General features: G+C 59.2%; 94 protein-coding genes, 1 tRNA gene and 1 pseudogene (2 of these 96 only partly in view). 48 read left to right on the top strand and 48 right to left on the bottom strand.

Translation table 11 applies throughout. The features are described 5' to 3' along the window. From B0D71_RS02595 to B0D71_RS02570, 6 genes are all read right to left on the bottom strand, one after another. Positions 1-864, bottom strand: the 5' portion of a protein-coding gene (locus B0D71_RS02595) for an amidohydrolase family protein (RefSeq protein ID WP_103393344.1). Its footprint begins 336 nt before the window's first position; the window shows 864 of its 1,200 coding nt (coding positions 1-864); its start codon is at positions 862-864; its stop codon lies beyond the left edge, outside the window. Between the two features lie 79 nt (positions 865-943). Then, positions 944-1,711: an ABC transporter ATP-binding protein gene (locus B0D71_RS02590; protein ID WP_103393343.1), complete on the bottom strand. Its 768-nt coding sequence runs from the start codon at positions 1,709-1,711 to the stop codon at positions 944-946. A gap of 25 nt (positions 1,712-1,736) precedes the next feature. Beyond that, a complete protein-coding gene (locus tag B0D71_RS02585) occupies positions 1,737-2,450 on the bottom strand; it encodes an ABC transporter permease (protein ID WP_103393342.1) in 714 nt (237 codons plus the stop codon). Beyond that, on the bottom strand, positions 2,447-3,136 hold the full coding sequence (locus B0D71_RS02580) for an ABC transporter permease (RefSeq protein ID WP_103393341.1): 690 nt from the start codon (positions 3,134-3,136) through the stop codon (positions 2,447-2,449). The genes B0D71_RS02585 and B0D71_RS02580 overlap by 4 nt, the downstream gene beginning before the upstream one ends. 134 nt (positions 3,137-3,270) lie before the next feature. After that, positions 3,271-4,041 carry an ABC transporter substrate-binding protein gene (locus tag B0D71_RS02575; RefSeq protein WP_103393340.1) on the bottom strand — a complete coding sequence of 257 codons (771 nt, stop codon included), beginning with the start codon at positions 4,039-4,041 and terminating at the stop codon, positions 3,271-3,273. 80 nt (positions 4,042-4,121) lie between these two features. Beyond that, positions 4,122-5,357 (bottom strand): cyanate transporter, encoded by a 1,236-nt coding sequence (locus B0D71_RS02570; protein ID WP_240635656.1) that lies wholly within the window; start codon positions 5,355-5,357, stop codon positions 4,122-4,124. A 117-nt stretch (positions 5,358-5,474) separates the two neighbouring features. Between B0D71_RS02570 and B0D71_RS02565 the strand changes: the two genes are divergently transcribed. From B0D71_RS02565 to B0D71_RS02555, 3 genes are all read left to right on the top strand, one after another. Beyond that, positions 5,475-6,347: a LysR family transcriptional regulator gene (locus tag B0D71_RS02565; RefSeq protein ID WP_103393339.1), complete on the top strand. Its 873-nt coding sequence runs from the start codon at positions 5,475-5,477 to the stop codon at positions 6,345-6,347. A gap of 187 nt (positions 6,348-6,534) precedes the next feature. Next, positions 6,535-7,602: an alpha/beta fold hydrolase gene (locus B0D71_RS02560; protein WP_103393338.1), complete on the top strand. Its 1,068-nt coding sequence runs from the start codon at positions 6,535-6,537 to the stop codon at positions 7,600-7,602. A gap of 254 nt (positions 7,603-7,856) precedes the next feature. After that, positions 7,857-9,335 carry a DUF1254 domain-containing protein gene (locus B0D71_RS02555; RefSeq protein WP_103393337.1) on the top strand — a complete coding sequence of 493 codons (1,479 nt, stop codon included), beginning with the start codon at positions 7,857-7,859 and terminating at the stop codon, positions 9,333-9,335. A 277-nt stretch (positions 9,336-9,612) separates the two neighbouring features. Here B0D71_RS02555 and B0D71_RS02550 read toward each other — a convergent pair. The 7 genes from B0D71_RS02550 to fdnG all read right to left on the bottom strand — a co-directional run bounded on the left by B0D71_RS02550 (position 9,613) and on the right by fdnG (position 18,694). Beyond that, positions 9,613-9,708 (bottom strand) — tRNA-Sec (locus B0D71_RS02550). Between the two features lie 6 nt (positions 9,709-9,714). Further along, a complete protein-coding gene (selB, locus tag B0D71_RS02545) occupies positions 9,715-11,622 on the bottom strand; it encodes a selenocysteine-specific translation elongation factor (protein ID WP_103393336.1) in 1,908 nt (635 codons plus the stop codon). After that, positions 11,619-13,049, bottom strand: a complete 1,431-nt coding sequence (selA, locus tag B0D71_RS02540) for an L-seryl-tRNA(Sec) selenium transferase (RefSeq protein ID WP_103393335.1) — start codon at positions 13,047-13,049, stop codon at positions 11,619-11,621. Before selA ends, selB begins: the two co-directional genes overlap by 4 nt. Before the next feature lie 51 nt (positions 13,050-13,100). Continuing rightward, positions 13,101-14,027 carry a formate dehydrogenase accessory protein FdhE gene (fdhE, locus tag B0D71_RS02535; RefSeq protein WP_103393334.1) on the bottom strand — a complete coding sequence of 309 codons (927 nt, stop codon included), beginning with the start codon at positions 14,025-14,027 and terminating at the stop codon, positions 13,101-13,103. A 3-nt stretch (positions 14,028-14,030) separates the two neighbouring features. Then, positions 14,031-14,696 carry a formate dehydrogenase subunit gamma gene (locus tag B0D71_RS02530; protein ID WP_103393333.1) on the bottom strand — a complete coding sequence of 222 codons (666 nt, stop codon included), beginning with the start codon at positions 14,694-14,696 and terminating at the stop codon, positions 14,031-14,033. Next, a complete protein-coding gene (fdxH, locus tag B0D71_RS02525; protein ID WP_103393332.1) occupies positions 14,693-15,628 on the bottom strand; it encodes a formate dehydrogenase subunit beta in 936 nt (311 codons plus the stop codon). The genes B0D71_RS02530 and fdxH overlap by 4 nt, the downstream gene beginning before the upstream one ends. Continuing rightward, positions 15,629-18,694, bottom strand: a complete 3,066-nt coding sequence (gene fdnG / locus B0D71_RS02520; RefSeq protein ID WP_165798675.1) for a formate dehydrogenase-N subunit alpha — start codon at positions 18,692-18,694, stop codon at positions 15,629-15,631. 298 nt (positions 18,695-18,992) lie between these two features. Between fdnG and B0D71_RS02510 the strand changes: the two genes are divergently transcribed. Further along, complete coding sequence (locus tag B0D71_RS02510; protein WP_103393329.1) at positions 18,993-20,147, top strand: MalY/PatB family protein; 1,155 nt, start codon at positions 18,993-18,995, stop codon at positions 20,145-20,147. Positions 20,148-20,359: 212 nt separating this feature from the next. Beyond that, positions 20,360-21,721: a cation:proton antiporter gene (locus B0D71_RS02505; protein ID WP_103393328.1), complete on the top strand. Its 1,362-nt coding sequence runs from the start codon at positions 20,360-20,362 to the stop codon at positions 21,719-21,721. Here the strand turns inward: B0D71_RS02505 and B0D71_RS02500 are convergent. The 3 genes from B0D71_RS02500 to B0D71_RS02490 are packed head-to-tail and all read right to left on the bottom strand — an operon-like array spanning position 21,699 to position 27,569. After that, positions 21,699-23,618, bottom strand: coding sequence for a hybrid sensor histidine kinase/response regulator (locus tag B0D71_RS02500; protein ID WP_103393327.1), 1,920 nt, complete (start codon positions 23,616-23,618; stop codon positions 21,699-21,701). The genes B0D71_RS02505 and B0D71_RS02500 overlap by 23 nt on opposite strands. 13 nt (positions 23,619-23,631) lie before the next feature. After that, complete coding sequence (locus tag B0D71_RS02495; protein WP_103393998.1) at positions 23,632-25,920, bottom strand: ATP-dependent DNA helicase; 2,289 nt, start codon at positions 25,918-25,920, stop codon at positions 23,632-23,634. Continuing rightward, positions 25,917-27,569, bottom strand: coding sequence for a VRR-NUC domain-containing protein (locus B0D71_RS02490; protein ID WP_103393326.1), 1,653 nt, complete (start codon positions 27,567-27,569; stop codon positions 25,917-25,919). Before B0D71_RS02490 ends, B0D71_RS02495 begins: the two co-directional genes overlap by 4 nt. A 209-nt stretch (positions 27,570-27,778) precedes the next feature. Between B0D71_RS02490 and B0D71_RS02485 the strand changes: the two genes are divergently transcribed. Both B0D71_RS02485 and B0D71_RS02480 read left to right on the top strand, forming a co-directional pair. Continuing rightward, positions 27,779-28,006, top strand: coding sequence for a YgdI/YgdR family lipoprotein (locus B0D71_RS02485; RefSeq protein ID WP_103393325.1), 228 nt, complete (start codon positions 27,779-27,781; stop codon positions 28,004-28,006). A 163-nt stretch (positions 28,007-28,169) separates the two neighbouring features. Continuing rightward, a complete protein-coding gene (locus B0D71_RS02480) occupies positions 28,170-28,829 on the top strand; it encodes an MliC family protein (protein WP_103393324.1) in 660 nt (219 codons plus the stop codon). A gap of 45 nt (positions 28,830-28,874) precedes the next feature. Here the strand turns inward: B0D71_RS02480 and B0D71_RS02475 are convergent, their stop codons facing one another. The 4 genes from B0D71_RS02475 to B0D71_RS02460 all read right to left on the bottom strand — a co-directional run bounded on the left by B0D71_RS02475 (position 28,875) and on the right by B0D71_RS02460 (position 32,689). Continuing rightward, positions 28,875-29,960, bottom strand: a complete 1,086-nt coding sequence (locus B0D71_RS02475; RefSeq protein ID WP_103393323.1) for a polyamine ABC transporter substrate-binding protein — start codon at positions 29,958-29,960, stop codon at positions 28,875-28,877. A 71-nt stretch (positions 29,961-30,031) separates the two neighbouring features. Next, the gene (locus tag B0D71_RS02470; protein WP_008050088.1) at positions 30,032-30,373 is read right to left on the bottom strand and encodes a cupin domain-containing protein; all 342 of its coding nucleotides are present in this window, start codon (positions 30,371-30,373) and stop codon (positions 30,032-30,034) included. A gap of 43 nt (positions 30,374-30,416) precedes the next feature. Further along, the gene (locus B0D71_RS02465) at positions 30,417-31,823 is read right to left on the bottom strand and encodes an NAD(P)/FAD-dependent oxidoreductase (RefSeq protein ID WP_103393322.1); all 1,407 of its coding nucleotides are present in this window, start codon (positions 31,821-31,823) and stop codon (positions 30,417-30,419) included. A gap of 50 nt (positions 31,824-31,873) precedes the next feature. Beyond that, on the bottom strand, positions 31,874-32,689 hold the full coding sequence (locus B0D71_RS02460) for a helix-turn-helix transcriptional regulator (RefSeq protein WP_103393321.1): 816 nt from the start codon (positions 32,687-32,689) through the stop codon (positions 31,874-31,876). 265 nt (positions 32,690-32,954) lie between these two features. On the opposite strand from B0D71_RS02460, the gene B0D71_RS02455 reads away from it, so the two are divergent. Then, positions 32,955-33,227 (top strand): DUF1652 domain-containing protein, encoded by a 273-nt coding sequence (locus tag B0D71_RS02455; protein WP_103393320.1) that lies wholly within the window; start codon positions 32,955-32,957, stop codon positions 33,225-33,227. 462 nt (positions 33,228-33,689) lie between these two features. On the opposite strand, the gene B0D71_RS02450 is transcribed toward B0D71_RS02455, so the two are convergent. Next, a complete protein-coding gene (locus tag B0D71_RS02450; protein ID WP_103393319.1) occupies positions 33,690-36,164 on the bottom strand; it encodes a UvrD-helicase domain-containing protein in 2,475 nt (824 codons plus the stop codon). 278 nt (positions 36,165-36,442) lie between these two features. Here B0D71_RS02450 and B0D71_RS02445 point away from each other — a divergent pair, with 278 nt between their 5' ends. Beyond that, the gene (locus B0D71_RS02445; RefSeq protein ID WP_103393318.1) at positions 36,443-37,138 is read left to right on the top strand and encodes a pirin family protein; all 696 of its coding nucleotides are present in this window, start codon (positions 36,443-36,445) and stop codon (positions 37,136-37,138) included. A 209-nt stretch (positions 37,139-37,347) separates the two neighbouring features. Here B0D71_RS02445 and pgm read toward each other — a convergent pair whose 3' ends face one another. The 4 genes from pgm to B0D71_RS02420 form a co-directional block, all read right to left on the bottom strand. Next, a complete protein-coding gene (gene pgm / locus B0D71_RS02435) occupies positions 37,348-38,991 on the bottom strand; it encodes a phosphoglucomutase (alpha-D-glucose-1,6-bisphosphate-dependent) (protein WP_103393316.1) in 1,644 nt (547 codons plus the stop codon). A 113-nt stretch (positions 38,992-39,104) separates the two neighbouring features. Then, positions 39,105-40,505: an aminotransferase-like domain-containing protein gene (locus B0D71_RS02430; RefSeq protein WP_103393315.1), complete on the bottom strand. Its 1,401-nt coding sequence runs from the start codon at positions 40,503-40,505 to the stop codon at positions 39,105-39,107. A 40-nt stretch (positions 40,506-40,545) separates the two neighbouring features. Further along, on the bottom strand, positions 40,546-42,036 hold the full coding sequence (locus B0D71_RS02425; RefSeq protein WP_103393314.1) for a hypothetical protein: 1,491 nt from the start codon (positions 42,034-42,036) through the stop codon (positions 40,546-40,548). A 554-nt stretch (positions 42,037-42,590) separates the two neighbouring features. Continuing rightward, on the bottom strand, positions 42,591-43,613 hold the full coding sequence (locus B0D71_RS02420) for a zinc-dependent alcohol dehydrogenase family protein (RefSeq protein ID WP_103393313.1): 1,023 nt from the start codon (positions 43,611-43,613) through the stop codon (positions 42,591-42,593). 269 nt (positions 43,614-43,882) lie between these two features. On the opposite strand from B0D71_RS02420, the gene B0D71_RS02415 reads away from it, so the two are divergent. The 4 genes from B0D71_RS02415 to B0D71_RS02395 all read left to right on the top strand — a co-directional run bounded on the left by B0D71_RS02415 (position 43,883) and on the right by B0D71_RS02395 (position 50,985). Further along, entirely contained in the window at positions 43,883-44,800 is a 918-nt protein-coding gene (locus B0D71_RS02415; protein WP_103393312.1) for a LysR family transcriptional regulator, read from the top strand. 318 nt (positions 44,801-45,118) lie between these two features. Continuing rightward, the gene (gene mexE, locus B0D71_RS02405; protein ID WP_103393310.1) at positions 45,119-46,372 is read left to right on the top strand and encodes a multidrug efflux RND transporter periplasmic adaptor subunit MexE; all 1,254 of its coding nucleotides are present in this window, start codon (positions 45,119-45,121) and stop codon (positions 46,370-46,372) included. A gap of 12 nt (positions 46,373-46,384) precedes the next feature. Next, positions 46,385-49,564, top strand: a complete 3,180-nt coding sequence (locus tag B0D71_RS02400) for an efflux RND transporter permease subunit (protein WP_103393309.1) — start codon at positions 46,385-46,387, stop codon at positions 49,562-49,564. Continuing rightward, positions 49,564-50,985, top strand: coding sequence for an efflux transporter outer membrane subunit (locus B0D71_RS02395; RefSeq protein WP_103393308.1), 1,422 nt, complete (start codon positions 49,564-49,566; stop codon positions 50,983-50,985). The genes B0D71_RS02400 and B0D71_RS02395 overlap by 1 nt, the downstream gene beginning before the upstream one ends. A 214-nt stretch (positions 50,986-51,199) precedes the next feature. Here the strand turns inward: B0D71_RS02395 and B0D71_RS02390 are convergent, their stop codons facing one another. The 4 genes from B0D71_RS02390 to B0D71_RS02375 form a co-directional block, all read right to left on the bottom strand. Further along, a complete protein-coding gene (locus B0D71_RS02390; protein WP_103393307.1) occupies positions 51,200-52,150 on the bottom strand; it encodes an HlyD family secretion protein in 951 nt (316 codons plus the stop codon). Between the two features lie 4 nt (positions 52,151-52,154). Next, positions 52,155-52,355 (bottom strand): DUF1656 domain-containing protein, encoded by a 201-nt coding sequence (locus B0D71_RS02385; RefSeq protein ID WP_103393306.1) that lies wholly within the window; start codon positions 52,353-52,355, stop codon positions 52,155-52,157. Beyond that, entirely contained in the window at positions 52,345-54,480 is a 2,136-nt protein-coding gene (locus B0D71_RS02380; protein ID WP_103393305.1) for an FUSC family protein, read from the bottom strand. Before B0D71_RS02380 ends, B0D71_RS02385 begins: the two co-directional genes overlap by 11 nt. Positions 54,481-54,590: 110 nt before the next feature. After that, on the bottom strand, positions 54,591-58,760 hold the full coding sequence (locus tag B0D71_RS02375; RefSeq protein ID WP_103393304.1) for a hypothetical protein: 4,170 nt from the start codon (positions 58,758-58,760) through the stop codon (positions 54,591-54,593). A 200-nt stretch (positions 58,761-58,960) separates the two neighbouring features. Here B0D71_RS02375 and B0D71_RS02370 point away from each other — a divergent pair, with 200 nt between their 5' ends. The 3 genes from B0D71_RS02370 to B0D71_RS02360 all read left to right on the top strand — a co-directional run bounded on the left by B0D71_RS02370 (position 58,961) and on the right by B0D71_RS02360 (position 63,299). Beyond that, positions 58,961-60,016, top strand: a complete 1,056-nt coding sequence (locus tag B0D71_RS02370; RefSeq protein ID WP_103393303.1) for a tetratricopeptide repeat protein — start codon at positions 58,961-58,963, stop codon at positions 60,014-60,016. Between the two features lie 131 nt (positions 60,017-60,147). Continuing rightward, on the top strand, positions 60,148-61,632 hold the full coding sequence (locus tag B0D71_RS02365; RefSeq protein WP_420825125.1) for an ATPase domain-containing protein: 1,485 nt from the start codon (positions 60,148-60,150) through the stop codon (positions 61,630-61,632). Then, entirely contained in the window at positions 61,629-63,299 is a 1,671-nt protein-coding gene (locus B0D71_RS02360; protein WP_103393301.1) for an ATP-binding protein, read from the top strand. Before B0D71_RS02365 ends, B0D71_RS02360 begins: the two co-directional genes overlap by 4 nt. Before the next feature lie 4 nt (positions 63,300-63,303). Here the strand turns inward: B0D71_RS02360 and B0D71_RS02355 are convergent, their stop codons facing one another. From B0D71_RS02355 to B0D71_RS02335, 5 genes are all read right to left on the bottom strand, one after another. Continuing rightward, positions 63,304-63,681 (bottom strand): response regulator, encoded by a 378-nt coding sequence (locus tag B0D71_RS02355; RefSeq protein ID WP_103393300.1) that lies wholly within the window; start codon positions 63,679-63,681, stop codon positions 63,304-63,306. A gap of 77 nt (positions 63,682-63,758) precedes the next feature. Further along, entirely contained in the window at positions 63,759-64,940 is a 1,182-nt protein-coding gene (locus B0D71_RS02350) for a hybrid sensor histidine kinase/response regulator (protein ID WP_103393299.1), read from the bottom strand. Then, on the bottom strand, positions 64,934-65,527 hold the full coding sequence (locus tag B0D71_RS02345) for a chemotaxis protein CheB (RefSeq protein ID WP_103393298.1): 594 nt from the start codon (positions 65,525-65,527) through the stop codon (positions 64,934-64,936). Before B0D71_RS02345 ends, B0D71_RS02350 begins: the two co-directional genes overlap by 7 nt. Then, positions 65,524-66,357 carry a CheR family methyltransferase gene (locus B0D71_RS02340; RefSeq protein ID WP_103393297.1) on the bottom strand — a complete coding sequence of 278 codons (834 nt, stop codon included), beginning with the start codon at positions 66,355-66,357 and terminating at the stop codon, positions 65,524-65,526. Before B0D71_RS02340 ends, B0D71_RS02345 begins: the two co-directional genes overlap by 4 nt. Further along, positions 66,357-69,848, bottom strand: a complete 3,492-nt coding sequence (locus B0D71_RS02335; RefSeq protein ID WP_103393296.1) for a response regulator — start codon at positions 69,846-69,848, stop codon at positions 66,357-66,359. The genes B0D71_RS02340 and B0D71_RS02335 overlap by 1 nt, the downstream gene beginning before the upstream one ends. Before the next feature lie 245 nt (positions 69,849-70,093). Between B0D71_RS02335 and B0D71_RS02330 the strand changes: the two genes are divergently transcribed. The 11 genes and pseudogenes from B0D71_RS02330 to B0D71_RS02280 all read left to right on the top strand — a co-directional run bounded on the left by B0D71_RS02330 (position 70,094) and on the right by B0D71_RS02280 (position 80,519). Then, complete coding sequence (locus tag B0D71_RS02330) at positions 70,094-70,456, top strand: response regulator (protein ID WP_103393295.1); 363 nt, start codon at positions 70,094-70,096, stop codon at positions 70,454-70,456. A gap of 74 nt (positions 70,457-70,530) precedes the next feature. Continuing rightward, on the top strand, positions 70,531-71,829 hold the full coding sequence (locus tag B0D71_RS02325; RefSeq protein ID WP_103393294.1) for a glycosyltransferase: 1,299 nt from the start codon (positions 70,531-70,533) through the stop codon (positions 71,827-71,829). 187 nt (positions 71,830-72,016) lie between these two features. Next, entirely contained in the window at positions 72,017-72,889 is an 873-nt protein-coding gene (locus B0D71_RS02320; protein ID WP_103393293.1) for a phosphatidylinositol-specific phospholipase C domain-containing protein, read from the top strand. A 99-nt stretch (positions 72,890-72,988) separates the two neighbouring features. Then, positions 72,989-73,879, top strand: a complete 891-nt coding sequence (locus B0D71_RS02315) for a phosphatidylinositol-specific phospholipase C domain-containing protein (protein ID WP_103393292.1) — start codon at positions 72,989-72,991, stop codon at positions 73,877-73,879. Between the two features lie 61 nt (positions 73,880-73,940). Continuing rightward, the gene (locus B0D71_RS02310; RefSeq protein WP_103393291.1) at positions 73,941-74,846 is read left to right on the top strand and encodes an AraC family transcriptional regulator; all 906 of its coding nucleotides are present in this window, start codon (positions 73,941-73,943) and stop codon (positions 74,844-74,846) included. Between the two features lie 93 nt (positions 74,847-74,939). Continuing rightward, entirely contained in the window at positions 74,940-75,359 is a 420-nt protein-coding gene (locus B0D71_RS02305) for a hypothetical protein (protein ID WP_103393290.1), read from the top strand. Between the two features lie 193 nt (positions 75,360-75,552). Further along, a pseudogene (locus tag B0D71_RS02300) lies at positions 75,553-76,002 on the top strand (TOBE domain-containing protein); the annotation flags it as partial. 16 nt (positions 76,003-76,018) lie between these two features. Beyond that, on the top strand, positions 76,019-77,491 hold the full coding sequence (locus tag B0D71_RS02295) for a mannitol dehydrogenase family protein (RefSeq protein WP_103393289.1): 1,473 nt from the start codon (positions 76,019-76,021) through the stop codon (positions 77,489-77,491). A gap of 157 nt (positions 77,492-77,648) precedes the next feature. Then, entirely contained in the window at positions 77,649-78,989 is a 1,341-nt protein-coding gene (locus tag B0D71_RS02290; RefSeq protein ID WP_103393288.1) for a xylulokinase, read from the top strand. Between the two features lie 13 nt (positions 78,990-79,002). Continuing rightward, a complete protein-coding gene (locus B0D71_RS02285) occupies positions 79,003-79,941 on the top strand; it encodes a carbohydrate kinase family protein (protein WP_103393287.1) in 939 nt (312 codons plus the stop codon). A 311-nt stretch (positions 79,942-80,252) separates the two neighbouring features. Continuing rightward, positions 80,253-80,519, top strand: a complete 267-nt coding sequence (locus B0D71_RS02280; protein ID WP_103393286.1) for a DUF2790 domain-containing protein — start codon at positions 80,253-80,255, stop codon at positions 80,517-80,519. A gap of 147 nt (positions 80,520-80,666) precedes the next feature. Here the strand turns inward: B0D71_RS02280 and B0D71_RS02275 are convergent, their stop codons facing one another. Then, on the bottom strand, positions 80,667-80,933 hold the full coding sequence (locus B0D71_RS02275) for a DUF1652 domain-containing protein (RefSeq protein WP_103393285.1): 267 nt from the start codon (positions 80,931-80,933) through the stop codon (positions 80,667-80,669). A 282-nt stretch (positions 80,934-81,215) separates the two neighbouring features. Between B0D71_RS02275 and eco the strand changes: the two genes are divergently transcribed. Then, positions 81,216-81,698 (top strand): serine protease inhibitor ecotin, encoded by a 483-nt coding sequence (eco, locus tag B0D71_RS02270; protein WP_103393284.1) that lies wholly within the window; start codon positions 81,216-81,218, stop codon positions 81,696-81,698. 25 nt (positions 81,699-81,723) lie between these two features. Here the strand turns inward: eco and ilvA are convergent, their stop codons facing one another. Next, the gene (ilvA, locus tag B0D71_RS02265; protein ID WP_103393283.1) at positions 81,724-82,737 is read right to left on the bottom strand and encodes a threonine ammonia-lyase, biosynthetic; all 1,014 of its coding nucleotides are present in this window, start codon (positions 82,735-82,737) and stop codon (positions 81,724-81,726) included. Between the two features lie 247 nt (positions 82,738-82,984). Here ilvA and B0D71_RS02260 point away from each other — a divergent pair, with 247 nt between their 5' ends. After that, on the top strand, positions 82,985-83,320 hold the full coding sequence (locus B0D71_RS02260) for a DUF2834 domain-containing protein (protein ID WP_103393282.1): 336 nt from the start codon (positions 82,985-82,987) through the stop codon (positions 83,318-83,320). Positions 83,321-83,359: 39 nt separating this feature from the next. Here the strand turns inward: B0D71_RS02260 and B0D71_RS02255 are convergent, their stop codons facing one another. Together B0D71_RS02255 and B0D71_RS02250 are read right to left on the bottom strand one after the other, a co-directional pair. Then, positions 83,360-84,283, bottom strand: coding sequence for a magnesium transporter CorA family protein (locus tag B0D71_RS02255; RefSeq protein WP_103393281.1), 924 nt, complete (start codon positions 84,281-84,283; stop codon positions 83,360-83,362). Positions 84,284-84,290: 7 nt separating this feature from the next. Beyond that, on the bottom strand, positions 84,291-85,832 hold the full coding sequence (locus B0D71_RS02250; RefSeq protein WP_165798674.1) for a RimK family protein: 1,542 nt from the start codon (positions 85,830-85,832) through the stop codon (positions 84,291-84,293). A 139-nt stretch (positions 85,833-85,971) separates the two neighbouring features. On the opposite strand from B0D71_RS02250, the gene B0D71_RS02245 reads away from it, so the two are divergent. After that, positions 85,972-87,069, top strand: a complete 1,098-nt coding sequence (locus B0D71_RS02245; protein WP_103393279.1) for a GNAT family N-acetyltransferase/peptidase C39 family protein — start codon at positions 85,972-85,974, stop codon at positions 87,067-87,069. Positions 87,070-87,122: 53 nt separating this feature from the next. Here B0D71_RS02245 and B0D71_RS02240 read toward each other — a convergent pair whose 3' ends face one another. Next, a complete protein-coding gene (locus tag B0D71_RS02240) occupies positions 87,123-88,274 on the bottom strand; it encodes a PQQ-dependent sugar dehydrogenase (RefSeq protein WP_103393278.1) in 1,152 nt (383 codons plus the stop codon). 67 nt (positions 88,275-88,341) lie between these two features. Then, the gene (locus B0D71_RS02235) at positions 88,342-88,689 is read right to left on the bottom strand and encodes a hypothetical protein (RefSeq protein ID WP_103393277.1); all 348 of its coding nucleotides are present in this window, start codon (positions 88,687-88,689) and stop codon (positions 88,342-88,344) included. A 192-nt stretch (positions 88,690-88,881) separates the two neighbouring features. Between B0D71_RS02235 and ku the strand changes: the two genes are divergently transcribed. Then, complete coding sequence (gene ku / locus B0D71_RS02230) at positions 88,882-89,742, top strand: non-homologous end joining protein Ku (protein WP_103393276.1); 861 nt, start codon at positions 88,882-88,884, stop codon at positions 89,740-89,742. 54 nt (positions 89,743-89,796) lie between these two features. Here the strand turns inward: ku and lpxO are convergent, their stop codons facing one another. After that, the gene (lpxO, locus tag B0D71_RS02225; protein ID WP_103393997.1) at positions 89,797-90,696 is read right to left on the bottom strand and encodes a lipid A hydroxylase LpxO; all 900 of its coding nucleotides are present in this window, start codon (positions 90,694-90,696) and stop codon (positions 89,797-89,799) included. A gap of 472 nt (positions 90,697-91,168) precedes the next feature. On the opposite strand from lpxO, the gene B0D71_RS02220 reads away from it, so the two are divergent. Continuing rightward, entirely contained in the window at positions 91,169-92,755 is a 1,587-nt protein-coding gene (locus tag B0D71_RS02220) for an ABC-F family ATPase (protein ID WP_103393275.1), read from the top strand. Positions 92,756-93,132: 377 nt separating this feature from the next. Further along, positions 93,133-94,320, top strand: a complete 1,188-nt coding sequence (locus tag B0D71_RS02215) for an MFS transporter (RefSeq protein ID WP_103393274.1) — start codon at positions 93,133-93,135, stop codon at positions 94,318-94,320. 39 nt (positions 94,321-94,359) lie between these two features. Here the strand turns inward: B0D71_RS02215 and B0D71_RS02210 are convergent, their stop codons facing one another. Both B0D71_RS02210 and B0D71_RS02205 read right to left on the bottom strand, forming a co-directional pair. Next, positions 94,360-95,397, bottom strand: coding sequence for an alpha/beta hydrolase family protein (locus B0D71_RS02210; RefSeq protein ID WP_103393273.1), 1,038 nt, complete (start codon positions 95,395-95,397; stop codon positions 94,360-94,362). A 169-nt stretch (positions 95,398-95,566) separates the two neighbouring features. After that, on the bottom strand, positions 95,567-96,178 hold the full coding sequence (locus B0D71_RS02205; protein WP_103393272.1) for an FMN-dependent NADH-azoreductase: 612 nt from the start codon (positions 96,176-96,178) through the stop codon (positions 95,567-95,569). A 131-nt stretch (positions 96,179-96,309) separates the two neighbouring features. On the opposite strand from B0D71_RS02205, the gene B0D71_RS02200 reads away from it, so the two are divergent. Together B0D71_RS02200 and B0D71_RS02195 are read left to right on the top strand one after the other, a co-directional pair. Next, on the top strand, positions 96,310-97,218 hold the full coding sequence (locus B0D71_RS02200) for a LysR substrate-binding domain-containing protein (RefSeq protein WP_103393271.1): 909 nt from the start codon (positions 96,310-96,312) through the stop codon (positions 97,216-97,218). After that, positions 97,215-97,574 (top strand): MmcQ/YjbR family DNA-binding protein, encoded by a 360-nt coding sequence (locus B0D71_RS02195; protein ID WP_103393270.1) that lies wholly within the window; start codon positions 97,215-97,217, stop codon positions 97,572-97,574. The genes B0D71_RS02200 and B0D71_RS02195 overlap by 4 nt, the downstream gene beginning before the upstream one ends. A gap of 11 nt (positions 97,575-97,585) precedes the next feature. On the opposite strand, the gene B0D71_RS02190 is transcribed toward B0D71_RS02195, so the two are convergent. Continuing rightward, positions 97,586-98,014, bottom strand: a complete 429-nt coding sequence (locus tag B0D71_RS02190; protein WP_103393269.1) for a DUF1294 domain-containing protein — start codon at positions 98,012-98,014, stop codon at positions 97,586-97,588. Next, positions 98,011-98,841: an undecaprenyl-diphosphate phosphatase gene (locus B0D71_RS02185; protein WP_103393268.1), complete on the bottom strand. Its 831-nt coding sequence runs from the start codon at positions 98,839-98,841 to the stop codon at positions 98,011-98,013. The genes B0D71_RS02190 and B0D71_RS02185 overlap by 4 nt, the downstream gene beginning before the upstream one ends. A 425-nt stretch (positions 98,842-99,266) precedes the next feature. On the opposite strand from B0D71_RS02185, the gene pnuC reads away from it, so the two are divergent. From pnuC to B0D71_RS02145, 8 genes are all read left to right on the top strand, one after another. Further along, the gene (pnuC, locus tag B0D71_RS02180; protein ID WP_103393267.1) at positions 99,267-99,830 is read left to right on the top strand and encodes a nicotinamide riboside transporter PnuC; all 564 of its coding nucleotides are present in this window, start codon (positions 99,267-99,269) and stop codon (positions 99,828-99,830) included. Beyond that, positions 99,827-100,351, top strand: coding sequence for an AAA family ATPase (locus B0D71_RS02175; RefSeq protein ID WP_103393266.1), 525 nt, complete (start codon positions 99,827-99,829; stop codon positions 100,349-100,351). The genes pnuC and B0D71_RS02175 overlap by 4 nt, the downstream gene beginning before the upstream one ends. Before the next feature lie 558 nt (positions 100,352-100,909). Further along, entirely contained in the window at positions 100,910-101,347 is a 438-nt protein-coding gene (locus tag B0D71_RS02170) for a hypothetical protein (protein ID WP_103393265.1), read from the top strand. Between the two features lies 1 nt (position 101,348). Then, entirely contained in the window at positions 101,349-101,927 is a 579-nt protein-coding gene (locus B0D71_RS02165) for an adhesin (protein WP_103393264.1), read from the top strand. Between the two features lie 64 nt (positions 101,928-101,991). Then, positions 101,992-102,846: a heme utilization protein gene (locus B0D71_RS02160; RefSeq protein ID WP_103393263.1), complete on the top strand. Its 855-nt coding sequence runs from the start codon at positions 101,992-101,994 to the stop codon at positions 102,844-102,846. Between the two features lie 67 nt (positions 102,847-102,913). Beyond that, on the top strand, positions 102,914-103,594 hold the full coding sequence (locus B0D71_RS02155; RefSeq protein ID WP_103393262.1) for a C39 family peptidase: 681 nt from the start codon (positions 102,914-102,916) through the stop codon (positions 103,592-103,594). A gap of 44 nt (positions 103,595-103,638) precedes the next feature. Further along, complete coding sequence (locus B0D71_RS02150; RefSeq protein ID WP_103393261.1) at positions 103,639-104,382, top strand: hypothetical protein; 744 nt, start codon at positions 103,639-103,641, stop codon at positions 104,380-104,382. Positions 104,383-104,428: 46 nt separating this feature from the next. After that, on the top strand, positions 104,429-105,736 hold the full coding sequence (locus tag B0D71_RS02145; protein ID WP_103393260.1) for a transporter: 1,308 nt from the start codon (positions 104,429-104,431) through the stop codon (positions 105,734-105,736). 246 nt (positions 105,737-105,982) lie between these two features. Here B0D71_RS02145 and B0D71_RS02140 read toward each other — a convergent pair whose 3' ends face one another. After that, on the bottom strand, positions 105,983-107,308 hold the full coding sequence (locus tag B0D71_RS02140; protein ID WP_103393259.1) for a sigma-54 dependent transcriptional regulator: 1,326 nt from the start codon (positions 107,306-107,308) through the stop codon (positions 105,983-105,985). A 342-nt stretch (positions 107,309-107,650) separates the two neighbouring features. Between B0D71_RS02140 and B0D71_RS02135 the strand changes: the two genes are divergently transcribed. The 3 genes from B0D71_RS02135 to nhaB all read left to right on the top strand — a co-directional run bounded on the left by B0D71_RS02135 (position 107,651) and on the right by nhaB (position 111,072). Next, complete coding sequence (locus B0D71_RS02135; RefSeq protein ID WP_103393258.1) at positions 107,651-107,917, top strand: hypothetical protein; 267 nt, start codon at positions 107,651-107,653, stop codon at positions 107,915-107,917. A gap of 284 nt (positions 107,918-108,201) precedes the next feature. Then, a complete protein-coding gene (locus B0D71_RS02130) occupies positions 108,202-109,491 on the top strand; it encodes an NHL repeat-containing protein (RefSeq protein WP_103393257.1) in 1,290 nt (429 codons plus the stop codon). A 78-nt stretch (positions 109,492-109,569) separates the two neighbouring features. After that, positions 109,570-111,072, top strand: a complete 1,503-nt coding sequence (nhaB, locus tag B0D71_RS02125) for a sodium/proton antiporter NhaB (RefSeq protein WP_103393256.1) — start codon at positions 109,570-109,572, stop codon at positions 111,070-111,072. 102 nt (positions 111,073-111,174) lie between these two features. Here nhaB and zwf read toward each other — a convergent pair whose 3' ends face one another. Both zwf and gnd read right to left on the bottom strand, forming a co-directional pair. Next, a complete protein-coding gene (gene zwf / locus B0D71_RS02120; protein WP_103393255.1) occupies positions 111,175-112,689 on the bottom strand; it encodes a glucose-6-phosphate dehydrogenase in 1,515 nt (504 codons plus the stop codon). After that, positions 112,686-113,690: a phosphogluconate dehydrogenase (NAD(+)-dependent, decarboxylating) gene (gene gnd / locus B0D71_RS02115; RefSeq protein WP_338066708.1), complete on the bottom strand. Its 1,005-nt coding sequence runs from the start codon at positions 113,688-113,690 to the stop codon at positions 112,686-112,688. Before gnd ends, zwf begins: the two co-directional genes overlap by 4 nt. 249 nt (positions 113,691-113,939) lie before the next feature. On the opposite strand from gnd, the gene B0D71_RS02110 reads away from it, so the two are divergent. Together B0D71_RS02110 and B0D71_RS02105 are read left to right on the top strand one after the other, a co-directional pair. Beyond that, on the top strand, positions 113,940-114,122 hold the full coding sequence (locus B0D71_RS02110) for a DUF6026 family protein (protein WP_103393253.1): 183 nt from the start codon (positions 113,940-113,942) through the stop codon (positions 114,120-114,122). Between the two features lie 199 nt (positions 114,123-114,321). Beyond that, a protein-coding gene (locus B0D71_RS02105; protein WP_103393252.1) for a phosphoethanolamine transferase CptA crosses the window boundary here: on the top strand, positions 114,322-115,343 show its 5' portion. It continues 715 nt past the right edge of the window; only the first 1,022 of its 1,737 coding nucleotides appear in the window; its start codon is at positions 114,322-114,324; the stop codon falls past the right edge of the window.

Below are 115,343 nucleotides of genomic sequence, written 5' to 3'. Positions count from 1 at the left end.
CGCCGAGAGCAGTTCTGCAAAGGGGGGGATGGCAATATCGGAAGGCGCCGTGGTCATGATTGAAATCCGGTTGGCAGCCAGGCGCTCAGCCAATGGCAGTACCTGGGCCCAGTCTTTCATGCCCAGGCAAAAGGCATGGCTGATCATCACCCGCCCCTGACGCTGATAGCGCTCGGTGAAGTCAATGATCCGGGCAATCTGCCAGAGCCCCAGCTCCCCACCGTCATGCAGGTGGATGTCGATACCGCGATCAAACCTGTCCGCGAGTTCGAACAGGATCGACAGGTGCGCAATCGGATCGTTGTCTATGCCGCAGGGGTCCAACCCCCCTACTACCTCGACCCCCAGCTCCAGGGCTTCGCGCATCAATGCCTCGACCCCTGGGCGGTTGACCAGGCCAACCTGCGGGAAGGTGACGAACTCGATATCAACCAGGTCGCCATAGTGCTCGCGCAGCGCCAGCATGGCTTGCACATGCTCAATGCCCAGTTCGGGATCGGCGTCTACATGACAACGGAACGTCAGCGAGCCGCGAGCGATGCATTGCTCCAGCAAAGCACCCGCGCGCTCGGCAATCGGCGATGTCAGTTCACGCAGGATTTGCCGTTCGTTCGCTATGCGTGCCTTGAGGTTCGGACCTGCACTGTGCGGCCGCCACGGTTGGCCCCACAGGGTCTTGTCCAGATGGATGTGGCTTTCCACCAGCGACGGAACGAGCAGCTGACCTTGCCCGTCAAGGTCGGGCTCGGCGACCGGATTGCCACTGGCCGGCTGACGATCGCCGATACGACCATCAACAATCTGTATATCTTCAATGTCGCCGCCATAGGGGCGGACATTACGCAACCAGAACGATTGGATCATTGGAACCTCATCAAGCTTTCGAACAAGCCCTGTCGACAGACAGCCGAAAGGGGCTCTGTTTACGGAGTCACCGCAAGGGCTATTTCAAGTTGCCGGCCAGGAACTGCTTGAGGCGCTCGCTCCTGGTGTGCTTGAACAGTTGCTCCGGGTTGCCTTCTTCCTCGATCTTGCCCTGATGCAGGAAGATCACGTGGTTGGACACCTCGCGGGCAAAGGCCATCTCGTGCGTCACCACCACCATGGTCCGACCCTCTTCGGCCAGGGCCTGCATCACCTTCAGCACCTCGCCGACCAGCTCGGGGTCGAGCGCCGAGGTCGGCTCGTCGAACAGCATCACTTCCGGCTCCATCGCCAAGGCCCGGGCGATCGCCACGCGCTGCTGCTGGCCACCGGACAGGTGCGACGGATACTTATCCTCCATGCTGGCCGGCAGGCCGACTTTGGCCAGGTACTTGCGTGCGCGGGTCACCGCCTCATCGCGGCTGAGGCCCAGCGCATGCATCGGCGCCTCGATAACGTTTTCCAGCACTGACATGTGTGCCCACAGGTTGAAGTGCTGGAACACCATGGACAGCTTGGTGCGCATACTTTGCAGCTGCTTCTGGTTGGCCACTCGCAGCCCGCCGTTCTTGTCCTTCTCGGTGCGGATTTCCTCGGCGTTCACCGTAATGCGCCCGGCACACGGCTGTTCGAGGAAGTTGATGCAACGCAAGAACGTACTCTTGCCCGAACCTGAGGAGCCGATAATGCTGATCACATCGCCGGCCTTGGCCTTGATCGACACGCCCTTGAGCACTTCGTGGTTGCCATAGTTCTTGTACAGATCGTCTACGGTCAGTTTGTACATGGTGTTGACCCTGCGTATGCGGCCTTCAGGCGGCCTGTGGTTTCAGGAAGGCCAGCCAGCGGGTTTCACCGCGACGAAATAGCCAGACAAGCGACAGCGCAATCGTCGCGTACAACAGTGCAGCGATGAAGAAGGCCTCGAACGACGCATAGGTCGCCGAGTTGACGTCGCGGGCGACCTTCAGCAGGTCGGGAACCGTGGCGGTAAATGCCACCGAGGTTGAATGCAGCATCATGATCACCTCGTTGCTGTAGTACGGCAGTGCGCGACGCAGCGCCGAGGGAAGGATGATGCGCCGGTACAGGTTGAACTTCGACAGGCCGAAGGCTCGGGCCGCCTCTACCTCGCCATAGGGCACCGACTTGATCGCGCCAGCGAAGACTTCCGTGGTGTAGGCGCAGGTATTGAGCGCGAACGCCAGCACCGTGCAGTTGAAGCCTTCGCGAAAGAACATGTCGAGGAACTCGTGTTCGCGTACCACGCTCAGGCTGTAGACACCGGTGTAGATGATCAACAGCTGTATATAGAGCGGCGTGCCACGAAACACATAGGTGTAGAACCAGACCGGAATCCGGATAAAGCGGTTTCTTGACACGCGAGCCACGGCCAGCGGCACCGACAGCACGAACCCTATCGCGATCGACAGCACCAGCAGCCACAGGGTTATTGCCAGGCCGGAAAAGTTGGCGCCGTCCGACCACAAATACGCTTGCCAGTATTCCTGGATGATCGCAATCACAGTTCAGCCTCCCGAACACCGACGGAGTAATGGTGCTTGAGCCATATCAAGACGCCGTTTGAGACAGTGGTAATGAACAGGTAGATCAGCGCACCGATCACGGTGAAATAGAACAGCTGCATGGAGCTCTTCCCGGCGTCCTGGGTGGCCCTGACGATATCGGACAGACCGATGATGGACACCAGCGCGGTCGCCTTGATCATGACCTGCCAATTGTTGGCAATGCCAGGCAAGGCAAAACGCATCATTTGCGGGAACAGAATCCGGTAGAACGCCTGCCATGGGCTCAGGCCATAGGCCATGGCTGCCTCTGTCTGGCCGCGCGGGACCGCCTGGAAAGCACCGCGAAAGGTTTCGGTAAAGTAGGCGCCGTAGATAAACCCCAGCGTCGCAACACCGGCAAGAAACGGATCGATATCAATCTGATCCATTCCAAGCCCTTCGGTGACCTGATTGAGGACGATCTGAATGCTGTAGAACAGCAACAGCATGGTCACAAGGTCGGGAACACTGCGTATCAGCGTGGTATAGAGGGTGGCGACATTGCGCAGCCACCGATTGCCTGACAACTTGGCACTGGCGCCTGCCAGACCAATCAGTACGGCGGTCGACAGCGATAACATGGCCAGCTTCAGTGTCATCCAGGTGCCACTTGCGATCAGCGGCCCATAGTCTACCAAGGACATAGCATTCTCCTTGAGTTCGATAGGCCAGCTTGTGCTGCCTATCTTTTTCAATTGTGTTGTTCTTGTTTTTGAATGCCGCAAAAGCCTGGATTCGCAACGTGTTCGAAGGCTCACTGCCTGCAACTTGAAATCAATCAGTTGTACACATCAAAGGAGAAGTATTTGTCGGAGATCGTCTGGTAAGTGCCGTCCTTGATGATCTCGGCCAGCGCCCCGTTGATCTGTTCGCGAAGTTCATTGTCATCCTTGCGCAAACCGATCCCCGCACCCACGCCGAGGGTTTTCGGGTCGCGCAACTCCGGGCCGGCAAAGGCGAAATCACGTCCGTTCTCGGTTTTCAGGAAGCCCAGGTCGGCCTGGACAGAAGATTGCAGCGCTGCATCCAGGCGGCCGGCCATCAAATCCTGGTAAACCATGTCCTGGTTCTGGTACGTCATGATGTTGACGCCCTTGGGCGCCCAATAAGCCCGGGCATAGGTTTCCGACGTCGAGCCCTGCTCGATCCCTACCCGCTTGCCTTGAAGGGATTCGGGCGTTGGCAGGAGATCAGAGCCTTTTTTCGCAAGGAGACGCGGCAGGACATTACTGATCTTGTCGGAGAAGGCGATCTGCGCCTGACGCTTCTCGGTCACGCTCATGGAGGAAAGAATGCCGTCGAACTTCTTGGCTTTCAGCGCCGGGATGATGCCGTCGAAGGCGTTCTCGACCCATACACATTTGACCTTCAGCTTCTCGCAGATCGCATTGCCCAGATCGATATCGAAGCCCACAAGCGTGCCATCGGGCGCCTTCGACTCGAACGGGGCGTAGGTGGGGTCAACGCCAAAGCGAATGACTTGCAAGTCTTTCGCATAGACACCGCTGGCAGCCAAGGCCAGAACAACTGAAACGGCTAACTTCTTCATATCAATCTCCGTAGGCACAGTGGTACTGGCGTTTAAAAGTGGCCAGTTCTGTTTAGGGTTTTTGTAATGTTTAACCTAGGTCACAACGTTTGCATGCTGCGGCGGTAGCTCGCCGGGGAGAACGTGAATGTCAGCACCGCCATCGCGGCGAGCACTCCGATGTGCAGCCACCAGCCGGTGGTGAAGCTCCCGCCGGAGTCGCGCAGCCAGCCGATCAACCAGGGAGCAGTCGATGCGAGCACAAAACCGATACCTTGGACGAAGGCCGCCAAGGTCCCGGCCGCCTGCGCGCCGGGCAAGTGGTCGAGGCTGACAATCAGGCTGAGTGAAAAGAACCCGCCAAGGCCGAAACCGGCCAGTGCGACCCACAACCACGGTGCTGCGTTGGGGGCCAGCGCGAAGCCGGCGAAACCCGCGGCCTGTAGCGCTATCGTCAGCCACAAGGCCGCGCGTCGGTCGATGCTGCGACGGGCGAGCATTGGCATCGCGAACGCGGCCGTTGCCTGGAACATCGCCAGCCACGCGAGCAAGTTGCCCGAGGCTTGCAGGCTCATGTTCTGCTGTTGGTAGAAGGACGGCAGCCAGGCCACCAGGCTTGAGTAACCGCTGTTGGTGAGTCCGAAGTAGGCGGCCAACTGCCACGCACGGCGATTCTTGAAGAAGCTTGCAGTCAAGACCGGGGCAGGTCCGCCAGCGGCAATCGGCGCAGTGCGTGGCGCGCACACCAGCCAGAGCAAGAGCACGGCAAGCGCTGGCAACGCCCAGACAGAAAGCCCTAACCTCCAGCCCCCGTACGCATGCAACCAGGTGCTGGCCAGCGAACCGAGCGCACCGCCGCCGACCAATGCCGCCGAGTAGAGCCCCATCACCATCGCAATCCGTTCAGGAAACCAGCGCTTGGCGACACCCGGTATCAAGGCCTGGATCACCGCCACGCCGGTGCCGGCTATACCGGCGCCAATGATCAATTGCGAACCGTCCTTGACCACGGCGCGCGACGCGCAACCGAGCATCAACAGCAGCAATGCGCCGGCCAGCGCCCGCTTCTCGCCGAAACGCCGTGCGACACTGATGCCAATAAAGGCAATCAGGCCCATCAGCACGAAGGGCAAGGTGGTCAGCATCGCGGCGGCGCGAAAATCGAGGCCAATGTCGGCGCGTACCAGGTCGAGCACCGGCCCTACCGAAGTCAAAAATGGCCGCAGGTTCAAGCCCAGCAACACCAGCAGCACCAGTGCAACCAGGGACACCTCACCAGCGCGCGGCACGTGCGTAGCGATGCAAGCCGATCCGCGGTCAGTCACGTCAGTGGTCATCACATTTACCCTGGCAATCCGGTCAAGAAGTCCGCATCAGCGGTTGTTCTTAAAGATTAAGAGCAGGTGCTATTATTCGGAAATGAAATGTTCGAATGACTATTAGTGGGAAACGTAATGACTTCGACACTGATCGATCCGTTGCTACTCAGGAGTTTCGTCGCGGTGGTCGAGAGCGGCAGCTTCACCCGCGCCGGTGAGCGCGTGCACCTCAGCCAGTCGACCATCAGCCAACAGTTGAAGCGGCTCGAGGAGCAACTTGGCTGCGAGCTGGTCAACCGCAACGGGCGCTACGTCGGCACCACCGAGGACGGCGAACGCCTGCTCGGCTATGCGCGCCGGCTCCTGGGGCTGATGGAAGAAGTCGTGGAAGAATTTCGCAAAGGCCACGCACAGGGCGAATTGCACATCGGCGTGCCGGAAGACTTTGCCTCAGACTTGCTGACGCCGACGCTGGGCGCCTTCGCACGCGCGAATCCGTCGATAAGGCTCGAAATCAGCAGCGGGCTGAGCAACACGCTATGGCAGCAATTTAGTGCCGGCGACTACGACCTGGTACTGGTCAAGCAGCGCCCGGGACAGGTCGTGGGGCACGCCGCCTGGCCCGAACCGCTCGCCTGGTTCGACAGCCTCAGCGAGCCGACGTACGAGCGCGACCCGCTGCCACTGGTGGTGTTTCCGGTCGGCGGCTTGTATCGCGATGAAATGATCCACGCGCTCGAGAGCGCCGGCCGACGCTGGAGCATCGGCTACAGCAGCGCGAGCCTGGCGAGTGTACGCTCGGCGGTCGCCGATGGTCTCGGCGTCAGCGTCCTCCCTGCGCGACTGGCCCTGCCCGGCCACCGACGCTTGGGTACAGCCGAATCCTTCCCCGAACTGGCGCCACTGGAAATCGCCCTGCACCTGCGCCCCGACGCACCACGCCGGGTGATCGATCTGGCGGAGCAACTGACAAGGCTATGTGCGCAGGTGACCGGCCACGTCGGCTGACATGCGCAATAAATGACTCCGCTGACCCGCTGTGTATCACACTGTGTCAGCGCGACTTCCCGATACACAGACTTTCATGCGGCTGGTGATTGGACACAGGCCAGATACGTTGTCGCGTTTCAATGCAAGCAAGGTTTGCAGGGGCACAGAGCGTCCCCTGACCCATGGCTGGTAATGGAGACATCCCATGAAGATGGCACTGCGCAACAGCAACACCGGCAAGACTCGCCGCCACCTGGTCGGCCCTTCGATCCTCGCGCTGACCTTGTTCGGCGTATTTGGCGCGGCCCACGCGCAAACGTCTGCCACCGCGCAGCCAACGGCGTCCCCTGCCGAAACCTCCCAGGCGGCGCACTCGCCTTTCGGCCCGCTCAAGCATGTCAACGCCGGGTTGCTGGACGTGGCGTACGCCGAGACAGGCCCGGCTAACGGGCCGGTGGTGATCTTGCTGCACGGCTGGCCGTACGACATTCACAGCTATGACGACGTTGCGCCGTTGCTCGCCGCCAAGGGCTATCGGGTGCTGATGCCCTATGCGCGCGGCTATGGCGATACGCATTTTTTGTCCGAAAAAACCTTGCGCAATGGCCAGCCGGCTGCGCTGGCCAGTGATGTCATCGACTTCATGGATGCCCTGAAGATCAAGCAAGCGGTGCTCGGTGGTTATGATTGGGGCGCGCGTTCGGCGGACATTGTCTCGGCATTGTGGCCGGAGCGTGTCAAGGCGCTGGTCTCGGTCAGCGGTTACCTGATCGGCAACCAGGCGGCCGGCAAGAACCCGCTGCCACCCAAGGCGGAACTGCAGTGGTGGTATCAGTTCTACTTCGCCACTGACCGCGGTCGCGCCGGTTACGAGAGAAACACCCACGACTTCGCCAAGTTGATCTGGCAATTGGCTTCGCCGAAATGGGCGTTCGATGACGCCACCTTCGACCGCAGTGCCAAGGCACTGGACAATCCCGATCATGTCGACATCACCGTGTTCAACTACCGCTGGCGCCTGGGCCTGGTCCAGGGCGAGAGCCGGTACGAAGCGCTGGAGCAGAAACTGGCCACGGCGCCGTCCATCAGCGTGCCGACCATTACCCTTGAAGGCGATGCCAACGGCGCACCGCACCCGGCCCCCGAGGATTACGCCAAGCGCTTCACCGGCAAGTACGAATTCCGCCTGATCAACGGCGGCATCGGCCACAACCTGCCGCAGGAAGATCCGCAGGCGTTCGCCAAGGCGGTGATCGATGCGGACCATCTTTGAAAGCTGATAACCACCATCGTAGGCACGATCCTTTGTAGGAGCCAGCTTGCTGGCGATGGTCGTTAACGATTACGCGTGTAAACCGGATAAACGCGGCGCACTTGAGTCCATCGCCAGCAAGCTGGCTCCTACAGTTTGGCGTTCACATCATTTCGACCAGGACGCGGCTCCTACAGGTATTGCGGCGGCAAACATGAGCTATCTTTTCAGCAACTCACCTGCATCCGGTGACTGCTATCAAGTAAGGACGCTCTATGATTCGTTTGCTGCGGCATCATGCCCTTTTTGCCCTGACCTTCGTCAGTGTTGTCACCGCCACCCCCCTGTTGGCTGCCCAAAACAAAGCTGTCGAAGCCACCGTCGCCAGCCCGGTCACAGGGCCCGTCGCAGGCACCAAAGTGACTGAGCCGTACGTACGCATGATGGCGCGCGAGGCGTATTTCTGGGCTTGGCCGATGGCCAACATCTTCAATCGTCGCCAGACGTTCAAGAACCTGCCCGAGCCCGGCTTGATGGGGGGCATTGTTCCCGTGGCGCCGATCAATCGCTTGTCGATGCTCAGTGACTACATCGACCCGGCCGAGCGGTTGGTGGCTTGTCCGAACCAGGACGTGGTGTACGGCGCCGGCAGCATCGCCCTGGACATTGAGCCAGTGGTGCTGCAAGTGCCGGACTTCAATGGCCGCTTTTGGGTGTACCAGGTGGTGGACCTACGCTCGGACAGCTTCGCCGAACTGGGCAAAATGTATAACACCCAGCCAGGTTTCTATCTGTTGGTCGGCCCGGACTGGAACGGCAAGGTACCGCCTGGCATCAGGCGGGTGTACCGGGCGCGCACCAACACTGGGTTCGTGATCCCGCGGGTCTTTCAGGACGACACCGCCGCCGACCGCCAGGCTGTGCAGCCGGCACTGGCGGGCATCGACATGTACCCACTGTCGCAATACGACGGCAAGGCCAAACGGCGCGACTGGAACAAACAACCGAAATTCCCGGCCCAGGCTGCTGAAGGCAATGCCGAAACCAAATGGGTGGACCCGGAGAAATTCTTCGACGAACTGCCGGCCCTGCTCAAGGACGCCAAGCCATTACCAGGTGAAGAAGCCCGTTACGGGCAAATGGCCGCCCTTGCAGCCATCGCCAAGGCCGACCCGCAACTGCGCGCCGCGATGATTGACGAGGCGAAAAAGGCCGACAGCGAAGTCATCGACCCGCTGTTGCAGTTCCGCAACTACGGTCTGCAATTGCCCAATTACTGGAGCACCGTAAGCAACGGCGCGGCGTTCGGCACCGACTATTTCACCCGTACCGCCGTCGCGCGCTCGAACATATTCGTCAATCAGCAGAAAGAGACCAAATACTTCTACCAGGATCTGGATGAGAACGGCCTGCGCCTCAACGGCCAGTACGGCTACAGCGTCACGTTCGCCAAAGGCAAGCTGCCACCGGTCAAGGGGTTCTGGTCGCTGACGCTGTACAACGAACAGCACTTCTTCGCCCCCAATGAACTCAAGCGCTATTCCATCGGCACCAAGAACAAATCCCTGCAAACCAACCCTGATGGCTCGTTGACCATTTACGTGCAAAGCGAATCACCGGGCAAGGACAAGGAAAGCAACTGGCTGCCATCGCCTAAAGGCGCCGAATTCTCGCTGTACATTCGCGCCTACTGGCCGCAAGCCGATGCCCTCGACGGCGACTGGACTCCACCGGCCGTGGTGAAAACCAATTGAAAAGGACTTCAACGTTGAACGCAGCCAAGGCGTTTTTCGACAAGGCCTGCAAACCCGGCGATTTGCACAAGCAGTAACCCGTGATGCCGTGAACAAATGAGCGCCCAAGTGGCGCTCATTTCGTTTGGGCGGCATGGCTAACACAAATCCCTGTAGGAGCGAGCTTGCTCGCGATGGTCTCAATAGCACCGCGTTTAACCAGCAAACACGCGTTATCGTTAACGACCATCGCGAGCAAGCTCGCTCCTACAGGGGATCGGGTTGAGTCTGGGGGAAATGGCGGAAGGCAGCCGGAGTCGAACCTGCCCGGGAACGGATGCCGTCCCCAACCGGGTTTGAAGCCCGGCCGCGCCACCGGGCGCGATTGCCTTCCTTGAAATCATGCCTCTGCACGCTGGGCCAACGCACTGTCCAGGCGAATCTGGCGACGGTCGCCAACGCGTCGGGTCAGACCAATGCGATCAAAATACTCCAGTATCTGAATACTGCGCTTGCGTCCCAGGCCCACCGCATCACGAAACGCCGCTATCTGGATCACCGGGTTGGCGTCCGCCAGTTGCAACAGCATAGCCGCCAATTGGTGGATCATGCTGTCGGTGTAAAACAGATCGCGGACCACTTGGTGGAGCAGCCCCAGCCGGGCCATTTTGAGCAGTAATGCGCGGACGGTTGCCTCCTCATGACCCAGGTTACGCACCCAGGGCGGATCGAATCCGGCTTGTTCGAACAACGGCTGTAAGCGTTGCCACAAGGCTTCATCTTCTTCACTCAAGCGCACCTGATGTTCGGGCAGGTGCACCCACGGCCCGCTGCTGGCGATAGTGCCGCTGGCCAGCAGTTCATCGAGCAAGCTGATAAACGTCGGGCGTTCCAGCGTGCTGCCGGCAAATCGGCGCAGGCGATCGCGGTCCGGCCCCATCTGATCCGGTTCGAGCTGATGAAAGCGTGCGAGGTGTTCCAGCACTGCAGTCTTCAAGGCTTCCCAACGACTCGTGCTGAACAGCACCGCGCCTTGGCGGGTGTCGATCAAGCGCACGTCAGCGGGCAACACCCAACAGCTGCGCGGGCGGTTGAACTGCCGCTCCAGGCGCTGCGGATCGAACCCGGTGTCGCTATGGACCAGCAAGGCCGGCAATACCTCTTCCAGGCCTGCGCTGTTCGCCAGCGCGGCCAGTTGCGCCAGCCGTTCGGGACTGCGGCGCTGACGTGTCGGTGCAAATGGATCGAGTATCCGGCCGCCGCCCAGCGTACGTTGGGCACTCTGGTCACGCACGATCAGCGGATCGCCCTTCACCCCATGCACGGGTGTATTGAGCAACAGTTGCGCAAACATCCGCTCGCCGGGCGCCAGGCTGGCGCCCTCCAGCAAGGCGACTCGCCCGGTGACGTCCTGGGTGCCGAGGTGCACGTGCACCGGTTGAAAGTGTTCGAAGGCCCGGGATTCGCCGGCAAGCAACTGCAGGTCGATGTCCAGGCGCTGGGTGGGCGCATACAAGCCCTCGGCCAGCAACCAGTGGCCGCGATGGATGTGCTCCAGCGCCAGTCGTTCGGCACTCAGGTTCAACGCCACGCGTTGGCCGGCAAAGGCCTGTTCGGCGGCCTGGTTTTGCGCGTGCAGGCCGCGAATGCGCACCGGTTTGCCTTGAGGGCCCAGTAGCAGGGTATCGCCCACCGCGACCTGGCCGGACAGCGCCGTACCGGTCACCACGATGCCGGCCCCGGCCACACTGAAGGCCCGATCGATCGCCAGGCGAAAACCACCTTCGGTGCTGCGTTGCTGAACTTCACGCTGGGCTTGGAGCAATTGTTGACGCAGGGTTTCGATGCCCTCGCCGGTCACACTCGACAGCGCAATCAACGGTGCATCGGCATACGGCCCGGGCGCCAGCAAGGTACGGACCTGATCACGCACGATCTGCACCCGGGCGCTGTCGACCCGGTCGCACTTACTGATCGCCACCAGCGCCCGGGGAATGCCAAGCAACTCGACTATCGCCAGGTGCTCGCGGGTCTGCGGCATCACCCCGTCATCGACGGCCACTACCAACAACACCAGATCGATGCCTTGCGCTCCGGCGAGCATGTTGTGGGTGAAGCGCTCATGGCCCGGAACATCGATAAAACCGGTCAACTGCGCTCCCGGCTCCAGCGCGGCATACAGATAGCCGAGGTCGATGGTCATGCCGCGTTCACGCTCTTCCCGGCGCCGGTCGCCGACCTGGCCGGTCAGCGCCTGGAGCAGCGCCGTCTTGCCATGATCAATGTGCCCTGCGGTGCCGACTATCACCCTGCCCGCCCCTCCACCTGTAATTGATCGAGTTGCGCCAGCCATGCCGGTTCGTCGTCCAGTTGCCGCAGGTCCAGCCACAGGGTGTCATCGTCAATGCGCCCGAGGACCGCAATCGGCAAGGCGCGAAAGGCCTCCTCCAGCGTCAACAGCGAGCGCCCGCGCAAGCGTTTGGACGTCAAAGGGCGCAGACACAGTGCTGCGCTGGCCAGCCGCGCCACCGGTTGGCTGCCGCTGCCGATCATCCCCAGAGCGGGCATGGCGCTGACGCTCCAGCCGTCGCCCAGCAGTTGGGCCAGCGCTGGCTGCAGACGCTCGGCCTGGGCGAGGATATCGGCTTGTGGCCGGGTCAACAGGCGCAGGCTCGGCAAGCGCTCGGCCAGTCGGTCCGGGTTACGGTACAAGCCCAACACCGCTTCCAAGGCAGCCAGGGTCATTTTATCGACCCGCAGTGCACGCTTGAGCGGGTTTTTCTTGATCCTGGCGATCAGTTCCTTGCGCCCGACAATCAGCCCGGCTTGCGGCCCGCCGAGCAGTTTGTCGCCACTGAAGGTGACGATGTCCGCGCCATCGAGCAGCGCCTGGCGTACCGTCGGCTCGGCGGGCAGACCCCAGCGGGTCAGGTCCAGCAGGCTGCCGCTGCCAAGGTCTTCGAGCAACGGCAGTCCATGTTGGTGGGCAATTTGCGCCAGCTCCGCCGTTGGCACGCTCGTGGTGAAGCCTTGAATGCTGTAGTTGCTGGCATGCACACGCATGATCAAACCACTGCGCGGGCCGATCGCGGCTTCGTAGTCACGGGCATGGGTGCGGTTGGTGGTGCCGACTTCATGCAGCTTCACTCCGGCGCGGGCCATGATGTCGGGGATACGAAAGGCGCCGCCGATTTCAATCAGTTCGCCCCGGGAAATAATCCCTTCCTTGCGCGCGCCCAGACTGTTGAGGGTCAAGAGGACCGCTGCGGCATTGTTGTTGACCACGGTCACCGCTTCGGCGCCTGTCAGCTCGCGGATCAAGCCTTCGATCAGGTCGTCGCGGTCACCGCGCTTGCCACTGCGCAGGTCGAATTCCAGGTTGAGCGGATAGCGCGCGGCCATTTGCACCGCCTCAATCGCTTCTTCGGGCAACAGCGCCCGGCCGAGGTTGGTGTGCAAGACCGTGCCGGTGAGGTTGAACACCCGGCGCACATGGCTGCGATGCTGCACTGCCAATCGCTCGCCGACCCTGCCCGCCAGTACCTCAGGGCTGACCTCAACAGCTTCGAGCAAACCCAGCCGCACCCTTTCGCGCAATTCATCCAGTAAAAGCCGCAGGGTGGCCAACAAGGTATCGCGCCCATAGCGCTCGGCCAGCGGCTGGCACGCCGGGTGACGCAACAGACTGTCTATGGAAGGTAGGCGCAGGGGTTGGCTGGCACTGCGTGCAGACATCTGGCGCTCCTGAAAACGAATGACCGTCGCGCCAGAGTGTAGACGCTACGGTTACTCGTCTCCCGGTGCCAGCAACAGATTCGGTGCCAAACGCTGATAACCGTCCTGCGCCAGGCGCATATCGAGCATCAGGCTGGACAGGTCCGCCGACAACGCTTCGGCGTCTGCATCGTTCTCCAGGTAAAGCAACTTCAGATAGCTGTTGCAACCGGGGCAGACTTCGGCGCGCAACGGCGCCTGATTGGCGGCATGGCGGTCATCTTCCAGGCTAAGGTAGTCCAGGCCCTTGCTCTGCTCGCAGTACACGCACTTGACCCGCACCACATGCCATTCGCAGGCGCACAGTGAGCAGACCAGATAACGCAAGCCATTGTGCTTGCCGCGATGGCGGATGACCCCGGCCATGGCCGGCGAGCCACAGGCCGGGCACTGGCTGAGGCTGTCGCCGGGCGTCAATGCCAGGTTCGGCGTACTCAGCAGCCAGTGACTCCAGGCCGTTTGCAGCGCCGCGCCGAGAAACGGCACCAGCGCTGCCGGCACCAATGAATACTGGCCGCTGACTAACGCCACCGCCCACGCGCGGCGTTGCCCGGCACTGGCCAGGCGCAAGGTTTGTACGGCATCGGCCACCGCGGATGGCGAAGGTGCGTCATAGCGCTGCAGCAAGGCATCGAGGTAAAGCTGCCAATCGTCTTCGCGCGCCAGGCTGTCGGCCGCAAACGGCGGCAAGCCGTGTTGCTGGCACAACTCGATGCGTTGTCGGTCCAGGGGTTCACTTGAGGGCGGGTCGTCCAGCACCTGTTGCTGCACCTGGCACAACCCGGCGATCAGGCGCAGGTAATCGGCCAGCGCATGCCCTTCGGCCAGGGTTGCCAGGCGCTGGGCGCGCAGGCTGAACAGGTTGTGCGGTGGCATGTACAGAAACGGCGGCGAACTGGCCGCTGCTTCGATTTCTCCAGGCTCGAGGATGGTTGGCAAATGTCAGCCCTTTTTAGTGATCGGTCGCGCGGGAGCTTCGTCGCGGGTCTCATCTTGGGTCACTTGGCGATACCAGAGTTCGTGGTGCTTCTTCGCCCAGCCGCGGCTGACCCAGCCATGCAACATGGCGCTGACGGAGCCTTTGATCCAGATACCGGCATAGATGTGCACGATGATGCTCAAGATCAGCACGAAACCGGCCAGCGCATGCAGCAACATCGCCCAGCGTATCGCGGTGATGCCGAAATACTCGCTGAAATACGCACGCCAGATCACCAGCCCGCTGAACAGCAGCACCAGCATGCACAGCAGTAAAGTCCAGAACAGCAGCTTCTGCCCGGGGTTGTACTTGCCGATGGGCGGGACGCCCTCCTCCTGGTTGAGCATCACCCGGTCTATGCGCTTGAGCCACAGACGGTCATTGGCGATGAAATAGTTGGCGCGCCAAAAGCGAATCACCAGGCCAAGGAACAGCAGGAACATCAGCACGCCCATGAACGGATGCAGGATGCGCGTCCATGGCCCGCCACCGAACAGGTTGCTCAGCCAGAACAGCGCCGGGTGGAACAGCGCCAGCCCGGACAACCCGGCCATCAAGAACAGGATTGCCACCAACCAGTGATTGGTGCGCTGGTTGCTGGTGTAGCGCAGGATCGTCTTGTTGCTCATGGCCTGCCCTCCCCACGGGGATCGAAGGTGTGCACCGCCGGATCGACTTCATGCACGGCGTTGTCCGGCGGCTCCGGATGCTCATCCTCTTCGACGATTTGTGGCCCGACGCGCACGTAGTGGAAGAACCCGGCCAGCACCGCCGCGCCCATGGCCAGCAGCGCCAGTGGTTTGCTGATGCCTTTCCACAACCCAACCAACGGACTGATCGCCGGGTGATCGGGCAGACCGGCGTACAGTCTTGGCGTATCGGCGTGGTGCAACACGTACATCACGTGGGTGCCCCCCACGCCTTCGGGATCGTACAGACCGGCGTTTTCAAAGCCCCGACTCTTGAGGTCGACGATACGCTCGGCGGCGTGCTCCTTCATGTCGTCCTTGGAGCCGAACACGATGGCACCGGTCGGGCAGGTTTTCACGCAGGCCGGTTCCAGCCCTACCGCTACCCGGTCCGAGCACAGGGTGCATTTATAGGCCTTGTGGTCCTTCTGCGAGATCCGTGGAATGTTGAACGGACACCCGGTGATGCAGTAGCCGCAGCCAATGCAGTGGTCCTGATCGAAATCGACGATGCCGTTGGCGTGCTTGATGATCGCCCCTGGGCTGGGGCACGCCGCCAGGCAACCGGGCTCGGCGCAGTGCATGCAGCCGTCCTTGCGGATCAGCCATTCCAGGTTGCCGGCGTCGGTCTCGTGCTCGGTGAAGCGCATCAAGGTCCAGGTTTCTGCGCTGAGGTCCTGTGGGTTGTCGTAGGTGCCGTGGTTGTGACCGACTTCATCGCGCAGCTCGTTCCATTCCGAGCAGGCAACCTGGCAGGCCTTGCAGCCGATGCATTTGGTGGTGTCGATCAGCTTGGCGACTTCCTCCATGCCGCGCACCGAGGGCGCGGGTGTGGTGGTGGCCGAGCGAGCGATGATGTCTTGGCTGGCCATTTAGACTTTCTCCACGTTGACCAGGAATGACTTGGATTCCGGGGTCTGGGTGTTGCCATCGCCGAGGAACGGCACCAGGGTGTTGGTCAGGTATCCGTGCCGCGTGAGGCCGGTAAACCCCCAGTGCAGCGGAATGCCGATCTGGTGCACCACCTGATTGTTGACCTGCAACGGACGAATCCGCTTGGTCACCACCGCTACCGCTTCTATGAAGCCACGCTTGCTGCTGACCCGTACCCGGTCGCCTGCGACGATGCCTTTTTCCTTGGCCAGCACTTCGCCGATTTCCACGAATTGCTCCGGTTGGGCAATCGCATTGAGCTTGCAGTGCTTGCTCCAGAAGTGGAAATGCTCGGTCAGTCGGTAACTGGTGGCGGCGTAAGGGTAGTCCTTGGCCACGCCGAGGGAATCCCATACCGAATCGAAGATCCGCGCCGCCGGGTTGCTGGTGGCTTTTTTGTTTTGCGGGTGCAGCGGGTTAATGCCGATCGGCGTTTCGAACGGTTCGTAGTGCTCGGGGAACGGGCCTTCGTTCATCTTGTCGACGGCGAAGAATCGCGCCACGCCCTCGGGGTTCATGATGAACGGATTCATCCCCGCTTCCGGCGGTACGTCGGCCTTGTAGTCCGGTACATCGGTGCCGGCCCAGGCTTTGCCGTTCCACCACACGAGGCGTTTTTTCGGGTCCCACGGTTTGCCTTGCAGGTCAGCCGAGGCGCGGTTGTAGAGAATCCGCCGGTTGGCCGGCCAGGCCCACGCCCAGCCTTGATGCTGGTGCATGCCATAAGGATCGGCATTGTCGCGTCGGGCCATCTGGTTGCCCAGTTCGGTCCAGCTGCCACAGAAAATCCAGCAGCCGGACGCCGTGCTGCCGTCATCCTTGAGCTGGGCAAACGCTGCCAGTTGCGAATTACCCTTGATCGCAGCGCCGGTGGCGTCGGTGAAATCGCTGGTGGCGTAGCCATTGATTTCCCTGGCCAGCTCCTCGGGCGTGGGTTCGTCGGGGATCTTGTACGGCCACGACAGTTTGAGCAGCGGGTCGGGAAATTTGCCGCCATTGGCCTGGTAGCGCTCACGCAGACGCAGGAACAACTCACTCATGATCCGCACGTCGGTGCGTGCCTCGCCGGGGCCGTCGGCGCCTTTCCAGTGCCATTGCAACCAGCGGCTGCTGTTGACCAGCGAACCGTCTTCCTCGGCGAAACAGGTGGTGGGCAGGCGAATGACTTCGGTCTGTATACCGGCGCTATCCACGTCGTTGTATGGCCCGACTTTTTGCCAGAACTCCGAGGTTTCGGTGGCCAGCGGGTCCATCACCACCAGCCATTTCAACTTGGCCAAGGCCGCCATGACGCGGTTTTTATCAGGCAGTGCAGCGATGGGATTGAAGCCCTGGCACATGTAGCCGTTAACCTTGCCCTGGCCCATCAGATCGAACACCTTGAGGATGTCGTATTGGGGAATGTCCAGTTTCGGCAGGTAGTCGTAGGCCCAGTTGTTCTCGGCCGTGGCGTTGGCGCCGTACCAGGCTTTCATCAGGCTGACGTGGAACTTGCCGTAGTTCTGCCAGTAGGACAGTTGCCCCGGGCGCAACGGTTTTTGCGTGCGCTTGACGATGTAGGCGTTGTAATCCTGTTCGGCATCGCCCGGCAGCGTGAGGTAGCCCGGCAGCGAGTTGGACAACAGCCCCAGGTCGGTCAGCCCCTGGATGTTGGAGTGCCCGCGCAAGGCATTCACGCCCCCACCCGGCATGCCGACGTTACCCAGCAACAGTTGCACCATCGCCGCGCTGCGGATGATCTGCGCGCCAATCGAGTGCTGGGTCCAGCCCAGTGCATAGAGGATGGTCATGGTCTTGCCCGGTTGCGAGCAAGTGGCGATCTCGTCCCAGATCTTCTGCATGGCATCGACCGGCATGCCGCAGATCTGGCTCGCCAGTTCCTTGGTGTAGCGGCTGTAATGCTGCTTCATCAACTGATAGACGCAGTGCGGGTCCTGCAGGGTCGGATCGACCTTGGCAAAGCCGTCCTCGCCGATTTCATAACCCCAGCCGGATTTATCGGTGTACAGGCGCTTGGCCGCGTCGTAGCCACTGAAGATGCCGTCCTCGAAGCCATAGCCGGCTTTGACGATGAACGACACGTCGGTGTAGTTGCGCACGTATTCGTGCTGGATCTTGTCCTCGGTCAGCAGGAAATTGATCAACCCGCCCATGAAGGCGATGTCGGTGCCGGTACGGATTGGCGCGTAGTAGTCGGCCACCGAGGCGGTCCGGGTAAAACGCGGGTCGACCACGATCAGCCGCGCCTTGTTGTGCGCCTTCGCTTCGGTCACCCATTTGAAACCACACGGGTGCGCTTCTGCTGCGTTGCCGCCCATCACCAGAACCAGATTCGCGTTGGCGATATCGGTCCAGGTATTGGTCATGGCACCACGGCCGTACGTCGGGGCAAGACTTGCCACCGTCGGGCCGTGTCAGACACGCGCCTGGTTATCAAACCCCAGCATGCCGAGACTGCGAATCACCTTGTGGGTGATGTAGCCGGCTTCGTTGGACGCCGCCGAGGCCGCGAGGAAACCGGTGGTCAGCCAGCGGTTCACTGTTTGGCCCTGGGCATTTTTCTCAATGAAGTTGGCGTCACGGTCGGCCTTCATCAGGTCGGCGACGCGATCGAGCGCTTCATCCCAGGAGATGCGGGTCCACTCGGTGCTGCCGGGTTTGCGCACCTGCGGATATTGCAGGCGCCCGGGACTGTGTATGAAGTCCAGCAGGCCCGCGCCTTTGGGGCACAGAGTGCCGCGGTTGACCGGGTGGTCGGCGTCACCTTCGATATGGATGATGTTTTGCGCGACATTCTTCGCCGTATCGCCCTGGCTGTACATGATCAAGCCGCAACCGACCGAGCAATACGGGCAGGTGTTGCGGGTTTCATGGGTATGGGCGAGCTTGAAGTGACGCACCTGTTCGGCAAAGGCAAGCGTCGGGGCCATGCCCAACGCACCCAGGCTAGAGCCTGCAAGGCCGATACCGGCGACCTTGAAGAACTGACGACGGCTGAGATCCATCGTGCACTCCTGATCAGGTGGAACCCGGTACATGGCCGGGCTTTTTCGAACAACCACGGTCGCGGCAGTCTGGCTGCCGACACTACAAACTGTAGTCAACCGGTTTACGTTCTGTGTGAAAACCGACCGTCGGGCAAATCCACCGGGCGGCGAAGATCCTTGTAGGAGCGAGCCTGCTCACGATGGTGGGTCAGTTGACATCACCTTATCTGACGCACCTTCGCGAGCAGGCTCGCTCCTACAGGGGGTTGGCGCTTATCATTGGCCAATGTTCAACCCCGCCTTCACGAGATCCCGCATGACTTTCGATTTTGATCAGGTGTTCGACCGTCACAACACCGGCAGTACCAAGTGGAGCCGCTACCCGGCCGATGTGTTGCCGATGTGGGTCGCCGACATGGATTTCGCCGCGCCGCCGGTGATCATCCAGGCCCTGCAAAAACGACTGGAACACCCGATGGTCGGCTACAGCGTGGCCCAGGATGACCTGCGCGAGGCGATCGTCGCCGACCTCTGGAACAAGTACGCCTGGCGCGTCGAGCCTCAAGAGCTGATCTTCCTGCCGGGCGTCGAGTCGGGCTTCAACATGGCGTTGAAGGCCCTGGTGCAGGCGCCACAAAACGTCGTTGTGCAGGTGCCCAATTACCCACCGCTGCGTCACGCACCCGGGCATTGGGGCCTGAACAAAGTCGAGCTGAATTTCGATGCGCAAGCCGATGGCACCTACACCACGCCGCTGGATACCCTGAGCCAGTCGCTGCAAGGCGGCGGCGCCTTGCTGCTGAGCAACCCGCATAACCCGCTGGGCAAGGCCTTCCCTCGCGCGGAACTGCAAGCCATTGCGGACATTTGCCTTGAGCATGATGCCTGGATCATTTCCGACGAGATCCACGCCGAGTTGTGCTTCGACGGCCGCACGCACATTCCGATGGCCACGTTGAGCCCGCAAGTGGCCCAGCGCACCATCACACTGATGTCAGCGAGCAAGGCCTACAACATCGCCGGCCTGAAAACCTCGTTCATGATCATCCAGGACCGCCATCTGCGCGAGAAGGTCAACCACGCCCGTTGCGGCATGGTCGACAGCGTCAATCCGCTGGGCATGGAGGCCACTCGCGTCGCCTACAGCGAAGCCGCACCATGGCTGGCCGAGCTGAAGACCTACCTGCAAGGCAACCGTGACTTCCTGGCCGAGGCCGTGCGCACCCGCCTGCCGGGCGTCACCATGAACCTGCCGCAAAGCACCTACCTCGCCTGGCTTGACTGCACCGCCCTGGGCCTGGACAACCCGCAGCAGTTCTTCCTCGAACAGGCCAAAGTCGGTTTGAGCGCCGGTCTGGACTTCGGCGATGACTGCAAGCAGTTCGTGCGCCTGAACTTCGGCTGCCCACGGTCGCTGCTGGAAGAAGGCATTGCGCGGATGGAACGCAGTTTGCGCCATCTCAAGGCCTGACACTCCGCTCACAACCACGAGGAACCCTGCAGGAGCGGGCTTGCCCGCGATGGCGTCCTGTCAATCGGCAATGCAGTTGCCTGACACTGCGCTTTCGCGAGCAGGTCGAATCGTCGCACCGTCGCTTCCACAGGTAAGAATTGAACCGATGCAGCCCTTCGATGCTCAACAGCCTATAGCCCTGCACTGACGGCTGTTTCGAGGTCTGAGCCATGAGTTTCGTTGCCTGGGTGGCGGTGTTGGGCGCGGTGTTGCTGACCTTGGCACTGACCTCGTCGTACCTGCGCTGGATGCCGGTCACCACTTCGGCGGTGTGCCTGGTATTGGGCGTCGCCATCGGACCGGCGGGCCTGGGCTTGCTCAGGCTGGATATCAAGGAGGCGGCATTCTGGATCGAGCACCTGACGGAAGTCGCGGTGCTTTTTTCATTGTTTGTCTGCGGGCTCAAGCTGCGACCACCTCTTCGTGATCGCCAATGGCGAGTGGCGTTCGCTCTCGCGGGACCGGTGATGGTGCTGACCATTGTCGGTGTCTGCCTGCTGTTGCATTTCGCTTTCGCACTGGCGTGGGGACCTTCGCTGCTGATTGGAGCGATACTGGCACCGACTGATCCGGTCCTGGCCTCCCTGGTTCAGGTCAATGACGCCAAGGACGATGATCCGGTGCGGTTCGGACTCTCGGGAGAGGCCGGGCTGAACGACGGAATCGCGTTCCCGTTCGTACTTCTGGGGCTTTTGTTTTTGCTGCAAAACGGCAACGTTGCCAGCGGTCTGGACGACTGGGTCTTCCAGCGCCTGTTATGGGCCGTGCCCGCCGGACTGCTGACCGGTTACTGGATGGGACGCGGCATTGGTCGCCTGACCTTGTTCATGCGCATCAAGAATGCCGACAGCACGTTCTCCCCTAATGATTACCTGGCCCTCGCCCTGATCGCCCTGGCTTACGTCGTGGCCGAGGCGATCCATGGCTATGGCTTTCTCTCGGTTTTTGCCGCCGGCCTCGGGTTACGCCAGGCCGAAGTCAGGACAACGGGCAATGCCCATACACCGGCCGAACATCTGGTTCAGCCGGTGGTTGGGCATCAGCATGTGGAACCCGAAGCAGCGGTGCATGGCGATGTGACAAACCTTGAAGACTCCCAGGTCGCAGCGGGGATCATGATGGGCGACATGTTGTCGTTCGGTAGCCTGGTGGAACGGGCCATGGAAGTGTTTCTGGTCACCTTGCTCGGCGTGGTGTTGGTTGCACACTGGGACTGGCGGGCGCTGATGGTCGCATTGGTGTTGTTCACCGTGATTCGCCCGTTGGCGGTCTGGCTGATGCCGTGGGGGTCGCTGCTCAACGGCCCCCAACGCTGGTTGATCGGCTGGTTCGGCATTCGCGGCATCGGCAGCTTCTACTACCTTTTCTACGCCTTGAACCACGATCTGCTGCCTTCAGTGGCAACCTTATGCGCTGACCTTACGCTCTCGGTGGTGGCGCTGAGCATTCTGGTACACGGCATCAGCACCCAGCCGATGCTGGCCCGTTATGAACAGCACAATCGCCGTGTCATGTCATCGCCTGGGCAATGAGCTCTACCAGGTTGAGTTGGGTAAACGGCTTCGGCAAGCGGGGCAAGTGGGCAGCAAAGCCTTCCAGGCGTTCGGCATAACCGGTGGCGAGGATGATCGGCACATTCGGCCGGATAATCCGGACTGCATGGGCCAGTTGTGCGCCGCTCATTTGCGGCATGGCCATGTCCGTTATGACCAGATCGATATCCGGCTCACTGACAAACAGCTCCAGCGCCATGGCACCGGATGCCGCACTTATCACCCTATGCCCGAGGTCTTCGAGCAGCAGGCTGGTGCTGGTCAGCACCAGGTTGTCATCGTCGACCACCAGTACGCACAGGCGAGGCACGCTCACGGCCTGTGTTTCGACGACAGGTTGGGCTGCTGAATTCCGGGTGGCGACCGGCAGCCACAACTCGGCGGTCGTACCCCGGTTCTTGTTGCTTTTGAGGATGAAGCGCCCACCCAATTGTTCGATAAAACCGTGGACCATCGACAACCCCAGGCCGGTGCCCTTACCGACGCCCTTGGTGGTGAAGAATGGGTCCATCGCCGAGGCCAGCGTGGTTTCATCCATGCCCTCGCCGGTATCGGTCACACTCAGGCAAACGTAACGCCCCGGCGCAAGGGATGAAGTGGCGCTGTCGGTCACATCATCGGTTCTGGCGCTGAAGACGATGGTCCCGCCGTTGGGCATGGCATCACGGGCATTGGTCGCCAGGTTCAACACTGCCAGCTCAAGCTGGTTGAGGTCAGCCATCACCGGTTCGAGATCCTCGGGAAAGCGCGTTTCCATTTTCACCGAAGGCCCGAGGGAACTGCGCAATAGCCCGGAAATGCCTTCCACCAACGCCGGTATCCGCACCGGCTCCGACTTGAGTTCCTGGCGTCGGGCAAACGCCAGCATGCGCTGGGTCAGGGAAACACCGCGCAAGGCACCTTGGGTGGCGTTGTCGATCAGGCGGGTCATTTTTGGATCGTCTTTCACTCGTTTGCGCACGATTTCCAGATTGCCGAGGATGACCGTCAGCAGGTTGTTGAAGTCGTGGGCAATCCCGCCGCTGAGCTGGCCGATGGCCTGCATTTTCTGCGCCTGGAACAAGGCCTCGCGGGTTTGTTCCAGTACCTGCTGCGCTTGCGTGGCTTCAGTGATATCCCGGGTAATCTTGGCAAAACCGAGCAATGTGCCGGTATCACCCCAGATCGGATCGACAATGACATGGGCGAGGAATCGCGTGCCGTCCTTGCGCATCCTCCAGCCCTTGTTCTCAAAGCGGCCTTCACGGACGGCGATATCAAGTGTCCGCTGCGGCTCGCCGGCATCGCGAGCCTCCGGGGTATAGAACATCGAAAAATGCTGGCCGATGACCTCTTCCGGCAAATAACCCTTGATGCGCTGGGCACCAGGGTTCCAGTTGCTTACGCGTCCGTCCGGGGAAAGCATGTAGATCGCATAGTCCGTAACGCTCTGCACCAGCAGGCGGAACTGTTGTTCGCTTTGCTTGAGGACCTCCTCAGCCATTTTGCGATCGGTGAGATCCCGGGTGATCTTGGCGAAGCCCAGCAAGGTGCCCGCCGGATCGAGAATCGGATCGATCACCACGTGTGACCAGAAACGCGTGCCGTCCTTGCGCACCCGCCAGCCTTCGCCCTCGAAACGTCCTTCACGGATCGCCGTGTCCAGTGCCCGCTGGGGCAATCCGGCACGGCGATCGTCATCGGTGTAGAAACGCGAGAAATGCTCGCCGAGGATTTCAGCCTCCTCATAGCCCTTGAAACGCCTGGCGCCAGCATTCCAGCTGGTAATGACGCCGTCTGGATCAATCATGTAGATCGCGTAGTCAACCACCGCATCGATCAACAGGCGGAACCGGCCGTCCTCGATGGCACTGATCTTGTTTCGATCTTCGCTCATTGATCCCACCGTCTCATAGTTTCTCTGGAGTATGCGTCAAAGCGGGAATTTGGAAAGCCCACCAGCGCGGCAACAATTGCTTGACCTTGCTCTCGCCAAAACGGTCGTCGATCAACATCACCACCCCTTGATCCTGCTGGGTGCGGATCACCCGTCCAGCGGCCTGCACCACTTTCTGTATGCCGGGAAACAGATAGGTGTAGTCGTAACCGGCGCCAAAAATGGCGGCCATGCGCCGTTTCAGTTGCTCGTTCACCGGATTGAGCTGGGCCAGCCCCAGGGTGGCGATAAATGCGCCGATCAACCTGGCACCGGGCAAATCGATGCCTTCACCAAAGGCCCCGCCCAGCACCGCAAAGCCGACACCCTGGCCGTCGGCGTGGAACTGATCGAGAAACTGCTGACGCTGCGCTTCGTCCATGCCTCGGGACTGCGACCACAGACTGATATGTGGATGCTTTTCGGCGAGTAACTGCGCCACCTGCTGCAAGTAATCGAAGCTGCTGAAAAACGCCAGGTAATTACCGGGGCGTGCGCAGAATTGTCTGGCGATCAAGTCCACGATCGGCTCGAGGGAGGACTGGCGATGCACGAACCGGGTGGAGATCTGGTTGACGATGTGCACTTGCAGTTGTTCGGCATGAAACGGCGACTCGACGTCGATGCACACCGTGTCCGCCGGTGTCCCCAGTAAATCGGCGTAATAGTGCCGGGGGCTGAGTGTTGCGGAAAACAGCACTGTGCTGCGTGCGGCGGTCAGGCGCGGGCGGATGAACCCGGCGGGAACCACATTGCGCAGGCACAACTGCGAGAGGTTGCGCTTGCGCTCAAGGTCGCGCTTGCTGATGTCGAACAGGAACTGCTCATCGAACAGTTCGGCCACCCGGCAAAAATGCAGCATGTCGAAGTAGAAACCCTGCAGTGCGCTATCCAGGCCTTGCGGGTGATCGTTCTGGTAGTCACCGATGCTGGCGCTGCACGATGACAGGGCCTGGAGCAACTTTTCCGGCGCCTTGTCATAGGCCTGATAGGCGCCGGTTTGCGCGTTATGCAGGGCATTCCACTCGCGGTTGACCCGCTGCATCGGCTTTTTCAGCGCCTCGGGTGCGGTTTTGCGCACGCCGTTGAAGGTCGCCTGGTCGAGGCTGGCGCTGTACATCTGCCGGCCACGTTCCACCAGGTTATGGGCTTCATCGACCAGCACGGCGACTTTCCAGTTGTTGGCCTGGGCCAGACCGAACAGCAGCGCGCTGAAATCGAAGTAATAGTTGTAGTCGGCAACCACCACGTCGGCCCAGCGTGCCATTTCCTGGCTCAGGTAATACGGGCAGATATCGTGGGCCAGGGCGACCTCGCGCAGGGCGCTCTGGTTCAACAGGCTCAGTTGGCTGGCCGCCTGTCGAGCGGCGGGCAGGCGATCGTAGAAACCCCGGGCCAGTGGGCAGGACTCGCCGTGGCAGGCGTTGTCCGGATGTTCGCAGGCTTTGTCCCGGGCGATCATCTCCAGTACTCGCAGCGGCGGCGCACCGGTGCTGGCGAGCATCACTTGCGCGGCGTCCAGGGCGAGTTTGCGTCCCGGGGTTTTCGCCGTGAGGAAGAACACTTTGTCCAGTTGCTGGGGCGCCAGTGCCTTGAGCATGGGGAACAAGGTGCCCAGGGTTTTACCGATGCCCGTGGGGGCCTGGGCCATCAGGCAGCGCCCCGTGCTGACGGCCTTGAACACTGACTCGGCCAGATGCCGCTGCCCCGGTCGAAAGTCGGCGTGGGGAAAGGCCAGGTGCTGCGCCGCGAGATTGCGCCCGTCACGATGGACAACTTCCTGTTCGGCCCATTGCAGGAAACGCGCGCAATGCTGTTCGAAGAACCGTTGCAGTTGCGCGGCCTCGAAAGACTCGACCAGACAGGTTTCCTTTTCGCTGAGGATGTCGAAATACACCAGCGCCAGATTGATTTGCGCAAGATCCAGCTTGCGGCACATCAACCAGCCGTAGATTTTTGCCTGGGCCCAGTGCAACTGACGGTGGTTGGCCGGTTGCTTGCTCAAGTCACCGCGGTAGGTCTTGACCTCTTCGAGGCAGTTTTGCCCGGGGTCATAGCCATCCGCCCTGCCCTTGACCGTCAGGGTTTGATACTGGCCTTCAAGGGCGACTTCGCTTTGGTAGCCCTCGCTGCGCCGCGACGCCACCGTGCGGTGCCCGACGATACCCTCCAGCGCGGTCGGTGACGGTGTAAAGCGCAGATCGAGGTCACCGGCCTTGGCGGTGAACTCACACAGCGCCCGCACCGCAATGCTGTAGCTCAAGCGTACTGCTCCGCCCATTGCACGTAGCACACGGCAATCGGCATCTGGTGCTCATGACAGAATTCGAGCCAGCGCAACTGGTTGTCCTGCAGGCGATCGCCCGGGCCCTTGACCTCGATCATGCGGTAGGTCTTTTGCTGCGGCCAGAACTGGATCAGGTCCGGCATCCCGGCGCGATTGGCCTTGATGTCCAGCAAGAGACGGTTGAACCAGTGCCTGAGGTGCTCGGCCGGCAGGCAATCGAGGGCTTGCTCCAACAGCTCTTCGCTGAGCACGCTCCAGAACACGAACGGCGACTGCACACCCCACTTGGCGGCATAACGCTCGCGGATGGTCTGCCGGTAGCGCCCGTCTTCGAGTTCGGCCAGGCAGGCCTGAAACAGTTCGGCCCGGCGGACATGGAAGTCTTCGCTGAGCAAATCCACCGGCCCGCGCTGGAACGGGTGAAAAAAGGCACCTGGCAACGGCGCGAAAATCGCCGGCCAGCACAATAGGCCGAACAGTGAATTGATCAGGCTGTTTTCGACGTAGTGCACCGGCGCCGACTCTTGCGCCAAATGTGCCTGGACGTAGAACTCCACTGATAACGCCAGATCCGTTCTGGGCAATTGCAGGTCCAGACGCTGCATTTGCCGAGGTGCAGCCCGCTTGATGGGCGGCCCGCCGAGCTTGCGCCGCAGGCGTGGCAGCACACGAAGCAACTGCTGGTATTCGGCGGCACTTTCCGGAGCCTGTTCGGCGAGTGCGGCCAGCTCCATCGCCAATTCAAACTCGCCACTGCGTTCCAGCACGCGAATCTGCCGCGAACGCGCGCCCGGGTAGTCACATTCGCGGTAGAGGTTCAGGGCCATGGCGAAATCGGCGATGCGTTCGCAATACTGGCCCATCTGGAACAGCAACTTGCCGCGCCGGCGCTGCAACCACGGATTATCCAGCGCCAGTTCCTTGATCCGCTCGGCCACTTCCTCCACTGCTTCACCGGCCTCGAATTGTTGCTGGTAGGCATGCAGCAGGACACAGGCATCCACGTCCTCGCGGCTGCGCAAACCCCGGGACTCGGCGCAGAACTCGACTTTTTCGTAGGTATAAATGCCGAGGTCGGCCAACACGAACTCTGACCAGTCCTGGTACAGGTTGCCGAAGAACATCAGGCGCAGGCGATCGCACAACTCCATGATGGTCAGGCTGAGCAGGCGCTCATCCAGCCGCGGACACCAGTCGTTGAAGCTTTGCGCCTGAGGAAATTGCTCGCACAGCGTTGGCAACCAATCGACTTTCTTGCCCTTGGGTTGATCGATGACAGGGCCAAAGGTCTGGAGGATTTCGCCCTTGAGCAGCAGTTCGAACAGCGCCTCGACTGCCAGCGGCATTCGCTCATCGACCCAACCGAGCTTCAGCAGCGGGCCGGCGGCGCTGACGATATCGCCGATTTCGTCGTAATGCAGTTTGCTCGCCCTGAAGTGAACGCCTTTGCGCATCACCATTCTGACCAGCAGTGCCTGCGATTCACGGGGCAACAGCTTAAACTCTTGAATGAAGCCCTGCTCTTCGACGCTCAGCACATCGGCAAGGCGTTGTTTAAGCCAATCAAGCACTTGCATAAAGTTGTTCAGGTAATAGAACGGATCGTCGAGAGGATTTGCAGTCACAGAAATGGGCCATGGCGAGCGAGTACTGGTTATGCGTACAGATACCAGTTCCGCCCTCCCCGGTGCAATGGGAAAAGGATAAAAGGCGGCGCTGTACGGAATTTTTCCCGGGCAGTAGAACTTTCTGCCCCCCGGCGGCACCAACCGCCATAGACGTGCAGTGCCGGCCTTGAGCCGAAGGCGCTGCTTCAGAACGTGTGGAGGTGATAATGGACATCAAGATTGTGGGCCTGCCCTTGGCGATAGCGGCCCTGCTGACGCTGGCAGGTTGCTCGACACCCACGGTGGTAACCCTGCAGAACGGCACTCAATACCTGACCAAAGACATGCCGAAAACCAAAACCAAAGACGGGTTCTTCGAGTTTGAGGACATTTCCGGTGCGACAGTGAGAGTCAGGGCCGACGAAGTGGCGACGATTCGCACGGAAGATGACTGAGAACCCCCTTTGATGCGACTCGATGCATCACCATCCCCCCTCGGTGGCAGGTTTTCAACACTGCCTTACACTGCGTAGACCCGGGGCGACCGAATGACTACGCAGCGCTATGATGGAGTCCGCTGCAACAGGGGCATCACGTCATGATTCAGGTGAAGCCGAAATGAACATGGTCACGCCACTTTTGGTCTCGATCCTCACTGCCAGCGCGTGCGTGACAGCCAGTCTTTGTTCGGCCGCCACGAAGCCGTCACCCACCTACAAAACCAGCTTCGACTGCACCGGCAGCCAGGCGTCCGTCGAAAAGCTCATCTGCCATGACCCTCAACTGGCGCAGATGGACCTGGAACTCAATCGCCTTTATCTGCTGGCGCTCACGGATGACCATTCGGTGCCACGCCCGGACAAGGTCGAGGTTGACCAGCGGTTCTGGATCGAAGCGCGCAATCAGTGTGGCAGCGACCCGCAAGCCAAGACCTGCGTCATTCGCAGTTATGCCGAGCGTGCACATCAACTGCGCCAGGGCTCGGCCATTGCCAGGACCAAGGACCCAAGCAGGCGCACCGAAGGCCCCCTTGCCTACCATTGCGCCGGCTTCAGCCCGCTGATTGCCGCCACGTTCTATACCGTCGAACCGGGCGTCGTGTTCCTGAAATGGGCGAACACCTCTGTCACCCTGAACCAGGTGCCGAGCAGTTCCGGAACCCAGTACACGGGCAAGGATTACAAAGGCAACTACAGCTTCTGGCAAATCGGCAATGACGTGTTTTTGCAGATACCCGGCTCAGGCCAGATGACTTGCGCAGCCGAGCCGGTCGGCTGAGGATGATGACATCGGGACGTCCTGTCCCGATGGCCGTTCTGTGCTTTAGCTGCCGGTGCGAATCTTGTTCCAGACCCGGGTACGTACCCGATCGATGTTCAATGGCATCGCCTCTAGCGCAAACAGCTTGCCCATCATTTCAGGGCTTGGGTAAACCTTGGTGTCGTTCTTTATCACAGGGTCGATCAGGCTGTCGGCCTTCTCGTTGCCATTGGCGTAATGCACGTAGTTACTGACGCCGGCCATAACGTCCGGGCGCAGCAGGTAGTCCATGAAGGCGTAGCCGGCCTTTTCATCCGGCGCGTCGGCCGGCATGGCGACCATGTCGAACCAGATAGCGGCGCCTTCCTTGGGAATCGCATAACCGATGTCGATGCCATTGTTGGCTTCCTTGGCGCGGTTTTCCGCCTGCAGGATGTCGCCAGAGAAACCGACCGCCACGCAGATATCGCCATTGGCCAGGTCACTGGTGTACTTGGACGAGTGGAAATAGCTGACATACGGCCGCACTTTCAGCAGCAGGGCTTCGGCCTTCTTGTAGTCTTCCGGGTTCTTGCTGTGATGGGGCAAACCGAGGTAGTTCAACGCCGCTGGCAGCAATTCGGGACCGTTGTCGAGGATGGCCACGCCGCACTTCTGCAGCTTCTGCATGTTCTCGGGTTTGAAGATCAGATCCCAGGAATCCACCGGGGCGTTGTCCCCCAGCACGGCCTTGACCTTGGCAATGTTGTAGCCGATGCCGGTACTGCCCCACAGGTACGGGAAGCCGTGCTCGTTGCCCGGATCGTTGGTCTGCAAGGCCTTGAGCAACACCGGGTTGAGGTTCTTCCAGTTCGGCAGCTGACTCTTGTCGAGTTTCTTCAGTGCGCCGCCTTCAATCTGTCGGGCCATGAAGTGGTTGGACGGGAACACCACGTCGTACCCGGATTTGCCGGTCATCAGCTTGCCATCGAGGGTCTCGTTGCTGTCATAGACGTCATAGGTGAAGCCGATGCCGGTTTCTTTCTGGAAGTTTTTCGTGGTGTCTGGCGCTATGTAGTCAGACCAGTTGTAGATTTTGACGGTTTCGGCGGCCTGGCTGATGGATGCAACCAGCATCAGCGGAGCCAGCGTCAGGGTCTTTCGGATCATGAGTCGATTCCTGTAGAGGTTGTTGTTATTGGCAGGCAATCAAAAGATCAGCTTTCAAATGTCAAAAGCATTCAAAAAATCAAAACGTAGGTCTTGCGCACGGTTTCCTGGATGTCCCAGATACCGAGGCTGTTGGCCGGCAACATCAGCGCGTCGCCAGCTTCGATGTGCAGCGGTTCGCCGCCGTCGGGCGTGAAGGTGCAACGGCCCTGGATGAAGTGACAGAATTCCTGGGCGACGATCTGCCGCCGCCAGCGCCCCGGGGTGCATTCCCAGACGCCGGTCTCGACGCCGTCGTCGCGTTCCACGCTGGTGGTCGAAGCCACGGCCACGGGCGTGCCCAACGGCACGGCGACCGGATTGGATTCGTCCAGTTTCAGGGTTGCGGTGTTCTTGAATTGCGTGATGCTCATGGGAATACCTGTCGATGTAGCCTGTAGATGAAGAGCGTGCCGTTCAGTGCATGAAACCTTCCATGAAACCGGCGACCCCGCTGGCCAGCTTGCGCCGCCAGGGCGCGGTAGCCGGATTGGCCAGGGTCTGGTCCTCATGGACAAAGCTGCGAATGATTGCGTTGTAGCCGAGCCAGCGGATCGGCTCCGGCTCCCAGGCCCGGAGTGCGTCGAGGCCCCGCTGCGGGATGACCCACGGCTGGCGTACCAGATCGGTGTCGCGCCCCAAGATCAGGTCGGCGAGCGTGCGTCCGCCCAGGTTGCTGGCGCCGACACCCTCCCCGCCATAGCCGCCAGACAAGGCAATGCCATTGACGCGGTCGCAGAGCATGTGCGGCTTGAAGTGCCGGGACATCCCCAGGTTGCCGCCCCAGGAATGAGTGATCTGCACGTTCTTCAGCTGCGGGAACAGCTCACCGAACAGATAACGCCGCAGCTCTTTTTCATCCGTAGTCAGGTCGAAGTCGTGGCGCAGCTTGCCGGCAAACTGGTAGCCGCCGCGGGCGCCAAAGATCAAGCGGTTGTCAGCGGTACGCTGGCCGTAGGTCACCTGGCGGCTGGCCTCGCTGAACGCCTGGCCGCGGCTCAGACCGATCTCGTCCCAGGTGGCCGCCGACAAGGGCTCGGTCGCGACGATCAGGCTCTGCACTGGCATCTGGTAACGGCCCAATGGCGGCAAGGTGACGGAGTAGCCTTCGACCGCCGGCACTACCCAGCGACTGCGTACCGACGCCTTCGCCGTGCGCAGGCTGCCTGACTGCCAATGGGTGACCGGGCTGTTTTCGTAGATTTTCACCCCCAGGCGCTCTACAGCCCGGGCCAGCCCGCGTACCAGCTTGGCCGGGTGGATGGTCGCCACGTGCGGCGCGTAGATACCGCCATAGGGTTTGGCGACCCTGATCTGTTGCGCCAGTTGTTCCGGGCTCAACCAGCGATAGTGGCTGTCGTTGAGGCCCTGGCGATGGAGATCGTCCAGATACTGACGCAGGCTGGCCTCCTGCTCGGGATAGCGCGCAGCGCAATACAGCACCCCGCCTTTACGGTAATCGCAGTCGATACCCTCGCGTTCGAGGACAATCTCCACTTCATCCGGAATGCTGTGCAGCAAGTTGTAGGAAGCGCGGCGCTCTTCGGCCGGCAGATCGGCGAGCAGGCGATCTTCACCCAGCAAATTGCCCATCAACCAGCCGCCATTGCGCCCCGACGCGCCGAAACCGGCGGTTTGCGCTTCGACAATGGCGATGCTCAGGTCAGGTTTCTGCTGCTTGAGGTAGTACGCGGTCCAGAGTCCGGTATAGCCCGCGCCGATAATCGCCACGTCCACATCCAGGTCCCGCTCCAGCGCCGGACGCGCCAATAGAGGCTCGTCGAGCTGGTCCATCCACAAACTGATAGTGCGCCACGCTGGCATGCAAGACTCCGCCACTCAAACTTCGATGGCGTCGATCCTAGTGCGTGGGCTCAGGCGCTGTCTTGCGCGCGTGCACGCAAAGAAATTTGTTTGACGTAGGCCTTGGGCGACTGGCCGGTGTGCTGGCGGAAACAGCTGTAGAACGCCGACAGCGAATTGAACCCGGCAGCGAAGGCCAGCTCATCGATACGCAGCGGTGGCGTGGCGGCATCCAGCGCTGCCAGCAAATGTTGCAGCCGCGCCTGGTTGACGTAGCGGTAGAAGCTTTGCCCCAACACCTGGTTCAACAGATAGGAAATTTGATTGCGACTGTACCCGCATTCCTTCGCCACCCGTTGCAGATCGAGCTCCGGGTCGAGATACGGTTGTTGGCGCTGGAAATACTGTTGCAGGTCATCGGCCATGAAGCTCAATTGACGCGGCGACAGGCCGAGCCGGCTGACGGCCGGGCGCTGATTGCTGGAGGCTTTGCTTGCGGCCTGCTCATGCACCAGCGAGGCATATTCGTTGACCCGCCAGATCAGCCCGTCCTTGACGGTAATCGCTTCGCTGGCGCGGAACGACACCAGTCCTTCACCGCCGCGCAAGGTGATGCGGTACTGGATGAAGGCGGTATTGCCGTCCAGTCGAATGCGGTCGGAATGCTCCAGCGCCTCATCCGGATCCCGAGGCATGCTGCTGCGCACATATTCGCGCAATTGGGCCAGGCCCATGACCCGGTTCTGGAAAAAGTCGTTGTACTGGACTTCAGGGTGATAGAGCGCCATGACGCCGTCCAGATCCCGGTGTTTCCAGCGCAAGTGATAGCGCATGACCGTCTCGCCCGTGGCCTGGGTTTGCAGGGGGCCATCCTCTTCGGCGTGCATTGAATATCTCGACGGGAAAAGACCGAGCTTGCCCAACTTACGTTTTGTCTTCAACGACTAAACGGACAACGGCCTTTGGCCGCAAAGGCGAACGAAACGTGACCTGAATCAAAAAAATGATGGCAATCGCCAAATGGCCTGAAAAACCCACATTCTTTTCACATCCGGATGCTACTTTTAAAGACTGTCACTGGTTGAGCCATTGAAGGTTCTTCCCTCCTACCATGAGCTAAGGGAAGCGCTCGATAATGAAGGCGGGCAACACATGAATAAAGGGTTCAGTAAGGTCACGTTTCCAAACGCCTGCCAGCTGATGCGCTGGCATTTTCATCCCATGGGTTTCGAGGCGAGCATGGACGCGCCGGGCAGCATGATTGCCCGTCTTTTTGATCGTGCCACTGGCGAGACCATGATCGCCATTGCCGGGATTCCTTGCGCCACCGTCATGAATGCCGCGGATGTAGAACGAATAATCGAAGCGGTAGAGGATGAGCTTGAAGCCTTCATTCCACCGGAGGCCCTCAGGAGTTACGCCTGAAGACTGAACGACTCAGAAAAGCCCACCTATCGTGGGCTTTTTTGTGGGCTTCCACTGGTCTGAATGTCACTTCATTTTCACCGTGTGCACGGTCCGTTGTAGGAGGTCGTTAACGTTAACGCGTGTGAACTGGATAAACGCGGCGCACTCGAGTCCATCGCCGGCAAGCCGGCTCCTACAGTTTGGTGTTCACATCATTTCGACCAGGACGCGGCCCCTTGTAGGAGCCCGCTTGCGGGCGATGGTCGTTAACGATTACGCGCATGAACTGGATAAACGCGGCGCACTTGAGTCCATCGCCAGCAAGCTGGCTCCTACAGTTTGGCGTTCACATTATTTCGATGCGGTCCCCTGTAGGAGCTGGCTTGCCAGCGATGGTCGTTAACGATAACGCGCATGAACTGGATAAACGCGGCGCACGTGAGTCCATCGCCAGCAAGCTGGCTCCTACAGGGTCTCGATTCAGGCGGTGGTTTGGTTTTTACGGTGATCGACAAAGAACGCCTTGCCCTTGCCGATCCGGTCGGATGCCCTGGGCATGTTCGCAGCCTGGGTGTCTTGCGCATCGACGTACCAGTAGCAATGGCTGACGGCACGGGTAATCCCGACGTACGCCAACCGCAGGATCTCGTCCTTCTGGGCGTTGTCGTAGGGCTCGCTGTCGCCGGCCTTGCCCAGGCCCGCCATCCGGTAAACCTGATTCTTGTAAGGCGAACTGGTCAGGTGCTGGCAATCGCCGAGCAGGAACACCGCATCGGCCTGGAGGCCCTTGGCGCTGTGATAGGTCAATTGCTTGAGCCTGCGGGCCTCATACGGCAAGCTAGAATCAACATTAACTACAGGCTGAATATGATTTTCTATCAATGACTTATCGCTACTTTTTCGATAAAGCATCAAGATCGAATCGCCCTTTCGGTAGTGCTCAATCAGACGCTGGGCCATGCCCTGGTCATCACGGTCCAGCACATTCACTGGCAGCAATGCCTTGGGTTCGCCGCTGGCCTTGGCTTTCTTCCCGGCAATCGCCGGCGCTGCACGCACGATGTGCTCAGCGGCATCGATGATGTGCTGGTGGCTGCGGTAGTTGTCACTGAGCATGACCTTGGTGGTGCTTGGCGACGGGAACTCCTTGTTGAACTCCATGAAGTACGTCGGCGAACTGCCGCGCCATCCATAGATAGATTGCCAGTCATCCCCCACGCAAAGCAGCGATGAACGCTGGGCTCCTCGTCCGACGTGCATGGCCGGGCCGCGGCTGCGGATCTCTGCCAGGCTGGCCCTGATCCAGGAAACGATTTGCGGCGAGACATCCTGGAATTCGTCGATCATCAGGTGCGACAGCGGTCGCAGCAGTTCATCGCCGAGCAGTTTGAGATTCTCCGGCGAATGCTCGCTGAACAGGGCGAACATCCGGTTGTAGGTCATGATCGGCGGTTTCTGATCGAGCAAATGATCTTCCAGCGCCCGCCAATAAAGGCTCAAGGCCTCGAAGAAGAACCGGTCGGGATCGTCCTTGGCGAAACTCATCTGGCCCACTGCGCTCGGCACATCCAGGCCGAGGTTTTCAATGAACCCGGCGGCGGCGACAAAGCAATCGAGCAACGGCGCGGATGCGAGCTCGCCCTTGACCTTGTAATCGAAGCCCGGGCCGGCACTGGCATCGCCGGCAAGCGAAGCCAAAACACGTTTTGATGATTCGTAACTATCTAGCCATATCAATGGCTTACGACAGAATGCTTGAAACAGGGTGCGCTTTACCGCCCACTCTGCGCGTACCGACAGCTTGGCGTTTGGCCGGGCCAACTGCGGGCTTTCCCGAGGATCGAACCCCAGCACCACCCAGGCATCCAGGGACGGAATGTAGCCGTGACAATGGAATTTCGAGCCATTGATATCGAACGACTGGCGATTCGGTTCGATACCCTTGATGGGCCAGGCACCCGCGCGAATCCACAAATCCTCAAGGGTGTCGCACAATTCTTCATCGCGTTTGGCCGCCAGTTCGGTCACGCCCATGCGTTTCTGCACATCAGGGTGATCACGCTCCAACTCCTTGAGTTGCAAGGCGTGCCGCGACAACGGCTTGATCAGCTCGCGAAAACGCTCATCGTCACGGTGCAGCCGGTGAAAGCAGGCGTTGAGTTGTTGGCGTTGAGCGTCGTTGATGCGCAGGTCGAACGGATTGCTATCGACCTCCTCGTCACCCTGCACCGCCCGCAGGCTGAGGTTCTCGAAAGCCTGCAAACGCTCGAACCCCGGAAGGCTGCGCACCATCGGCAGGATCCGCGAGTGAAAGGTGCGCACCAGGTCCCGCGCCTCCTTGAAACTGATCGCGCGCCCCCAGAGCGCAAACAGTTCGATCAGCTTGTTGATGAAGTCCTTGCGCGACTCGCGGGTGAAGGTCACCACGGTCATCGAACCCAGTTCGAAGCCCAGGTAATGGGTCAGCAGCAGGATACGCAGCACCAGCGTGGTCGATTTGCCTGCACCGGCGCCCGCGATCACCGAGGTGGACGGCGTATCGCTGAAGATCATTTTCCACTGGGCGGCGCTGGGCTGGGCATGGGCCGGCAACAACCGGGCGACATCAGCCTTCATGCGCTTCTTCAACTCGGCGTTCAACGGCAGGCGCCAATCGTCGAACAACAGGTCATCGACATTCGGTGGGCGGTGCTCAGTGGAGCGCGAGTCGCGGATCAGCAGGACCTGTCGACCCTCCTCCAGCCCTTCGAGCTTGCCTTCCTTGTAGCCGTAATCGACGCCGGCGCTGTGACCGCTGCGAAAACCGTCAGCCTGGCCGTGCAACCACGATGCCCGGTGCTGTGCGTGCAGGCGGGTCAGGCTGTAACCGAAGAACCGGGCGAGCAATCGCTTGATCAGCGGCATCTCGGCCAGGGGGCGAAGTTCAGGAGGAAGATCGGGGGTGTGTTGCGGCACGCGGACTGACTCCAGGGTGTGAGGCTGTTGAGCGCTATGGTGTCTGCATTTGCCCTTGAGTTCTAGTCAAATGCTTATGACTCATTGGCTTATGCGATGAATTGAAGGTTGGATGAGAAAATTCCGAGGCTATTTCATATCTATTCATTCGATGGGAATAGCGCATTTTTTACGCTTTTTATCGATTGTTGCCTGTTGGATGATGGCCGTCATCACTCACCGGTGTCGCTTTGTGGCTCAGGCGCCTTGCCCCACGACGAACCTTTCAGGAGACGATCATGCTCGAACTCAGACCTTTCAACTCGCTCGGCGGTGCTCACCACGGCTGGTTGGATGCGCACCACCATTTTTCGTTCGCCGAGTACTACGATCCCACGCGCATGAACTGGGGCAACCTGCGGGTCTGGAATGACGACGTGATCGCCCCCGGCACCGGTTTCCCGCAACACCCGCACCGCGACATGGAAATCATCACCTATGTCCGCGAAGGCGCGATTACCCACCAGGACAACCTGGGCAACAAGGGCCGCACCGAAGCCGGTGACGTCCAGGTCATGAGTGCCGGTACCGGGATCGCCCACAGCGAGTACAACCTGGAAGCGACGCCGACCAGGATTTTCCAGATCTGGATCATCCCGAATGAATCCGGCCTGGCGCCGTCCTGGGGCGCCAAGCCCTTTCCGAAAGGCGACCGCGAAGGGTTTGTCACCCTGGCCAGTGGCAAGGAAGGTGACGAGCAGAGCCTGCGTATCCGCGCCGATGCCCGGTTAGTCGCGGCCAACCTGAAGGCGGGTGAGACTGCCGAATACCAACTTGACCACGGTCGCCGTGCGTACCTGGTGCCGGCCACCGGGAGCATTGAAGTCAATGGGTTGCGTGCACACGCTCGAGATGGCGTAGCGGTTGCCGATGAGCAAGTGCTACGGGTGACGGCCATTGAGGACAGCGAGATTGTTCTGGTGGACCTGGCTTGATTCGCTGAACGCAATCGAAAAAAAGGGGCGACCGTGTTGGTCGCCCCTTTTTTTGGGTGCATGTTCAAATGCCTTCGCTGGCAAGCCAGCTCCTACATGGGTAATGCGGTCCAATGTAGGAGCGAGCCTGCTCGCGAAAAACCCGAGAGTCCCGCGGGGTATCAGGCTGCCAGCGTTATCGTTGACGACCATCGCGAGCAGGCTCGCTCCTACAAGGAGATGGCACCATCGACCAGCGTTTGCGCCTCGGCCACCAGTTGCTTGAGGTGGTCGTCGCTGACAAAGCTTTCGGCGTAGATCTTGTAGATGTCTTCCGTGCCCGACGGACGCGCCGCGAACCAGCCGTTTTCGGTCATGACCTTGAGGCCGCCAATGGCCTGGTCATTGCCCGGTGCGTGGCTGAGGATGCTCTGGATCGGTTCGCCGGCCAGTTGGGTCGAGGTGACCTGTTGCGGTGACAGCTTGCTCAACAGCGCTTTCTGCTCCGGATTGGCCTTGGCGTCGACCCGCACCGAGAACGGTTCACCCAGCTCGTCGGTCAAGGCGCGATAGGCCTGGCTCGGGTCGCGACCGGTACGGGCAGTCATCTCGGCAGCCAGCAGGGCCGGGATCAAACCGTCCTTGTCGGTACTCCAGACACCGCCGTCCTTGCGCAGGAACGAGGCTCCGGCGCTTTCTTCACCGCCAAAACCCAGGGAGCCATCAAACAGGCCATCGGCAAACCATTTGAAGCCAACCGGCACTTCGTACAGGCGACGGCCCAGGCGCTTGGCCACGCGATCGATCAAGCCGCTGCTGACCACGGTTTTACCCACGGCGGCATCGGCGCGCCATTGCGGTCGGTTCTGGAACAGGTAGTCGATGGCAACGGCGAGGTAGTTGTTCGGGGCGAGCAAACCACCTGACGGCGTGACGATGCCATGGCGGTCGTGGTCCGGATCGCAGGCAAATGCGACGTCGAAGCGTTCTTTCAGGCCGATCAGGCCCTGCATGGCGTGGCTGGACGAAGGGTCCATGCGGATCTGGCCATCCCAGTCGACGGTCATGAAGCGGAAGGTCGGGTCGACCTCTTTGTTCACCACATCCAGGTCCAGACGGTAATGCTCGGCAATCGCCGACCAGTAGCGCACCCCCGCTCCACCCAGCGGATCGACACCCAGGCGCAACTTGGCATCACGGATGGCGTCGAAGTCGATCACGTTGATCAGGTCGGCGACATAGGTATTGAGGTAATCGTGACGATGGGTCGTGCTGGCCTTGAGTGCCTGCTCGTAGCTGATGCGCTTGACCCCGGCGAGCTTGTTCGCCAGCAGTTCGTTGGCCTTGGCCTCGATCCACTTGGTGATGTGGGTATCGGCCGGACCACCGTTGGTTGGGTTGTACTTGTAGCCACCGCTTTGCGGCGGGTTGTGGGACGGCGTAATGACGATGCCGTCCGCCAGGCCCGTCGTGCGCCCACGGTTGTAGCAGAGAATCGCATGGGAAATAGCCGGCGTCGGCGTGTACTCGTCAACCGCGGCGATCATTACGGTGACGCCGTTGGCGGCCAGCACTTCGAGGGCACTGGCGCCGGCCGGCGTGGACAGCGCGTGGGTGTCGATACCGACAAACAGCGGGCCATCGATGCCTTGAGCTTCGCGGTACAGGCAGATTGCCTGGCTGATTGCCAGCACGTGCCATTCGTTGAAACTCAAGTCAAACGAGCTGCCGCGGTGCCCGGACGTGCCGAAGGCAACGCGCTGGGTCGAAATCGAGGCATCAGGCTGGCCGGTGTAATAGGCCGTTACCAGTCGCGGGATATCGACCAACAATTCTGCCGGTGCCGGTTTACCCGCAAAAGGACTGAGTGTCATGCAAAACCTCTGGAATAGAGTGGTTCAGGAGTTGGATCGCAGTTTACTGGCAGTTTGACCGCAAATCGATGGGATCGATCCAATAGAGTGAAGGATGTTGGTTTTTGTCTCACTCACTCGATTGATTCCAGACGCAGCGCATCCCCCAGCAATCCCAGTGCGGCCGCCAGGTTGTGATCGCCGCCGAAGGTATGGCACAGGCGCAAATGCTGCCCGTGAAGGCCGTGCAGGCTGAACAGCTCGCCCGGCGCGATGACCACCTGGTGCGCCAACAGGCGCTGGAACACACGGCGGACATTGACTCGACGCAACGAGCGCACCCAAATCGTTGCCCCTCCTTGCGGCTCGACGAAATGCAAGGCATCACCCAGCCGCTCCTGCAGCAACTGGGTCATTTGACCTTTGCGTTCCCTCAACAGCCGTCGCAGCACCAGCAGGTGTTGATCGATGCGACCACTGCTGTACAAGCGGGCGATGGCTTTCTGGCGTATCGGCGAGAGACGAAAGGAACGCAGCAGAAAGTGCCGTTGCAGCTCAGCACTCAAATGCCTTGAAAGCAGGTAACCGTAAGGCGCTTCTGGCCCGATGGTTTTCTCGAACGCGGAAAACACCATCAGTCGTTCAGGGTCCAGCAAGTCGCGAAAACGCACGCCGCCCGGGTCAAATCCGAGCTCGCCATAACAGTCGTTTTCCAGCACCCAACTGTCATGCGCGGCTAAAAGCCCGGCAATCGCGTGCCTGTTATCGTCAGGCGCCAGGCTACCTCGGGGCATGTTCAGGGCCGATGACAGCATCACCAGCCTTACCGGCTCCGTATCGAGTAGCATTTTCAGCCGTTGCGGATCCAGGCCGCCATCGGCTTGCACCGGCAACTCGATCACCCGCACGCAGGCGGCCTGAAACAAACGCAGGATCGCCCAGTCGCACGGCGACTCAACCACCACCGTGGCGTCTTTCAAGCCCAGCACGGCAATCAGGATTTCCAGTACTCCGCGAAGGTCGGCGCCGATGTAGACATCATCGGCGTGCCAGTAACGCAGGGGGGACGTGGTGTAGCGTGCCGCCAGGGCGGTGCGCAATTCGAGCTCGCCGCAGGGTTGCGAAGGCGACTGCGGCTGGCGGGGATACTGGCGCAGCAACTCTCGTTCCAGCAGCAACAGAGGACTGTCGAGAGGTTGCAACAACGCCGGATCATCGGCGCTCAGGACCAACATCCCCGGGCGTCGGGCATTCACGTAGACGGCTTCCAGCAGGTCGCTGCCGCTATCGAGCGGGTTGAATGAAGACACGGGCAACGCGTAGTAACCGGACTTGGCCACCGAATAGACGCGCCCTTCTTTCTCCAGCAGCGAATAGGCGTACTGAATGGTCGAGATCGACACATTGAGGCGATCCGCCAGTTGCCGCAGCGACGGCAGGCGGATGCGCGTATCCCCTTCGGACTCAATGATCAGGCTGGCCAGGTATCGATAAACCGCCTGATAGGCAAAATCCGTTTCTCGTGGACCTTTCATGGGTGAAGGCTGACCGAACTGGCTGAAAATCCGCCCACGCTCAGTGGCCCGCTTTCCATTCATCCACCAGCGTGATGCCAGCGTCAGGATCGCCCACGGCTTCCTGTAGCGCGGCCCTCTGGATGAGTGCTTCAGGCGTCTCGTTATCGCTTCCGGGCGTCCACTCCATGCGATAAAGCTGGCCGATCAGGCCGACAGGCAATCCGCTGACATCCATCATCCATTGCATGATCTGTTCGGCGACCGGATGCCCCTGCATGGCCCGGTGCAACTCGGGCATGGCCACGAGCATGCCCGGATGGCACTGACGCAGAAAACGCTCAAGCCCCTCGCCCTTTTCGATAAAGGGCGAGAAAAGCAGGCACACCAGTTGCGCTTCGCTCAGGCCCAGGTCCTTTTGCGCCTCGGCCGCCGCCCGGGCACGTTGCTCATTGAGTGTCGCCGGGTTGCCGAACACTTCCTTCGCCTGCTCGCACAAGCGCTCGGGCAAGTGTTTGCGGCGCATCTTCACCAAGGCGTGTTGCAAGTATTGCGCAACGCCGGCCCCGTAATCGCGACCCTGCACGAAGCTCGCGTGCAACCCCCTCACGTGCGCCGAAATCGACGGACTGACGAATTCGTTGTCGCTGATCTGCGCGGACAGTTCGTCAGGCTGGAACCCGAGAAATTCAGTCAGCAATGTCCATCGCTCTTCGAGGTTACTGACCAGCAGGTCGTGAATGTCGATGCAGGCCGTACGACGACACGTCTCAAAGCGCTCTTGTGGACGCCATCGGGCCTGGCCGTAATCTGCATAGAACGCCTGATAACAATCGCTGCCCAGTTCATCGAGCAAAGCGAACAACCCGGCAAACCCGGCCTCGCCCGCGTGCGAAGGTGCAAGCCCGGCCTTGGTGGCCGCACGCTTCAAACCGTCGATAAACTGTTTCTGCTGACGCGGCGTGTCACTGATCAGCAAAGCGTCCACACCTCCATCCCAGCGGGCGATTTGCCCGTAGAACTCTCCCGTGGCCAGATAACCGTCATCCCACAGGTCGAACCCGCCGCGCCACTCCCGGCGATGGCCGATCATCAGCAGGTTCAGGCGGCTGGACTCGCGAGCGGCGTCGGAGATCGGCGTCAGGTGGTTGAACGGCAAGACCTCCCGATCATCGACCATCAACATCTCGACCCGGGGATCGTCATAGACAAACAATGCGCTGTTGGTCCGGTGCATGTTTTCCACGGCCGCCCCGCTTGTCCCGTTCAACCGCAAGGAGGCGATGCGCAACTGGAATGTCGCCGGCGCCCGCGTGGCGATGGTCAGCTGCGCGGCACGCAACAGTGCCAGGGTGTAGCAGTTGTCGCGGGCACCGGACTGGATCGCCAACACCTTGTAATCGCCAATGCGTTCCATGCCCCCCGCCGCTACCGCCAGACGCTGAATCAACAATTGCAATGCAGTGCGTTCGGCGCGGGAGAAGAAACCCAGCAATCGCTGCAGCACTTGTTGATAGACATAGTTCATCGCTTGGTCATGGATGCTGGTCATCTTTATTTACCTGGTACTCGTAAGTTCAATATCGCGCAGACAGCCCATTTCGCTGGACCGCCTGCACGATTGGAGTCATCGACTTTATTGCCAAATGCTAGCACTTGAATTTCATGGAAATTATTTGAAACGAACGCAACAGCCCTTCTTGTGCAAGGCAGTGACGAGGCCATGGCGCCCGGCTGGCAAGGGTTTGTTCAATAGAAGTCGGAGTCCTAGGAAACGTCCGACAGAGTCCCACAGACACTTAACACAAGAGATAAAGAAGGAAGTTGTCGCTGTCTTTTTGGCAACTACACAGCAACTAACTAATTTGGAGATGTGCACCGGGGGCGCGCATTGAAAAGTTTCAGCCTGACAACCAGCCATGACTCATTCCTTGAGATGAAAGTAATCATTCAATTATCAGGGCTTAGTGGCTGATTAGAAGCTACAGATTACGGGCAAAAACCAGTTCAGTTGCTGGACCGGCCTGCGAATCGACAGGTTTCGGGGGGGCTGAAACGACAGAGTCCGTGCGGGCACGGACTCTTGGGTGGACTACTGGATGAGCGCTAAGCCGGTTCGACCTGGAGCGCGACCCTTTCGCGACACGGACATTCGTCCATGTAGCGGTGTGCCTCGACAAACTCGGCAAACGGGAAAACCCGAGTCTTGAGCGGCAGCAGAACGCGGTCGGCGGTCAGCTGGTTGATGTCGCGCAAGGCACGTTGCAGTGCGGCCTGGTCCTGGGTGATGCCCAGTTCCGGCTTGCCCGTGAAGTTGCCGATGCAGTGCACGAAGAACTGGATGTTCTTCTGGAACGCTGCGCAGGCCGGGAAAGGCGTCTGGTTGCCACCTTGCAGGCCATACAGCACCAGGCTGCCGCGAGGCGCCAGTACATCGCCCAGCAACGACATCTGTGGACCGCCCAAACCATCGAAGACCACATCCACGCCGCGGTTATCGGTGATTTTGTTGATCCGCATCAGCAGATCTTCTTCCTCGGTGACGATGACTTTCTCGGCACCCAGCGACAACAGGTATTCACGCTCTTCAGCTGACTTGGTCGCAGCGATCACCCGAACACCCAAGGCCTTGCCCAGTTGTACGAACGAGGGTCCGGCGCAATGGCTGGCGTCGGTCACCAGGGCAAACTGCCCGGGCTTGACCCGTGCCAGATCCGCATAGGCGAAATAGGCAATCAACAACGGCGTGTAGTGCACGCTGGCTTCAATCGGGCTGAGGATATCCGGATAGCGGGTGACCGCCGTGCGAGGCAGAACGATCTGCTCGCCGTAAACCGGGTAGTCGTTCGGGCTTTGGGCCGGAAAGCTGGCAACCTTGTCACCGACCGCCAGGTCATCTACGCCGTCACCGACAGCAGTGACGATACCCGCCATCTCCTGACCAAGACCCGAAGGCAGCCGGGCATGGGACGGGGCCAGGTTCTGACGCCACAGAGTGTCGTACCAGCTGATGCCGATTGCCTCGACGCGCACCTGCACTTCGCCCGGTGCAGGCAGAGCCGTCGCATGCTCTTCGCATTTGAGCACCTCGGCTGGACCAAACTTGTGAAAACGGATCGTGCGGGACATCGCAAACCTCGCCAATTGAACCTCTAATGCCTTGAACTCTAGCTGGGCTTTCAACCCAACACTATCTGTGGCTATTAATAGTCGACATGCCTGTCATTGATTCCATAGCGGCGGCAACATCGTCAATTGCCGCGAGCAACCGAAGCCGCCTTTGCAGGAAATCTGAATTACTCGGTGCAGAGTACCAGCCTTTCCCCGTAATATTCCTGCTGGCCATTGTTCTCATATGGCCGCTCACGTCAAGTTTGCTGACTCTGCCAGGACTCCAGATGAATCGTAATGACCTACGTCGTGTCGACCTGAACCTGTTGATCGTTTTCGAAACATTGATGCACGAACGCAGCGTGACCCGGGCAGCGGAAAAACTGTTCCTCGGCCAGCCAGCCATCAGTGCGGCCCTATCGCGCCTGCGTGGGTTGTTCGATGATCCGTTGTTCGTGCGTACCGGCCGAAGCATGGAGCCGTCCGCACGGGCAATCGAGATCTTCGCCCTGCTCTCTCCGGCGCTGGACTCGATTTCCACCGCGGTCAGCCGTGCGGCCGAGTTTGATCCTGCCACAAGTACCGCGGTGTTCCGCATCGGCCTTTCGGACGATGTCGAGTTCGCCTTGTTGCCGATGCTGCTCAAGCGCCTGCGCGCGGAGTCACCGGGGATCGTGCTGGTGGTGCGCAGGGTCAACTACATCCTGATGCCCGGATTGCTGGCATCCGGTGAGATTTCCATCGGCGTCAGTTACACCACCGACCTGCCAGCCAATGCCAAGCGCAAGGTACTGCGCCGCAGTCAGCCGAAGCTGCTGCGCGCCGACACCGTGCCGGGGCCATTGAGCCTGGATGATTACTGCGCTCGCCCCCATGCACTGGTGTCGTTCGCCGGCGACCTCAGCGGCTTTATAGATGAAGAACTGGATAAGCTCGGGCGCAAGCGTCATGTGGTGCTCGCGGTACCTCAGTTCAACGGCCTGAGCACCTTGCTGGCCGGCACTGACATCGTCGCAACCGTGCCGGACTACACGGCCGATGCGCTGACCGCCGCAGGCGGTGTGCGGGCCGAAGATCCACCGTTACCAGTGCGCAGCTTCGAACTGCACATGGCCTGGCGCGGGTCGCAGGATAACGATCCGGGGGAGCGTTGGCTGCGCTCGCGGATTCAGATGTTCTTTGGCGACCCTGACAGTCTGGCCTGAAGCTGATTTTGGATTGAGGCTTCTGGCCCCTTCGCGGGCAAGCCCGCTCCCACAGGTTTTGTGAACGACGAAGATCCAATGTGGGAGCGAGCCTTCTCGCGAAGGCCGCACCCGGGTTTCAAGACTGATTGATGCTTTTGTGGCAATACAGAATTGCCATCGACCTCATTGATAGACCTCTGCGTAAGGCGCAGGCTAGAGAGCTAACCTGGCCTCTCCTATCATTCCGAATGATAGTTACCTTCGCCCCATTCGATTCGTGAGATACAAACCCGCCGCGCATCATTCGCCAATCTCAACACATTGGCGGATGCATCCATGGAACAGTCACTCAAACATTTGCGCTTCCCGTTGGCTTTATTGGCCGTAGTGGTGATCAGCGCTTGCGGCAAGGCCCCGGAAACCGCCGCCACGATGCCAGCAGCCAAGGTCAGCGTGGCCAAGGTACTAGAGCAACCGGTCAACGAGTGGGACGAATTCACCGGCCGCCTCGAAGCGCCGGAAACCGTCGAGATTCGTCCGCGGGTCTCCGGCCAGATCGATGAAGTGGCGTTCACAGAAGGTGCACTGGTCAAGAAAGGCGACCTGCTGTTCCAGATCGACCCGCGTCCGTTCCAGGCTGAGGTCCGCCGCCTCGAAGCACTGGTTGCACAATCGCGCGCCAACGCCACCCGCAGCGAAAACGAAGCCCAGCGTGGTGAGCGCCTGCGCACCAGCAACGCGATTTCCGCCGAACTGGCAGATTCGCGTACCAGCGCTGCCCAGGAAGCCCGCGCCGCTGTCGGTGCCCTGCAAGCGCAACTGGACCTGGCCAAACTGAACCTGAGTTTCACCCGCGTCACCGCCCCCATCAGCGGCCGCGTCAGCCGTGCGGAAATCACCGCCGGCAACCTGGTGACGGCCGACACCACCGCGCTGACCAGCGTGGTCTCCACCGACAAGGTGTACGCCTACTTCGATGCGGATGAACGTGTGTTCCTCAAGTACACCGAACTCGCTCGCCAGGGCAAACGCGGCGCCACCACCCCGGTTTACATGGGCCTGTCCAACGAGGACGGCAACCCGCACCAGGGCGTCATGAACTTCGTCGACAACCAGGTCAACCCGAAGACCGGCACCATCCGTGGTCGCGCCGTGTTCGACAACAGCGATGGCAGCTACACCCCGGGCCTCTATGCACGCCTGAAACTGGTGGGCAGCGGCACCTACAGCGCCATGCTGATCAACGATGAAGCGGTCGGTACCGACCTGGGCAAGAAGTTCGTGCTGGTGATGGATGCCGAGAACAAAACCGCTTACCGCGCGGTCGAGCTGGGTCCGAAGATCGAAGGCTTGCGCATCGTGCGCAGTGGCCTGAACAAGGACGACACCATCATCGTCAAGGGCCTGCAACGGGTACGCCCTGGTTCACCGGTCACCCCTGAAGTGATTCCGATGGCCAGTGAACAAACCCTCGCGGCACTCGCACAACAACGCCAAGCGCTGGAAGCCAGCAACCTGCCCCAAGTCGCACCCGCCAAGGTTGCGCCGGGCACGGCTGTGAAACTGGCTGCCACGACCCCACGCGGTTAAGGGATTTTTACGATGAATTTTTCCCAATTCTTCATTTCGCGGCCGATCTTCGCAGCGGTGCTATCGCTGCTGATCCTGATCGCCGGTGCGATCTCGCTGTTCCAGTTGCCAATCAGCGAATACCCGGAAGTGGTGCCGCCGACCGTGGTGGTGCGCGCCAACTTCCCGGGTGCCAACCCGAAAGTCATCGGTGAAACCGTGGCCGCTCCGCTGGAGCAAGCCATTACCGGTGTCGAGAACATGCTGTACATGTCCTCGCAGTCCACCGCCGACGGCAAGATCACCCTGACCATCACCTTTGCCCTGGGTACCGACCTGGACAACGCGCAGGTGCAGGTGCAAAACCGCGTGACCCGGACCGAGCCGAAACTTCCCGAGGAAGTGACACGCATCGGTATCACCGTGGACAAGGCGTCGCCCGACCTGACCATGGTTGTGCACTTGACCTCGCCGGACAAACGCTACGACATGCTGTACCTGTCCAACTACGCCCTGCTCAACATCAAGGATGAGCTGGCGCGCCTGGGCGGTGTCGGTGATGTGCAGTTGTTCGGCATGGGCGATTACTCGCTGCGTGTGTGGCTCGACCCGAACAAGACCGCTTCGCGCAACCTGACAGCGACCGATGTGGTCACGGCGATCCGTGAACAGAACCGCCAGGTAGCGGCCGGTGCCCTGGGGGCTCCACCCGCGCCAAATGCCACGGCGTTCCAGCTGTCGGTCAACACTCAGGGCCGTCTGGTGTCCGAGGAAGAGTTCGAGAACATCATCATTCGCTCTGGCGACAACGGTGAAATCACTCGCCTCAAGGATATCGCTCGCGTCGAGCTGGGCTCCAGCCAGTACGCCCTGCGTTCGCTGCTCAACAACCAGCCGGCGGTGGCGATCCCGATCTTCCAGCGTCCGGGTTCCAACGCCATCGAGATCTCCAACGAAGTGCGGGCAAAAATGGCCGAACTGAAGAAGAGCTTCCCCGAAGGCATGGACTTCAGCATCGTCTATGACCCGACGATCTTCGTGCGCGGCTCTATCGAGGCGGTGGTTCACACCCTCTTCGAAGCGCTGATCCTCGTGGTGCTGGTGGTGATCCTGTTCCTGCAAACCTGGCGCGCCTCGATCATTCCGTTGGTCGCGGTACCGGTATCGCTGATCGGCACCTTTGCCGTGATGCACCTGTTCGGCTTCTCGCTCAACGCCCTTTCGCTGTTCGGCCTGGTATTGGCGATCGGTATCGTGGTGGACGACGCCATCGTGGTGGTGGAGAACGTCGAACGGAACATCGAGCTCGGACTCACACCGGTCGAAGCCACCAAACGCGCCATGCGTGAAGTGACCGGCCCGATCATTGCCACGGCGCTGGTGCTGTGTGCGGTATTCGTTCCGGCGGCATTCATCTCCGGGTTGACCGGGCAGTTCTACAAGCAGTTCGCCCTGACCATTGCGATTTCCACGGTGATCTCGGCCTTCAACTCGCTGACCCTGTCGCCAGCACTGGCGGCGGTATTGCTCAAGGGCCATGACGCGCCGAAGGACCGCTTTTCCAAAGTCCTCGACAAGGTCTTTGGCGGCTGGTTGTTCCGTCCGTTCAACCGCTTCTTCGAGAAAGCCAGCCATGGTTATGTCGGCACCGTCGCCCGTGTGATCCGCTCAAGCGGCATCGCCTTGTTGTTGTACGCCGGCCTGATGGTCCTGACTTTCTTCGGTTTCTCCAGCACCCCGACCGGTTTCGTACCCGGCCAGGACAAGCAATACCTGGTGGCCTTCGCGCAATTGCCGGATGCATCGAGCCTTGACCGTACCGAAGACGTGATCAAGCGCATGTCCGAACTGGCGCTGAAACAGCCTGGCGTGGAAAGTGCGGTGGCCTTCCCTGGTCTGTCGATCAACGGCTTCACCAACAGCCCGAACGCCGGCATCGTGTTCGTGACCCTCAAGCCGTTCGACGAGCGTAAAGACCCGAGCATGTCCGCCGGTGCGATTGCCGGGGCCTTGAACGGCCAGTACGCGAACATCCAGGAAGCCTACATGGCGATCTTCCCGCCGCCGCCGGTACAAGGCCTGGGCACCATCGGTGGTTTCCGTCTGCAGATCGAAGACCGGGGCAACCTGGGCTACGAAGAGCTGTACAAAGAAACCATGAATATCATCAACAAGAGCCACAACGTGCCGGAACTGGCCGGCCTGTTCACCAGCTATACGGTGAACGTGCCCCAGGTCGATGCCGCCATCGACCGGGAAAAAGCCAAGACCCACGGCGTGGCCGTCAGCGACATCTTCGACACCCTGCAGATTTACCTGGGTTCGCTGTATGCCAACGACTTCAACCGTTTCGGGCGCACCTATCAGGTCAACGTTCAGGCCGAGCAGCAGTTCCGTCTTGAGTCTGACCAGATCGGCCAGCTGAAAGTACGCAACAACAAAGGCGAGATGATCCCGCTGGCGACCTTCATCAAAGTCAGCGACACCTCGGGGCCGGACCGCGTGATGCACTACAACGGCTTCATTACCGCTGAAATCAACGGTGCGGCAGCCCCCGGCTACAGCTCCGGCCAGGCCGAAAAAGCCATCGAGAAACTGCTCAAGGAAGAACTGCCCAACGGCATGACCTACGAATGGACCGACCTGACCTACCAGCAGATCCTGTCCGGCAACACTGCGCTGTTCGTGTTCCCGCTCTGCGTACTGCTGGCGTTCCTGGTACTGGCGGCCCAGTACGAAAGCTGGAGCCTGCCACTGGCGGTGATCCTGATCGTACCGATGACCCTGCTGTCGGCCATTACCGGCGTGATTGCTTCCGGTGGCGACAACAACATCTTTACCCAGATCGGTTTGATCGTACTGGTGGGGCTTGCCTGTAAGAACGCGATCCTGATCGTCGAGTTCGCCAAGGACAAACAGCTCGAAGGCCTCAACCCGCTGGCGGCGGTCCTGGAAGCTTGCCGCTTGCGTCTGCGGCCAATCCTGATGACCTCCTTCGCGTTCATCATGGGTGTAGTGCCACTGGTGTTCTCCAGTGGTGCCGGTGCCGAAATGCGTCATGCCATGGGTGTGGCGGTGTTCTCCGGGATGCTCGGGGTGACCTTCTTCGGTCTGTTGCTGACGCCAGTGTTCTACGTATTGATTCGTAACTTTGTCGAGCGCGGCGAGAAGCGCAAAGCTGCCAAGGCCACCCTGAAGCTGGAGTCGCATTGATGAGTTTGAAAGCCTTCCTGCCGAGCCTGCTGGTACTGGCGCTGAGCGCCTGTGCCGTGGGCCCGGACTACAAGACCGAAGCCCTTGAACCGGCCAACATCACCACCGCCACCGATGGTGCGGCCGGTCAGAAGAACTTTGACCGTTCGCGCTTCGAAGGCATCTGGTGGCAGCAGTTCGAAGACCCGACCCTCAACCAGTTGGTGACGCAATCGCTGCAAGGCAACCGTGATCTGCGCGTCGCCTTCGCCCGCTGGAAAGCGGCGCGGGCGATCCGCGATGACGTCAGCAATGACGCCATGCCGACCATCACCAGCCGCGTCAGCAGTGACCTGGGCAAAGGCCAGATTCCGGGCCAGACCACCGACCGGGTCAACAGCGAACGCTACGACCTGGGCCTGGACATGGCCTGGGAAATTGACCTGTTCGGCCGCATCCAGCGCAATCTGGAGTCGGCCAACGCCGAGCAACAGGCGTTCGAGGCCGATCTTTACCAACTGCAAGTCACCATGATTGCTGAACTGGTGGATTCCTACGGTCAACTGCGCGGCGCGCAGCTACGGGAGAAAATTGCCCTGGCCAACCTGCAGAACCAGCAGGAGTCGCGCAAAATCACCATCAGCCTGCGGGATGCCGGCGTCGGCGATCAGCTCGATGTCGAGCGTGCCGATGCCCGATTGGCCTCGGTCGAAGCCAGCGTGCCGCAATTGCAGGCTGAACAGGTTCGGCAGAAAAACCGTATCGCCACCCTGCTAGGTGAACGTCCGGACAAGCTAACCGTGGACCTGAGCCCGAAAGACCTGCCGGCGATTGCCAAGGCACTGCCGATCGGTGATCCGGGTGAACTGCTGCAACGCCGTCCGGACATCCTCAGTGCCGAACGCAAACTGGCCTCGGCCACTGCGCGTATCGGCGTGGCCAAGGCGGATCTGTTCCCGCGGGTCAGCCTCAGTGGCTTCCTTGGCTTCACCGCCGGGCGCGGCTCGCAGATCGGCTCCTCGGCGGCCAACGCCTGGGCACTCGGCCCGAGTATCACCTGGGCGGCGTTTGACCTGGGCAGCGTGAAGGCCCGTTTGCGCGGTGCCGACGCCGATGCCGAAGGCGCCCTGGCGACCTACGAGCAGCAAGTGTTGCTGGCCCTTGAGGAATCGGAAAACGCCTTCAGCGACTACGGCAAACGCCAGCAGCGCCTGATCTCGTTGATTCGCCAGAGCGAGTCCAGCCGCTCGGCCGCCGACCTGGCGGAGATTCGCTACCGCGAAGGCACCGCCGACTTCCTTGTGTTGCTCGACGCCCAGCGTGAACGCTTGGCGGCCGAAGACACCCAGGCCCTGGCCGAGGTCGACCTGTATCGTGGCATCGTCGCGATCTACAAGGCCCTGGGCGGTGGTTGGCAGCCGGAGACGGTCGCGAGCAAGTAATACGGTTTGAAAGTGCTCCTTTGGTTGGCCGCAACCAACCAATTCCTTAGCCCTGCGTCTCATTCGGTCGCGGGGTTCTTTTTATCCTCTCAAAAACACCCCCTGCCCTTGTAGGAGCGAGCCTGCTCGCGATGGACGTCAACGATGACGCGACAAACCTGATTCACCTCGTCGTCATCGGGTTTTTCGCGAGCAGGCTCGCTCCTACAAGGGGTTAGCGATGGTTTTCCTGGACGGTCACGGTGGCCGTGGTCCCTGCCCGCAGTTTTCCCTTGCCGACGTAATCGGCATCGATCTCGATCCGCACCGGCACCCGTTGCGCCAGCTTGATCCAGGTGTAACTGGGGTTGATGTTGGCCAGCAGGCGACCGCCCGGCAGGTTTTCCCGGTCGGCAATGGCGAAGGCAATGCTCTGCACTTTGCCGCCGAACGTCTCGCCACTCATCAACTCGATTTTGACCCGGTCACCCTCCCCGATCCGCGGCAACTTGGTTTCTTCAAAGTAACCGCTGACATAGAACGAGTCGCTATCCACCAGCGCCAACAATGGGCCGCCGGCCGAGGCGTAGTCGCCCTCCCGGGTCAGCAGATTGGTGACAAAGCCGGTCACCGGGGAGACGACATGGGTACGCTGCAAATCGAGTTCGGACTGGGTCAAGGCCGCGATGGCCAGTTGCACGTTGGCCTGGGCCAACACCAGATTGGCCTGATTGCGCAGCAAGTCAGCCTGGGCAACCGACACATCGGTGTTGGCTTTCTCCCACTCTTCGCCGGAAATCGCCGAACGGTCCTTGAGCGTGCGCCGCCGTTGCTCCTCACTCTGGCGTTGCTTGAGCAACGCTTCGCTGGCGCTAATGGCTGCCTGGGCCTGCCCGAGCGAAGCTTTCGATACCTCAACGGCACGTTTGGCATGTTCCACCGCCAGCGTGTAACGCGCTGGATCGATCTGCAGCAACGCCTGGCCTTTGTCCACGTGTTGGTTGTCCTGCACGGACAGGCTGACGATTCGCCCCGAAACATCGGCGGACAAGGTCACCACATCGGCACGCACCCGGGCATCCCGGGTCCAGGGGGCGCGGGTGTAGTGCTCCCAGGCGAACCAGCCCAGGATGACGGCCAGCAGCACCACCGCCAACGTCGTGAGTCGGGAAAGGATGTTCTTCAAGGCATCAGGCTCCCATTACCAGAATCAACGTGGCGCAGACGCAGACGTACAACGCGCCTTCGAACAACGCCTCATGCCAGACAAACTGCAGCACGCCAAGGCGCCGCAACGTCCAGTCCAGCAACAGAAAAATCGGCAAGCCCAGCAGCAGCGCCTGGGCAATCGGAGGCAGATAGGCCCCACCTATTTCCAGATCAATGGGCAAGAACAGGGTCTCCTTCAAGGCCGGCGGGTTGAAAGTAACCGCGATAACGCTCGACGAACGACACCACGATCAGCAGCGCCACGCGCATACGGAACACTGACCACAAGTGCTCATGAACATTGGTATGCAAGGCATCCAGTTCGTCGCCCAGGGAGCGCAGGCTATCAAGCACATGCGCCGCTTCGACCCCGGGTCGACCGGCGACCAGCCTTCCCGTTTCCCGGACAGTCGAAAACAGGCGGCTTTGCAGGCCCGGACTCAGCAGTGCGTTGTTCTGCCCCTGCTGCCTGAGCTGATTCAAGGCAATACCCAGCGCCATACAGCCCAGGCTGACCTGAAACCGCTCACGCGATTGTGGGTCCTGGGTTGCCGGCAACAGCCCCAGCATCATGGTCAGGCGATCAACCATGCGGCTCTCGAAAGCAAATTGCTGCTCATCGGTCGCCGAGGTCTTCAGCAAGGCATACACCTGCTCGCAGTTCTCTTTGTAGAGTCTTCGCATACGCAAATCCGGCCTGAACGGAAAAATCAGCGCATAGACACTCAACGCCAACACAGTCGCACAGGTATAAGCCCCGGCGAACTCGAACCACTGGATCGCGGTGTTTTGGCCGATCCCCACGTTCAATGGGCCGAGCAACAGAAAGGTCGTGAGCCCCAGACCAATGCCGGTTCCCGTAGTGGGTGGACTGGCCAGCCCCACCGCAACGGCGTAGAGCAAGGGTGCCAGCAACAAGGCAAGCATCTCGAAATTGCTGATCATCGGCACAAACATGAACTGCAGCAGCGCCGAGGCCACCAACGCCAGCCCGAATCCCCGCGCATAGCTTTGAACCGCCAGCAACGGCCGAGGAAAGGTCGACATCAGCGAGCAAAGGATGCCCACCAGCACCATCCCGCCTCGCGCACCGTCCCAGCCGGTTTCGATCCAGATCAGGCCCGCGATCAACAACGCGGAAAAGGCCCGGATGGCATTCATGGTCGCGAGGGTGACGTCCAGGTGCAGCGGGTTTTCCCGCCCACGAAACACGCTGCTGGCAGGGCGACCGCTCTGGATCGCATCACTCAGTTCCAGAATCTGTTCGAGTTGCTGCAGCAGGCGCGCCTGCTCCCAGCGCAGCGACCAGGCCAGCGAGCGCAGGGTGGCCGGCAGCGGCTCGGTCAATTGTTCGGCCTTGTAAGCCAGCTCATCGAAGCGTTGTTGCAGCACCGTGAAATAGTGACGCCTTTCGCTGGACAGCGAACGCCCCTGCTGCGCCAGTTCATCGAGAAAGGCCAGTTCTTCGGCGCGTATCTGTTGAATTTCCTCGGGCAGCTCGCCTTCCCAGCGCTCGGTCAACAACTGGCGCTGGTGGCGCAAGGCAGTCAGTCGCGCGGTCAAAAGCACCAACTGGTTGCCCAGCAGTTGCACAAGACCGTTGGCACTGCGTAACCGTGGCGCATCGAAGTACATGTGTCGGCGCACGCCCTCCAGGCCGCTGATCTGGCCCAACAACTGCATTTGCCGCTGCTGGAAATCGGCTTCACTCTCTTCGGTGCGGATGACGGCGCTGGCATGGGTGGCCAGCAACCGGGTGATTTGATCGATCCTGGCGAAGTAATCCCGGGCCACGGCTTCCGGCCTTGCGGTGAGCAGGCTGACCACGCACACGCAGACTACCGCCAGCAACGTCTCGGTGACGCGGGTCACCGCCAGCAAGAACATGCCATCCTGGTCCGGCACCGCCAGCAAGGCCACCACCACAGCGGTGTAGCCGCTGAGGACGAACGCCTGGGAACTGGTATAGCGCAACAAGGTGCCACCGGCGGTGCACAACGCCAGCCATAACGCCAGGGTGGTGATGAACGGCAGCGGCGCCTGGGGAAAGATCGCCATGATCAATACCGCCACGGCCGCGCCCAATGTGGTGCCGATCACCTGGCCGAAACTGCGGGCCAGCACCATGCCGCCCAGTGGCTGGCTGATGATGACCACGGCCATGATCGACCACTTGGGCTGGTCCAGATCGAACAAAAACGCCAGGTACAGGGTCAACAACCCGGCCGCGATGGTTCGCAAGGCAAACAGCAACACCCCGGGGCCGGGGTGGAGCATGGCTTTGAAATACTGCAGCAGCGCTTGCATGGGAATGCTCGTCCAGACATCTCCTGCAAGCGTAGTCACTGCTTGGGTGCAACGAGAGGTTTCGGCTTCGGGGGAAACCTTCCATCAGCTTGTTATATCGGCGTCTTAAGTTACTTCGGCCTATCGGCTAACAAAGTCGAGTTAACCTTAAGCCAAGGCTTGGGTATCTGACCCTTGCTGAGATTCAGATCAGGAACGCTTTGCTTGACACTCTTTTCAATGGCCTTGGGGTTTGCAAAGAAAACACCTTTACTGTCATACGCTCCCAGTATCTTTCCGGCCGGGATATCCTTCCCATAGTTGATTTCCAGCGGCTTGAATCCAAGCCTGGATGGATTAGAACTTCCAAAGTTATGATTTTTATACAGGTCATAACCCTTTAACTGTCTACCATCAATGACGTACGTGTACCCTCCTCTACCACCACCGTAATAAAAGGCGCCCGCACCACCCTCTTTATAGTAGGCAGACGTTGAAATACCCAAGCCATCCATATCCAGGGCGTCTTTCCCGCCCCCAAAACCGCCTTTCATGCCATTCACCTGTTTGACATCGGTAATCGGGGTGCGCAACTTGAAGCCATTTTTAAAAACCTCCTTAGGCGGTCGCATATCACCTCGCATGACAAATCCCTTGTAGAGATAGCCTTCTTTTGCACCCGAGAAGTAGACATGCCGTGCTTTACCCATCAGTTTTTGAGCGATATGGGGTCCATCACCCAAATGATTCAACCTGTTGATGACCTGTGCGTTTTTGAACTTGAGTTCCATGCTTGCAGACGTTTTTGAATACGCCTTGACTTCCGGGGGTAGCCATTTCGGAATTTTCCCGGATTGCTTGATGATCGTTTGAGGCGCACCTTTTGTGCCCATTCGCAGAATGACGCTTCGGACAATACTCAGGCGGCTGAGCCTGGACAGTGACGCTCCCACTATCTTCCCCGCCAAGGGACCGGCAAATTCGGCTACCGCGCCGAACAATGCGTTTTGCCTATGCTCCTGCGCAATCGCCGGATCATCAGCGACCATCGCGCGCAACGCATCCATCCCTGAAGAGGCCACGCCAAACAATAACGCGGCGGCTGCACAACCGGCGGCTGACACAGCTGTACCGGCCATTGGTATCAAACCGACACAGATGGATAGGGCTTGAAGCAAGTGACCCGCGATGTTCAATGCGGTATCCGTCAAAAGCTCCCCGCTCGTGGCTACCAACGCATCGATATCAAAAAGAACTTTTTCCACCTGAATAGTGTGAAGGTGATCCATGACTGCCTCGGACGGCAGGTCCGTCGTAACAATGGGTTCGTACCCTGTTTGCCCCGCTTTACCCGGCGGTACTGAAACATAATCGTCGTCTACACGATCATGGTTGTATTTAATGGCGATGCGTTGCGAGATGTCCTCCTTGAGTTTTGCAAACGCTTCGGGGGTATGTTTCGGTGCCGAACCATAGGACAACTCGACAACTTTACCTTCCCCGCCCAGCAGTACCAACAAAGCCTTATAAGGGCCACCGGCAAGATAAACCGCGTTGGAAATCGGAACAGCTGCATAAAAACCACGCCTGGAGTTGGCAACTGCCAGGCTTGGATGAACATTGCCACTCAGAAAATCATTAGCGATTTTTGCGGCGTCAGCAGAGCACTCGGTAGACTTCAGATGGCGTTTAACAACCGTCTTGATTTCCTGTTCCTTTGCCAGTTTCCAGAGTTCAGCGACATCCGGGCTATTTAAAGTCGACGAGATGAGTTTTCTATAGCCGTCCTGGAAGTCGGCATGTTCTATGGCTGTTTTCAGCGGCTCAGACATCCCGTCCGGCCACTTGATCAATGGCAGTTCCAGGAGTGGAACACCTTTTCGATGTGCGTTGATGCACAGCTCGGTCAAGGTAAAATTCCTGGTTTTAGGTCCCCCCAGCACAGTTCGAGAATCAGGCCCTATGTAAGTCACCTCAACAACCGTATCCGGGTTGATTCCAGCCTTTTTATCCACCGCAGTGCTGGCTTCAGAAAATATTGCTGAAGCGGATTTTTTTATGTAGGTGATGGGGTCCGCCATTTCAGCGGCAGCTTCAAACGTGGTGTAAATCTTGTCCACGGCTTGCTCAAAGGTAAAACCAGGCGCGACTTCATCCTTTAAGTGCTGGGCATCACTGGCACTGACCTCGATTGCGCCATATTTAATCACCGCTCTGACTATCTTCTTATGGTCAGTGCCTGGTTCCAGGCTTCGTTTGTGGCGAGCACCCGAAATGGCAACATCATCCGGGAACGATCCGAGCAGAACATCGATCGGTGATTCGCTCGCTGCACCGCTTTCTTCACCCGATTCATCCAGTGCTTCCTGTGCCTCCTGTGCCGCGATTGCCTCCAGGTAACTCAGATAGGTTGCATACTGGATGCCCGGAAAGGGCAGCTGCAAAAGCGTTTCGATGTCTTCAAAAAGTTGAGGGTCATCGCTCGGGTCAAAGTATTCGCACTGGCTGACAAGCTGCACCACTGCCTTGGCAAAGTCCGGCTCGTCTGCAAATAACTCCCCTACATCATTGAGAATGTCGGTGGGGTCTTGCGGGGTAATGGTCACATCGAGATGCGAGGGCTCGAGCGTTTCGGGGTCAGGCAAAAACCAGTGGGCGTAAAGATTGGTCAGCGCCACATACAGACTGAATGCTGCGGCAGAACGTCCCGGATTACGCTCGATCAAGTCACCTGTACGGCTCATCACGGCAACACCCGTGCTGATCAACGTGCCGCTCATTCGGCCAAGCCAGCTTTGTAACTGTTCCTTTAAACCTTCCATATCGGGCAGGGCGTTCCCGAGTGGAACGTATGGCTCGCCGCCTAGAGCCACGGTTGTCGTTTGATAAACCGGCGAGCGCTCTATCAAGTCCTCGATTTCCACTAGTGCATCGGCATAGGCACTGTCCCACGGCAGCATCTTCCCGACGATCTTGCGAACAACATCATCGACTTGTGCCGCGAACTGACTCAGTGACGGTGGGACCTCTTGCGGCTGCTCCGGCACGGGAGAGAATGGCTGAGCCGCAAGCTTGCTCGCGCCATTCTTCCAGGCCTGGTTGCTCGGTTCGGGTCTGGGACCGGACGTTGAAATATGACTGTGGTCCAACTTCAACGCACCGAACGTATCCAGCACGTTGCAGGCGTATAAGAGTTTTCCGGCAATACCATCGGGGATGCGTGGGCCGTTGAGGGTGACGTTTGAGAAAAAATCGGCGTTACGCTCAATGGTCTGCAGGTGCGACAACAACGTTGGGCCGTGCTCGGCCGGCGGGCGGGCGTCCGCGGGTTTTGAGTAAGTCATCATGCTCAGGAGCGCCCCCAATCCCCGCGAGAAAGTTTCCGGCAAGCTGGGGCCGGCGACCCACTCCAGCCAGGTCTGCCGGACAGTTTCAGCCGGCCTGATTTGATCAAGGACGGCTTCGACGGCCTCTGGAAACCTTGGATGCCAACGCTTGCGCAGTTCGTTCGCGGGGTTCTTGAGTTCGTGAATGAGTTCGGACAATGCCTGGCGTGCTTCGTCAGGGGTGGGACGTACGTCACGCATGTCTTCGAGCATCATCAGCTTGCCGTCGAGCGTGCTATCGGTTCGACGGATATAGGAACGAGCCTTTTGGGCAATTTGCTTGATGGCTTCCCATTGGCCATCCTCTACCAGGCCACCGTTTGCAATCCGTTCATCTCGTTGCACATTCGCAAGATCCAGCTGTTTCTGGATAAACCCTGCAACGCCCTCTGCGCCGGGGCCGCTTATAAATCTTGTGGTTTCTCCCAATGCGGATTGCCATTGAGTGGGTGGCAAATGACAAATCACGTTTACGATTTCTTGCAGTCGAGTGCGTGTCAGTTCCCTACCCGGACTTATCGAGCGCATTATCGCGTCAGCCAATAACCCCGCAAGCGTCTTGCCTGTTTCTGTTTGCAGGATGCCGCTGTTCAGCACTTCGAGCACTTCCTGCTCGCAAAGTGTTGTACTTCTCAAATAGTCCTTGAGCGCCGACCATTCGCGGTCAAGATGCGCCTGATCGACAAAGTCACCAGCGGATTCAATAAATGACGGGCATGCCAAGACCGGGGCTGGCAAGTCGGCATTCAACCTTGAAGCATTGGGCAAGTTGCCAATGTCGATGATCAGGGTCTTCGATCTATTACTTGCGCCCAAACACTCCTGGAAGAGCCGGTTTTGCAGCTGCTGATCGTTATGCAGGAAATGCGCGGTCGGCGAACCCGAGACAGAGGTTGCATTTCTAGGAGGCAGCATTGATTTTCTTTCCATTAGGGCGGGAGCATGTCCATCCAGCTTAAATACCTGCCTCCTGGACTTCTTTTAAAAAACGCTTATCCCATTGCGTTGCCGAATAATCAGTCAAGTTCGCCTTGCACCGACTCAAGGTTTGACTCAAAGCCCGGCCTGACCGAAGCTGGCGCCTTTGCAAAAGCTCGCTGCTTCCGGATTCCTGCATGCCCAAGTCCCGCCGCTATCTATTTATCAGCCTCTTCGCCCTGCTTGTCATCGGCCTTGCGTGGTTTTCCCTGCGCGATACTACCCCGGTGGTGCCCGACGCCATCAAGCATGGTTACAGCGAAGCGCTGGCGGCTGCCCGGGCCGGTCAACCGGGTGCCGCGCGGGTGCTCTATCAGCAATTGGGTCGCCCGGACCTGTCCCCCAAACGTCGTGTCTGGCTGCATGCCGAACTGCCCAATTATCCAAGCTCGGTGGCCTTGAAACTGGCGGATGCGGATTTGCAGAGCGAGTCGCCCGAGGTCCGTATCGCCGCGATCAAAAGCATCAGCGCATTGGTGCCGAACGGACAGCGCAGTCTATTGCTGGGGCCATTGCTCGATGACAGCGAACAAAGCGTTCGGCTGGCTGCAATCAACGCACTGCTGGGGTTGTCCCCGGATGATCTCGGTTTGTATTTCGGGCCGCTGGAGCAAGCCATCGACGCCTGGGAACAAGTGCTCAAGAGCGAACCGCAAAGCGCCGAAAACCAGTACCAACTGGCCCGGCTGCACCTGCACAACGCCGAGCTCAAGGAAGCGCAACAGGCGCTGGACAACACCCTGCGCCTGGCGCCGGACAACCTGCCGGCGCTGGTGCTGCAAATCGAAGTGCTGGATAAACAGGGCCAAAACGACGCCGCCCGGCAGTTGTTGGCCAAACAACTCCAGGCGCAACCCGATTCGGCGTACCTGCAACATGCCCTGGGAATCTGGCTGCTGCACCACGACCAAAGTGAATTTGCCCTGCTCGGCCTGTCCAAAGCCGTTGAACTTGAGCCCAATAACCGGGATTACCGCTACGACCTGGCCACCACATTGCACGCTGAGCAGGAGCTGGAAGCGGCGCAGAAGCAGTTGCAGGAAATCGTTCAGCGCCATCCCAACGATCGCAAGGCCCGGGTGCTGCTGATCAATTACTGGAAAGAAAGCGGGCAGTTGCAAAACGTGCAGATCCTGTCGGCCCAACTCGAACAGATGAACCCCGATGACCCGTCGTTACAACAGGGGCTTTGACCCCAACTGACATTTCGTTGAACCGTCGTCCCGGCCAAGGGTCAAGTGAAAAGGCAGCCTAAGGCCATATTTCCCATGGCTGCCTCGTTCCCAGGTCAGGAGAGGACGCTCATTTGTCTCTATTCAACGATATGAACCGTACCAAGGCCGCCACCGGCATCGAAGGTCTGGACGACATCCTCGATGGAGGGCTGTCTCGCGGTCATGTGTTTTTGCTGGAAGGCGAGCCGGGCACCGGCAAGACCACCGTGGCGTTGCATTTCCTGTTGGCAGGCGCGCAAGCCGGTGAACGCTCGTTGTACATCACGCTGTCCGAAACCGAACGCGAGTTGCGCCAGGGCGCCTTGTCCCATGGCTGGGAGATGGATGGAAACGTCCATATCTTCGAGCTGACGCCACCGGAAAGCCTGCTCAATGCCGAACAGCAGCAGACGCTGCTTTATTCCTCCGACCTTGAACTGGGCGAAGCGACCCGCCAGATCTTCGAAGTGGTCGAACGGATCAAACCGACCCGGGTTGTGCTGGACAGCCTTTCCGAGATTCGCCTGCTGGCGCAAAGCTCGCTGCGTTATCGCCGGCAGATCCTGGCGATCAAACACTATTTCGTGCGTTACGACGCCACGGTGCTGCTGCTCGATGACCTGACCACCGAGTCCCTGGACAAAACCGTGCACAGCGTCGCCCACGGCGTGATTCGCCTGGAAGAATTGACGCCAAACTATGGCGCCGAACGACGTCGCATCCGAGTGGTGAAGTACCGCGGCCAGAAGTACCGGGGTGGCTTTCATGACTTCACCATCATGGCCGACGGCGTGCATGTTTTCCCGCGCCTGGTGGCCGCCGAACATCGCGGTCAATACCTGCGTCAGCAATTGACCAGCGGCATCCGTGAAATGGATTCGCTGCTGGGCGGCGGCATCGAAACCGGTTCCAGCACCTTGATTCTCGGTCCGGCCGGGACCGGCAAATCGCTGATCTCCATGGTGTTCGCCGCCGCTGCCGTGGCCCGGGGTGAAAAAGCCGCGCTGTTCATTTTCGATGAAGAGATGGGGTTGCTGTTCGAGCGCATGAAGAACATCGGCATCGATTTGCAAGCCCTGCAAGACAGCGGCAATTTGCTGATCGAGCAAGTGGACGCGGCGGAACTCTCTCCCGGCGAGTTATCCCACCGGGTCCGGCGCTGTGTCGACGAAGGCAATATCAAAACCGTGGTGATCGACAGCATCAATGGCTATCAGGCGGCGATGCCAGAGGAGAACGCTTTGGTGCTGCACATGCACGAGTTGCTGCTGTACCTCAATCGCCAAGGCGCCGCGACCTTCATGACGGTTGCCCAGCATGGCCTGGTCGGTGACATGCAGGCCCCGGTCGACATCACTTACCTGGCCGATACGGTCATTCTGCTGCGTTACTTCGAAGCACTGGGCAAGGTACGGCGGGCCATTTCGATCATCAAGAAACGTACCGGCAGCCATGAATCGACCATCCGGGAATACCGCATCAGCGCCCAGGGCATGACCATCGGTGAACCGCTGGAAGCCTTCCAGGGTGTGTTGCGTGGCGTCCCCACCTATCTTGGGGCCAGCAACCCGTTGCTCGCGGACGAGATCCGGTGACGGCCATGCAAGCGACGCCCGAACGCGCAATCATCCTTGCACCACGAGGGCGCGACAGCCAGTTAGCCCTGATGATGCTCAACGAGGCAGGGTTTCACGGGGTGATCAGTCGCGACCTGCCAGGATTGTGCGCAGAACTGCAACAGGGTGCCGGCCTGCTGCTGATCTCCTCCGAGGCACTGCTCGGTGGTGACCTGGAACCGCTGATCCGGTTGATTGAACAGCAGCCCGCATGGTCGGACCTGCCGATCGTATTGATGACGCACCATGGCGGCCCGCAACAGAACCCGGCATCACGCTTCGGCCCGCAATTGGGCAACGTGACCTTCCTCGAACGGCCCTTTCACCCTGTCACGCTGATCAGCCTGGTCACCACGGCATTGCGCGGGCGGCGACGACAGTACGAAGCCAGGGACCGGCTGATCGACCTGAGCCAGAGCGAACTGCGCCTGCAAAACACCCTTGAGACCCTTGAACAGCAGGTGGAAGAGCGCACTGCGCAACTGCACCACAACGAAGAAGCGTTGCGCCAGTCGCAGAAAATGGAAGCGGTCGGCCAGCTTACCGGCGGTATCGCCCACGACTTCAACAACATGCTGACCGGCATCATCGGCAGCCTTGAATTGTTGCGTCGACGCCTGGCCCGGGGGCGAATGGAAGACCTGGACAGCCTGATCGATCTGGGGGTGACTTCAGCCAACCGTGCCGCGGGGCTGACTCACCGGCTGCTGGCGTTTTCCCGCCGCCAGTCGCTGGATTCCAAACCCGTGGAGATGAACACCCTGGTGATCTCCATGGATGAGTTGTTGCAACGCAGCATCAACGAAAGCATTCGCCTGGACATGCAACTGGACGAGCAGCTGTGGGTGGCCAAAGCCGATCCCAATCAACTGGAAAGCGCCCTGCTCAACCTGGTGATCAATGCCCGCGATGCCATGCCCAATGGCGGCAGACTGGTGGTGTCCACTTCGAACCAGCACCTGGAGTTGGATTTCACGCAAGCCCACAGCAATCTCGATGCCGGCGATTACGTGGTGCTCAGCGTGACCGATACCGGCTGCGGTATGCCGCAAAGCATCATCAACCGCGTCTTTGATCCGTTCTTCACCACCAAACCCATCGGCCAGGGCACGGGGCTGGGATTGTCAATGATCTACGGTTTCAGCAAACAGTCAGGCGGCCATGTCGCCATCCACAGCAAAGTAGGCGAAGGCACCACGGTCAGTCTGTTTCTGCCACGCTTTGGTGGTGACCTGCCCCAGGATCATCCACAAGACCTCGTACATTCGCCCTTCGCCAGTAATGGCGAGACGGTGTTGATTGTCGAGGACGATCCGGCGGTGCGGGTGCTGGTCAGCACGGTGTTGAGCGATCTGGGTTATGCCTTCGTCGAGGCCTGTGATGGCGATAGCGCGGTGCCGATCCTCGATTCGGCGCAGCGCATCGACCTGCTGATCAGCGATGTCGGCCTGCCCGGCATGAATGGCCGGCAACTGGCGGAAATCGGCCGGCAACTGCGACCCGAGCTCCGGGTGCTGTTCATCACCGGCTACGCCGAGCATGCAGCGGTGCGCGGCGGGTTCCTCGATCCGGGCATGCAGATGATCACCAAGCCATTTACCTTCGACCTGTTGACGGCGAAGGTCAGGGAGATGCTCAGCGCCTGACCGCTTACGAAAGCATGTCCTGCATCAGCTCCTGCAATTTGTCCAGGTCGAACGGTTTGTCCAGGATCGGCGCCCTGCGCGTGATCGGGCTGTCGGTGTCGCGAATTTCCTGGGCATAGCCGCTGATGAAAATCACCTTGAGTTCCGGTCGCAGCTTCACGGCGGGCTCGGCGATCTGCACGCCGGAGATACCGCCGGGCAGACGGAAGTCGGTGATCATCATGTCCAGGTGCGGTTTGCTCGCCAGGATCTCAAAAGCCTGTTCGCCGTTTTCGGCTTGCAATACGCGATAACCCTCGCCCGACAGGTAAGCCGACAGCACCATCAGAATCGAGGGATCGTCTTCGACGACGAGTACTACATCTTGTGCATCTTCGCTCATGGGAAGCCTTTGTTCGGTCAATTGCTGCTGATACGACCGTGGGGTCGATCAGAGGTTGCGTTTATCTGGCTGTTTTCCTACAGCGGCAGACAAACGCGAAACAAGGCGCCTTCGCCAATCCGGCTCTGGACCGTAATAGTACCGCCATGGGCCGCCACAATCTGTTCTGAAATAAACAAACCCAGGCCCAGTCCGGCGACGGCGTGCTTGGCCGATACGCGTTCGAACTGCTGGAAAATGCGTTTCTGGTTTTCTTCGCTGATGCCGATCCCATGGTCCTGTACGTCCACCAGCGCCTGGCCACCTTCACTGTAGACCTTCACCGAGATCGGGCTCTTGGCCCCGTAGCGCAAGGCGTTGGTCAGCAGGTTGGAAATGACCTGTTCAATACGAAACTCGTCCCAGTTTCCGATCACCGGTTGTTCGGCATCAAGGGTGACCGATGCCTCGGCGGCGTCGATCTGCTGGGAAAAGTTGTGCAGCACATCGCGAACCAGCGTCGAAAGATCGAACCGCGTCGGTCGGATCGACAACTTGCCGATGCGAATGCGCGAGACATCGAGCATGTCTTCTATCAAGCGAATGAGGCTTTTGATCTGCCGTTCGTCGCGATCGACCATGGCGTGCATCTTGTCCAGGGTGAAGGCGGCGGCGTTGTCCCGGGCCAGGTGCATCTTGCGCAGCTGGGTTTCAAGGATCAGGCCATTGAGCGGCGTGCGCACTTCGTGGGCGACAATGGACATGAAGTCATCGCGCATGCGCACCGCCTGCTCCAGTTCCAGCTGGGTGTTTTGCAGCTGCTTGAGCAGGGTTTCCTGATCGCGGCGACTTTGCTCCAGGGCCAGCACTTGTTCCTTCATCGCCTTGCTCTGGCGATACAGGTCGACGAACACATTGACCTTGCTCTTGACCGCGTGGATGTCCAGCGGTTTGTGCAGGAAGTCCACGGCACCGCTTTCATAGCCCTTGAAGGCGTAGTTCATTTCACGCCCGGCGGCACTGACGAAAACGATCGGGATGTTCCTGGTTTTTTCCGTGCCACGCATCAACTCGGCCAGCTCGAAGCCATTCATGCCAGGCATCTGCACATCGAGGATGGCCATGGCAAATTCGTGTTGCAACAGCAGTGACAAGGCTTCATCAGCGGACAGTGCCTTGTACACGATCCGGTCCTCGCGCTTGATCAGCGCTTCGAGCGCCAGCAGATTCTCCGGCAGATCGTCGACGATCAGCAGTTTGGCCTTGATATTACTCAGCATGCGATTCGTTCCAGCTCGACAAGCAGACGGCCGATGCCGCTTACGGGAAGTATGTGGTCCGGCTGGTGCAGGTCCAGTGCAGCCTGGGGCATGGTGGAAACCTGAGCCTCCTGCGGGTCTTGCACGATGGTCATGCCACCGTGCTGTTTGACCTGGGCCAACCCGCGTGCGCCGTCGTGATTGGCGCCGGTCAGCAATATCGCGGCCAGATGGGCGCCGTACGCATCGGCGGCCGATTCGAACAGGTAATCGATGGCAGGTCGCGAATGATGCACTCGCGGCTCCAGACTCAGGGAAAAGCTGCGGTCCTGCTCCACCGACAAGTGATAGCCCGGGGCGGCGAAATACAGCGTGCCGGCCTCGACCGAGGTCTTGTCGCACGCCTCCAGCACCGGCAGCGCAACACGACGGGAAAACACGTCCGCCAATTGGCTGCGGCGTGCGTCCGGCAAGTGCAGCACGACAATGATCGGCAGCGCGAAGCCTTCGCGCAGCGGTCCGAGGATATTCAGCAGCGCCTCTACGCCACCGGCGGAGGCACCGATGACAATGGCTTCGATCACTGGCAAACCCTTTGCACTTTTCATGATTTTCGGTAAATCCGTTCCTGTTTGACCAGCGGCTCGAACTGATTGCCGAAGGCCGAGAAATCCGGGGTTTCCTTACTGCCCAACACCAGGAATCCGCGATGGCAGAGGGACTCATGAAACAATCCGAACGCTCGATCCTGAAGTTTTTTATTGAAATAAATCAATACGTTGCGACACGAAATTAATTGAGTTTCTGAAAATACGCTATCCGTCGCCAGGCTGTGATCGGCGAACGTGACGTTCTCGCGCAATGTCTTGTCGAAAATCGCGTATCCGTAGGCCGCCGTATAGTAGTCGGCAAACGAACACTGGCCACCGGCCTGCTGGTAATTAGCAGTGTAGGCGCGGACGTTCTCCATCGAGAATATCCCTTGCTTGGCTTTTTCCAGGGAGCGCGGATTGATGTCGGTGGCGTAAATGATCGTACGGTCGAGCAGGCCCTCTTCGCGCAGCAGAATGGCCATCGAATAGACCTCTTCACCAGTGCTGCATCCGGCGATCCAGATCTTTATCGAAGGGTAGGTTCGCAGCAGCGGCACCACTTCCTTGCGGATGGCCAGGAAGTGCGAGGGGTCGCGGAACATCTCGCTGACCGGAATGGTCAGCAATTGCAGCAGTTGCATGAACGCGGTGGGGTCGTGCAGGACCTTTTCCTGCAACGCCGAGATGGTATTGCACTCGAACTGACTCAACGCATGATTGACCCGGCGCTTGATCGATGCGCCGGAGTAATCGCGAAAATCGTAGCTGTACTTGAGGTAGATCGCCTCGATCAACAACCGCAATTCGATTTCGCTGTTTCGCTCCACTGAAAAATTGCGCTCCACTAGATACGTTCCATCTTCGGTAACCACACACGAATCAGTGAAAACAGGCGATCCAGGTCGATGGGCTTGGCCAGGTAATCGTTGGCGCCGGCCTGCAGGCAGCGCTCCTGATCGTCCTTCATGGCCTTGGCCGTCACCGCAATGATTGGCAGCTTGCGCCAGCGCGGGTCCTTGCGGATTTCAACGGTGGCTTCAAAACCATCCATCTCCGGCATCATCACGTCCATCAACACCAGATCGATGTCCTCCACCTCATTCAATCGTTCGATCGCTTCGCGACCGTTGCGGCCAATGACCACGACGGCGCCCTTTTGCTCCAGCGCGCTAGTAAGGGCGAAAATGTTGCGCACATCGTCATCCACCAGCAGCACCTTGCGGCCCTCGAAGACCTTGTCGCGGCTGCGGGCGACCTTGAGCATCTTCTGCCGTTCATGGGACAACCGCGATTCGACTTTGTGCAGAAAAAGCGTCACCTCGTCCAGCAACCGCTCTGGCGAGCGTGCGCCCTTGATGATGATCGAGCGCGAATACTTGCGCAGTTCAGCCTCTTCATCCCGGGTCAGGTTGCGCCCGGTATAGACGATGACCGGTGGAAAGGAGCAGATGTCTTCGGTGGACATGCGCTTGAGCAAATCGTTGCCGAGCATGTCCGGCAGTTTGAGGTCGATGATCATGCAATCGAAAACGGACGTGCGCAGCAGATCCAGCGCCTCCTGAGCCAGGCCAACGGCAGTGATCTCGATGTCATCGTCGCCGATCAGGCGGGCAATGCTGTCGCGCTGCAAGTCATCGTCCTCGACCAGCAGCACGCGCTTGACCTTCTGCGTCAGCTTGGCTTCAAGGCGTGCAAACACGTCCTTGAGTTCCTCGCGGGTGGTCGGTTTGACCGCATAGCCGATGGCGCCCATGTGCATCGCCGCTTCGACCCGGTCTTCGACGGAAATTACGTGCACCGGGATGTGCCGGGTTTCGGCGTGTTCCTTCAGGCGTTGCAGCACGGTCAGGCCGGAATGATCCGGGAGGCGCATGTCCAGCAGGATCGCATCGGGGATGAACGCCTTGGCCAGGTCATAACCTTCATCGGCGCCGTGGGCCACCAGGCACTGATAACCCAGTTCATGGGCAAGGTCGTAGAGGATGTGCGCAAAGTTCGCCTCATCCTCCACCACCAGAATGCAACGGCCGGTAAACGGACCCTTGTTGCGGTCGTCGTCGAACCGCGCAATGTCGACGTCGGCGATCAGTGGCGACAATGTGGATGGCAATACACTCGGTGCAGCCGCCACAGGAGCCGCTCGCATCGGTTCAACAGGCCCATCGCCCGGTTCCACATACTGTTGAGGCAGTACCAAGGTGAACACACTGCCCTGCCCCGGCGTGCTGGTCACGCTGATGGAGCCGCCGAGCAAAGCTGCCAAATCACGGGAGATCGACAAACCCAGCCCGGTACCGCCATAACGTCGATTGGTGGTGCCATCGGCCTGGCGGAACGCTTCAAAAATGCTTTCGTGCTGATCCAGCGCAATGCCGATCCCGGAATCACGGATGCTGAACGCAATGCCGTCGTTCGGCGCCGTGGCGACGGACAGGCTGACACTACCGCCTTCAGTGAATTTCACGGCGTTGGACAACAGGTTCTTCAGGACCTGCTCCAGGCGCTGGCGGTCGGTGAACAGCATCAGCGGCGCGCCTTCCTGCACATCGAGCTGGAAATCCAGCTGCTTGTCCGTGGCCAAGGGCTGGAACATCCCACGCAGTCCCTCCACCAGACGCGTGACGCTGGTGTTCTCCGGACGGATTTCCAGCTTGCCGGCCTCGACCTTGGAAATGTCCAGGATGTCATTGATCAGGTTGAGCAAGTCATTGCCGGCGCAATAGATCGATTCGGCGAACTTGACCTGCTCGGCACTGAGGTTTTCCTCGGGGTTTTCTGCCAGCAGCTTGGCCAGAATCAACGAGCTGTTCAGCGGTGTGCGCAGTTCGTGGGACATGTTGGCGAGGAATTCGGACTTGTACTTGCTCGAGCGCTGCAACTCAAATGCGCGTTCTTCGAGCTGGATCTGGGCCTGATTGAGTTCGGTGTTTTTCAGGTCCATGGCGTCGCGTTGCTCGGCCAGTATTTCTGCCTGCTCGGCAAGTTGTTCGTTGGTCTGCTCCAGTTCCACCTGCTGGGTTTCCAGGTGCGCCTGGGACTCCTTGAGAACCCGCGACTGTTCTTCGAGCTCTTCGTTGGCGGTCTTGAGTTCTTCCTGCTGAACCTGCAATTCTTCATTGAGTTGCTGGGTTTCGGCCAACACCTCCTGCAATCGCTGGCGATAGCGTGCAGCTTCGATCGAGGTACCGATATTGCCGGCAATCAGCTCAAGCAATTCAATGTCACGGTCCGTCAGTGGACGCAGAAAGCCCAACTCGATCACGCCATTGACCCGGTCGTCGTCGCTGGTTGGCGCCACCAGCACACTGCGCGGCAAACCGTCGCCGAGACCGGAGCTGACCTTGAAATAATCCCCGGGAACCTCGTCCAGGCGAATCAGCCGCCCCTGCTGCGCCACCTGGCCGACAATGCCTTCTTCGCTGTAAATCTGCTGTTCACGTTCTTCTTGTTCACGAGAAAAACCGTAGGTGGCGATGCGCTTGAGGCCGCCGTGGTCTTCGCGCACATAAATAGCCGCCACGGCGGTGCCCAGGTACTGCGCGCAGAATTGCAGGATGTTGCGTCCCAGCAGGTTCAAGCTCAACTGTCCCAATACCTGCTCGGCGAGTTCGGTCTGGCCGTTGCGCAGCCAGGCCTGTTGCTCCAGGCGACGGGCGCTGGCTTGTTGGGCCGCGAGATTGACGCTGTAGTTTTGCGAAAGGTTGAGCAAATCGCGGCGCCCGACATACGCCAGCAAGCCACTGACGCCGGCGATGAACAACAGATAGAGGCTGATGCTCATGACCGTGGTGCGTCGCACTTCACCATTGCGCGATGTGCGTAGTTGCTGCTCGGTATCGATCACTTCTTCGAACTGCTTGCGAATTTCATCGGTCAAGCGTTTGCCGCGCCCGGCCTTGACCGCGGAGCGATAATCACCACTGCTGCGTTGCAGATCGATCATCGACTGCGCATAACTGGTCCACTCCAACTGCAATGCCTGCAAGCGCAGTAAACGGTCGGTTTGCACCGGGTTATCGGCGGTCAGCTCGAGCAAGGTGTTGAGGGCCACGGCAATTCGCGGCTTGGCGGTTTCGTAGGGATCGAGGAAATGTTCGTCGCCACTGAGCAGGAAACCGCGCATCCCGGTTTCCAGGTCAACGGTCAGTTTGACCGCTTCATTGGCGTTATTGATCACCCGGTCGGTGTGTTCCACCCACTGGATCGTCGACAGTAAATAGGTGATCAGCGACACGAAGAACACAGCACTGATAAGGCCAAGACCCAACGGCAGGCTGATGTTGCGGCTCAGGAGTTTACGAAATCGTTGCTCATCAACCGAGGACGCAGAGGTCATGGGGCAGGCCTTGTCGAACTGTCAGGATGCAGGGAGTTTGCCCCAAAACTGGCACATTGATCCAATTTTCTGACATGTTTTCGCGCAATGTCCTACATTGCGCTGTGTCCGCGTTATCCTTGCCTGGGCAGCGCCGTGAACGCTTTTTCCATTGCGCTGGGAACTTGTCGGGATCCGACATTACTCATGCAATAGGCCGGCGATTTGCTGCGACCGGCAATACCAATCTTTTCGGGAATTCGACCATGTCATCCGCCAACGCCTCCACCATCCTCGTCGTCGAAGACGATGCCATCGTGCGCATGCTGATCGTCGACGTACTGGAGGAACTGGACTTCACGGTGCTGGAAGCCGATGGCAGCGAACAGGCGCTGGAGACGCTCAAGGACGTGAACCAACACATTGACTTGATGATGACTGATGTTGGCCTGCCGGTCATGGACGGCCGCGAACTGGCCACCCTCGCCCGCACGATACGCCCCAGCCTGCCCATCCTGTTTGCCAGCGGCTACGCCGAAAACATTGAAGTGCCTCAAGGCATGCACTTGATCGGCAAACCGTTCTCCATTGATCAGTTGCGCGACAAGGTCAAAAGCATTCTCGGGTGACCCTGCGCTGCGCTGTGGTTTAATGCGCGCCTTTTTTGTCCCTAACCTGTCTTCGCTTCAAGGAACTCCCGTACATGATTGAGCCCCACGCAACCAAAGTCCTGGTCATTGGTTACGTCTGGCCCGAGCCCCGCTCTTCCGCGGCCAGCGGGCATGTCATGCAAATTCTCGAGGTTCTCCTGCAACAGGGCTGGGACATCACGTTCAGCAGCCCGGCGGGCTTCGGTGAGCAACGTGCAGACCTGACAGCGATGGGAATACACGAAGTTCCCATCGAGCTGAACAACAGCAGTTTCGACGCCTTCATCAGCGAACTGGCGCCGGACATTGTGTTGTTCGATCAATTCATGATGGAGGAGCAGTTCGGCTGGCGTGTCGAAAAGCATTGTCCCGATGCGTTGCGCGTGCTCGAAAGTTGCGACCTGCAAAGTCTCAGGCATGGCCGGCATCAACGCCTCAAGGTGCGTTTAAAGGGCAGTGAGGACAACAATGACTTCAGCGACCTGTTCGCCCAGGCAGCGCGTGAAGAATTCGAGTACATGGCCGATACCGACCTGGCGAAGCGCGAGATCGCCTCGTTTTATCGCTGTGATTTGACGCTGATGGTTTCCGAGGTGGAAATCGAATTGCTGGTCGAGCAGTTCAGGATTGCGCGCAACCTATTGCACTGGTGCCCATTGATGGTCGATCTTCCGACCGGTGCGCCAGCTGCGTACGAAGACCGGGCACACTTTCTTCATATCGGTAACTTTCGCCATGCGCCCAACTGGGATGCGGTGCTCTGGTTGAAAACCGCTATCTGGCCGTTGGTTCGCGAGCAATTGCCCGGCGCTCAATTACATATCTATGGGGCCTACACCCCACCCAAGGCGACTGCCCTGCATAACCCGGCCCAAGGCTTTCATGTGATGAACTGGGCCGAGGACGCCCTGCAAGTCATGTCGTCGGCGCGTGTCTGTATGGCGCCCCTGCGATTTGGCGCGGGAATCAAAGGCAAGATTGTCGATGCGATGCTCTGTGGCACACCTAATGTGACGACACCTGTCGGTGCGGAGGCGATGCACGGCGACGAGGCGTGGCCCGGTGCAGTGACCTGTTCGGCACGCGAGTTCGCCAATCAAGCCGTGCAACTCCACAATGACAAGACCCGTTGGCTGGACGCCCAGACGCACGCACACACCCTGCTTGCCCGCCGTTACCAGAAATCCGTTCATGGCCCGGCCTTGATCCAGCGGCTGGTCGAATGCCAACGGGATCTGGCAAACATCAGACGAGATAACTTTACCGGCAGCATGCTGCGTCATCATCAGCACAAGAGCACTCAATACATGGCGCAATGGATCGAGGTCAAAAATCGCACCCACACAACATGAAGATGGACAGCAGACACGTTTAGCCAAACCGCTTGCAGCAAGACTCAAAAAGACGCCGACAAGATACCTCTGGTATCAAGTCGGCGTTTGTAATTTCGACCCTTGAAAATTATAAACAAACAGCAATTTCTAACTACATACACACCCAACAAAGTTAATAACCTCCATTTATGCAAGGATGCATTCAATGAACAATTTCGCACTGAAAAATTTCAAACTCAGCCACTGGATGGCGTCCGATTCAATAATCGAGACATTGGCACTTGGCGATTTGATTTTGCCGGGAGCCCATAATAGTGGGGTAGACAAAAAGGCCACGTATGCAGCACCCGGTGTTGCTCATTGGGTGGCATGCCAGAGCCACTCTTTTTACGAGCAGATGCGCAATGGCGCGCGCGCCATCGATGCCAGAATCGAATATCACGTGGACTCCCGCGGCGTCGGCACGTTCTGGTTCCAGCACGCCGGGATACGCTCATCCCGCTCATTGGAAAACCTGATCATGCAGGTGATTCGTTTCCTTGAGGAAAGCCCTGATGAGTTTGTGCTACTGGATTTCCATGAGCTGAAATCCGGTAATGTCGACTTCGACCATCGAGAATTCGGCAGGTTTTTATTGATGCACCTGGGGCAGAGAGTCATTCCGTCGAGCAACAGGCACCTGAATCTGGGGCAATTGAAACAGGCAAGCCACGTACAACGAGTCTGGTTGGCCGCCAATCGCCACGAGGCTCTGGATCCTGCCTGGTTTCTCCAGAGAATCGAACATCGGTGGAGCGGGATTGAGGACACCAGCGTCGTCGAACTGGAAAATCACATCGCCCGAACATTACAGGCCCCACCCATTGGCTCCATGCCATGGTCGCTCTCCGCGACCAGTTACAGCATCGCGCTGGGACCTGTGGACATCAAGGAGCACCTCGATCGATGGTTCGATCCGGAGTCCGGTAATTGGGTGTTCAACTGCAGCATTATCAATGCAGATTTTTTCGAAGAGTCTCGCCTCGTGCACAACTGCCGGGCCGCTAACATAATCAAAGCACAGCGACGCACCAAATAAATAACACCTTTGCGCTATCAGACAAGCTAACTTCACGCCTGCCACAACCTAAAAGCAGTTGAACCATTGGACGGTTCCATTGAATAACAAGGAGTCAGCATGGCTGATAGCGCAATAGGATTACTCAACAAGCAAACTTGGATGAGCAACACGCTGGAGATAGACAAACTAAAACTGACTGACATTGTATGGCCTTGCGCACATAACTGCGGCATGGACAAAAAAGCGCCCAATCATGATGTCGTACTCGGCCACTGGACGATTTGTCAGAACGACACCTTTGCCTGGCAACTGGACAACGGCGCCCGCGCCTTTGATATCCGACTGGGCGACTCGGCCGGTGCGACTCGATCCGGCTTCTACTTTCATCACAACGGCTTTCGCTCGCACCGCGTCCTGGACGACCTGATTGACGCGGTGCTGCTATTCCTCGATAGAAACCCGGATGAATTCATCGTGCTGGACTTCCATCAACTGGCCGATGGCAACAAGCCTTTCGATCATAAAAGGCTGAATGACTGGCTCATACGTCAACTTGGGCGGCGGGCTGTCCTGCCTGGCGACGGTTTCAAAACGGTTGGTGAACTGAAAAGTGCGAGCCGGCATCGTCGTGTGATCATCGCGGCACCTGCCCTGCCGGACCTCGATGGCGCTTATTTCTGGCCGCGTATCCCGCACAAGTGGCGCGACCAGACCTTTTCCAGCCCCGCCGAACTGCAACGCTATATCGCACAAACCCTGGAAGAGGTGCCCGATGAGACATTCCTCTGGTCACTGTCCGCGACCACCTATTCGTTGCTCGGCGGGCCCGCGAACATCAAACGGCAGATCAACGACTGGTTCAACACCACGGGAGGCTGGGTTACGCGTTGCAGCCTCATCAGTACCGACTTTTTCGATGAATCCGAAATCGTCCGTTATTGCTGGAGCGCGACCAGCATGAAAGCGGTTTACGGCCATGCCTTGCATGAGCACGCAAACAGGCGGTAGTAGCGTTACTCACCCGGCAGGAGGCATGATCCGGGCGGGATAACAACACAAGCGCCCTGACATGACCCGCACCACCAGAGTTACCGATCCTTCCTATGAATTGATGGACGACCACAACGGCTTGTCCATCATTTACCGCCAGCATGGTTTTCCCTGCCCGCTGGTGCGCTGGCATTTCCACAAGGAATACGAACTGCACCTGATCGTCGCCAGCTCCGGCAAGGTGTTTATTGGCGATTACATCGGCAATTTCTATCCGCAGACACTGTTCCTGACCGGCCCCAATTTGCCCCACAACTGGATCAGCCAGGTGGCCGAGGACGAAGTGGTTCCCAAGCGCGATATGCTGGTCAACTTCACCGACGAGCTGTTCGACAGCGGCTATCAGGTATTCGCCGAACTCAAGGCCTTGGCGCCGTTGCTGGAACGCGCGCAGTACGGCATCGAGTTTCGCTGCAAGCACACGATCCACCAGGCGATGGGCCTGATGCAGCGTATCGCCGACAGCCAGGGCATGACCCGCCTCGGGCACTTTTTCATCCTCCTGGAACTGCTTGCGGCCTGCGACGATTACCAGTTGCTCTCCGGCGCGACGACCCCGCAACTGGCCGACGAGAACAGCGTCGACCGCACCAACCGCGCGGTGGATTACATCTTCGCTCATTACGCAAGGGAGCTGCCGCTGGAGGAAGTCGCGGCACACCTGGGCATGAAGCCGACGTACTTCAGCCGCGTGTTCAAACAGGCCACCGGGCGCTGTTTCATCGAGTTCGTCAATCGACTGCGGATCAGCAAGTCTTGCGAGTTGCTGGCCGATGGCGACAAACCGGTGACCGACGTGTGTTTCGAATCGGGCTTCAACAATATCTCCAACTTCAACCGGCGCTTCCAGCAACTCAAGGGCATGACGCCTTCGCACTACCGACGACTGGTGGTGCAGCGGCTAACCGAGCAAAATCTCGGATAGCCGCTGGTCGAAACTGGTAGTTTTGACAGTGGTTTGGTCGTGATGGGTTATCCATGCTTGGATCTCCGACCATCCACATCGAGACCTCAGACCATGTGCCCAGAGTCCCCGCAAGATTCCGTCGCTCCAACAAACATCAACGAATACGTACGCTTCGACACGCCGGGAGAAACCGGGGGCTGGACGGGCGAAGGTGAAGTCAGACGCGATGACATCGCCAACATGTACTGCTGGTTTTCAACCGATGCCCAGCGGGATTTTGGACAACAACTGCCGCCGTCGGTTGATGTCCGGGTATTAATCCGCCTCCGCGGTCTTTTTCCCGGGGAAACATTGATTGCTACGCATCCCGCTGGTGTCGGCGAGATCAAGGGGATGCCCTTTCGAGAGCACAGTTTGTATCTGATTCAAGGTGCCAAAGCCGATGCGAATGGAGGATTCTTCATGCAGTTCAGATTGGCCACCGGACAAACCATGTCAATTGAGTCGATCCAGATATTAGCGCCCGTTTGAGGTAACGCAAAGCAAGGGCTAGCATTTCAGCAACACTCCATCAGTGCAAAATAGTATTAGCCTAAGTGCTGCCAACGCTTTGTCATCGTCCGTATTGAAGGTTGTAATCAGTGCACATTCTTCCTGCCTTCGGAAGACACAAAAACAATAACTGTCCTTCTGTACCCCGCCGGGTGCAGAAAAGGAGTGCACGATGGATCTCTACCACCAGCCTGCCAATCTGTTCGTCGCCGGCTTTCTCGGCACACCGAAAATGATCTTCCTCAAGGGCAAGGTTACCCGTGTAGACGGCCAGGGCTGTGAAGTGCAGCTGGACGCCGGTGCCCCTATCAACCTGCCCTTGAGCGGTCGGCACCTGAGCGTCGGCGGCGCGGTAACGCTGGGCATTCGCCCGGAACATCTGGAGCTGGCCAAACCCGGCGACTGCACCTTGCAGGTCACCGCCGATGTCAGCGAACGCCTGGGCAGTGACACCTTCTGCCACGTGCGGACGGCATCTGGCGAAGCCCTGACCCTGCGCGCTCGCGGCGACCTGGCCAGCCGCTACGGTGAAACCCTGAGCCTGCCTCTGGACGCCCGACACTGCCATTTATTCGATGCCGACGGCGTGGCGTTGACACGCCCGTTGCGCGTTGCTGCCTGATTTGCAAGAGCCTGCGATGAAACTGAACAGACAGAACCTCAACCGCCTCGCGCCCGAAGTGGTCCTGCCCGCCTTTGTGTTGGGCGATACCCGCCAAGGCATCGCGCACATCGGCGTCGGCGGCTTCCATCGCGCCCATCAGGCGTTTTACACCGATGCGCTGATGAACACCGGAGAAGCGCTGGACTGGGCAATCTGTGGTGTCGGCCTGCGTGCCGAGGACCGCCGCGCCCGTGACGATCTCCAGCAACAGGATTACCTGTTCACCCTGTTCGAACTCGGCGACAGCAACGACACCGAAGTGCGGGTGATCGGCGCCCTTCGCGACATGCTGCTGGCTGAAGACGGCGTCCAGGCGTTGATCGACAAGCTGGCCAGTCCCGAGATCCGCATCGTCTCGCTGACCATCACCGAAGGTGGCTACTGCATCGATGACAGCACCGGCGAATTCATGCCGCACTTGCCGCAGATCCAGCATGACCTGGCGTACCCCGACACCCCGAAAACCGTGTTCGGCTTCCTCTGCGCGGCACTGGACAGGCGCCGCGCCGCGGGCACACCGGCCTTCACCCTGATGTCCTGCGATAACCTGCCACACAACGGCGCAGTGACACGCAAGGCCCTTCTGGCCTTCGCCGCCTTGCACGACAGCGATTTGCGCGACTGGATCGATGCCAACGTCAGTTTCCCCAACGCGATGGTCGATCGCATCACGCCGATGACCAGCACCCTGCATCGCCTGCAACTGGCCGACCAGCATGGGGTGGACGATGCCTGGCCGGTGGTCTGCGAACCCTTCGTGCAATGGGTGTTGGAAGACAAGTTCGTCAACGGACGCCCGGCCTGGGAAAAGGTCGGCGTGCAATTCACCGACGACGTCACGCCCTACGAAGACATGAAGATCAAGCTGCTTAACGGCAGTCATCTGGCGCTGACGTACCTGGGATTCTTGAAGGGTTACCGCTTCGTCCACGAGACCATGAACGACCCACTGTTCGTGCGCTACATGCGTGCTTACATGGATCTGGACGTGACCCCGCAACTGGCGCCGGTGCCGGGCATCGACCTGACCGCGTACAAAGACACGCTGGTGGCGCGTTTCTCCAATCAGGCAATTGCCGATCAGCTTGAACGGGTGTGTTCCGACGGCTCGTCGAAGTTTCCGAAATTCACCGTGCCGACCATCAACCGCTTGATCGTCGATGGCGGTGAGACCAAGCGTGCAGCGTTGGTGGTGGCGGCGTGGGCGCTGTACCTCAAAGGCGTGGATGAGCATGGCGAGACCTACTCGATTCCTGACCCGCGCGCAGCGTTCTGCCAGGCACTGTTAGCCGATGATGGGCTGATCACCCAGCGTTTGCTGGCGGTCGAGGAGATTTTTGGTACGACGATCGCGCGCGCGCCGGAGTTTGTCGCGGCGTTCGAGTGGTGCTGCAACAGTTTGCGGGAAGTGGGGGTGTCAAGAACTCTGGAGCGGGTCCTGGCGTAGTGTCAGTGGTGTAACTCCTGGCGCTTTCGCGAGCAGGCTCGCTCCCACAATGGATAGCATCGCGCACAACATGTGTGTCCTCTGAAGATCCCCTGTGGGAGCGAGCCTGCTCGCGATTGGCTTCAATGATAATCACCTGACGATCCAGGGACTTTGCATGACAACCCAACAACACTACCTCGGCATCGACTGCGGCACCCGGGGCACCAAAGCCATCATCCTCGATGCGGCCAGTGGTGAAGTGCTCGGTCATGGAGCGGCCAGCCACAGCCTGATCAGCGGCGCCAATGGCCGTCGCGAGCAGGACACTGACCAGTGGCTCGAAGCCTTCGCCATCGCCACCCGCCGCGCTTTGTTGGCGGCCAAGGTCGATGGCCAGTCGATCCAGGGCATTGGCGTGTCCGGGCAGCAGCACGGCCTGGTGCTGCTCGACGATCAGGGCAAGGTGCTGCGCCCGGCCAAACTCTGGTGTGACACCGAAACCACACCGCAGAATAACCGCCTGCTGGCCCATCTGGGCGGTGAAAAGGCTTCGCTGGAACGCCTGGGCGTGGTCATTGCGCCAGGCTACACCCTGTCCAAACTGTTATGGACCAAAGAGCAGCACCCCGAGGTGTTTTCCCGGATCGCCCGCATACTGTTGCCCCACGACTTTCTCAACCATTGGCTCACCGGACGCAGTTGCAGTGAGTACGGCGATGCCTCCGGCACCGGGTATTTCAACGTTCGAACCCGTCAGTGGGATTTGCAATTGTTGCTTGACATCGATCCGAGCGGGCGCCTGCAAGCGGCCCTGCCGGAACTGATCGATGCCCATCAGCCGGTCGGCACGATACTGCCGGGGATTGCCGAACACCTGGGCATCAACCCACGGGCACGGGTGTCCAGTGGCGGCTGGCTGCCGTTGATCTGCACCATGAACCTGACCAATGCCACCGGGCTGATTCGCGACCTGCTGGAACTCGACATCGATCAATTCAACGAGCTCGTTGCCCAGGCGCCGATCGGTGCCGAAGGTGTGTGCATGCTGCCGTTCTTCAACGGCGAGCGGGTGCCCGCCCTGCCCCATGCCAGCGGCAGCCTGACGGGCCTGACCATGACCAACCTGACCCGGGCCAACCTGTGCCGCGCGGTGGTGGAAGGCACGACGTTCGGTTTACGTTACGGGCTGGACCTGCTACGCCACAATGGCTTACAAAGCCGCAGCATTCGGCTGATCGGCGGTGGCTCGAAAAGCACGGTGTGGCGGCAGATCGTCGCCGATACCATGAATACACCGGTGATCTGCACCGAACAAAGCGAGGCCGCGGCCCTGGGTGCGGCGATTCAGGCGGCCTGGTGTGTATCCTGGGCAAACGGGCACGAAGACAGTCTGGCGCACTTGTGCGAGCGCTGTGTGAAACTCGACCCGGCCAGTGAAACCCTGCCGGTCGCCGACAATGTACAAGCCTGTCAGCAGGCGTATGAACGCTATCAACAGCATGTCGCAACCCTTTGAAGAGTGAACAACTATGTACCTGGTGTGTGGCGAAGCGCTGTTCGATTTTTTCAGTGAAAACGACGCCAGCGGTCTGGCGTCCAATGTGAACTTCAAAGCCATCGCCGGTGGCTCACCGTTCAACGTGGCGGTGGGCTTGCGCCGGTTGGGCGTGGACACGGCGCTGCTGGCCGGGTTGTCCACCGACTACCTGGGCCGGCGCCTACTGCAGGTGCTGCAAGATGAGGGCGTGCAGACAGGCTACCTGTTGGACTTTGCCGCGCCGACCACCCTGGCGATGGTCGCAGTCGGGGCCAATGGCTCGCCACAGTACAGTTTCCGCGGCGAAGGCTGCGCGGATCGACAATTGAAACCGGAACACCTGCCGACACTTGGATCTGAAGTTCGTGGCTTGCATGTAGGTTCGTTCTCTCTGGTGGTTCAACCGATTGCCGACACACTGTTGGCATTGGTACGTCGGGAAAGCGGCAAACGCCTGATCAGCCTCGATCCGAACGTGCGCCTGAACCCGCAGCCCGACATTGACCTGTGGCGCGCGCGAGTCGCGACGCTGGTAGAGCTGGCCGACTTGATCAAGGTCAGCGACGAGGACCTGCATCTGTTGTACCCGGGCCAGGATCCGGCGCAAGTGATCGAGGGCTGGTTGCAGCACCGCTGTCAGCTGGTGTTCCTGACCCGGGGCGGCGAAGGCGCGAGCGTGTTCAGCCGGGCTCACGGTTCGTGGTCGGCTCCTGCCTGTACGGTAAAAATCGCCGACACCGTGGGCGCAGGCGATACCTTTCAGGCGGCACTGATTACCTGGCTGACCGAACAGCAGCTGGACTCGGTGGAGGGTGTGAAGCAACTTGGCCGCGAGCAGATCGACAGCATGCTGAATTTCGCGGTGCAGGCGGCGGCGTTGACGTGCAGCAAGACCGGCCCGGATCTGCCTTACCGGCAGCAACTTCGCTGACTTCAAGGCCCTCTTCGCGAGCAGGCTCGCGCCCACAGGGTTTCGGGTCGTTCACAGCATTGGTGTCTACGCTCGGGCATTGTGGGAGCGAGCTTGCTCGCGATGACTTTCTAACAGGCGCCCGATGGTCTTAACTAATACCCGTGACCGTACATTCGCGACAGGCGGCGTTCAGCCGGATTAACCCTCGCTTAACCGTGTGGTCCAACACTTCACAGGACCGCACGCCCTCAGACTGTTCTGACGCCCAGTGCGGCAGGTTCGACAAGCCACACATCGAACTGACATTCCGTCCGCACCGGAGATCGCTGATGAACACTCGCACCCTGCTGGTTACCGCCGCTCTCGCCTGCACTGTATTTGCCGGGTTGGCTCAAGCCAATGACACTGCTACCTCTCAGGCCGTGCCTTATCACTACGGCATGCCGTTGCATGTCAGCAAAGTGATTTCACTGACCGAGCCCGACACACTGGAGTGCAAAGTGGTGAAGGCCGACATGAAGTACATCGATGACACGGGGAAAACCGCAGAAATCACCTACCGTAAACTGTCCGACGCGTGCGAGAACCAGGGCTGACCGAAAAGCCTGAAATTGAGCCATGGCTTCGTGGTCGGCAGTTGGGGATTGACTTTACTGGGTTTTGGCGAATGGCTGAGTTGAACTGGCGCTGGGCCTGGCATTCTTCCAGACCCGGCGCGTCTCTGTGGAGTTTGAAACCGCAGGCTAGAGCGCTTTGCCCAACATCGAGTGCGGCTCGACCTCTATGTAATGCTGTTTGGACCGCAGTTGGGCAATCAACTCGTTTATTTCACGACAACCGTTAAGCCCAGAGGCATCGATGCCAGTGACCAATAGATCGAGGTGATCGGTTTGCCCGTCGGCATAGACCTTGACGGTCATCGACAGATCCGGTGACAGCGTGCACTGGCAGCGTTTGGGCAGAAAGCTGCTTTCGATGATGTTGCGAATTTCCAGGGCAGAAAGAAACATGGCGACCCTCTCCTTTGTGAGACTGCCAATCAACGATCAGTGCTCGCTCATGTGAAATCCCGGCAAGCTTCAAGGACAGCTACAGCATAAAACATGCCCTGGGTTTCGCTGTGCAGCTCATCGGTAAATCAAGAAGTTAGGCAAATCACCTTTAAAGCCTGTCATGCAGATTGCAATAAACACCCCTCACACGTCCGCAATTTGCACGCTCGGCCCTGCGGGTTTGCATTCATTGCACACGACAGTGAAAATGCCGTCCTTCACTTCAAGCAAGGAGGCAACATGAATTCATTGACCGTCAACGCGAGCGCAGCGCTGTTCGCACTGGGGCTTGCTGGCGTTGTACATGCCGCCAAACTCGAAGAAACTGCGCCCTATCCGAAGGCCGAAAGCGGGTTTACCCGCCAGGTGATTCACCTCGCGCCACAGGCTCGGGAAGATGACTTCCAGGTCGAGATCCTGGCCGGCAAAACAATGACCGTAGACTGTAATCACCCCCGTCTGGGCGGCATTCTCGAGGAGAAAAACCTCGAAGGTTGGGGCTACCCGTTCTATCGCCTGGAAAAAGTCATTGGCCCGATGAGCACACTGATGGCCTGCCCGGCCGGCACGAGCAGACAGGATTTTGTCCCGGTGGTCGGCGACGGCTTCCTGCTGCGATACAACAGCAAGTTGCCGCTCGTGTTGTACGTGCCCAAGGACATCGAAGTGCGCTACCGAATCTGGTCGGCATCGAACAAGGTCGAGAAAGCCGTTCAGGAATAAGCCGGCTATCGGCCTGCCCGCGCCGTCATGCCGGGGCGCCACTCAACGCGGCGCGCTCGGCCACATGCCCCAGGCTGTCGAAGTTGATGTTGGCTCCCGAGTCGATGGCGATCAGGGTCTGACCACGAACCCCGCTCCGAGCCACGTACTTCTTGATACCGGCCACCGCCAGCGCGCCGGAAGGTTCGGTGATCGAGCGGGTATCGTCGTAGATATTCTTGATCGCGGCGCAAAGTTCGTCGTTGCTGACCGTCAGCACCTCATCGACGCAAAACCGGCAGACCTCGAAGCCGTAAGCGCCTACCTGTGCCACCGCCACCCCATCGGCGAAGGTGCCGACGCTCGGCAGCACCACCCGTTCGCTGGCCTGCATCGCCGCTTGCAGACACGCGGAATGCTCCGACTCGACGCCGATGATGCGAACATCCGGCCGCAAGTATTTGACGTAAGCGGCGATGCCCGCGATCAGCCCCCCGCCCCCCACCGGCACGAAGATCGCCTCCAGCGGACCTTGATGCTGGCGCAGGATTTCCATGGCCACCGTGCCTTGCCCCGCGATCACCTCCGGGTCGTCGAAGGGAGAAACAAAGGTTCGACCGGTTTGCTCGGCCAGGCCCAGTGCATAGGCCAGCGCAAACGGAAAGCTTTCACCATGCAGTACCGCATCGGCGCCGCGACTGCGCACCCCGACGACCTTCAGTTGCGGTGTCGTACAGGGCATGACAATGGTGGCGTTGATCCCCAACTCCCGCGCGGCCAGTGCCACGCCCTGGGCATGATTGCCGGCAGAAGCCGTGACCACGCCGCGAGCCTTTTGCGCATCGCTCAGTTGCACCAGCTTGTTGTAGGCACCGCGGATCTTGAAGGAAAAGGTCGGTTGCAAGTCTTCGCGCTTGAGCAGCACCTGATTGCCCAGGGCTTCAGACAAGGCCGGTGCCGCTTGCAACGGCGTGCGCACGGCGAGTTCATACACCGGCGCGGCAAGGATTTTTTTGACGTAGCGTTCAAGCAGGGCTTGCTGGTCGGTTGTAAAGCTCATGATCGTCTCCTGACATTGATCGGGGCCCGGGAGACAGAAAATGAAAACCCGCCTCTAGGGCGGGTTGGGTGCTGCAGTCGTGAGCTAGCCCGCCAAATGAGGAATGGCGGTAATAATGCTTGGCTGGCAGCGCAATACGGTGGAAGTCATGGCTCGAACTTAGCCGGACGCTGATGGCAAGTCAATGGCAAATTTGGGCTGGTCGCTATAGGCTGCTGATTCCAGTCATTGCCCAAGGAAGGAACACATGAATGCCATTGCCTTGCCCCTGATCACCTTGATCGCCTTTGCCGCCTACACCGTTTCGGTGATGCTCCAGGCTGAACAATCGCTGATCGACTTCGGCATCAGCCTGATGTCCCGCCCGGATACCGCACAGGTGGTGATCGATCTCTATCTGCTGGCGACGCTGGCGGGCATCTGGATGTACCTGGATACACGAAAGCGCGGGCAGTCGGCGCTTTCGGTGGTGCCTTATCTAATGATCACCGCTGTGTTTGTGTCGATTGGGCCGTTGTTGTATCTGGTAGTGCGAGGGCTACAGAATCGGAAAAAATTGTTGAATGTCGAGCAAGTGGGCTGATCCAGAAATTGCGCTGACTATAGGATCGCCATCGAAATCTCACTTCGCCAACCGCTTGAGCCCGACTACCATAGCCCCCGCCCCGAGCATCATCGCCGACAGCAGCAACGGGTAGGAAACCCACCACGGCATCCCCGCCGTCATCATGCTGAACTCGGACATGCCGCCAATACTCGCAATCAGGTTCAATGGCAGAAACACCACGTTGATCAACGTCAACTTGCGCAGCAGGTTGTTCATGCTGTTGTTCATCAGGTTGCCCCGGGCATCGATGAGCCCGGAGAACACCGTTGAATAGATTTCCGCCTGCTTGTAACACTGGTTATTTTCGATGATCAGGTCATCGATCAGGTCAATGGCCTCGGCGCTGAAACACTGCTTTTGCGCATGGTTGCGCAGTCGGGTCAGGACGGCGCCATTGCTGTGAATCGCGTTGATGTAATAGATCAGGCTTTCGCTGAGATTGAACATTTGGATCAGATGCTGGTTCTGCATCGAGGCGTTGAATTTCTGCTGCAGTTCCCGGGCAATCAGCTTGATGACCTTCAAGTGCCCCAGATAGTGATGAATGTTGTTGAACAGCAAATCGAGCAGGACATCCAGCGGCGTATTGAGCGCCTGGCGCTTGCCGAGCCCGTTGAGCGGTGCGTCATCGGTGGCGATCACCAGCAATCGCCCCGGAGAAAACAGCAGGCCACAAGACGACACCTGGAACCCCAGGCTGTCAGCACCGGAGTAATTGTCCGGTCGCTTCCAGATCAGGAACAGGTTGTCGGGATGAAACTCGATGCGCGACACCTCGTCAGGGTCCAGCGCCGAGGCCAGCGCATGTTCATCGAGTTTGAAATGACTGTGCAGCAGGTCGCGCTCGGCCGCGTCGGGGTTACTGAACAGCATCACCTCGGCGTCCAGTCGTTCGACGGCGCATAGCGTTCCGCCGGTCAATTGAAAACTCTTGATCATCGACGTCTCACCACGCCTGGCCGCGACGCTTGAGCTCCAGGCGCCGGACAAACTCTTCCAGCACCAGTGAGTACAGGTCGTCCTGCAGGTAGGCATCTTCGATGCCGGCGTCCAGGTTGGGATTGTCGTTGACTTCGATCACCACCACTTTGTCGCCGGACTGCTTGAGGTCGACGCCGTACAGGCCATCGCCAATCAGATTGGCGGTTTTCACCGCCAACTCCACTACCGCTCGCGGGGCTTCATGGACGGCAAGAGTGCGGCATTCACCGTTGATGTCCGGGCCCTTGGCCTTGTGGTTGTAGATCTGCCAGTGGCCCTTGGACATGAAGTACTGGCAGGCAAAGATCGGTTTGCGGTTGAGTACGCCGATGCGCCAGTCGTACTCGGTGTAGAAAAACTCCTGGGCCAGCAACAGAACGGAATGCTCGAAGAGTTCTGCGGTGGCTTCGAGCAACGCTTGCTGACTCTCGACCTTGATCACGCCCCTGGAGAAACAACCATCGGGGATCTTCAACACCAGGGGAAAGCCCAAGCGTTCACCGACCCGCTCGAAGTCTTCCGGTCGCTCCTTGTAGAGGATTTCAGTGGCCGGCATGCCCAATTGATGGCTTTTGAGCAGGTCGGTCAGGTAAACCTTGTTGGTGCAGCGCAGGATCGATGTCGGATCGTCCATCACCACCAGCCCTTCGCTCTCGGCCTTTTTGGCGAAGCGATAGGTGTGGTTGTCGACACTGGTGGTCTCGCGGATCAGCAGGCCGTCGTATTCGGCGATCCGCGCATAGTCCTTGCGCTCGATCAGTTCGACATCGATGCCCAGGGACTTGCCGACCCTGACAAAGTTGTCCAGCGCCCTGGGGTTGGAGGGTGGGAGCGCTTCCTGGGGATCATGCAAAATGGCCAGGTCATAACGGGCCAACCTGCGAGAACGTGGCAGACGCCAGATCTTGCGACTGAAACTATCCAGTGAGTTGGCGAACTGGTCTTCCTGATCCTCGCGCAACTTATGCAGCGCACCGAATTTTATACCTTCGATGTGCCAGCCATTAGTTCGGCGAAAACCAACCAGCAAAATCGGACAAGCAAACACTTCAAACAACTGCCGCGCCAAATCTTGCAAGGGCTCAATATTGGTCTTGCCAAAATACAAGGTCAAGGTAAACCCTTCGGTATCACTGTAAGCATGATGACTGAGGGCTTTCTCCAAAGTTCTGTCCAGATCATCCAGTGCCAGTCCATACAGCGACTTGCGGGTCAACTCGCTGATGGTTCGCACTGATGGAATCACCTTGTGCCCGCGAGCCTCCGCGAGCAGCGAGCAGTAATAACCGTGCCCAAGGTACTTATAATTGCGGCACAGGTTGATCACCTGGACACGCTTGCCCTGCTCGTTATCGCGGGTCTGCTCAAGGTACTCCTGAGCGGTAACGATGTCTTCGCTGGGAAAGTAAGACGCCCAGTCTTCCCTGCGTTCGACGATGATAATCAACTGACTGGAAGTACTACTCGACTCTTTTAAATAAGTTGCAGAAGTGATTGCTGCCGGCATAGTTTGCTCGGATACTTCGCGCCAATGACCTTGTACCGCTGACATAGTGATCGATCCGTTTTTGAGAACAAGACCTTTCCTATTAAGCACGAAGTTTTTTGAAAGTCCCGTTTCATTACGTAACTTTTACGGTGGTCATATGAATACATTTTTTCGTTTGGCGGCAATAGAAGATTTACCTGCACTACTGCAACTGGAAGAACAATGTTTCACCACCGATCGGCTCAACAGTCGCAGTTTTCAATGGATGATCACCCGTGCGCACGGGCAACTGCTGGTCGCCCAGTGTGGTGAACATCTGCTGGGTTATGCCGTGGTGCTGTTCCATCGGGGGACGTCACTGGCGCGTCTGTATTCGATTGCCATCGCCGCCCAGGCGCGGGGCAATGGATTGGGCAAGCAGTTGCTCGATCGCGTCGAAGCCTGTGCCCTGGAGCACGATTGCGCGTATCTGCGATTGGAGGTGCGTATCGACAATCCAGCGGCGATTGCCCTGTATGAACGCAACGGTTACCGGCGCTTCGCCCTGATTCATGACTATTACCAGGACCATGCCGATGCACTGCGCCTGGAAAAACGCATCCTCCAGCACAGCGACTCACGCCATATAAAAGTGCCTTATTACCCACAGACCACCGAGTTCACCTGCGGCCCGGCTTGCCTGCTCATGGCCATGGGGGCGCTGCAACGGGACCGTTTGCTCGAGCGTCGCGAAGAACTACAGATCTGGCGCGAGGCGACAACCGTGTTCATGACCTCCGGTCACGGCGGCTGCAGCCCCCAAGGCCTGGCATTGGCGGCCTGGCGCCGCGGGTTTCGGGTGCGACTGCAACTGAGCATCGCCGGACCGATGTTCCTCGATGGTGTGCGGGACAAGCATAAAAAAGACGTAATGCGCCTGGTGCACGATGAGTTCACGGCTCAACTGCTTGCCAGTGAGGTTGAACGTGAGGTGGGCGGGCCGCTGAATCTGCCGCAATTACTGGAAAACGGCGGGCAGCCATTGGTGCTGATCAGCAGCTATCGCCTGACCCGTTCCAAATCGCCTCACTGGGTGATCGTGACCGATGTCGACGACGAGTTCGTCTATCTGCACGATCCTGATGTGGATCACAGCCAGCATCGCCAGCCGTTGGATTGCCAGCATTTGCCGGTCAGCCATGCGGAATTCGACAAGATGTGCCGATTCGGTAGAGGCAAGCTGCGGGCGGCGGTGATTCTGTATCCCCCCCTTTGACCGTCCGAACATTGTGGCCAGGGGGCCAGCCCCCCTCGCCACAAAAGCATCGGTTACTTCAGGCCGACTTTGTACAACCCGCCGTTCTCCTCGTCGGTCAATACATACAAGTAGCCATCCGGCCCCTGTCGCACATCGCGAATACGCTTTTTCAACTCCCCGAGCAGACGCTCCTCGTGTATCACCTTGTCGCCCTCGAATTCCAGGCGGATGAGTTCCTGGCTGACCAACGCGCCGATGAACACGTTGCGCTGCCAGGCCTTGAATCGATCGGCATCGTAGAACGCCATGCCACTCAGTCCCGGGGACTTTTCCCAGACATGATTCGGGGCAACGGTGCCTTCGGCGGTATCACCCTTGGCTTCGGGAATCGGTTGACCGGAGTAGTTGATGCCATGGGTCGCCAGCGGCCAGCCATAATTCTTGCCGCGCTCAATAATGTTGATTTCATCGCCGCCCTGGGGGCCGTGTTCGTTTTCCCACAGCGTACCGTTCCACGGATTGAGCGCCGCACCTTGCGGGTTACGCTGCCCGTAGGACCAGATCTGCGGACGGACGTTGGCCTGGCCGACAAAGGGGTTGTCCTTGGGCACCGTGCCGTCCGGATAGATTCGCACCACTTTGCCTTGCAGCTTGTCGAGATCCTGGGCGGTCGGGCGATCGTTGTTTTCCCCCAGGGTCACGAACAGGTAGCCGTCACGGTCGAACACCAGACGCGAGCCGAAATGGTTGCCGACCGAGAGCTTGGGTTCCTGACGCAGGATCACCTGGAAATCCTTGAGTGCCGTCATATCGTCAGAGAGCCGCCCGCGACCCACCGCAGTACCGGCCTTGTTACCCTCACCGCCACCTTCGGCATAGGACAGGTAGACCATCCGGTCCTGCCTGAAATCCGGTGACAATGCCACGTCGAGCAATCCGCCCTGCCCCTTGGCCCAGACCGTCGGCACGCCATTGAGCGGTGCCGACAGTTTGCCGTCGGCAGTCACCAGACGCAGGTTGCCGGGCCGTTCGGTCACCAGCATGCCTTTTCGATCCGGCAAGAATGCCAGGGCCCATGGGTGCTCCAGCCCCGTCACGATGGGGGTGACCTCAAGGGTGCCCTCTTCGCTTTTCATCGTCTGGGTGGACGCAGCAAGCACAGGGACAGTGGCGGTGATCAATACGCTGGCACAGAGGCTGGCCAATAGATTTTTACGCAACATGCAGGATTCCTTTTCCGATGAACATGAGGTCTGGGGAAAAATAGCGGCCAGATGAGTTGCCTGCCACTCAACGGTTGCCGGTGCCAGCGTCTCTTGGGGCAGGATTTGGGATGAATTTCGGTGGGCTGGCGGGAGCACCTCGGTCGGGATAGCGATTGCCGATGCCTCCGTTGTCCAGCGTCGGCGGACGCGGGACCGGTACGGTATTGGGTCCGCGTATTGCCGGGGCGCTGGGTCGGGTGCCTTGCATGCTGTTGGGGTTGGCCCGGTTGATCGGGCTGCTGTAAGGATTGTTGTTGGTGCTGCCCGGCAGGTTCTGGGCCAATTGCCACGAAGCAGAGGTGTCGGCCTGCACCAGTGGGCCCAGTACGGCACTCAAGGCCAGCGCAATGGCGCCAAACACGTATCGGTTCATGGGGTGCCTCTCTCCATCACATGGATATGGACTTCGATACCACGCTACGCCCGGGGTTCGCATTTGTTAACAAATACCTCCCCGGCAAGATGTAACACGACGTTGATCCGGGTAATGGAACAGCCACGCAAACCACGGAAACTTTTGCCCAAGGCCGCAGGTCACCTGAACATCACTCGCGAGTAGACGACCATGGCACGGGCAATCTGGAAAGGCGCAATCAGCTTCGGACTGGTGCACATCCCCGTGGCGCTGGTCTCGGCAACGTCCTCCCAAGGTGTCGATTTCGACTGGCTGGACAGCCGCAGCATGGACCCGGTGGGTTACAAGCGTGTCAACAAGGTCACGGGCAAGGAAGTCACCAAGGAGCACATCGTGAAAGGCGTGCAATACGAAAAGGGTCGGTATGTGGTGCTCAGTGAAGAAGAGATACGCTCCGCTCACCCCCTATCGACCCAGACCATCGACATTTTTTCATTTGTCGACGGCAAGCAGATTCCCCTGCAGAACATCGACACGCCTTACTACCTGGCACCCGACAAACGCGGCGGCAAGGTCTATGCACTGCTGCGCGAAACCCTGAGCCAAACCGGCAAGGTCGCCCTCGCCCATGTGGTCCTGCATACCCGCCAGCATCTGGCCGCACTGATGCCACTGGAATCGGCCCTGGTGCTGGTGATGCTGCGCTGGCCGGCCGAGGTACGAAGTCTCGATGAATTGGCGCTGGACAGCGAAGTCATCAAGCCGGAACTGGCCAAGGGCGAACGGGACATGGCCAAACGCCTGGTGCAGGACATGAGTGCCGAATGGACGCCGCAAGACTATCGGGATGGTTTCGAAGACAAGATCATGGCGTTGGTCGACAAGAAGGCCCATGAAGGCAAGATCGAAGACGTCGAAACCGCCACTGGCGAGGAAACGCGGAAAACGGCGGATGTCATTGACCTGACCGAGTTGCTCAAGCGCAGCCTTGGGAACAAAGGTGCTGGTAAAGCGGCGGTCAAGCCAAAGGCGAGCAGCAAACCCGCTGTGAGGAAGAAAGCCAGCAAGTGATTTGCTGGATGTTCCGACTTGCTCGCGAAGGCTTACTACGTCCACACGTAAAATTCAGATCAGAATGAACACCGCCAACACCCCGGCAAAGATCGACCACTTTTGGAGGTAGTAAAGCTTGCGGTTGCGTTTTTTCAGCTCCTTGCCGCGCAGGCGAACCTTGTAGACCTTGCCGAATAGTCGATTGAGCCCGCCGGTCCTGTCACCTGCCTCGTTCGGAGCACCTGCCGCCGACATGACATTGCGGCTGAACCACCGATTGAAGGCCGCCGCCCACCGATACTTCATCGGCCGCTCGACGTCGCAGAACAGGATGATGCGATTGTGCGGCGTGGTGTTTTCTGCGTAATGAATGTAGGTCTCATCGAACATCACCGCTTCGCCATCGCGCCAATGGTAGTCCTGGCCATCGACATTGATGTAGCAGCCGGAATCGTTGGGTGTTTCCAGGCCCAGGTGATAACGGTACGAACCGGCGTACGGGTCGCGGTGACGCACGAGTCTGGAGCCAGGAGGCAGTTCGGCGAACATCGCCGCCTTGATCGAGCCAATGCCCTGCACCAATTCGGTGGTACGCGGGCAGAGCTTCATGGCCGACGGGTGGCTGTCGCCGTACCACTTGAGATAAAAGCGCTTCCAGCCGGTCTTGAAAAACGAGTTGAAACCGACGTCATCGAATTGGTTCGAGCGCTTGATCTCCCCGGCCCTAAGCAAATTCTGGCCTTCGGCACGAATTTCTTGCCAATGCACTTGCAATGGACGCAGGTCGGGGAAGTCGGCCGGGTCGAGATACGGTTTGTTGGGGATTTTCGAAAACAGATAAAGAAAGCAGTTGATCGGCGCCAGAAACGTCGAGTGATCACTCAACTGGCGACCCAACTTATGGCGCACTTGGCCACGCAGATGGACATACGCAATAGAGGCAACGTAGATAACGGCAATGATCAGTTTCACGGAAATCGTCACACGTCAGAAGTAAACAAACTGCGCCCTCCCGGGTCTTGTGCAGCGGCTGATTTTCGAAACAGCGGCCCCGTAGTGCCAGCGAGCCTTGCCGATGGACGGCATCCGGCGGATGGATGGCATTTTAGCCACAGTTTGTAACCAATAGTTAACCTACAACTGTGAAAATGTGTCCACAAAAGCCGCCCGAACGTTGCCGTGGCCTCAACGCCCTATCGTTTAAAGAGCCAGACCAGTACAATCGCCGCCAAACTTTACGCGCCCCCAGGTTGAGAGCGGGAAAATCCCCTTTCAGCGCACATTGACTCGGGCCAAGCGCGCCACATGCTGCTGTCCACTTAATGCCAGATGGATCTTCCACTGCTGATCGGGATGAATGTCCCGGGGTCCTGACAGTGGAAACGGGTACTGAACCGGTACTGCCGCAACCCTAGCTACTCTGAATGCTTCGCAGGAAAAACCTTTGATTTCTACAGCTAACATCACGATGCAGTTCGGCGCCAAGCCGCTCTTCGAAAACGTTTCGGTCAAGTTCAACGGTGGCAACCGTTACGGCCTGATCGGCGCCAACGGTTGCGGCAAGTCGACCTTCATGAAGATTCTCGGCAACGACCTCGAGCCGTCCGGCGGTCAGGTCATGCTGGAGCCGAACGTGCGTCTGGGTAAATTGCGCCAGGACCAGTTCGCCTACGAAGAGTTCACCGTGATCGACACCGTGATCATGGGTCACGAAGAACTGTGGAAGGTCAAGGCCGAGCGCGACCGCATCTACTCGCTGCCGGAAATGAGCGAAGAAGACGGCATGGCCGTGGCCGAGCTGGAAACCGAATTCGCCGAAATGGACGGTTACACCGCCGAGTCCCGCGCCGGTGAGCTGCTGCTGGGCCTGGGCATTCCCCTGGAGCAGCATTTTGGTCCGATGTCTGAAGTGGCTCCTGGCTGGAAACTGCGGGTGTTGCTGGCTCAGGCGCTGTTCTCCGATCCGGAAGTGCTGTTGCTCGACGAACCGACCAACCACCTGGACATCAACACCATCCGCTGGCTGGAAACGATCCTCAAGGCGCGTAACAGCACCATGATCATCATTTCCCACGACCGTCACTTCCTCAACAGCGTCTGCACTCACATGGCTGACCTGGACTACGGCGAACTGCGTCTGTTCCCGGGCAACTACGACGAGTACATGACCGCGGCGACTCAGTCCCGTGAGCAATTGCTGTCGGACAACGCCAAGAAGAAAGCCCAGATCTCGGAACTGCAAACGTTCGTCAGCCGCTTCTCGGCCAACGCCTCGAAAGCCAAGCAGGCCACTTCCCGCGCCAAGCAGATCGACAAGATCCAGCTGGCCGAAGTCAAGCCATCGAGCCGCGTGAGCCCGTTCATCCGCTTCGAACAGACCAAGAAACTGCACCGCCAGGCCGTGACCATCGAGCAGATGTCCAAGGGCTTCGACGGCAAGACCCTGTTCAAGAACTTCAGCTTCACCGTCGAAGCCGGCGAGCGCGTGGCGATTATCGGCCCGAACGGTATCGGCAAAACCACCCTGCTGCGCACCTTGATGGGTGAGCTGACCCCGGACGCCGGTTCCGTGAAATGGACCGAAAGCGCGGAGCTGGGCTACTACGCCCAGGACCACGCCCATGACTTCGAAGACGACGTCAGCCTGTTCGACTGGATGGGCCAGTGGACTCAGGGCGAGCAGGTCATTCGCGGCACTTTGGGCCGCATGCTGTTCTCCAACGACGAGATTCTCAAGTCGGTCAAGGTCATCTCCGGTGGTGAGCAAGGCCGCATGCTGTTCGGCAAGCTGATCCTGCAAAAGCCGAACGTACTGGTGATGGACGAACCGACCAACCACCTGGACATGGAATCCATCGAAGCGCTGAACCTGGCACTGGAAAACTACCCGGGCACGCTGATCTTCGTCAGCCACGACCGTGAGTTCGTATCGTCCCTGGCCACTCGCATCATCGAGTTGAGCCCTAACGGCGTGACCGACTTCAGCGGCACCTACGACGACTACCTGCGCAGCCAGGGTGTGGTGTTCTAAAGGCAGCTACAAGCCTTTAGCTGCAAGCTTCAAGTGAAAAGCCCTGTCCTTAGTGACGGGGCTTTTTGCGTTTCATGGCCAGGAGTCTGTCTGGTGCAGACTCCTTCGCGAGCAAGCCCGCTCCCTCATTTTGGATGCATTTCCCTGTAGGAGCTGGCTTGCCAGCGAAGGCGATCATGCAGGCAACATTTGTGTTGGATGTGCCGGCCTCTTCGCTGGCAAGCCCGCTGCTACATTTGGAATGCGCTCCAAGTGTGGGAGCGGGCTTGCTCGCGAAGAGGCCCTCAATGACTGCAAAAATTAGTTAGCCTGCTTTCTTTTATCGCAACGCCGCGCCATGATGCAGTTCTCCCACCGCCGCCCGCGAACGAGCCCTCATGTCTGCGCCGCAAGTTGCCCCGCAAAGCTCAATGGCGATCACCCTGCAGATCGTCTCGATCGTCTTCTACACCTTCATTGCCTTCCTCTGCATCGGTCTGCCGATTGCGGTATTGCCGGGTTATGTCCACGAACAACTTGGGTTCAGCGCCGTCGTGGCCGGGCTGACCATCGGCTCGCAATACCTCGCCACCCTGCTCAGCCGGCCCATGGCCGGACGGATGTCGGACAGCGTCGGCACCAAGCGCGCAATCATCTATGGCCTGTCGGGGATTGTGCTCAGTGGCGCGCTGACCTTGCTGTCGACCCTGTTGCAAGACTTGCCCTTACTCAGCTTGCTGATTTTGATCGCCGGGCGCTTGCTACTGGGGATCGCCCAAGGGTTGATCGGCGTCGGCACCATCAGTTGGTGCATGGGCCAGGTCGGTGCCGAGCACACCGCGCGGTCGATTTCCTGGAACGGCATCGCGTCCTATGGTGCGATTGCCATTGGTGCGCCACTGGGCGTGGTCATGGTGCAACAACTCGGCTTCACCAGCCTGGGCGTCGCCCTGATGCTATTGGCCATGGCCGCACTGTTGCTGATTCGCAAGAAGCCCTCGGTACCCGTGGTGCGCGGTGAGCGCCTGCCGTTCTGGGCAGTATTCGGGCGCATTGCGCCGTTTGGCGCGAGCTTGAGCCTGGCGTCCATTGGCTACGGCACGCTGACGACCTTTATCACCCTGTATTACGTCAATCGTGGCTGGACCGGCGCGGCCTACTGCCTGACCGTGTTTGGCGTGTGTTTCATTCTGTCGCGGTTGCTGTTCATTTCCGCCATCGGCCGTTTCGGCGGGTTCACCTCGGCCATTGCCTGCATGTGCATCGAGACGGTTGGCCTGGTGCTGCTGTGGCTGGCCCCCTCGACCGGGTATGCGCTCATTGGCGCCGGTCTGACCGGGTTCGGTCTGTCCCTGGTTTATCCGGCGCTGGGTGTGGAAGCCATTAAGCAGGTGCCGAATTCCAGCCGGGGCGCTGGTTTGAGTGCTTATGCAGTGTTTTTTGACCTGGCGCTGGCAATCGCCGGCCCGTTGATGGGCGCAGTGGCGTTGAACCTGGGTTACGGGTGGATTTTCTTCAGTGCGGCGTTGTTGTCGGTGTCGGGGCTGGGGCTGACCCTGCTGCTCAAGCGCCGGGCGATGACCTGATGTGGGAAGCGGGCTTGCTCGCGAAGGGTCGTGTGCAAATTACTGATCGGCAGTTTGCATCCCGGCCCGGGTCGCCCTGCCCAGCGTACGCGAGAAGAAGCTTCCGGCTTCAGAGATCAAATTACGGTGAATGTCTTGCCGATCGACGCCATCGGCATCGGTGCACAGCGCGGGCATGATCGCAATCTGCTCGTCATTGCACGGCGCCATGAACACGAAGTGCCCTGCCCCAGCCAGTAACTTGAAGTCCGGCGCCGTCGGCAGTTTGCGCGCCAGGGCTGCGGCGTTCTTGTCGACCGCCACCAGTTTGTCGCCATCGCCGCTGTAAAGCAGCACCGGCACATGCACATCGGCCAGGGTGTGGCGGCCGAACTTCAGGCTCAGCGGCGCCATCAGCATCAAGGCATGGACGCGAGGATCAGCCACCGGTTGCAGGTCGTCGCGGTCGACAATCAGTTCGCCCTGGGTGTTGCAGGCATCGCGGTCATCCGGACGCTCCTGGCAATAGCGGCGCAGGCGATCCAGATCCGGTGTCGCGCCGGACAGAATCAATGCGGTCTCGCCACCGGCCGAATAGCCAATGACCCCCACCTGATTGGCATTGACGAACGGCGACAGCATACGGTCGCCCAAGGTCGCGGTAATGGCTTCGGAAATCTGGATCGGCCGGCCATACAGGTTACTCAAAGTACCGAGGCGGCTGTGGTCCCTGGAGTTGTCACCGGGGTGGATCACCGCCACCACGACGAAGCCTTTACGTGCCAGCGAGGTGGCGAGGTCGTGCAAGGCCAGTGGAGTGCCGGTGTTACCGTGGGACAGCATCAGCATCGGGAACCGGCCAATGGCGACTTTGGTGTCCTCCCCGGCTTCGACGGTGTAACCCTCGAGTTTGCTGGTGTGCTCCCAATCACTGGAAGGATAGAAGGCGATGGCGCGCATCGGCTGCAGGTCAAGCGGGTCGAGAAAGGTCATCTCATGGAAGCCGACGCTCCAGTGAGGATGCGGCGCAGGCGCAGCGTGCACTGTATTCAGGCTGCTGAGCAGACAAATCAGTAAAGTTGCACAAAGACGCACCATGGGATGCCCCACCTTGTTACCGGACTTGAGTCGTAGACCCTGAAAAGCATAAGTCGGGCCACAATCTGAAACGACCAGAAACAAAAAACTCCGTAGCTGGTACTTGCGTAACCAGAATACAGAGTTTTTTGGGGCATTACATGAGCGGGTGCCTGGTTTTACGCAAGCCTTACGCGGCGGCGAACAACTGCTCGCTGATTTGTGCGTGGGCCGCGCTCATGGCTTTGTTGCGCACCTCGTCACCGTAAGCCAAGCCTTCGGCACGGACGATTTCGATGTCGGTGATGCCGATGAAACCAAATAGAACCTTCAAGTACTCTTCGTGGGCGACACCGGTTGCCTGACCGGCGTGCATGCCGCCGGACGTCGAGACGATCACCACTTTTTTGCCGCCGCACAGGCCTTCAGGGCCGGCTTCGGTGTAACGGAAGGTCTGACCGGCAACGGCGATACGGTCGATCCAGGCCTTCAGTTGAGTCGGGATGGTGAAGTTGTACATCGGTGCGGCAATCACCACCGCATCGGCGGCGAGGAATTCGGCCAGGGTCGAGGCACTCAATTCGGCTTCGTGCTGTTGGGCGGCGTTACGCAATTCAGCGGTGGTACCGGCTGCAACCAGGGTATTGGCCGAGAAGTGGCTGATCGCGTCGGCGGCCAGGTCGCGATAGGTCACTACAGCGGTCGGCTCGGCGGCTTGCCAGGCTTTGACGACTTCGCTGCTCAACTGACGGGAAGCCGAGTTGTCGCCCAGGATGCTCGAATCGATATGCAGCAGTTTCATGTGGGATCTCCAGGTGAGGATCGCCCACAAGGGCGATCTGATGGGACTAATCCTACAGACGAAACCAATAGCTGATTAGACGGCAACAATGCGATAGTTCGTCTCACAGATAGAACAATCAGGCTCACATCATGCAAGACCTCAATGACCTGTATTACTTCGCCAAGGTCGTGGAAGCCGGTGGCTTCGCGGCAGCCGGACGATTGCTGGGCATCCCCAAGTCCCGGCTGTCACGGCGCATCGCCGAACTGGAAGAACGCCTTGGCGCACGGTTGCTGCAACGCACCACCCGACAACTGAAGCTCACCGCCGTGGGTGAACGCTACCTCAGACACTGCCAGGCGATGCTGCTGGAGGCGGAAATGGCCGACGAGGCCGTGGCCAGCATGTCCAGCGAACCCCGTGGGCGTTTGCGGGTGTCCTGCCCGGTCGGGCTGGCCCACGAAATATTGCCGGGGGTGATCAGCGACTTTCTGGAGCGGTTTCCGCAAGTCCAGCTGGAAGTCATGCTGCTCAACCGACGGGTCGACCTGGTCAACGAAGGCATTGACGTGGCCCTGCGTGTGCGGGAACTGGGCGACGAAGACCCGCTGCTGGTCACCCGTCGCCTGCGTCAGGCGCAGATGGTGATGGTTGCCAGTCCCGGCTTCCTCGTGGGCCGTGAGATCAACCATCCCGAGGATCTGAAAAGCCTGCCGGTACTCGGCGCCCTGGAAGCCGATCGCATGGTGCACATCCGCATGCTGGATCAAAAGGGAAAAAGTTGGGAACTCGCGCTCGAAGCCCGGCTGGGCATCGATGACTTTATCGTGCGCAGGGCCAGCACCCTTTCTGGTCTGGGCTTTACGATGCTGCCCATGATGTATTGCGAGCAGGAACTGGAAAACGGCTCACTGGTGCAGTTGTTGCCCGACTGGTCGTTGCCCGGTGGCTGGCTGCAAGCGGTCTATCCTCATCGACGCGGAGTGATGCCGGCGGTACGCGCCTGGATTGACCATTTGGTTGAATCCTTCAATGCCTGTGGGGAAAGATTGTTATGAAAGCTGGACGGATGAGCGAAGAGGATGTCGCGAAATTTTGCCTTACCCTGCCCGGCGCTCGGGAAGACTATAAATGGGGAGGCGTGCGGGTGTTTTCGATTGCCGGGAACAAGATGTTCGCCTTGCAGGGGTTGCGGGGTGATTCCCTGGCCTTCAAGGTCGACAAAGACTTGTTTCTCGGCCATTGCGACCGCCCAGGGATTCATCCGGCGCCTTATCTGGCGCGCGCGCAGTGGATCATCATGGAAACGCCCTACCCGCTCGGTAGCGAAGAACTGCAGGGATTGTTGCAGCGCTCCCACCAATTGGTGGTGAGCAGACTGCCAAAGCGCGCTCAAGTCGGACTCTTGTTGTAGAGCCTTCCTTGTTAGAACAAGGCGAACCCGTGCGCGCCGAGGAACAGGTGATCGATCCAGAACACCTCGTGCAGCAGGACGATGATCCAGAACACCAACTGAAACGAGACTTTGCGCGTTTTGTGCCGAAACGCTTGCTGGGCCAGCAACGCCCCGGGCCAGCCTCCGGCGAGCTCCAGCGCATGCAGGACATTCTCCGGCGTCCGCCATTGCTCGGCGCGCGCCTTGCGCTTGTCGCTCCAGTACAGAAAAAACGTCACGACGCTGACGATGCCGTAGGCCGCCAGGGGAATCAGAGACTCCCCATGCAGCCAGAACGACACCGAACCCGACAGCGGCAACGCGCACAGGATTGCAAACACCAGCCACTTCAGCCGTGGATAACGGACCTGTCCCCCGGACAGGCGTCCGGGGTTATTGCGCGAGGGCGAGTCACTCACGGCTTCGCCGCGCTCCAGTCAACCCAGCCGAATTGCCAGGTCGCCAGGATGATCAGGCCGAACACGATGCGATACCAGGCAAACGCCGCATAGCTGTGATTGGCGATGAACTTGAGCAGCCCGCGAACCGCAATCATCGCGAAGATGAACGCCGTGACGAAGCCGATCGCGAACACCGGGAAATCCGCCGGGACAAACAGGTGGCGGTATTTATAACCCGAGTACACCGCCGCGCCGACCATGGTAGGCATCGCCAGGAAGAACGAGAACTCGGTAGCGGTCTTGCGCGACAGGCCGAACAGTAACCCGCCGATGATCGTCGAGCCCGAACGCGAAGTGCCCGGAATCATGGCCAGGCATTGGGCGAAGCCAACTTTCAGGGCATCTTTCCAGGTGATGTCATCCACGGTCTCGGCGTGTACTTCATGCTGACGGCGCTCGGCCCACAACATGATGATGCCGCCCACGACCAGCGCCGTTGCCACGGTAATCGGATTGAACAGGTATTCGTGGATCAGGTCGGCGAAGATGACGCCCAACACCACGGCCGGAAAGAACGCGATCAACAGGTTAGCGGTAAATCGCCGGGCACTCGGCTGAGTCGGCAGACCGATGACCACGTCGAAGATCTTGCGCCGAAACTCCCACACCACAGCCAGGATGGCACCCAGCTGAATAATGATGTTGAACGCCATCGCCCGCTCGCCGCCGAAGCCAAGCAAGTCGGCCACGATAATCTGGTGACCCGTACTGGAAATGGGCAGGAACTCGGTCAGCCCTTCTACAACCCCAAGAATCAATGCCTGAAAGGCGGTCCAAAGATCCATCAATCCCCCAAAAGGCTATGCGCATCGGCATGCCCCGTTAGTATTTTTCAAAAGCTTTCATAGCGAACAGCGTAACTGAAGCCCCGCGCATCAAGGATCACCACAGAACCGTAAAAACCCTGTGAAAAAACCACCCTGAGTCGGGTTTATCCGTGCGGGGCCGAAATCCTATCAGACAAGTCCGTTCGGCGCTGCCGCGATATCGGACACGCATTGCACGGGTTCGTGCGCCGATACGTGGCTGGATGCTGGCAATGGTTTATGACAGGAGCAAGAATACGCAGCGATCGGCCGCTGGCAGCCAACAGGCCAAGGCCCATTTCAGTACCGCTTCATGCGCCAGCGGGGCACGCCCTGCATCACGGGATTCCAAACGCCAATCCGGTTACAATCCGCCCCCTCTTCGATTTCCCCAAGGAACCTCCATGTCCGGGCTTGAACTGTTTGCCGCCGCCCTCGGTGTCATTGCCGTCTGGCTGACAGTCAAACAGAACCCCTGGTGCTGGCCCATCGGCCTGGTCATGGTGCTGCTATATAGCTGGATCTTTTTTGAGGTGAAGCTGTATTCGGACATGCTGCTGCAAATCGTCTATGCCGCTTTGCAGCTTTACGGCTGGTGGCAGTGGACGCAGGTGGGCGAAACGACCCATGGCCGCGAAGTCAGTCGGCTCGACACTCGACTCGTGGTGTTGAGCCTCACCATTGGCGCCGTCGGCAGTCTGTTGCTGGGGGCGGTCATGGCCCACTGGACCGACGCCGCACAACCCTGGCTCGATGCAGCGCTGACCGGGTTCAGCCTGGTGGCGCAGGTCTGGATGGCGCAAAAACGTGTCCAGTGCTGGCCGTTGTGGATCGCCCTGGATGTGATTTTCGTCGGGCTGTTCATCTATAAGGACCTGTACCTGACTGCCACCCTGTACGGGTTGTTCGCCGTTATCGCCGTGCAGGGCTGGCGCGAATGGCGCGCCGATCCGGCATTGCGCGCATGAAAGTCCTGGTCCTCACAGGCCCCGAATCCAGCGGTAAAAGCTGGCTGGCGGCCGAGTTGCGACAGCGTTTCGGCGGGATTCTGGTTGACGAATATGTGCGCTGGTTCATTGAGCAGAATCCGCGGGACACCACACTGGCCGACATTACCCCCATCGCCCGCGGCCAATTGGCATGGGAAGACCTGGCGCGGGCGCAACAACCGCCGTTGCTCATACTCGACACGCACCTGCTGAGTAATATCCTCTGGAGCGAGACCCTGTTTGGCCAATGCCCTGCCTGGATTGAACAGGCACTACTGGCCCGGCATTACGACTTGCACTTGCTACTGTCGCCGGAACACGTCGACTGGACGGATGACGGCCAGCGTTGCCAGCCCCGCTTGAGTGAACGCCAGGCATTTTTCGAACAGACCCTGACGTGGCTCGAGCGCCACGCACAACCGGTTCAAGTACTGCGCGGAGATTGGGCGCAACGCCGCCTCCAGGCACTGAACACCGTGACCCGTTTGCTCGACGCCTGATCGGCGTCTAGGGCAATTCCCCCGCCATCCCCCCTGTTTTTTGGGTCTTCACTGGTTTGGGGGCCGCTTCATTGTCGACTCGGACGCGGTCCCTTGTAGGAGCTGGCTTGTCGGGTCGCCGCATCGCAGCGATGGTCGTTAACGATAACGCGCGTGAACTGGATAAACGCGGCGCACTTGAGTCCATCGCCGGCAAGCCGGCTCCTACAGTTCCCGGGAATGCGTGAAGAACCTGTTTTTTTGGGGGGGAAGTGTCCGATCCTGAAACACTCTCTCTGTCTCAAACTGCCCGTTTCAACACCCTTCGTCGTTTTGTCACCCGACTTGTAAAGGCATTGATACAGCAGCGCTAGAACCTTTGTTCTAGAGGGGTGCGGCGGTATTTCCGGGCTGCCGGCGCAGCGTTCCGTCTCACCGTTGGAACATCTTCGGCAAAGGGGGTCGCGGAACAAATCTGCAAGCCATTGAATCAACTGGATATTCAAAAACCGGCACAGCTTTCGCTCCATTCCTTACACAGCTGACCAGGGACGGCCGTCAAATGAAGGAATAAACGTCGTGGGGATATTCAACAAAAAGGGCTTAACGTGCCTCCTGCTGATCGCGAGCGCAGGTGGCACGATTCTCAGTTCCAACGCTCAAGCCGAAGGCAACGGTGTCATCGTGCTTGATCGTTCTGTTCACCCGACTCCCATCGGGCGCAGCGGCGGCAGGGATACGAACCCGAACACCATCAATGCCAACCCATCGGCCCGCGTCACCGGCGAACTCAGCGACGCCGACATTGCCGGAGTAACCACCGGAACTGCCTTTCGTAACAGCAACGGGCAAAGCCTGAGTGGCATTCAAGGCATCAACGTCATCAGCAACCCCAATGGTTTGCCTGGAATGTCCGTCGGCCACGGTGGCGGCAGTGGCGGTGCCATTTCCGGAACCATCAACCGCGCCATGAGCAGCGGCCTCGGCTCACTGGGCAGAATAGCGGGAGGCCAATGAGATGAGTCGATCCCTCCTGTTACTTGCCCTGCTCGGCTGCACCGGTGTGATGGCCGATTCGGGCGTCAGTTCGGTCAACACCGCCTCCATCCAGGACTCCGGTACTCAATACCGAGGCAACTTCAACGTCAACCAGGCGGCCGGTGATCAACAGCAGCAGGCCAACGTCCGCGCAATCGCCATAGGTACCCAAGCCGGTGCGACCACCAGCGTCAGGCAAAAAATCACCACGCCCGCCAACCCATCGCTTGATGCGACGGCCAATATCAGCGGCACCTCCTTCAGTAATGGCAACGGCGTACTGGGTGTCAACCAGGGCGCCGGGGCGAACAACCAGATGGCCAACGCCATGCGCATCAGCATCAGCGCTGCTCCACAAGCCATCGACGATAGTGCCCTGTCTCAACAGAACGTGGCGTTGTTACCGAACTCGGGAGCAACTGGCACCCCAAACGGCAGTCGCCAGGTCGTGACAAGCGACCAGGCCTTCACCGGCAGCCGGGGAGTGATCCAGGTGAACCAGAGTGCCGGGGTGGGAAACCGAATGGCTAACACCCTAAGCATCCGGGTCGCTGACTGACCCCAATACAGAGCAATTAGGGACGTACCAACACTTGACCAACTATTGAGCACGGAGAAACACCATGAACCCGACAACTGCTCTCAAACCTCTGGCTTTCGCTCTGGCGGCAGTGATGGCATTCGCAGCCCAAGCAGGCGGTATTGATGATGGTCAAGGCAACGGTCAGGGCAATGGGCAAGGCAACAACCAACAGCCTGAAGGCCCGAGTCTGGAACAATTTCTGCAGGTTACTTCAGGCGCCGGGGCCGCCGTGCTGGACTCGCAGATCAGCCGTCACAACTCGGTATCGAACAAGGGCACCCAAAACGACGCTAAAGTCGATAACTCCCTGAACAACTCCAACGGCAACATGGGTGCCAACGTTGCAGCCGGTGACGGCAACCAACAAGACAACGCCGCCGCCCTTGCCACGGCTGACGAAAGCTTTATTTTCGGCACCGCCGTCGCCGTCTCCAGCGCGACTCAGAAGAGCAACGGCAACACCGCCAGGAACCGCTCCAACACCAACAACACAACGCTCAATAACGCCGGCAACAGCGGTTCCGGCAACATCGGCATCAACGTGACCACCGGCGCCTTCAACCAACAGAAAAACAACCTGGCAATTGCCGTTTCGGGCGGTCGTGTAGCACTAGCGGCGGCAGCGGCCAACCAAAGCACGTCCGGCATGAAGGTCAGCAACAACGGCAATCCTGCGACTGATGTCGTACCCGTGGGTGTATTCGGTTTGGCTGGCGTAACCACTCAACAAGTGATGACGCCTGATAGCTGGAAACCCCCTGTAACCAACAATGCTTCGATAACGGGCTCGATGAACAACTTCTCCGGCAACGGCGGAGCGAACGTATCGTCCGGCGTAGGCAACCAGCAAAGCAACTCGCTGTCCATCGCCGCAGGCTGCAAACTTTGCCAGTAATCGCGATCGCAATCGTAATGAAAGCCCCGGCGACGGGGCTTTTCTACAGCCCCAAGGCGTATCGATCATGCGTAAGACTGTCCTTTTCGCCCTGCTCTGCCTGTCTGGCTTGACCCAGGCCGCACAGATGCCGGTTGCCGCCCTGCCGGGTGGCGTGCTGGTGTACAAGCACGTACAGAGTTTGCGTGAGCGCAAGTTCAGCAACATCGTCGAACAAAAAACCGATTTCAGCTGCGGTGCCGCCGCGCTGGCAACGATACTGCGCCAGGCCTATTGGCTTGACGTCGATGAGGAACACATCATCAAAGGCATGCTGGTCACCGCTGACCAGGACCTTGTACGTACCCAAGGTTTTTCCATGCTGGACATGAAACGCTACATAGAGCGCATCGGCATGCGCGCCCGGGGCTACAAGATCCCGCCTGAAAGACTCGATGCGGTGACGATTCCTGTGGTGGTATTGATGGAAATTCGCGGCTACAAGCACTTCGTGGTGTTGCAGCGGGCGGACAAGAACTGGGTCTACATCGGCGACCCGGTACTCGGTCACAAACGCTACTCCCATGATGACTTTGTCAAAGGCTGGAATGGCATTATCTTCGCTATCGTCGGTCCCGGTTACGACAAAACCAATGCGTTACGCAGTCCACCGGAACCGCTGACAGCCAAGAACAAGATGGATAACTTCAACCCGGTCAAAGATGCTGAACTGATGGACTTTGGTTTCATACAGAGCGACTTCTTTTAATCGCCAATAAGATGATAGGGGGCAGGACGCTCCGGGAGCAGCAAATGAAAACCTCGTATTGGGTGTTCGCTGCCTGTCTTGCAGCGAACACTTTAGGTTTTGCTGATGAGTTCAGCCCCATCGAAATCAATGACCAGGAACTGGCCGAGTTGCGTGGCCGGTATGTGATGCCGGGGCGGATCATCAGCTTCGGTGTTGTCATGAGCAGTACCTGGCGCAATGCCAGTGGTGATCTGATCGGGGCCTCCACCTCGATGCAGCTTCAAGCCGCAACGGTCAAACCCCAGTTCTATGTGTCAACCATCAAGCAAACCGGTCATGGCGGTATGTCCAAGTCAGGTAGCGGTAACGTGTCGGGGGGCGCTGCACTGAACACCTCTCGGGGCATAACCCAGGTCACGCGGGCCGCAGGCGATGGCAACAGCTCAAACAACAACATCGCCATCAACGTCAAGGAGGCCAGCACTGCACCTGCACTGGTGCCGAGCCAGGGCCAGGCGCTGATAGCCGGTCAAACCGTTACCGGCAGCAATGCCGCAGGCAGTGTCGCGGTGTCTGCGACGGGCGGCGGTGTTCAGGTAGCCATTACCGCCAACAACAATCAGGGCTCGAGCCTGCAACAAGTCGCCCAAGGCGGACTGCTGCAAAACACCCGATTGCTGGGCAGCAGCAATGTGGTCAACAACATGACTCAACTCAACGTGGTGCTCAACAATAATGGCCTTGGTGGGGGTGTATTGGACGGCAATCTGAGCCAACTCGCTGCATTACGGACCTTGGGGTATTGAACTACGCTGAGATAAGACTGTTGGGCACAAATGGACGGCTTATTTCATGTACCGATCGGTATCACTGCGCGCAGTCGTATGCTTGAGTGCTCTACTTCCGGCGACGATGTTGCAGGCAGCACCTGACCCGGAAATGGAGGCACTCAAACAAGAGCTTCTGGAACTGAAACAACGATATGAAGTACAACAAAAAGCCCTGGCGGTTCTCGAACAACGGGTCCGCCAAGTTGAAGAGCAGCCCGCGTCACCCCCTCCAAAACGCCTGGCCAAGTCGCCAGCGGACCTCAAAGGCAATCAAAACGTCGCTGCCAACACCGGTGCCGCAGCGGCTTCAGGGGGCGCTGCCGGGGGCAGCGGCAGCTCTTATGGACAATCTCTGGCCGATGACTCGCAACCGGCGCAAAGCGTTTCAAACCTGTATGACGAGGCCAGCGGATTCTTCGGCGGTGGCAAGTTCAGCTTCGAAACCGGAATTACCTACTCCCGGTACGATACTCGCCAACTGATCCTCAACGGTTTTCTCGCACTGGACTCGATCTTTCTGGGTGCCATCAACCTGGACCGGATCAAGGCCGACACCTGGACACTTGACCTCACCGGGCGCTACAACTTCAACAATCGCTGGCAGTTCGACCTGAACGTGCCGGTGGTCTACCGTCAATCTACGTACCAGTCCGGTGGCGGCAATAACGGCGCGGCAAACGTCACGACCGAAGACACGGTCAAAGAAGACCCGGCCATTGGTGACGCAAACTTCGGTATCGCCTACAAATTCCTCGACGAATCGGCCAGCACGCCAGATGCAGTGGTGACCTTGCGCGTCAAGGCACCGACCGGCAAAGATCCGTTTGGCATCAAGCTCAATCGGGTGGCCGATAACTCCAACCTGGCCGTGCCTGAGTCATTGCCAACCGGTAACGGCGTCTGGTCGATTACGCCGGGGATCTCTCTGGTCAAGACGTTCGATCCGGCGGTGCTGTTCGGCAGCCTGTCCTACACCTACAACCTGGAAGAATCTTTCGACGACATCAGCTCCAATCCGGCGGCCAAGACACCGGGCAAGGTACGCATTGGCGACAGTTTCCAGATCGGCGCCGGCATTGCGTTCGCCTTGAACGAAAAGATGAGTATGTCGTTCTCGGTCTCTGACCTGGTGCAACGCAAAAGCAAGCTCAAGGAAGATGGCGGAGATTGGCAATCGGTAGTGTCCAGCGATGCCAACGCCGGTTACTTCAACATCGGCATGACCATTGCGGCCACCGACAGCCTGACCATCGTACCCAACCTGTCCATAGGCATGACGGATGATGCCCCGGACTTCCAGTTCAGCCTGAAATTCCCTTACTACTTCTGACCCAAACTAAAAAACCGCAGCAATTTACATCGCAGCGGTTTTTTTGGGGTTTTCACTGGTTTGGAGGCCTGCTCGTTGTCGACTCGGGCGCGGTCCCTTGTAGGAGCTGGTCGCCGCATCGCAGCGATGGTCGTTAACGATAATGCGTGTGACCTGGATAAACGCGGCGAACTTGAGTCCATCGCCGGCAAGCCGGCTCCTACAGTTTCCCGGGAATGCGTGAATAACCTTTTTTGCGGTTGGGGTTCAGCGAATCTGGTGCTTGTGCAACAACCGGTAGAAGGTCGGTCGCGACACACCCAATACTTTGGCGGCGACACTCAGGTTATCGCTGTGGCGGTTCAATACATCGCACAACGCCTGGCGTTCGGCCCGGGTCTTGTATTCTTCGAGGGTGCCCATCGGCGCGGCGATTGTATGCTGACTGATCAACCCCAGATCGCGGGCCTCAATCTGCCGGCCTTCGGCCAATACCAGCCCGCGACGAACGCGATTGGCCAGTTCACGAACATTGCCTGGCCAGTCGTGTTTGCCCATGGCAATCAAGGCATCTTCGCTGAAACTGCGTGGGCGACGACCGGTTTCACGGCTATAGAAATGTGAGAAGTGGTTGGCCAGCATCGACAAGTCACCATGGCGCTCGCGCAGCGGAACGGTCACCACTTGCAGTACGTTCAGGCGATAATACAAATCTTCGCGAAAGCGTTTCTTCTCGATAGCGGCTTCAAGATCGACATTCGTCGCCGCCAGAACCCGCACATCTACCGCAATCGGCTGACTGCCACCCACTCGCTCGATGTGTTTTTCCTGGAGGAACCGCAACAGATTGGCCTGTAACTCCAGTGGCAGGTCACCGATCTCGTCGAGAAAGAGAGTGCCACCGTTGGCGGCTTCGATCCGTCCGATCTTGCGTTGGTGTGCGCCGGTAAATGCGCCTTTCTCATGACCAAACAGCTCGGACTGGATCAAGTGTTCGGGAATCGCGCCGCAATTGATCGCAATAAAGGGTTTGCTGTGACGCAAGGACTGGCGATGCAGGGTGCGCGCGACCAGTTCTTTGCCGGTCCCGCTTTCACCGCGAATCAACACCGCAGATTCGGTCGGAGCCAGTTTGCTCAACAGTTTTCGCAGTTCACGGATAGGTTTGCTGTCGCCCAGCAATTCGTGCTCGGGCTGGTCAACATGGACCGTACCCTGCCCGCGCAACCGCGCCATGCCAAATGCCCGGCCCAGCGTTACCTGAACCCGGGACACATCGAATGGCAAAGTATGAAAGTCAAAAAACCATTCACAGACGAAGTCGCCAACATTTTGCAGTCGCAGCACTTCCTGATTGAGTACGGCGATCCACTCGGTGCCACTGCGGCTGATCAATTCCTTGACGGCTTCGGGGTGCTCAAGGTGAAAAGGCTGCAAGCGTAACAAGCCCACGTCACAGGTTCGGTCAGTGGCATGCTCCAGCGTGCAGCTATCAACGTCCCAACCGATGGCGCGCAATCCAGGGATCAGACGATAGCAATCGTCACAAGGGTCCACCACTAATAGACGTCGTGAAGCAGGCGCAACACTCATGACTGATCCTTGGCGCCAAATTTAAGAAATTTTATTAAAAACAGTCATTTGGCGGACCTGACTGTAACGTTAGCAAGAATTTGACAGGTCCTTGTACCGTTTGACTATAGGCTTGTCTTAAAACTAGTTATAAGAATCTCGTTTGATAGTTACCTAACGACTCTTTCCTTTCATTCAGCTTTCAATGCGAGGCTCATTCTTGAGCATATGAAATAAAGTGGAAATTTCTTTTGATTGTGTGTGACCCAACCCCCGGTTGCGGGCATCAGTACAAGTAACCAGCCGAACGGTAAGCCCAACCGACGGCACATCACTTGATTGGGCATACAGAGAGAAGACCCTATGAACGCCCCGCTGCGTATCAACGAAGCACTTCTGATTGCCGACCGCGCATTTAAACCATTCAAATGCGTGGCCTGGGCTCCACAGGACGGTAATGGCGAACTCAGCCTGACCGTTATCGACCGTACCAGCACCCGCATTGGCCGCAAGCAGATCCCAAGCAGTGCTTATTCCGATCCTGCACAACTCGAACTGCTGCTGGAACAGGCCCGCGCCGAATTGAGCCAGGAAGGTTACACACTGCAGTCGTGGTCGATGCCGCACTAATCGTTTTGCGGATTACTCCGGGGTAATCCGCGCCCTCCCCCGTTTTTAGTTGAGATGCTCGCTCTCACCCATCCGCACTAATTTCTCAGTTAGTTCGAACTTTTGTGCAGCCGATACTTTGCAGGCTTGCCATTGGTTCGAAAAGACACTGTTGTGGCACACAGCGACTCTCCGTCCGTTAGTTACTACAGTTGTGCAACTCCCCATTCAGGGATTGAATATCCTCCTTACACAGTCGCCACCCAAACTTCTGGATCAGGACGACTCGCAAGGAGATGCGGTTCATGCCAATCCAGTCCGCTATTGCCCATTCCGCCATCCGTAACACTACCGGCACGCTCGATACGACGTTTGCCGCCAACGGCAAAACCCAGGTGTATTTCGCCGACAGCCTTTGCAGCATGGCCAACGACGTTGCAATCGATGCCCAGGGCCGTTTGCTGGTGGCGGCCAAAGTCACCATGGCCGAAGGCAGCTGCTTCGGCCTGGCCCGCTTGTTGGAGGATGGTTCGGCAGACCTGGGGTTTGGCAAGCAAGGCAGCGTCATCGGGCAATTCGAATCGGGCTTCGAAGCGATGGGAGCCAAGGTACTGGTCATGCCCGACGGCAATATCCTGTTGGCCGGTCTGCAATACGACAACGCACACCGTACGCTCCCGGCCCTGGCATTGTTCGATCAAGCGGGGCGCCTGGTTCAAAGCTTTGGCGATAACGGCCGCTGTGTCGTGCGATTGCCTGGTGGTTTGTCCCTGGGCATGCGCGATGTCTGGCTGCCACCCGGTGTGCCAGGCGCAGAAGCCTGCGATGTGGACGTACAACAAGACGGCCGGATCCTGATCCTGGCCAATCATCACTTCGAACTGGCCGATCACGTCGGTCTGTTGATACGGCTGGATGTCGAAGGCTCACTGGACTGCTCGTTCAATGGCCGCGGCTTTGTCGTGGTCAGGCACCTGCTGATGAACACCTGGCTGAGCAGCCTGACGGTACAACGCGACGGTCGGGTTCTGGTGGGTGGGTCGATCAACTTCCCTGAGGAAGGCTTGCTGGCGCGCTACCACGCTGATGGCCACCTCGACGACACTTTTGCCGTGGATGGATTCATGACCTTCAAGGCGCACGGGCAAGGTGCCCAGGTCAGTCAGGTGGTCCAGCAAATCAATGGCGATATCCTGTGTGTGGGCAGCAGCCACGAGCCGATGCACTGCGTGACCTATAAAATGCACAGCAACGGCCGCCCCGACAACCACTGCAACGGCGGCCAGCCGCAACGCCTGGTCATTGGCCACAGCGGCTGCCAGTGGAATGCCGCGCAGTTGCAGCCCGATGGCCGTGTGCTCACGGCGGGCGCAACCATCGGCGGCGTTGAAGCAGACTTCATCGTCGGGCGATACCTTTCCGACGGCCATCTCGATTGCCGTTTCGGCGCAGGCTGCGGTTATACGCGTACCCGCCTCGGCCCAAGCCTGGATACCGCCACCTGTGTCGCGGCGCAGACCGATGGAAATATCGTCGTAGGCGGCTATTCGCTGCATGGGAATTACAAGGCAGTCGTCGCGCGATATCTGGGTTGAACCGATGCATTATCCCTGCGCTTGATCTTCTCGCCCGCTTACGGCAACTTGCGCGCTTCTTAAAACAAGGAGCAGCCGATGTCCGGTTCAATGGCCCAGGCGTTCGCGCACAACTTTCTCGGGAACTCGCCCCGCTGGTACAAGGCCTGCATCGTCGGCTTTCTGATTCTCAATGCCCTGGTGCTGTGGACCGTGGGGCCGGTGGCCGCTGGCTGGCTGCTGGTGCTGGAGTTCATCTTTACCCTGGCCATGGCGCTCAAGTGTTATCCGCTGATGCCCGGCGGCTTGTTGTTGATTGAAGCCCTGCTACTGAAGATGACCACACCCCAGGCGCTGTACGACGAGCTGCAGCACAACTTCCCGGTGATCCTGCTGCTGATGTTCATGGTGGCCGGTATCTATTTCATGAAGGACTTGCTGTTGTACCTGTTCTCGCGCCTGCTGCTCGGGGTTCGCTCCAAGGCCCTGCTGGCGCTGATGTTCTGCTTTTTGTCGGCCTTTCTGTCGGCGTTCCTCGATGCCCTGACGGTGACAGCCGTGATCATCAGTGCCGCCGTCGGCTTTTACTCGGTGTATCACCGCGTCGCCTCGGGTAACGATCCGCGCCAGGACAGCGAGTACAGCGACGACCAACATCTGCCGACCCTGCATCAGGGCGATCTCGAACAGTTCCGCGCCTTTCTGCGCAGCCTGCTGATGCACGGTGCCGTGGGCACCGCATTGGGCGGTGTTTGCACACTGGTCGGTGAACCGCAGAACCTGTTGATCGGCCATGAAATGGGCTGGCACTTCTCCGAGTTCTTTACCCAGGTTGCGCCGGTATCCCTACCGGTACTGGTTGCCGGGCTGCTCACCTGCGTCCTGCTGGAAAAACTGCGCTGGTTCGGATACGGCACGCTGCTGCCGGATAACGTCCGCGCGGTACTGGCCAACTACGCCGCCGAAGACGATGCCGAGCGCTCCACACGCCAGCGTGCCGCGCTTCTGGTGCAAGGCGTCGCTGCATTGATTCTGATTGTCGGGCTGGCATTGCACATTGCCGAAGTGGGCCTGATCGGCTTGATGGTGATCGTGTTGATCACCGCGTTTACTGGCATCACCGACGAACACCGACTGGGCACCGCATTCAAGGACGCCATGCCCTTTACCGCATTGTTGGTGGTGTTTTTCGCCGTGGTCGCGGTGATTCACGATCAGCAACTGTTCGCCCCACTGATCCACTGGGTGCTGGCGCTGCCGGCGGATCAACAGCCAGGCATGCTGTTCATTGCCAACGGTTTGCTGTCCGCCATTAGCGACAACGTGTTCGTGGCAACCATTTACATCACCGAAGTGAAGCGCGCCTTCATGGCGGGCGAGATGACCCGTGAGCATTTCGAGACGCTGGCCATTGCGATCAACACCGGCACCAACCTGCCGAGCGTGGCGACACCCAACGGCCAGGCGGCGTTTCTGTTCTTGCTGACCTCCGCGATCGCACCGCTGGTGCGCCTGTCTTACGGGCGGATGGTCTGGATGGCGTTGCCGTACACCGTGGTGATGGGTGTGCTGGGGTGGTATGCGGTGAGCTACTGGCTCTGACACCGCCGAGCCCTGTGGGAGCGAGCTTGCTCGCGATACCGGTCTGTCAGACACAAGGATGTTGAATGCGCCGCCGCCATCGCGAGCAAGCTCGCTCCCACATTATCCGAGACGGTGCCAGACGCGACCGTCACGGGTGAGTAACTCTTCGCCGGCCTTGGGGCCGTTTTCCCCGGCGGCATAGCTCTGCACGCTGGAATCCTGCTGCCAGGCATCCAGGAACGGTTGCACCGCGCGCCAGCCGTTTTCGATGTTGTCAGCGCGCTGGAACAGCGTCTGGTCGCCTGTCAGGCAATCGTAGATCAGGGTCTCGTAGCCGGTGGACGGCTGCATCTCGAAGAAGTCCTTATAGGCAAACCCCAATTCGATGTTGTCCATCTTCAGGGCCTGGCCAGGACGCTTGGCCAACAGGTCAAACCACATGCCTTCGTTCGGCTGGATCTGAATCCGTAGATAGGTCGGCTGCAATTCGTCGACCTCGGTATCGCGGAACTGCGCATAGGGCGCCGGCTTGAAACAGATGACGATCTCGGTGTCACGCACGCTCATGCGCTTGCCGGTACGCAGGTAGAACGGCACCCCGACCCAACGCCAGTTGTCGATCATGACCTTGAGGGCCACATAGGTTTCGGTATTGCTGTCGGGCGCAACCTTGTCTTCCTGGCGATAGCCCGGCAGTGCCTTGCCGTCGATTTGACCCTCGGCGTATTGACCGCGCACCGAGTTGGCACGGGCCTCCTCGATCGTCCAGGGCCTGATCGCGCCGACGACCTTGGCTTTCTCGCCGCGCACCGCATCGGCGCCAAACGCCGCGGGAGGCTCCATCGCCACCATCGCCAGCAACTGGAACAGGTGATTGGGCACCATGTCCCGCAGCGCGCCGGTGTGCTCATAAAAACTGCCACGGGTTTCCACCCCGACGGTTTCGGCGGCGGTAATCTGCACGTGGTCGATGTAGTGATTGTTCCAGAACGCTTCGAACAGGCTGTTGGAAAAACGGCTGACCAAAATGTTCTGTACCGTTTCCTTGCCCAGATAGTGATCGATCCGGTAGATCTGCTTTTCCGTCATCACCTTGAGCAGGCAGGCATTCAAGGCCTCGGCCGTTTGCAGGTCGGAGCCGAAGGGCTTTTCGATCACCACCCTTCTGAACGCCTCGGGGGTTTCTTCCAGCAAGCCGGCGGCACCGAGACGGCGTGCCACTTCACTGAAGAAACGCGGCGCGGTGGCCAGGTAGAACACCGCATTGCCGGTTCCGCTGTCGGCGATTTTCGCCGCCAGCGCTTGATAAGTGCTGTCATCCAGGAAATCGCCCTGGACGTAGCTGATGCCTTTGGCAAGTTTGGACCAGACCGCTGGATCAAGGGTGTGGTCACCCTTGCCAGCCATCTCGCCGCGAATGAAGTCTTCGAGCTTTTGCGCAAAACCTTCATCGCTGATGGCGTTGTGGTCAACGCCGATGATCCGCAGTCCATCCCCGAGCAGACCATTGCGCTTGAGGTTATACAGCGCCGGCACCAACAGCCGCTTGACCAGGTCACCATGGGCGCCAAACAGAAACAGCGTCGTCGCTGGTGCGGGCTCAGCCTTGGATTTCCTGCGGATCACATGGGTCATTTTTTCGCAGTCTCCACGTGGCCGCCGAAGCCGAAGCGCTGGGCCGAGAGAACCTTGTCGCCAAAGGTGCCTTGCCCACGCGATCGGTAGCGCGAGAACAGCGAGTTCGACAGCACCGGTACCGGCACCGCTTGCTCCATCGCGGCTTCGATGGTCCAGCGACCTTCACCGCTGTCAGCCACCGACCCGGAGAAACCGTCGAGTTTCGGATCGCTGGCCAGGGCATCGGCCGTCAGGTCGAGCAGCCACGAGGACACCACGCTGCCACGACGCCAGACTTCGGCAATGTCGGCGACGTTCAGGTCGAAACGCTGGTCGGGCGGCAGGCTCTCGCTATTTTTGGTTTGCAGGATGTCGAAGCCTTCAGCGAAGGCCTGCATCATTCCGTACTCGATGCCATTGTGGATCATCTTCACGAAATGCCCGGCGCCGGCGGGACCGGCGTGAATGTAGCCATGCTCGGCACGATCGTCGTCGGACTTGCGGTCCTTGGTACGCGGGATGTCACCCAGGCCCGGGGCCAGGGTTGCGAACAGCGGATCGAGACGCTTAACGGTCTCGGCATCGCCGCCGATCATCATGCAGTAACCACGCTCCAGGCCCCAGACGCCGCCAGATGTACCGACGTCGATGTAATGCAGGCCCTTTTCCGACAGGGTCTTCGCCCGACGAATATCGTCCTTATAGAAGGTGTTGCCGCCATCGATGATGGTATCTCCGGCTTCAAGCAAGGTGCTCAGGGTGTCGATGGTTTCTTCGGTCGGCGCGCCAGCTGGCAGCATGACCCACACCGCGCGCGGCTTGGCCAGGCCGGCGACCAGGGCTGGCAGATCGGTCACGCCGGTGGAACCCTCTGCGGCCAGGGCTTCGACAAAGGCGGTATTGCGGTCATAAACAACGGTGGTGTGCCCGTTGAGCATCAGGCGCCGTGCAATATTGCCGCCCATGCGGCCCAGTCCAATAATCCCGAGTTGCATGTGCTGATGCTCCCTACTACAAATAAAATGTGTGTCAAAGGTTATAGCCCAACGCGACTCATGAGGTTAGTCCAGAGCGTTGGCGTGAAGTTTCCGGGCATTGTGCCCGATCCTGATGGATAACGTCGGGAATCAAGCCGAAGACACAACGACAATGAAAAATAAAAAAGTTCCATTCGGGAGCAAAAGAAATCAAAATTGGCGCCGATAGTAGATCAGCCGTTGATTTCGAGGCGGTTCTACAGTTGAGACACGCCATTTGCGAGGTGAGCAATGGGCACAGTACATACCGCACTGCCAGCACAAACCCTTTACGTCACTATCCGTCGCGATGAATTGCGTCAGTTGAAGGACGAACGCGATCAGTTGAAACAGGAGCTGGCGCAGTTACGCCTGCTGCTGCAAACCGGTCAGGCCCAACCCCTGGCTGTGCCACAACGCGCCCCGCTCGCCTGATTCCCCCCTTTCAAGCGGGAGCAGTCTGCACTGCTTCCGTGCTGGCGCACGCCTTGCCATTTTCGGCAACTCACAAAATTTTCACAATTGTTTCACGATAATTACGCGTTTAAGGCCGCCCGATTCCGCGCGGCCCTCGTTCGTCGTCCGCGATCTCCAAGTCCCGGCGGTGGTAGTGAATTCTCGGCTGGAGCGCTGAATGTCTTTGTTCAAACGCAGCAATACGACTGCGGCAGGTTTTGACTGGGCCGGGTTCATCTGGCTGTTTGTATTCTTCTGGTACTTTTCCGGCATTACCCAACTGTTGATCCAGTTGACGGGAACCTCCGGGTTTACCGGATTCCGCCAGGCCTTCGTCATGAGTGCGATCTGGCTGGCGCCGATGCTGCTGTTCCCCAAACAGACCCGTGTCATGGCCGCCGTGATCGGCGTCGTGTTGTGGGCGTGCTCCATGGCGAGCCTGGGCTACTTCTTCATTTACCAGCAGGAATTTTCCCAGAGCGTCATCTTCATCATGTTCGAATCGAACGTGGCGGAAGCCGGCGAGTACATGACCCAGTACTTTGCCTGGTGGATGATCCCGGCGTTCCTGGCCCACACCGCTTTTGCCTATTTCCTGTGGACCCGCCTGCGCCCGGTGTACCTGCCCCGTGGCAAGGCAATCGCGGCAGCGGTGGCCATTGTCGTGGCGGTGGTCGGTTATCCGCTGATCAAACAAACCTCGCGCACCGGCAGTTTCGCCGAAGGCTTCGACAAGTTCGAAACCCGCATCGAGCCGGCAGTGCCATGGCAGATGGCCGTGGCCTATCACCGTTACCTGGAAACCCTGGCCGGCATGCAGGACATGCTCAACAGCGCCAGCAAGATTCCACCGCTGCACAACCTCAAGGATGCCATGGCCAACCAGCCTGCGACCCTGGTGCTGGTGATCGGCGAGTCCACCAACCGTCAGCGCATGAGCCTGTACGGTTACCCACGGCAAACCACGCCGGAACTGGACAAGCTCAAGGATCAATTGGACGTTTTCGACAACGTCATCACCCCGCGCCCTTACACCATTGAGGCGCTGCAGCAGGTCCTGACCTTTGCCGACGAAGAAAACCCCGACCTGTACTTGTCGACGCCATCGCTGGTCAGCATGATGAAACAGGCCGGTTACAAAACCTTCTGGATCACCAACCAGCAGACCATGACCAAGCGCAACACCATGCTCACGACCTT

The sequence above is a fragment of the Pseudomonas laurylsulfativorans genome (assembly GCF_002906155.1).
Taxonomy (GTDB): domain Bacteria; phylum Pseudomonadota; class Gammaproteobacteria; order Pseudomonadales; family Pseudomonadaceae; genus Aquipseudomonas; species Aquipseudomonas laurylsulfativorans.
This window is presented reverse-complemented; position numbering and strand designations above follow the sequence as displayed.

Bases quoted from the DNA above. Each gene is read 5' to 3' on its own strand.
- pnuC (WP_103393267.1), top strand. From the start codon at position 99,267: ATGTCCGGGCTTGAACTGTTTGCCGCCGCCCTCGGTGTCATTGCCGTC.
- B0D71_RS02455 (WP_103393320.1), top strand. From the start codon at position 32,955: ATGAATAAAGGGTTCAGTAAGGTCACGTTTCCAAACGCCTGCCAGCTG.
- B0D71_RS02240 (WP_103393278.1), bottom strand. From the start codon at position 88,274: ATGTTGCGTAAAAATCTATTGGCCAGCCTCTGTGCCAGCGTATTGATC.
- B0D71_RS02160 (WP_103393263.1), top strand. From the start codon at position 101,992: ATGAACCCGACAACTGCTCTCAAACCTCTGGCTTTCGCTCTGGCGGCA.
- B0D71_RS02475 (WP_103393323.1), bottom strand. From the start codon at position 29,960: ATGATCCGAAAGACCCTGACGCTGGCTCCGCTGATGCTGGTTGCATCC.
- selA (WP_103393335.1), bottom strand. From the start codon at position 13,049: ATGTCTGCACGCAGTGCCAGCCAACCCCTGCGCCTACCTTCCATAGAC.
- B0D71_RS02590 (WP_103393343.1), bottom strand. From the start codon at position 1,711: ATGTACAAACTGACCGTAGACGATCTGTACAAGAACTATGGCAACCAC.
- B0D71_RS02395 (WP_103393308.1), top strand. From the start codon at position 49,564: ATGAGTTTGAAAGCCTTCCTGCCGAGCCTGCTGGTACTGGCGCTGAGC.
- B0D71_RS02210 (WP_103393273.1), bottom strand. From the start codon at position 95,397: ATGGTGCGTCTTTGTGCAACTTTACTGATTTGTCTGCTCAGCAGCCTG.
- nhaB (WP_103393256.1), top strand. From the start codon at position 109,570: ATGTCCGGTTCAATGGCCCAGGCGTTCGCGCACAACTTTCTCGGGAAC.
- B0D71_RS02470 (WP_008050088.1), bottom strand. From the start codon at position 30,373: ATGAGCATCACGCAATTCAAGAACACCGCAACCCTGAAACTGGACGAA.
- B0D71_RS02135 (WP_103393258.1), top strand. From the start codon at position 107,651: ATGAACGCCCCGCTGCGTATCAACGAAGCACTTCTGATTGCCGACCGC.
- B0D71_RS02255 (WP_103393281.1), bottom strand. From the start codon at position 84,283: ATGATCAAGAGTTTTCAATTGACCGGCGGAACGCTATGCGCCGTCGAA.
- B0D71_RS02330 (WP_103393295.1), top strand. From the start codon at position 70,094: ATGTCATCCGCCAACGCCTCCACCATCCTCGTCGTCGAAGACGATGCC.
- B0D71_RS02295 (WP_103393289.1), top strand. From the start codon at position 76,019: ATGAAACTGAACAGACAGAACCTCAACCGCCTCGCGCCCGAAGTGGTC.
- B0D71_RS02310 (WP_103393291.1), top strand. From the start codon at position 73,941: ATGACCCGCACCACCAGAGTTACCGATCCTTCCTATGAATTGATGGAC.
- B0D71_RS02375 (WP_103393304.1), bottom strand. From the start codon at position 58,760: ATGCTGCCTCCTAGAAATGCAACCTCTGTCTCGGGTTCGCCGACCGCG.
- B0D71_RS02145 (WP_103393260.1), top strand. From the start codon at position 104,429: ATGTACCGATCGGTATCACTGCGCGCAGTCGTATGCTTGAGTGCTCTA.
- B0D71_RS02500 (WP_103393327.1), bottom strand. From the start codon at position 23,618: ATGAGCGAAGATCGAAACAAGATCAGTGCCATCGAGGACGGCCGGTTC.
- B0D71_RS02315 (WP_103393292.1), top strand. From the start codon at position 72,989: ATGGCTGATAGCGCAATAGGATTACTCAACAAGCAAACTTGGATGAGC.
- B0D71_RS02200 (WP_103393271.1), top strand. From the start codon at position 96,310: ATGCAAGACCTCAATGACCTGTATTACTTCGCCAAGGTCGTGGAAGCC.
- B0D71_RS02565 (WP_103393339.1), top strand. From the start codon at position 5,475: ATGACTTCGACACTGATCGATCCGTTGCTACTCAGGAGTTTCGTCGCG.
- B0D71_RS02205 (WP_103393272.1), bottom strand. From the start codon at position 96,178: ATGAAACTGCTGCATATCGATTCGAGCATCCTGGGCGACAACTCGGCT.
- B0D71_RS02355 (WP_103393300.1), bottom strand. From the start codon at position 63,681: ATGAGCGAAGATGCACAAGATGTAGTACTCGTCGTCGAAGACGATCCC.
- B0D71_RS02195 (WP_103393270.1), top strand. From the start codon at position 97,215: ATGAAAGCTGGACGGATGAGCGAAGAGGATGTCGCGAAATTTTGCCTT.
- B0D71_RS02510 (WP_103393329.1), top strand. From the start codon at position 18,993: ATGACTTTCGATTTTGATCAGGTGTTCGACCGTCACAACACCGGCAGT.
- B0D71_RS02245 (WP_103393279.1), top strand. From the start codon at position 85,972: ATGAATACATTTTTTCGTTTGGCGGCAATAGAAGATTTACCTGCACTA.
- B0D71_RS02165 (WP_103393264.1), top strand. From the start codon at position 101,349: ATGAGTCGATCCCTCCTGTTACTTGCCCTGCTCGGCTGCACCGGTGTG.
- B0D71_RS02235 (WP_103393277.1), bottom strand. From the start codon at position 88,689: ATGAACCGATACGTGTTTGGCGCCATTGCGCTGGCCTTGAGTGCCGTA.
- B0D71_RS02250 (WP_165798674.1), bottom strand. From the start codon at position 85,832: ATGCCGGCAGCAATCACTTCTGCAACTTATTTAAAAGAGTCGAGTAGT.
- B0D71_RS02430 (WP_103393315.1), bottom strand. From the start codon at position 40,505: ATGAAAGGTCCACGAGAAACGGATTTTGCCTATCAGGCGGTTTATCGA.
- ku (WP_103393276.1), top strand. From the start codon at position 88,882: ATGGCACGGGCAATCTGGAAAGGCGCAATCAGCTTCGGACTGGTGCAC.
- B0D71_RS02320 (WP_103393293.1), top strand. From the start codon at position 72,017: ATGAACAATTTCGCACTGAAAAATTTCAAACTCAGCCACTGGATGGCG.
- B0D71_RS02560 (WP_103393338.1), top strand. From the start codon at position 6,535: ATGAAGATGGCACTGCGCAACAGCAACACCGGCAAGACTCGCCGCCAC.
- B0D71_RS02345 (WP_103393298.1), bottom strand. From the start codon at position 65,527: ATGAAAAGTGCAAAGGGTTTGCCAGTGATCGAAGCCATTGTCATCGGT.
- B0D71_RS02505 (WP_103393328.1), top strand. From the start codon at position 20,360: ATGAGTTTCGTTGCCTGGGTGGCGGTGTTGGGCGCGGTGTTGCTGACC.
- B0D71_RS02280 (WP_103393286.1), top strand. From the start codon at position 80,253: ATGAACACTCGCACCCTGCTGGTTACCGCCGCTCTCGCCTGCACTGTA.
- B0D71_RS02465 (WP_103393322.1), bottom strand. From the start codon at position 31,823: ATGCCAGCGTGGCGCACTATCAGTTTGTGGATGGACCAGCTCGACGAG.
- B0D71_RS02580 (WP_103393341.1), bottom strand. From the start codon at position 3,136: ATGTCCTTGGTAGACTATGGGCCGCTGATCGCAAGTGGCACCTGGATG.
- B0D71_RS02290 (WP_103393288.1), top strand. From the start codon at position 77,649: ATGACAACCCAACAACACTACCTCGGCATCGACTGCGGCACCCGGGGC.
- B0D71_RS02555 (WP_103393337.1), top strand. From the start codon at position 7,857: ATGATTCGTTTGCTGCGGCATCATGCCCTTTTTGCCCTGACCTTCGTC.
- B0D71_RS02275 (WP_103393285.1), bottom strand. From the start codon at position 80,933: ATGTTTCTTTCTGCCCTGGAAATTCGCAACATCATCGAAAGCAGCTTT.
- B0D71_RS02325 (WP_103393294.1), top strand. From the start codon at position 70,531: ATGATTGAGCCCCACGCAACCAAAGTCCTGGTCATTGGTTACGTCTGG.
- B0D71_RS02335 (WP_103393296.1), bottom strand. From the start codon at position 69,848: ATGACCTCTGCGTCCTCGGTTGATGAGCAACGATTTCGTAAACTCCTG.
- mexE (WP_103393310.1), top strand. From the start codon at position 45,119: ATGGAACAGTCACTCAAACATTTGCGCTTCCCGTTGGCTTTATTGGCC.
- B0D71_RS02140 (WP_103393259.1), bottom strand. From the start codon at position 107,308: ATGAGTGTTGCGCCTGCTTCACGACGTCTATTAGTGGTGGACCCTTGT.
- B0D71_RS02175 (WP_103393266.1), top strand. From the start codon at position 99,827: ATGAAAGTCCTGGTCCTCACAGGCCCCGAATCCAGCGGTAAAAGCTGG.
- zwf (WP_103393255.1), bottom strand. From the start codon at position 112,689: ATGACCCATGTGATCCGCAGGAAATCCAAGGCTGAGCCCGCACCAGCG.
- B0D71_RS02365 (WP_420825125.1), top strand. From the start codon at position 60,148: ATGAACCGTACCAAGGCCGCCACCGGCATCGAAGGTCTGGACGACATC.
- pgm (WP_103393316.1), bottom strand. From the start codon at position 38,991: ATGACACTCAGTCCTTTTGCGGGTAAACCGGCACCGGCAGAATTGTTG.
- B0D71_RS02480 (WP_103393324.1), top strand. From the start codon at position 28,170: ATGAACATGGTCACGCCACTTTTGGTCTCGATCCTCACTGCCAGCGCG.
- B0D71_RS02155 (WP_103393262.1), top strand. From the start codon at position 102,914: ATGCGTAAGACTGTCCTTTTCGCCCTGCTCTGCCTGTCTGGCTTGACC.
- eco (WP_103393284.1), top strand. From the start codon at position 81,216: ATGAATTCATTGACCGTCAACGCGAGCGCAGCGCTGTTCGCACTGGGG.
- B0D71_RS02285 (WP_103393287.1), top strand. From the start codon at position 79,003: ATGTACCTGGTGTGTGGCGAAGCGCTGTTCGATTTTTTCAGTGAAAAC.
- fdxH (WP_103393332.1), bottom strand. From the start codon at position 15,628: ATGGCCAGCCAAGACATCATCGCTCGCTCGGCCACCACCACACCCGCG.
- B0D71_RS02485 (WP_103393325.1), top strand. From the start codon at position 27,779: ATGGACATCAAGATTGTGGGCCTGCCCTTGGCGATAGCGGCCCTGCTG.
- B0D71_RS02575 (WP_103393340.1), bottom strand. From the start codon at position 4,041: ATGAAGAAGTTAGCCGTTTCAGTTGTTCTGGCCTTGGCTGCCAGCGGT.
- B0D71_RS02130 (WP_103393257.1), top strand. From the start codon at position 108,202: ATGCCAATCCAGTCCGCTATTGCCCATTCCGCCATCCGTAACACTACC.
- ilvA (WP_103393283.1), bottom strand. From the start codon at position 82,737: ATGAGCTTTACAACCGACCAGCAAGCCCTGCTTGAACGCTACGTCAAA.
- B0D71_RS02460 (WP_103393321.1), bottom strand. From the start codon at position 32,689: ATGCACGCCGAAGAGGATGGCCCCCTGCAAACCCAGGCCACGGGCGAG.
- B0D71_RS02530 (WP_103393333.1), bottom strand. From the start codon at position 14,696: ATGAGCAACAAGACGATCCTGCGCTACACCAGCAACCAGCGCACCAAT.
- B0D71_RS02215 (WP_103393274.1), top strand. From the start codon at position 93,133: ATGTCTGCGCCGCAAGTTGCCCCGCAAAGCTCAATGGCGATCACCCTG.
- B0D71_RS02415 (WP_103393312.1), top strand. From the start codon at position 43,883: ATGAATCGTAATGACCTACGTCGTGTCGACCTGAACCTGTTGATCGTT.
- B0D71_RS02150 (WP_103393261.1), top strand. From the start codon at position 103,639: ATGAAAACCTCGTATTGGGTGTTCGCTGCCTGTCTTGCAGCGAACACT.
- B0D71_RS02370 (WP_103393303.1), top strand. From the start codon at position 58,961: ATGCCCAAGTCCCGCCGCTATCTATTTATCAGCCTCTTCGCCCTGCTT.
- B0D71_RS02420 (WP_103393313.1), bottom strand. From the start codon at position 43,613: ATGTCCCGCACGATCCGTTTTCACAAGTTTGGTCCAGCCGAGGTGCTC.
- B0D71_RS02380 (WP_103393305.1), bottom strand. From the start codon at position 54,480: ATGCAAGCGCTGCTGCAGTATTTCAAAGCCATGCTCCACCCCGGCCCC.
- B0D71_RS02260 (WP_103393282.1), top strand. From the start codon at position 82,985: ATGAATGCCATTGCCTTGCCCCTGATCACCTTGATCGCCTTTGCCGCC.
- B0D71_RS02570 (WP_240635656.1), bottom strand. From the start codon at position 5,357: ATGACCACTGACGTGACTGACCGCGGATCGGCTTGCATCGCTACGCAC.
- B0D71_RS02350 (WP_103393299.1), bottom strand. From the start codon at position 64,940: ATGCTGAGTAATATCAAGGCCAAACTGCTGATCGTCGACGATCTGCCG.
- B0D71_RS02400 (WP_103393309.1), top strand. From the start codon at position 46,385: ATGAATTTTTCCCAATTCTTCATTTCGCGGCCGATCTTCGCAGCGGTG.
- B0D71_RS02305 (WP_103393290.1), top strand. From the start codon at position 74,940: ATGTGCCCAGAGTCCCCGCAAGATTCCGTCGCTCCAACAAACATCAAC.
- B0D71_RS02185 (WP_103393268.1), bottom strand. From the start codon at position 98,841: ATGGATCTTTGGACCGCCTTTCAGGCATTGATTCTTGGGGTTGTAGAA.
- B0D71_RS02425 (WP_103393314.1), bottom strand. From the start codon at position 42,036: ATGACCAGCATCCATGACCAAGCGATGAACTATGTCTATCAACAAGTG.
- B0D71_RS02445 (WP_103393318.1), top strand. From the start codon at position 36,443: ATGCTCGAACTCAGACCTTTCAACTCGCTCGGCGGTGCTCACCACGGC.
- B0D71_RS02110 (WP_103393253.1), top strand. From the start codon at position 113,940: ATGGGCACAGTACATACCGCACTGCCAGCACAAACCCTTTACGTCACT.